The 114,123-nt window shown below is 71.6% G+C and carries 100 protein-coding genes, 1 tRNA gene and 2 pseudogenes (1 of these 103 only partly in view); 43 read left to right on the forward strand and 60 right to left on the reverse strand.

Features of this window, described 5'->3' with window-relative positions; genetic code table 11:
- The 5 genes from ACPXCS_RS34270 to ACPXCS_RS34290 form a co-directional block, all read left to right on the forward strand.
- Positions 1-318: alpha-glucosidase C-terminal domain-containing protein (locus tag ACPXCS_RS34270; RefSeq protein WP_425951421.1), on the forward strand; the 318-nt coding region annotated here is incomplete at its 5' end.
- Between the two features lie 193 nt (positions 319-511).
- Positions 512-1,954, forward strand: coding sequence for a maltokinase N-terminal cap-like domain-containing protein (locus tag ACPXCS_RS34275; protein ID WP_425951422.1), 1,443 nt, complete (start codon positions 512-514; stop codon positions 1,952-1,954).
- 32 nt (positions 1,955-1,986) lie between these two features.
- Positions 1,987-4,908, forward strand: coding sequence for a 1,4-alpha-glucan branching enzyme (gene glgB / locus ACPXCS_RS34280; protein WP_425951423.1), 2,922 nt, complete (start codon positions 1,987-1,989; stop codon positions 4,906-4,908).
- Positions 4,909-5,036: 128 nt separating this feature from the next.
- Positions 5,037-5,501, forward strand: a complete 465-nt coding sequence (locus ACPXCS_RS34285; protein ID WP_425951513.1) for a hypothetical protein — start codon at positions 5,037-5,039, stop codon at positions 5,499-5,501.
- Positions 5,498-5,908 (forward strand): hypothetical protein, encoded by a 411-nt coding sequence (locus ACPXCS_RS34290; protein WP_425951424.1) that lies wholly within the window; start codon positions 5,498-5,500, stop codon positions 5,906-5,908. Before ACPXCS_RS34285 ends, ACPXCS_RS34290 begins: the two co-directional genes overlap by 4 nt.
- Before the next feature lie 17 nt (positions 5,909-5,925).
- Here ACPXCS_RS34290 and ACPXCS_RS34295 read toward each other — a convergent pair whose 3' ends face one another.
- From ACPXCS_RS34295 to ACPXCS_RS34310, 4 genes are all read right to left on the reverse strand, one after another.
- Positions 5,926-8,157 (reverse strand): HelD family protein, encoded by a 2,232-nt coding sequence (locus ACPXCS_RS34295; RefSeq protein WP_425951425.1) that lies wholly within the window; start codon positions 8,155-8,157, stop codon positions 5,926-5,928.
- A gap of 174 nt (positions 8,158-8,331) precedes the next feature.
- Entirely contained in the window at positions 8,332-8,646 is a 315-nt protein-coding gene (trxA, locus tag ACPXCS_RS34300; protein WP_425951514.1) for a thioredoxin, read from the reverse strand.
- The gene (locus ACPXCS_RS34305) at positions 8,643-9,056 is read right to left on the reverse strand and encodes a MerR family transcriptional regulator (RefSeq protein WP_425951426.1); all 414 of its coding nucleotides are present in this window, start codon (positions 9,054-9,056) and stop codon (positions 8,643-8,645) included. The genes trxA and ACPXCS_RS34305 overlap by 4 nt, the downstream gene beginning before the upstream one ends.
- Positions 9,057-9,098: 42 nt before the next feature.
- Complete coding sequence (locus tag ACPXCS_RS34310; protein ID WP_425951427.1) at positions 9,099-10,772, reverse strand: MFS transporter; 1,674 nt, start codon at positions 10,770-10,772, stop codon at positions 9,099-9,101.
- A 108-nt stretch (positions 10,773-10,880) separates the two neighbouring features.
- Here ACPXCS_RS34310 and ACPXCS_RS34315 point away from each other — a divergent pair, with 108 nt between their 5' ends.
- Entirely contained in the window at positions 10,881-11,498 is a 618-nt protein-coding gene (locus ACPXCS_RS34315) for a TetR/AcrR family transcriptional regulator (protein WP_425951428.1), read from the forward strand.
- A 93-nt stretch (positions 11,499-11,591) separates the two neighbouring features.
- Here the strand turns inward: ACPXCS_RS34315 and ACPXCS_RS34320 are convergent, their stop codons facing one another.
- Positions 11,592-12,986 carry a cation:dicarboxylate symporter family transporter gene (locus ACPXCS_RS34320; protein ID WP_425951429.1) on the reverse strand — a complete coding sequence of 465 codons (1,395 nt, stop codon included), beginning with the start codon at positions 12,984-12,986 and terminating at the stop codon, positions 11,592-11,594.
- A gap of 198 nt (positions 12,987-13,184) precedes the next feature.
- Between ACPXCS_RS34320 and ACPXCS_RS34325 the strand changes: the two genes are divergently transcribed.
- The 4 genes and pseudogenes from ACPXCS_RS34325 to ACPXCS_RS34340 form a co-directional block, all read left to right on the forward strand.
- On the forward strand, positions 13,185-14,855 hold the full coding sequence (locus ACPXCS_RS34325) for a sensor histidine kinase (RefSeq protein ID WP_425951430.1): 1,671 nt from the start codon (positions 13,185-13,187) through the stop codon (positions 14,853-14,855).
- A complete protein-coding gene (locus ACPXCS_RS34330; RefSeq protein WP_425951431.1) occupies positions 14,852-15,553 on the forward strand; it encodes a response regulator in 702 nt (233 codons plus the stop codon). Before ACPXCS_RS34325 ends, ACPXCS_RS34330 begins: the two co-directional genes overlap by 4 nt.
- Positions 15,554-15,654: 101 nt before the next feature.
- Positions 15,655-15,978 (forward strand): annotated as a pseudogene (locus tag ACPXCS_RS34335) (carbohydrate ABC transporter permease); the annotation flags it as partial.
- A 5-nt stretch (positions 15,979-15,983) separates the two neighbouring features.
- Positions 15,984-16,568, forward strand: a pseudogene (locus ACPXCS_RS34340) (carbohydrate ABC transporter permease); the annotation flags it as partial.
- 147 nt (positions 16,569-16,715) lie between these two features.
- On the opposite strand, the gene ACPXCS_RS34345 reads toward ACPXCS_RS34340, so the two are convergent.
- Together ACPXCS_RS34345 and ACPXCS_RS34350 are read right to left on the reverse strand one after the other, a co-directional pair.
- Positions 16,716-18,053 carry an enolase C-terminal domain-like protein gene (locus ACPXCS_RS34345; RefSeq protein ID WP_425951432.1) on the reverse strand — a complete coding sequence of 446 codons (1,338 nt, stop codon included), beginning with the start codon at positions 18,051-18,053 and terminating at the stop codon, positions 16,716-16,718.
- Between the two features lie 32 nt (positions 18,054-18,085).
- On the reverse strand, positions 18,086-19,423 hold the full coding sequence (locus ACPXCS_RS34350) for a gluconate:H+ symporter (protein WP_425951433.1): 1,338 nt from the start codon (positions 19,421-19,423) through the stop codon (positions 18,086-18,088).
- 511 nt (positions 19,424-19,934) lie between these two features.
- On the opposite strand from ACPXCS_RS34350, the gene ACPXCS_RS34355 reads away from it, so the two are divergent.
- The gene (locus ACPXCS_RS34355; RefSeq protein ID WP_425951434.1) at positions 19,935-20,693 is read left to right on the forward strand and encodes a helix-turn-helix domain-containing protein; all 759 of its coding nucleotides are present in this window, start codon (positions 19,935-19,937) and stop codon (positions 20,691-20,693) included.
- Here the strand turns inward: ACPXCS_RS34355 and ACPXCS_RS34360 are convergent.
- Positions 20,690-21,715 (reverse strand): ATP-dependent 6-phosphofructokinase, encoded by a 1,026-nt coding sequence (locus tag ACPXCS_RS34360; protein WP_425951435.1) that lies wholly within the window; start codon positions 21,713-21,715, stop codon positions 20,690-20,692. The genes ACPXCS_RS34355 and ACPXCS_RS34360 overlap by 4 nt on opposite strands.
- A 216-nt stretch (positions 21,716-21,931) precedes the next feature.
- Between ACPXCS_RS34360 and pta the strand changes: the two genes are divergently transcribed.
- The 3 genes from pta to pyk all read left to right on the forward strand — a co-directional run bounded on the left by pta (position 21,932) and on the right by pyk (position 26,732).
- Positions 21,932-24,022, forward strand: coding sequence for a phosphate acetyltransferase (gene pta, locus ACPXCS_RS34365; protein WP_425951436.1), 2,091 nt, complete (start codon positions 21,932-21,934; stop codon positions 24,020-24,022).
- Entirely contained in the window at positions 24,019-25,233 is a 1,215-nt protein-coding gene (locus ACPXCS_RS34370) for an acetate kinase (RefSeq protein ID WP_425951437.1), read from the forward strand. The genes pta and ACPXCS_RS34370 overlap by 4 nt, the downstream gene beginning before the upstream one ends.
- Positions 25,234-25,307: 74 nt before the next feature.
- On the forward strand, positions 25,308-26,732 hold the full coding sequence (gene pyk, locus ACPXCS_RS34375; protein WP_425951438.1) for a pyruvate kinase: 1,425 nt from the start codon (positions 25,308-25,310) through the stop codon (positions 26,730-26,732).
- A gap of 104 nt (positions 26,733-26,836) precedes the next feature.
- Here the strand turns inward: pyk and ACPXCS_RS34380 are convergent, their stop codons facing one another.
- The 4 genes from ACPXCS_RS34380 to ACPXCS_RS34395 form a co-directional block, all read right to left on the reverse strand.
- Positions 26,837-28,201, reverse strand: a complete 1,365-nt coding sequence (locus ACPXCS_RS34380) for a hypothetical protein (RefSeq protein ID WP_425951439.1) — start codon at positions 28,199-28,201, stop codon at positions 26,837-26,839.
- Positions 28,191-28,754: a DUF6114 domain-containing protein gene (locus ACPXCS_RS34385; protein ID WP_425951440.1), complete on the reverse strand. Its 564-nt coding sequence runs from the start codon at positions 28,752-28,754 to the stop codon at positions 28,191-28,193. Before ACPXCS_RS34385 ends, ACPXCS_RS34380 begins: the two co-directional genes overlap by 11 nt.
- Before the next feature lie 118 nt (positions 28,755-28,872).
- On the reverse strand, positions 28,873-29,505 hold the full coding sequence (locus ACPXCS_RS34390) for a DUF6230 family protein (protein ID WP_062929130.1): 633 nt from the start codon (positions 29,503-29,505) through the stop codon (positions 28,873-28,875).
- A 622-nt stretch (positions 29,506-30,127) separates the two neighbouring features.
- Positions 30,128-31,102: a tetratricopeptide repeat protein gene (locus ACPXCS_RS34395; protein ID WP_425951441.1), complete on the reverse strand. Its 975-nt coding sequence runs from the start codon at positions 31,100-31,102 to the stop codon at positions 30,128-30,130.
- A 236-nt stretch (positions 31,103-31,338) separates the two neighbouring features.
- Between ACPXCS_RS34395 and ACPXCS_RS34400 the strand changes: the two genes are divergently transcribed.
- Positions 31,339-31,974 carry a TetR/AcrR family transcriptional regulator gene (locus ACPXCS_RS34400; protein WP_425951442.1) on the forward strand — a complete coding sequence of 212 codons (636 nt, stop codon included), beginning with the start codon at positions 31,339-31,341 and terminating at the stop codon, positions 31,972-31,974.
- Positions 31,975-32,017: 43 nt separating this feature from the next.
- On the opposite strand, the gene ACPXCS_RS34405 is transcribed toward ACPXCS_RS34400, so the two are convergent.
- The 3 genes from ACPXCS_RS34405 to ACPXCS_RS34415 form a co-directional block, all read right to left on the reverse strand.
- Entirely contained in the window at positions 32,018-33,718 is a 1,701-nt protein-coding gene (locus ACPXCS_RS34405; RefSeq protein ID WP_425951443.1) for an acyl-CoA mutase large subunit family protein, read from the reverse strand.
- A gap of 76 nt (positions 33,719-33,794) precedes the next feature.
- Entirely contained in the window at positions 33,795-34,133 is a 339-nt protein-coding gene (locus ACPXCS_RS34410; protein WP_425951444.1) for a DUF3817 domain-containing protein, read from the reverse strand.
- A gap of 43 nt (positions 34,134-34,176) precedes the next feature.
- Positions 34,177-34,686: a MarR family winged helix-turn-helix transcriptional regulator gene (locus ACPXCS_RS34415; protein ID WP_425951445.1), complete on the reverse strand. Its 510-nt coding sequence runs from the start codon at positions 34,684-34,686 to the stop codon at positions 34,177-34,179.
- Between the two features lie 168 nt (positions 34,687-34,854).
- Here ACPXCS_RS34415 and ACPXCS_RS34420 point away from each other — a divergent pair, with 168 nt between their 5' ends.
- A complete protein-coding gene (locus ACPXCS_RS34420) occupies positions 34,855-35,844 on the forward strand; it encodes a glycoside hydrolase family 6 protein (protein WP_425951446.1) in 990 nt (329 codons plus the stop codon).
- Positions 35,845-35,856: 12 nt separating this feature from the next.
- Here the strand turns inward: ACPXCS_RS34420 and ACPXCS_RS34425 are convergent, their stop codons facing one another.
- From ACPXCS_RS34425 to ACPXCS_RS34440, 4 genes are all read right to left on the reverse strand, one after another.
- On the reverse strand, positions 35,857-37,812 hold the full coding sequence (locus ACPXCS_RS34425; protein WP_425951447.1) for a galactose oxidase-like domain-containing protein: 1,956 nt from the start codon (positions 37,810-37,812) through the stop codon (positions 35,857-35,859).
- A gap of 3 nt (positions 37,813-37,815) precedes the next feature.
- Positions 37,816-39,666 carry a glycosyltransferase family 2 protein gene (locus ACPXCS_RS34430; protein ID WP_425951448.1) on the reverse strand — a complete coding sequence of 617 codons (1,851 nt, stop codon included), beginning with the start codon at positions 39,664-39,666 and terminating at the stop codon, positions 37,816-37,818.
- A gap of 210 nt (positions 39,667-39,876) precedes the next feature.
- Entirely contained in the window at positions 39,877-40,170 is a 294-nt protein-coding gene (locus tag ACPXCS_RS34435; protein WP_425951449.1) for an MTH1187 family thiamine-binding protein, read from the reverse strand.
- The gene (locus tag ACPXCS_RS34440) at positions 40,167-40,511 is read right to left on the reverse strand and encodes a DUF3817 domain-containing protein (protein WP_425951450.1); all 345 of its coding nucleotides are present in this window, start codon (positions 40,509-40,511) and stop codon (positions 40,167-40,169) included. Before ACPXCS_RS34440 ends, ACPXCS_RS34435 begins: the two co-directional genes overlap by 4 nt.
- A 171-nt stretch (positions 40,512-40,682) precedes the next feature.
- On the opposite strand from ACPXCS_RS34440, the gene ACPXCS_RS34445 reads away from it, so the two are divergent.
- The 4 genes from ACPXCS_RS34445 to ACPXCS_RS34460 all read left to right on the forward strand — a co-directional run bounded on the left by ACPXCS_RS34445 (position 40,683) and on the right by ACPXCS_RS34460 (position 43,357).
- Complete coding sequence (locus tag ACPXCS_RS34445; RefSeq protein WP_425951451.1) at positions 40,683-41,315, forward strand: AIM24 family protein; 633 nt, start codon at positions 40,683-40,685, stop codon at positions 41,313-41,315.
- 1 nt (position 41,316) lies between these two features.
- Positions 41,317-41,967, forward strand: coding sequence for an AIM24 family protein (locus tag ACPXCS_RS34450; RefSeq protein WP_425951452.1), 651 nt, complete (start codon positions 41,317-41,319; stop codon positions 41,965-41,967).
- Positions 41,964-42,764, forward strand: coding sequence for an AIM24 family protein (locus ACPXCS_RS34455; protein WP_425951453.1), 801 nt, complete (start codon positions 41,964-41,966; stop codon positions 42,762-42,764). The genes ACPXCS_RS34450 and ACPXCS_RS34455 overlap by 4 nt, the downstream gene beginning before the upstream one ends.
- Positions 42,765-42,880: 116 nt before the next feature.
- Entirely contained in the window at positions 42,881-43,357 is a 477-nt protein-coding gene (locus ACPXCS_RS34460) for a MarR family winged helix-turn-helix transcriptional regulator (protein WP_425951454.1), read from the forward strand.
- A 10-nt stretch (positions 43,358-43,367) separates the two neighbouring features.
- Here the strand turns inward: ACPXCS_RS34460 and ACPXCS_RS34465 are convergent, their stop codons facing one another.
- Positions 43,368-44,777 carry a sensor histidine kinase gene (locus ACPXCS_RS34465; protein ID WP_425951455.1) on the reverse strand — a complete coding sequence of 470 codons (1,410 nt, stop codon included), beginning with the start codon at positions 44,775-44,777 and terminating at the stop codon, positions 43,368-43,370.
- Positions 44,774-45,442, reverse strand: a complete 669-nt coding sequence (locus ACPXCS_RS34470) for a response regulator transcription factor (RefSeq protein ID WP_425951456.1) — start codon at positions 45,440-45,442, stop codon at positions 44,774-44,776. The genes ACPXCS_RS34465 and ACPXCS_RS34470 overlap by 4 nt, the downstream gene beginning before the upstream one ends.
- 116 nt (positions 45,443-45,558) lie before the next feature.
- On the opposite strand from ACPXCS_RS34470, the gene ACPXCS_RS34475 reads away from it, so the two are divergent.
- Positions 45,559-46,188, forward strand: a complete 630-nt coding sequence (locus ACPXCS_RS34475) for a PepSY domain-containing protein (RefSeq protein ID WP_425951457.1) — start codon at positions 45,559-45,561, stop codon at positions 46,186-46,188.
- Between the two features lie 365 nt (positions 46,189-46,553).
- Here the strand turns inward: ACPXCS_RS34475 and meaB are convergent, their stop codons facing one another.
- Both meaB and ACPXCS_RS34485 read right to left on the reverse strand, forming a co-directional pair.
- On the reverse strand, positions 46,554-47,510 hold the full coding sequence (gene meaB / locus ACPXCS_RS34480) for a methylmalonyl Co-A mutase-associated GTPase MeaB (RefSeq protein WP_425951458.1): 957 nt from the start codon (positions 47,508-47,510) through the stop codon (positions 46,554-46,556).
- 36 nt (positions 47,511-47,546) lie between these two features.
- Positions 47,547-48,746: an acetyl-CoA C-acetyltransferase gene (locus tag ACPXCS_RS34485; protein ID WP_425951459.1), complete on the reverse strand. Its 1,200-nt coding sequence runs from the start codon at positions 48,744-48,746 to the stop codon at positions 47,547-47,549.
- A gap of 148 nt (positions 48,747-48,894) precedes the next feature.
- On the opposite strand from ACPXCS_RS34485, the gene mce reads away from it, so the two are divergent.
- The 7 genes from mce to ACPXCS_RS34520 all read left to right on the forward strand — a co-directional run bounded on the left by mce (position 48,895) and on the right by ACPXCS_RS34520 (position 58,802).
- Positions 48,895-49,335 (forward strand): methylmalonyl-CoA epimerase, encoded by a 441-nt coding sequence (gene mce, locus ACPXCS_RS34490; protein WP_425951460.1) that lies wholly within the window; start codon positions 48,895-48,897, stop codon positions 49,333-49,335.
- Between the two features lie 232 nt (positions 49,336-49,567).
- Entirely contained in the window at positions 49,568-53,515 is a 3,948-nt protein-coding gene (gene scy / locus ACPXCS_RS34495; protein WP_425951461.1) for a polarized growth protein Scy, read from the forward strand.
- Positions 53,516-53,700: 185 nt separating this feature from the next.
- Positions 53,701-54,636 carry a cellulose-binding protein gene (locus tag ACPXCS_RS34500; protein WP_184850054.1) on the forward strand — a complete coding sequence of 312 codons (936 nt, stop codon included), beginning with the start codon at positions 53,701-53,703 and terminating at the stop codon, positions 54,634-54,636.
- Positions 54,637-54,722: 86 nt separating this feature from the next.
- Entirely contained in the window at positions 54,723-55,691 is a 969-nt protein-coding gene (locus tag ACPXCS_RS34505) for an ATP-binding cassette domain-containing protein (RefSeq protein WP_425951462.1), read from the forward strand.
- A gap of 2 nt (positions 55,692-55,693) precedes the next feature.
- Positions 55,694-56,464 (forward strand): ABC transporter permease, encoded by a 771-nt coding sequence (locus ACPXCS_RS34510; RefSeq protein ID WP_425951463.1) that lies wholly within the window; start codon positions 55,694-55,696, stop codon positions 56,462-56,464.
- A gap of 122 nt (positions 56,465-56,586) precedes the next feature.
- On the forward strand, positions 56,587-57,933 hold the full coding sequence (locus tag ACPXCS_RS34515) for an ABC transporter ATP-binding protein (RefSeq protein ID WP_425951464.1): 1,347 nt from the start codon (positions 56,587-56,589) through the stop codon (positions 57,931-57,933).
- Entirely contained in the window at positions 57,930-58,802 is an 873-nt protein-coding gene (locus tag ACPXCS_RS34520) for an ABC transporter permease subunit (protein WP_425951465.1), read from the forward strand. The genes ACPXCS_RS34515 and ACPXCS_RS34520 overlap by 4 nt, the downstream gene beginning before the upstream one ends.
- 6 nt (positions 58,803-58,808) lie before the next feature.
- Here the strand turns inward: ACPXCS_RS34520 and ACPXCS_RS34525 are convergent, their stop codons facing one another.
- Positions 58,809-59,138 (reverse strand): ATP/GTP-binding protein, encoded by a 330-nt coding sequence (locus ACPXCS_RS34525; RefSeq protein ID WP_425951466.1) that lies wholly within the window; start codon positions 59,136-59,138, stop codon positions 58,809-58,811.
- 277 nt (positions 59,139-59,415) lie between these two features.
- Here ACPXCS_RS34525 and ACPXCS_RS34530 point away from each other — a divergent pair, with 277 nt between their 5' ends.
- Positions 59,416-60,444 (forward strand): LLM class flavin-dependent oxidoreductase, encoded by a 1,029-nt coding sequence (locus ACPXCS_RS34530; RefSeq protein WP_425951467.1) that lies wholly within the window; start codon positions 59,416-59,418, stop codon positions 60,442-60,444.
- Between the two features lie 80 nt (positions 60,445-60,524).
- Here ACPXCS_RS34530 and ACPXCS_RS34535 read toward each other — a convergent pair whose 3' ends face one another.
- Positions 60,525-60,917: an SCO5389 family protein gene (locus ACPXCS_RS34535; protein WP_369193679.1), complete on the reverse strand. Its 393-nt coding sequence runs from the start codon at positions 60,915-60,917 to the stop codon at positions 60,525-60,527.
- A 252-nt stretch (positions 60,918-61,169) separates the two neighbouring features.
- Between ACPXCS_RS34535 and nucS the strand changes: the two genes are divergently transcribed.
- Positions 61,170-61,841, forward strand: coding sequence for an endonuclease NucS (gene nucS, locus ACPXCS_RS34540; RefSeq protein ID WP_425951468.1), 672 nt, complete (start codon positions 61,170-61,172; stop codon positions 61,839-61,841).
- Between the two features lie 67 nt (positions 61,842-61,908).
- Here nucS and ACPXCS_RS34545 read toward each other — a convergent pair whose 3' ends face one another.
- From ACPXCS_RS34545 to ACPXCS_RS34560, 4 genes are all read right to left on the reverse strand, one after another.
- A complete protein-coding gene (locus ACPXCS_RS34545) occupies positions 61,909-64,413 on the reverse strand; it encodes an ATP-binding protein (RefSeq protein WP_425951469.1) in 2,505 nt (834 codons plus the stop codon).
- A 266-nt stretch (positions 64,414-64,679) separates the two neighbouring features.
- Positions 64,680-65,003 carry an STAS domain-containing protein gene (locus tag ACPXCS_RS34550; RefSeq protein WP_003993003.1) on the reverse strand — a complete coding sequence of 108 codons (324 nt, stop codon included), beginning with the start codon at positions 65,001-65,003 and terminating at the stop codon, positions 64,680-64,682.
- Positions 65,004-65,153: 150 nt separating this feature from the next.
- Entirely contained in the window at positions 65,154-66,002 is an 849-nt protein-coding gene (locus ACPXCS_RS34555; protein WP_425951470.1) for a 3-hydroxyacyl-CoA dehydrogenase family protein, read from the reverse strand.
- A 126-nt stretch (positions 66,003-66,128) separates the two neighbouring features.
- Positions 66,129-66,770 (reverse strand): TetR/AcrR family transcriptional regulator, encoded by a 642-nt coding sequence (locus tag ACPXCS_RS34560; protein ID WP_425951471.1) that lies wholly within the window; start codon positions 66,768-66,770, stop codon positions 66,129-66,131.
- Positions 66,771-66,849: 79 nt separating this feature from the next.
- Here ACPXCS_RS34560 and ACPXCS_RS34565 point away from each other — a divergent pair, with 79 nt between their 5' ends.
- The 3 genes from ACPXCS_RS34565 to ACPXCS_RS34575 are packed head-to-tail and all read left to right on the forward strand — an operon-like array spanning position 66,850 to position 68,977.
- Complete coding sequence (locus ACPXCS_RS34565; RefSeq protein ID WP_425951472.1) at positions 66,850-67,632, forward strand: ABC transporter ATP-binding protein; 783 nt, start codon at positions 66,850-66,852, stop codon at positions 67,630-67,632.
- 9 nt (positions 67,633-67,641) lie between these two features.
- Positions 67,642-68,391, forward strand: a complete 750-nt coding sequence (locus ACPXCS_RS34570) for an ABC transporter permease (protein WP_425951473.1) — start codon at positions 67,642-67,644, stop codon at positions 68,389-68,391.
- Between the two features lie 13 nt (positions 68,392-68,404).
- The gene (locus ACPXCS_RS34575; RefSeq protein WP_425951474.1) at positions 68,405-68,977 is read left to right on the forward strand and encodes a cob(I)yrinic acid a,c-diamide adenosyltransferase; all 573 of its coding nucleotides are present in this window, start codon (positions 68,405-68,407) and stop codon (positions 68,975-68,977) included.
- 43 nt (positions 68,978-69,020) lie between these two features.
- Here ACPXCS_RS34575 and ACPXCS_RS34580 read toward each other — a convergent pair whose 3' ends face one another.
- Positions 69,021-69,602, reverse strand: coding sequence for a hypothetical protein (locus ACPXCS_RS34580; protein WP_425951475.1), 582 nt, complete (start codon positions 69,600-69,602; stop codon positions 69,021-69,023).
- 152 nt (positions 69,603-69,754) lie between these two features.
- Between ACPXCS_RS34580 and ACPXCS_RS34585 the strand changes: the two genes are divergently transcribed.
- The 3 genes from ACPXCS_RS34585 (at position 69,755) to ACPXCS_RS34595 (ending at position 73,544) form a co-directional block, all read left to right on the forward strand.
- Positions 69,755-70,948 carry a sensor histidine kinase gene (locus tag ACPXCS_RS34585; RefSeq protein ID WP_425951476.1) on the forward strand — a complete coding sequence of 398 codons (1,194 nt, stop codon included), beginning with the start codon at positions 69,755-69,757 and terminating at the stop codon, positions 70,946-70,948.
- Positions 70,945-71,586, forward strand: coding sequence for a response regulator (locus tag ACPXCS_RS34590; RefSeq protein WP_425951477.1), 642 nt, complete (start codon positions 70,945-70,947; stop codon positions 71,584-71,586). Before ACPXCS_RS34585 ends, ACPXCS_RS34590 begins: the two co-directional genes overlap by 4 nt.
- A 134-nt stretch (positions 71,587-71,720) precedes the next feature.
- A complete protein-coding gene (locus ACPXCS_RS34595) occupies positions 71,721-73,544 on the forward strand; it encodes a glycosyl hydrolase family 18 protein (protein ID WP_425951478.1) in 1,824 nt (607 codons plus the stop codon).
- A 35-nt stretch (positions 73,545-73,579) separates the two neighbouring features.
- Here the strand turns inward: ACPXCS_RS34595 and ACPXCS_RS34600 are convergent, their stop codons facing one another.
- The 20 genes from ACPXCS_RS34600 to ACPXCS_RS34695 all read right to left on the reverse strand — a co-directional run bounded on the left by ACPXCS_RS34600 (position 73,580) and on the right by ACPXCS_RS34695 (position 94,875).
- Positions 73,580-74,026, reverse strand: coding sequence for a DUF2550 domain-containing protein (locus tag ACPXCS_RS34600; protein ID WP_425951479.1), 447 nt, complete (start codon positions 74,024-74,026; stop codon positions 73,580-73,582).
- A 130-nt stretch (positions 74,027-74,156) separates the two neighbouring features.
- Complete coding sequence (locus ACPXCS_RS34605) at positions 74,157-74,534, reverse strand: F0F1 ATP synthase subunit epsilon (protein WP_425951480.1); 378 nt, start codon at positions 74,532-74,534, stop codon at positions 74,157-74,159.
- A gap of 132 nt (positions 74,535-74,666) precedes the next feature.
- A complete protein-coding gene (atpD, locus tag ACPXCS_RS34610) occupies positions 74,667-76,115 on the reverse strand; it encodes a F0F1 ATP synthase subunit beta (protein ID WP_425951481.1) in 1,449 nt (482 codons plus the stop codon).
- A gap of 3 nt (positions 76,116-76,118) precedes the next feature.
- On the reverse strand, positions 76,119-77,036 hold the full coding sequence (locus ACPXCS_RS34615; RefSeq protein WP_425951482.1) for a F0F1 ATP synthase subunit gamma: 918 nt from the start codon (positions 77,034-77,036) through the stop codon (positions 76,119-76,121).
- A gap of 20 nt (positions 77,037-77,056) precedes the next feature.
- Positions 77,057-78,646, reverse strand: a complete 1,590-nt coding sequence (gene atpA, locus ACPXCS_RS34620) for a F0F1 ATP synthase subunit alpha (RefSeq protein ID WP_425951483.1) — start codon at positions 78,644-78,646, stop codon at positions 77,057-77,059.
- Between the two features lie 124 nt (positions 78,647-78,770).
- The gene (locus ACPXCS_RS34625) at positions 78,771-79,586 is read right to left on the reverse strand and encodes a F0F1 ATP synthase subunit delta (protein WP_425951484.1); all 816 of its coding nucleotides are present in this window, start codon (positions 79,584-79,586) and stop codon (positions 78,771-78,773) included.
- The gene (locus ACPXCS_RS34630; protein WP_425951485.1) at positions 79,583-80,131 is read right to left on the reverse strand and encodes a F0F1 ATP synthase subunit B; all 549 of its coding nucleotides are present in this window, start codon (positions 80,129-80,131) and stop codon (positions 79,583-79,585) included. Before ACPXCS_RS34630 ends, ACPXCS_RS34625 begins: the two co-directional genes overlap by 4 nt.
- 39 nt (positions 80,132-80,170) lie before the next feature.
- Positions 80,171-80,407 (reverse strand): ATP synthase subunit C, encoded by a 237-nt coding sequence (locus tag ACPXCS_RS34635; protein WP_010040161.1) that lies wholly within the window; start codon positions 80,405-80,407, stop codon positions 80,171-80,173.
- A gap of 78 nt (positions 80,408-80,485) precedes the next feature.
- Entirely contained in the window at positions 80,486-81,256 is a 771-nt protein-coding gene (atpB, locus tag ACPXCS_RS34640) for a F0F1 ATP synthase subunit A (RefSeq protein WP_425951486.1), read from the reverse strand.
- A gap of 273 nt (positions 81,257-81,529) precedes the next feature.
- Positions 81,530-81,967, reverse strand: a complete 438-nt coding sequence (locus tag ACPXCS_RS34645) for a hypothetical protein (protein WP_365087521.1) — start codon at positions 81,965-81,967, stop codon at positions 81,530-81,532.
- A 298-nt stretch (positions 81,968-82,265) separates the two neighbouring features.
- Entirely contained in the window at positions 82,266-83,612 is a 1,347-nt protein-coding gene (locus ACPXCS_RS34650; RefSeq protein WP_425951487.1) for an MraY family glycosyltransferase, read from the reverse strand.
- Positions 83,613-83,741: 129 nt separating this feature from the next.
- Positions 83,742-84,980, reverse strand: a complete 1,239-nt coding sequence (glyA, locus tag ACPXCS_RS34655) for a serine hydroxymethyltransferase (protein WP_425951488.1) — start codon at positions 84,978-84,980, stop codon at positions 83,742-83,744.
- Between the two features lie 68 nt (positions 84,981-85,048).
- Positions 85,049-85,726: a protein-tyrosine-phosphatase gene (locus tag ACPXCS_RS34660; RefSeq protein ID WP_425951489.1), complete on the reverse strand. Its 678-nt coding sequence runs from the start codon at positions 85,724-85,726 to the stop codon at positions 85,049-85,051.
- The gene (locus ACPXCS_RS34665; protein ID WP_309097139.1) at positions 85,723-86,370 is read right to left on the reverse strand and encodes an L-threonylcarbamoyladenylate synthase; all 648 of its coding nucleotides are present in this window, start codon (positions 86,368-86,370) and stop codon (positions 85,723-85,725) included. Before ACPXCS_RS34665 ends, ACPXCS_RS34660 begins: the two co-directional genes overlap by 4 nt.
- Positions 86,371-86,449: 79 nt before the next feature.
- Positions 86,450-87,295, reverse strand: coding sequence for a peptide chain release factor N(5)-glutamine methyltransferase (gene prmC / locus ACPXCS_RS34670; protein WP_425951490.1), 846 nt, complete (start codon positions 87,293-87,295; stop codon positions 86,450-86,452).
- Between the two features lie 29 nt (positions 87,296-87,324).
- Complete coding sequence (gene prfA, locus ACPXCS_RS34675; RefSeq protein WP_425951491.1) at positions 87,325-88,401, reverse strand: peptide chain release factor 1; 1,077 nt, start codon at positions 88,399-88,401, stop codon at positions 87,325-87,327.
- Between the two features lie 108 nt (positions 88,402-88,509).
- Positions 88,510-88,731 carry a 50S ribosomal protein L31 gene (rpmE, locus tag ACPXCS_RS34680; RefSeq protein ID WP_184590462.1) on the reverse strand — a complete coding sequence of 74 codons (222 nt, stop codon included), beginning with the start codon at positions 88,729-88,731 and terminating at the stop codon, positions 88,510-88,512.
- A gap of 196 nt (positions 88,732-88,927) precedes the next feature.
- Positions 88,928-90,064 (reverse strand): LCP family protein, encoded by a 1,137-nt coding sequence (locus ACPXCS_RS34685; protein ID WP_425951492.1) that lies wholly within the window; start codon positions 90,062-90,064, stop codon positions 88,928-88,930.
- Positions 90,065-90,410: 346 nt separating this feature from the next.
- A complete protein-coding gene (locus ACPXCS_RS34690; protein WP_425951493.1) occupies positions 90,411-93,227 on the reverse strand; it encodes a S8 family peptidase in 2,817 nt (938 codons plus the stop codon).
- A gap of 148 nt (positions 93,228-93,375) precedes the next feature.
- Positions 93,376-94,875: a phospholipase A2 gene (locus tag ACPXCS_RS34695; RefSeq protein WP_425951494.1), complete on the reverse strand. Its 1,500-nt coding sequence runs from the start codon at positions 94,873-94,875 to the stop codon at positions 93,376-93,378.
- Positions 94,876-95,251: 376 nt separating this feature from the next.
- Here ACPXCS_RS34695 and ACPXCS_RS34700 point away from each other — a divergent pair, with 376 nt between their 5' ends.
- Positions 95,252-95,923 (forward strand): hypothetical protein, encoded by a 672-nt coding sequence (locus tag ACPXCS_RS34700; protein WP_425951495.1) that lies wholly within the window; start codon positions 95,252-95,254, stop codon positions 95,921-95,923.
- Between the two features lie 332 nt (positions 95,924-96,255).
- Here the strand turns inward: ACPXCS_RS34700 and rho are convergent, their stop codons facing one another.
- The 7 genes from rho to ACPXCS_RS34735 all read right to left on the reverse strand — a co-directional run bounded on the left by rho (position 96,256) and on the right by ACPXCS_RS34735 (position 105,927).
- Entirely contained in the window at positions 96,256-98,289 is a 2,034-nt protein-coding gene (gene rho, locus ACPXCS_RS34705; RefSeq protein WP_425951496.1) for a transcription termination factor Rho, read from the reverse strand.
- 402 nt (positions 98,290-98,691) lie between these two features.
- Positions 98,692-99,621 (reverse strand): homoserine kinase, encoded by a 930-nt coding sequence (gene thrB / locus ACPXCS_RS34710; RefSeq protein WP_425951497.1) that lies wholly within the window; start codon positions 99,619-99,621, stop codon positions 98,692-98,694.
- A 373-nt stretch (positions 99,622-99,994) separates the two neighbouring features.
- Positions 99,995-101,053 (reverse strand): threonine synthase, encoded by a 1,059-nt coding sequence (gene thrC, locus ACPXCS_RS34715; RefSeq protein ID WP_425951498.1) that lies wholly within the window; start codon positions 101,051-101,053, stop codon positions 99,995-99,997.
- Positions 101,054-101,059: 6 nt separating this feature from the next.
- On the reverse strand, positions 101,060-102,352 hold the full coding sequence (locus tag ACPXCS_RS34720; RefSeq protein WP_425951499.1) for a homoserine dehydrogenase: 1,293 nt from the start codon (positions 102,350-102,352) through the stop codon (positions 101,060-101,062).
- A 156-nt stretch (positions 102,353-102,508) separates the two neighbouring features.
- Positions 102,509-103,900, reverse strand: a complete 1,392-nt coding sequence (lysA, locus tag ACPXCS_RS34725; protein WP_425951500.1) for a diaminopimelate decarboxylase — start codon at positions 103,898-103,900, stop codon at positions 102,509-102,511.
- Between the two features lie 14 nt (positions 103,901-103,914).
- Positions 103,915-105,195, reverse strand: coding sequence for an ArgS-related anticodon-binding protein NrtL (gene nrtL / locus ACPXCS_RS34730; protein ID WP_425951501.1), 1,281 nt, complete (start codon positions 105,193-105,195; stop codon positions 103,915-103,917).
- Positions 105,196-105,339: 144 nt separating this feature from the next.
- A complete protein-coding gene (locus ACPXCS_RS34735) occupies positions 105,340-105,927 on the reverse strand; it encodes a response regulator (RefSeq protein ID WP_425951502.1) in 588 nt (195 codons plus the stop codon).
- A gap of 163 nt (positions 105,928-106,090) precedes the next feature.
- Between ACPXCS_RS34735 and ACPXCS_RS34740 the strand changes: the two genes are divergently transcribed.
- Together ACPXCS_RS34740 and ACPXCS_RS34745 are read left to right on the forward strand one after the other, a co-directional pair.
- A tRNA-Arg gene (locus tag ACPXCS_RS34740) sits at positions 106,091-106,162 on the forward strand.
- A gap of 503 nt (positions 106,163-106,665) precedes the next feature.
- Positions 106,666-107,139, forward strand: a complete 474-nt coding sequence (locus ACPXCS_RS34745; protein ID WP_425951503.1) for an Asp23/Gls24 family envelope stress response protein — start codon at positions 106,666-106,668, stop codon at positions 107,137-107,139.
- Positions 107,140-107,153: 14 nt separating this feature from the next.
- Here the strand turns inward: ACPXCS_RS34745 and ACPXCS_RS34750 are convergent, their stop codons facing one another.
- Both ACPXCS_RS34750 and ACPXCS_RS34755 read right to left on the reverse strand, forming a co-directional pair.
- Positions 107,154-108,038, reverse strand: coding sequence for an MBL fold metallo-hydrolase (locus tag ACPXCS_RS34750; RefSeq protein ID WP_425951504.1), 885 nt, complete (start codon positions 108,036-108,038; stop codon positions 107,154-107,156).
- Positions 108,039-108,086: 48 nt separating this feature from the next.
- Complete coding sequence (locus tag ACPXCS_RS34755; RefSeq protein ID WP_425951515.1) at positions 108,087-109,118, reverse strand: Ku protein; 1,032 nt, start codon at positions 109,116-109,118, stop codon at positions 108,087-108,089.
- Positions 109,119-109,172: 54 nt separating this feature from the next.
- On the opposite strand from ACPXCS_RS34755, the gene ligD reads away from it, so the two are divergent.
- On the forward strand, positions 109,173-110,054 hold the full coding sequence (gene ligD / locus ACPXCS_RS34760) for a non-homologous end-joining DNA ligase (RefSeq protein ID WP_425951505.1): 882 nt from the start codon (positions 109,173-109,175) through the stop codon (positions 110,052-110,054).
- 532 nt (positions 110,055-110,586) lie between these two features.
- On the opposite strand, the gene ACPXCS_RS34765 is transcribed toward ligD, so the two are convergent.
- Positions 110,587-111,390 (reverse strand): nuclease-related domain-containing protein, encoded by an 804-nt coding sequence (locus ACPXCS_RS34765; RefSeq protein WP_425951506.1) that lies wholly within the window; start codon positions 111,388-111,390, stop codon positions 110,587-110,589.
- Between the two features lie 185 nt (positions 111,391-111,575).
- Here ACPXCS_RS34765 and ACPXCS_RS34770 point away from each other — a divergent pair, with 185 nt between their 5' ends.
- From ACPXCS_RS34770 to ACPXCS_RS34780, 3 genes are all read left to right on the forward strand, one after another.
- Positions 111,576-112,079 (forward strand): protein-tyrosine phosphatase family protein, encoded by a 504-nt coding sequence (locus ACPXCS_RS34770; RefSeq protein WP_425951507.1) that lies wholly within the window; start codon positions 111,576-111,578, stop codon positions 112,077-112,079.
- A gap of 213 nt (positions 112,080-112,292) precedes the next feature.
- Positions 112,293-113,093 carry a hypothetical protein gene (locus ACPXCS_RS34775; protein ID WP_425951516.1) on the forward strand — a complete coding sequence of 267 codons (801 nt, stop codon included), beginning with the start codon at positions 112,293-112,295 and terminating at the stop codon, positions 113,091-113,093.
- Positions 113,090-114,123 carry the 5' portion of an ATP-binding protein gene (locus tag ACPXCS_RS34780; protein WP_425951508.1) on the forward strand. 196 nt of this gene lie beyond the right edge of the window, so the window shows 1,034 of its 1,230 coding nt (coding positions 1-1,034); the start codon lies at positions 113,090-113,092; its stop codon lies off the right edge, out of view. The genes ACPXCS_RS34775 and ACPXCS_RS34780 overlap by 4 nt, the downstream gene beginning before the upstream one ends.

Consider the following 114,123-nt stretch of genomic DNA (forward strand, 5'->3'; position numbering starts at 1 on the left):
CTGCACTGGACCCGCCGCATGATCGAGATCCGCAAGCAGAACCCGGCCTTCGGCCTCGGCTCCTACACCGAACTGCCGTCGTCGAACCCGGCGGTGCTCGCGTTCCTGCGCGAGTACGAGGACGACCTGGTGCTCTGCGTGAACAACTTCTCACGCTTCGCACAGCCCACGGAGCTCGATCTGAGCGCCTTCGAGGGCCGGCACCCGGTGGAGCTGTTCGGCGGGGTGCGCTTCCCGGCGATCGGCGAGCTGCCGTACCTGCTGACCCTGGCGGGGCACGGCTTCTACTGGTTCCGGCTGCGCCGGGACACCGTATGAGGCCGGTTCCGGCCTGATCAGGCCTGATGACGCGGGGCAGGCCGCAAACCCCGGCGGCGGGGCGTTTCCTCCGCCCCGCCCGGGGCACGCATCAGTAACACCCCGCCCGTCCGCGTGAGCCGGAGGGGCGCCGTCCGGGGCCGGCCGCAGGCGCCCGGAGGCGCACCAGAAATGGGTGAAAGGACGCGACGCCATGTCGGAAGCCGTCACACGCACCGTCACCACCCCGCCCGGCCTTCTTGCCTCCCTCGACCCACTGCTGCGGGAATGGCTGCCGCGACAGCGCTGGTTCGCGGGCAAGGGACGACCGGTCACCGGGTTCACGCTCGTCGAGGCCACCGAGCTGCTGCCACCCTCGGCCAAGCTCGGCCTGTACCACCTGCTGGTCCGCGCCCACCAGCCGCTCGTGCCGTCCCACGGGGCGCCCGGCCACCCCGGCGACTGCTACCAGCTGCTCATAGGCGTGCGCGAGGCGCTGCCGCCTCGGCTGGCGCCCGCGCTCATCGGACACGTGGCGACGGGGCCGTTGGCCGGCCGGACGGTCTACGACGCGCTGCATGACACCCGGCCCGCCGAGCTGCTGCTGGAGGCGCTGCGCACCCGGGCCCGCATCGGCGGGCTCCGCTTCGAGCGGGACCCCGGGCAGGACATCCGGTCCGGGCTGGTGCCGCGCGTGGTGACCGCGGAGCAGTCCAACTCCTCGATCGTCTACGGAGATACGTTCATCCTGAAGCTGCTGCGGCGGATCGTGCCCGGGATCAACCCGGACCTGGAACTGCCGCTGGCGCTGGCCCGCGAGGGCTGCCCCCGGGTGCCCGCGCCGACGGCCTGGATGGTGGCGGACGTCGATCCCGCCGCCGACCCGGTCGTCTCGACGGGCCCGGTGGACCTGGCCGGCCAGCCGTACGTGCTGGGGGTGCTCCAGCCGTTCGTGCAGGGCGCCTCCGACGGCTGGGAGCTGGCCCTGCGCGAGCTGGCCAAGGGCGAGGACTTCGCCGCGGAGGCGCGGGCGCTGGGCCGGGCCACGGCCGAGGTGCACACCGCGCTGGCCCGTGCGCTGCCGACGGTCACGCTCGGCCACGCGCAGCTGCGGCTCATGGTCGACGGCATGACCGAGCGGCTGGACGCGGCCGTCCAGGCGGTGCCCGCGCTGCGGCCGTACGCCGGCGGCCTGCGGTCGGCGTTCACGGCGCTGGGCGATCTGGCCGCCGAGGGCCGCTCCTGGACCGCGCAGCGCGTCCACGGCGATCTGCATCTCGGGCAGTGCCTGCGCTCGCCCACCGGTGAGTGGAAGCTGATCGACTTCGAGGGCGAGCCGGCCCGGCCGCTGGCCGAGCGGCGCATGCCGCAGCCGACGGTGCGGGACGTCGCCGGCATGCTGCGGTCCTTCGACTACGCGGCGCGCTCGGTCGACCCGGCCCAGCCGGACTGGGCCGAGACCTGCCGTTCCGCGTACTGCTCCGGCTACGCGGAGGCCTCCGGCCGCGATCCGCGCACCGACCCGGTGCTGCTGCGCGCCTACGAGACGGACAAGGCGATCTACGAGGTGGTCTACGAGGCCCGCCACCGCCCCGACTGGCTGCCGGTGCCGCTGGCCGCCATAGACCGCCTCGCCTCGTCCGGCCACCTGACCTGACTGACCCACCCTTCGCCCAGGAGGCTCCGCCCGTGACCCCCCGCCCTGAGTCCAGCGGTCCGCGTCCCCAGGGGACGGCCGGGGAGAAGATCCCCGAGCAGCCCACGGCCGCGCAGAAGAAGAGTGCCGCGAAGAAGACGGCGGTGCCGAAACAGGCAGCGGCCAAGAAGGGCACGGCCGCCGCGAAGAAGGCTGCCGCCAAGAAGACGGCCCCGGCGAAGACGACGGCGAGGAAGGCCACCGCGAAGAAGGCGGCGGCCGAGGAGACGCCCGTCAAGGACACGGCCGTCAAGGACACGGCCGCGAAGAGGGCTGTCGCCAAGAAGGCCGCCACCACCAAGGCGGCAGCCGCCAAGGCGACGACCACGAAGGCCGCTGCCGCCAAGGCGAGTGCGACCAAGGCCACGGCCGCGGCCAAGAAGGCGGTCGCCACGAAGGCGCCTGCCAAGAGGACCGCCACCACGAAGGCGGCCACCACCAAGGCCGCCGCCGCCAAGACCGCCACCACCAAGGCCGCCACCACCAAGGCCGCCGCTGAGACAAGCGCGGCGAAGGCGGCCGTCACCGAGGCCGGCGCCGCGCAGGCCGCGGTCGGCAAGACCGCCGCCAGGAAGAGCACGACGGCCGCGGCCGCCGAGAAGGCCGTCGCGAAGAAGGCCACGGCGAAGACGGCGAAGAAGGCGCCCGCCAGGAAGGCCGCGCCCCGGAAGACCGCCGCCACGAAGGCCGCCCCCGCCCGGGCCGTGCCCCCGGAGATGGAGATCGCCGTCTCCCCCGCCGTGGACGCCGGGGACCGCGAGCGGCTGCTGAACGGCACGCACCACGCCCCGCACTCCGTGCTCGGCGCCCACCCCGTGCCCGGCGGCATCGCCTTCCGCGCGTTCCGGCCGTACGCCCTGGGGGTGACCGTCGTCTCCGGCGAGGTGCGCGCGGAGCTGCACGCCGACGGGGAGGGCTTCTTCTCCGGGCTGCTGCCACTGCGCGAGGTCCCCGAGTACCGGCTGCTCGTGCAGTACGAGGGCACGCTCCTGGAGACCGAGGACGCCTACCGCTTCCTGCCCACGCTCGGCGACCTCGACCTGCATCTGATCGGCGAGGGCCGGCACGAGGAGCTGTGGACGGCACTGGGCGCCCACCCGATGACCCACCAGGGCGTGACCGGCACCCGGTTCGCGGTCTGGGCGCCCAACGCGCGCGGCGTGCGCGTGGCCGGCACGTTCAACTTCTGGGACGGGACCGGGCACCCCATGCGCTCGCTCGGTTCGTCGGGCGTGTGGGAGCTGTTCCTGCCGGACGTGGGCGAGGGCGAGCTGTACAAGTTCGACATCACCCGGCCCGACGGTTCGAGGACGATGCGCGCCGACCCGCTGGCCCGCCGCACCGAGGTGCCGCCCGCGACCTCCTCGGTCATCACCTCCTCGGCCTACGAGTGGAACGACGCCGAGTGGCTCGCCCGGCGCGCCGAGGCCCCGGCGCACGAGTCGCCGTTCTCGGTGTACGAGATCCATCTGCCGTCCTGGCGCCCGGGGCTGACCTACCGTCAGCTGGCGGAGCAGCTGCCCGGCTACGTGAAGAACCTGGGTTTCACCCACGTCGAGCTGATGCCCGTCGCGGAGCACCCCTTCGGCGGCTCCTGGGGCTACCAGGTCACCGGCTTCTACGCGCCGACGGCCCGGCTGGGCACGCCGGACGACTTCCGGTACATGGTGGACAAGCTGCACCAGGCCGGCATCGGCGTGATCATGGACTGGGTTCCGGCGCACTTCCCGCGCGACGACTGGGCGCTGGCCGAGTTCGACGGCAAGCCCCTGTACGAGCACGAGGACCCGCTGCGGGCCGCGCACCCGGACTGGGGCACGCTGGAGTTCGACTACGGGCGCAACGAGGTCCGCAACTTCCTCGTCGCCAACGCCGTGTACTGGTGCGAGGAGTTCCACATCGACGGGCTGCGCGTGGACGCGGTCGCCTCGATGCTCTACCTCGACTACTCGCGCGAGCCGGGCCAGTGGACGCCCAACGAGCACGGCGGCCGGGAGAACCTGGACGCGGTGGCGTTCCTGCAGGAGATGAACGCGACGGTGTACCGCCGGGTGCCCGGCGTGGTGACGGTCGCCGAGGAGTCCACCGCCTGGGACGGCGTCACGCGCGCCACCCACCACCAGGGCCCGAGCGGCTTCGGCGGGCTCGGTTTCGGCCTGAAGTGGAACATGGGCTGGATGCACGACTCGCTGCAGTACATGAGCCACGAGCCGGTGCACCGCAAGTACCACCACCACGAGATGACGTTCTCGATGGTGTACGCCTACAGCGAGAACTACGTCCTGCCGATCTCCCACGACGAGGTCGTGCACGGCAAGGGCTCCCTGGTGTCGAAGATGCCGGGCGACTGGTGGCAGCAGCGCGCCGGGGTCCGCTCCTACCTCGGCTTCATGTGGGCCCATCCGGGCAAGCAACTGCTGTTCATGGGCCAGGAGTTCGCGCAGGGCGCCGAGTGGTCCGAGGCGCACGGGCCCGACTGGTGGCTGCTGGATCCGGGCTACGGCGCGGAGGCCGACCACCGGGGCGTGCGGGACCTGGTCCGCGACCTCAACGCCGTCTACGGCGCCACCCCGGCGCTGTGGCGGCTGGACACGGATCCGGCCGGTTTCGAGTGGATCGTCGGCGACGCGGCCGACGACAACGTGCTCGCGTTCCTGCGGCTGGACCCGGAGGGCAGCCCCCTGCTGGCGGTGTCGAACTTCGCGCCGGTGGTCCGCCCGGACTACCGCCTGGGTGTGCCGGAGGACGTCCCGGCCTGGCACGAGGCCGTCAACACGGACGCGGCCCGCTACGGCGGCAGCGACGTCACCAACCCGGACCCGGTCAAGCCCGAGGCCCAGCCCTGGCACGGGCGTCCGGCGAGCATCCGGCTGACCCTGCCGCCGCTGGCCACGGTCTGGCTGCGCCCGGCGTAGGCCTGTGACAGGGGTGTGACCGCAGGAGTGACCTCCGTCACAGCCCACCCGGTCGGGGAGTGGTGGGGTGGCCGCATGCGTGCCACCTCACTCCCCCACCCGTCCGGAAGGGGCCGGGGCCCGTGCTGATGGGTCTCGGTCTCTCGGCGGTCTGCGCCGTCGCCGCGCTGATCGCCGCCGCGGGGACCGCCGCGATGGCGCTCCCCGGGCGGCCCGAGCCGTGGCCCGTCCATCTGATGCGCCGCGCGGCGGCGACGGCCGCGTGGGCGGCCGCGGCCGTGTACGCCCTGGGTTTCTTCGCCGTGCTGGCCTCGGAGACCGCCTTCAACGACGGGGCGAACTCGGTCCCGGCCCCGGCCTGCCGCGACGGTTTCGACCCGGCCACGGTCCAGGGGCTGAGCCACCACCGGTCCTCGTACCTGCCGCTGCGCTTCGACTGCGTCCGCGACGACGGTTCCGTGTACGCCAGTGATCCGGACTACGGGTGGATGAACGCGGCGACGGCCGGCCTCGCCCTGGCCGCCGCCCTGCTCGCCATCGGCGCGGGGTACGCGAGCGAACTGCGGGCCCGCCGGGCACGCGTGACGCCGTGACACTGCTGCCGGTCTTCGCCGCGCTGGTGGTCGCGGTGGTCGCGCTGCGCGGCCTGCTGACCCATCCGCTGCTGCCGCTGTGGGTGCGGACCTCGGTCTTCTGGACGCTGCCGCTCACCGCCATGATCTGGGCGTTCATCATGGCGGCGGACGACCCCGTGCTGTTCCCCGAGACCGCCCCCTGCCCGCGTGAGCCCCTCGCGCGGGGCGTCATCGGCGACGGCGCGGTGGCCGGCGTCTCCACCGCCTTCCCACCGCGCGCCTACTGCCGGTGGGAGGACGGCACCACGTACGAACTGGCGCCCGGGGCCGAGTTCCTGTTCTGGGTCTTCTTCGCCGCGGCGGTCGTCCCCCTGGGCGCCGGGCTGTGGCACGCCCTGCGGGATCCGAGGTCCCAGCTGGGGTAGGCGCGGACGGCCGGGGGCTATCCGAGCGCCTCCGCCAGGGGCTCGGGCAGCCGCCCGGTGTGCAGCACGCCGAGACGCTGGGTGGCCCGGGTGAGGGCCACGTACAGGTCGGAGGTGCCGTACCGGCCGGGCTCGACCACGAGGACCGAGTCGAACTCCAGGCCCTTGGCCTGGCGCGGGTCGAGCAGGACGACCGTCTGCGTCAGGTCGGGTTCGGCGCCCGCCGTCACACCGTCCAGCCGGGCGGCGATGCCCCGGTGCAGGTCGCGCGGCGCGATCACCGCGAGCCGCCCTTCGGCCGGGGTGAGTTCCCCGACCGCCTTGGCGACGGCGCCGGGCAGGTCGTCGGTGGCCCGGGCCCAGGGGCGCACACCGGTGGAGCGGACCGAGCTGGGCGGCTCGAACCCCGGGTTCCCGGCGCGGACCACGGCCGCCGCGACGTCCATGATCTCGGCCGGGGTGCGGTAGTTGACGCCCAGGCGGGTGTGCTCCCAGCGGTCCTCGACGTACGGGGCGAGAATGCCCGACCAGGAGCCGACCCCGGCCGCCTCAGCGGTCTGGGCCGGGTCGCCGACCAGGGTCATCGACCGGGTCGGGCTGCGCCGCATCAGCAGCCGCCACGCCATCGGCGACAGCTCCTGCGCCTCGTCGACGATGATGTGCCCGAACGCCCAGGTGCGGTCGGCCGCGGCCCGCTCGGCGGCGCTGCGGTGGTCGTCCTCCTCGTGCCGCTCGGCGAACCGCTCGGCGTCGATGATGTCGTGCGCGGACAGCACCTCGGAGCCCTCGGGGTCGTCCTCCTCCTTGTCCTCGAACTCGTAGGTCCGCGAGGCGTACGACACGTCCAGCACGCCCTGCGCGTAGGCGATCTGCCGCGCCCGCTCGCGTGCGGCGCGATCCCGGGCGAGCCGGTCGTCCTCGCCGAGGAGTTCGGCGGCCTCGTCCAGCAGCGGCACGTCGGCGACGGTCCAGCGCCGGGTCACCGGGCGGCGTACGGCGTCGGCGTCCGCGGCGGGCAGGAACTCCTCGGGCGCGGCGAGGAAGTCCGCGACGAGCCGCTGCGGGGTCAGCACCGGCCACAACCGGTCGATGGCGGCCCACACTTCGGGGTTCTCGGCGAGGTCGTCGCGGATCTGGGTGACGTCGCTGGGGTCGAGCAGGCTGGACCCGTCGAAGGGGTCGGTGCCGATCCGCTCGGCGTACAGGTCGGTGAGCGCGTTGAGGACGTGGCCCTCGAAGTGCTCGCGGGCGGCGTTGTGCGGCAGCTTGGCGGCACGGGTGCGCTCACGGGCGACGTTGACCAGGCCGTCGTCGAGCATCAGGACCTCGCGGTCGTGCTCGATGGTGATCACCGGGTCGGGCAGCGCCTGCCGGCTGCGGACGACCTCGGCGAGCACGTCGGCCATGTCGGCGCGGCCCTTCACGGCGGCCGCCTCGGGCGGGTCGGTGGCGGTCGCCTTCACGCCGGGGTACAGCTCGCCGACGGTCGCGAGGAGCACGCCGGTCTCGCCGAGGGAGGGCAGCACCTCGCCGATGTAGCCGAGGAACGCCGGGTTGGGCCCGACGATCAGCACCGCGCGCTTGGCCAGCAGCTCGCGGTGCTCGTAGAGCAGGTAGGCGGCGCGGTGCAGCGCGACGGCCGTCTTGCCGGTGCCCGGACCGCCCTCCACGACCAGGACGCCGCGGTGCGGGGCGCGGATGATGCGGTCCTGGTCGGCCTGGATGGTCTGCACGATGTCGCTCATGCGGCCGGTGCGCGCCGAGTTCAGCGCGGCGAGCAGCACGGCGTCGCCCGTGGGGTCCTCGTGACCGGTGCGCGTCTCGTCGCCGAGGTCGAGGATCTCGTCGTGCAGGTGGGTGACCCTGCGGCCGTCGGTGGCGATGTGCCGCCGGCGCCTGAGGCCCATCGGGGTGTGGCCGGTGGCCAGGTAGAAGGGACGGGCGACGTCGGCGCGCCAGTCGATCAGGACGGGCGTGCGCTCGGCGTCGTCGGTGCGTAGGCCGATGCGGCCGATGTGGTGGGTGACGCCCGAGGTGAGGTCGATCCGGCCGAAGCACAGGGAGCCGTCCACCGCGTTCAGCGCGGCGAGCAGTCCGGAGCGCTCGGCGACGAGGATGTCCCGCTCGAGCCTGGCCTGCATGGGGGTGTTGCCCTGCGCGAGCGCGTCCGAGACGGAGGTCTCGGCGTCGCCGCGCAGCGCGTCCACGCGCGCGTACAACCCGTCGATGAATTCCTGTTCCTGTCGCAATTCATCGTCCGGAAATTCGGTGTTTGACAATTCCACTCCCGCCCGGATATACTGTGCTCACTGAACTTCACCGTGCTTTCAGTCAACTTGAAGGCACGAATGAATCAATATACGCGAGGAAATCCCCCGAGCACAATTGCTCGGGGGATTTTCGCGTTTCTCCGGGCCGGGTGCTCACAGCACGTCGGACAGCTCCTCCAGCAGCCTCCGCTTGGCCCGCGCGCCCACCATCGACTTCACGGGCTCGCCGTCGCGGAACACCACGAAGGTCGGCATGGACAGCACCTTGTAGGCGTTGGTGGTCAGCGGGTTGTGGTCCACGTTCAGCTGCACGACCTTCAGCCGGTCGCCCTCCTCGGAGGCGAGGGCCTCGAGCACCGGTGCCATCTGCCGGCAGGGCGGGCACCAGTCGGCGGTGAACTCCACCAGGACCGGCAGGTCCGCGCCGATCACCTCGGCCTCGAAGTCCGCGTCCGTCACTTCGCTCACCATGTGTGCCTCCCCAGCTCGCAACCGGGCTCCGGACCGCCCGGAGCCTGCGCCTCGGCGGCCAGCTCGGCGCGCGCCAGCTGCCGGGCGACCGTCTCCCGCACCGCGCTCAGTTGACCTATCAGTGCGTCGAGTTCGTCCAGCTTGTGCCGGTAGACCGCGAGGGACGCCGGGCAGGTGTCGCCCTCGGGGTGCCCGGCGCGCAGGCACTCCACGAAGGGCCGCGTCTCCTCCAGGTCGAATCCGAAGTCCTGCAGCGTCCGGATCTGCTCCAGCAGCTTCAGATCGCTCTCGTCGTACGTCCGGTAACCGTTGCCCGCACGCCGCGCGGGAAGCAGCCCCCGCGCCTCGTAGTACCGCAGCGTCCGCGTCGTGGTCCCGGCGCGGGCGGCCAGCTCGCCGATTCGCATGGGGTCGAACGTAATCCTTGACGCCGGGGTCAAGGCAACGCCTCAGCGCGCCCCGGCGTTCTCCGGCTCCCTGTCCTCGACGGCGGGCTCCGCCACCGGCTTTCCGCGGCCCGGCAGCAGCAGTGCCACGAGCACCGTGCCGATTCCCAGGACCACCGCCCCGACCAGGCTGGTGTGGGCGACCGCGTCCGCGAACGAGGAACCCACCGCGTCGGCCATCTGCCGGGCACCGGAGGCGAGTTGCTCGGCCTGCGCCGTGAGCCGCCCGGCCTGCTGGGGGTCGCTCGTGTGTCCGGCCTGCTCGGCCAGCTGCCGCGCCTTGTCGCCGATGCCCTGCGCGACGGCGTACCCGGCGCCGACCGAGTCCTGGGCCGTCTCCAGGGAGGACCCGGGCAGCCTGCTGCCGGCGGTGGCGTCGGAGAGGTGGCCGGAGTACGACGTGGCCAGCAGCGAGCCGAGGATGGCGATGCCGAGCGAGCCGCCCAGTTCCAGCGACGTGTCGTTCACCGCGCCGCCGACGCCGAGCTCCGACTCGGGGAACGCCCCCATGATCGCGTCCGTGCAGGGCGAGAGCGCGAGTCCGATCGCGAGGCCGAGGACGACCAGGGGCGCGACGAGGTCGCCGTACGCCGAACCGGAGTCGACCCGGGTGAGCAGGGCCAGCGCGGCCGTACCGCCGACCATGCCGGCCGTGACGGTCCACTTCATGCCGATCCGGGGCGTGAGGTACCCGGTCAGGGCCGAGCCGACGAACACGGCGCCCGCCAGCGGCAGCATCCGCACGCCGGTGTCCAGGGCGTCGTAGCCGAGGACGAACTGCAGGTGCTGCGTCAGGTAGTAGAAGGCCCCGAAGACGGCCAGGAAGAACAGCGCGACGGCGAGGTTGGAGCCCGCGAAGCGCCGGTCGGCGAAACGGCGCACGTCGAGCAGCGGGCGCGGGTGCCGCAGCTCCCACACGACGAAGGCGGCGAGCCCGGTCCCGGCCACGGCCGCGGCCGCGATCGCCTTGGCGCCCCAGCCGAAGTGCGGCCCCTCGATGATCATGTAGACGAGGGCCGCGATCCACACCACCGACAGCAGCCCGCCGCCGTAGTCGATGCGCCCGCGGTCGGCGGCCTTGGACGGCGGGACCAGGACGAACGCGCCGACGAGCGCCAGAGCGGCGACGGGCACGTTGATCAGGAACGTCGACGACCAGCCGTGGTGCTCCAGCAGCGCCCCGGCGACCAGCGGCCCGGCCGCGATGGCGAGTCCGGCCGTGGCGGTCCACAGGGTGATGGCGCGGGCGCGCTCGGCGCGCGGGAAGGTCGCGGCGAGCAGGGACAGCGTGGCCGGCATGATCATCGCGGCGCCGGCGCCCATCACGGCACGGGCGGCGATGACCGCGGTGGCGCTGTCGGCGAGGTAGCCGGAGACGGCACCGCCGCCGAACACGAGCAGCCCGAGCACCAGCGCGCCCCGGCGGCTGTACTTGTCGCCGATCGCGCCGAGCAGCAGCATCAGCGCGGCGTACGGGACGGTGTAGCCGTCGATGACCCACTGCAGGTCGGCGCCGGACAGGCCGAGGTCCTCGGTCATGGCGGGCGCGGCCACGGTCAGGGCGGTGTTCGCCATCACGATGATCAGCAGGCTCAGGCAGAGCACGAGCAGCGCCCACCAGCGGCGCGGGTAGGGGCGGTCCGTCCTCTCGGCCGGTTCGGTCACGACGAGTCGCATGGCGGGGGATGCCTTCCTCGCGGATTTGCACATGGCTGTGCATTTACACAACGCTGTGCAATCTACGTCGTTGCACAGCGCTGTGCAAATCAAGGCCGGAGGGGCAGAATGACGTCCATGACCACGGGCACCACCAGCCGCGCCGACGCCAACCGGCGCCGCATCCTCGATGTCGCCCTCGCCGAGCTGCTGCGGGACCCCGACGCGTCCATGGACCAGATCGCCCGCGCGGCCGGTGTCGTCCGGCGCACGGTGTACGGGCACTTCCCGAGCCGCGAGGCGCTCATCAGCACGCTCGTCGACGACGCGGTGGAGGCCCTGGCGGCCGCGCACGCGGCGGGCCGCGAGGGCGTGCGGGAACCGGCGGAGGCCGTGGCGCGCTCGGTGCTGGCCGTGTGGGAGATCGCCGACCGGTACCGGCTGCTGATCGCGCTCGCCCAGCGCACGGTGACCATGCAGGGCATCCGGGAACGGCTCGCCCCGGTCCGCGAGACCGCCACCGGGATGCTGCAGCGCGGCCTCGACCAGGGCGTCTTCGCCTCCCCGCTGCCCGCCCCGGCCCTGGCCTACGTGCACGAGCAGATGCTGGTCGCGCTGATGGAGGCGGTCAACGACGGGCTGGTGGCAGCAGAAGAGGCGGGCCGCTGCGCCGCGGTCACCATCCTGACCGCGGCGGGCGTGCCCGCCTCGACCGCCACCGGGCTGGTGGCGGAGCTGAACGACTGATTCCTTCTGCTGCTGATCCCGGAGGTCCTGACCGGGCGGCTGGGCGACGGGGGGACACCCAGCCGCCCGGAGTCCCACCGGGCGGCGCGGCCGTCAGGCCTTGGCCAGCTCCTTCTCGCCGCCCGGCTCGGGCACCTCGACGTGGTCGTCGCCGGCCGGACCGCCGTGGCCGTCGTCCAGCAGCGTCTTCTCGTCGAAGGGCAGGTGACCGGCGAGGACCTGGTCGACCCGCTCCCGGTCGATCTCCTTGGTCCAGGTGCCGATCAGCACGGTGGCGACGGCGTTGCCCGCGAAGTTGGTCAGGGCGCGGGCCTCGCTCATGAAGCGGTCGATGCCGACGATGAGGCCGATGCCGTCCACCAGGGCCGGCTTGTGCGACTGCAGACCACCGGCCAGCGTCGCGAGACCGGCGCCGGTGACCCCGGCGGCGCCCTTGGAGGCGACCAGCAGGAAGAGCAGCAGCGGGATCTGCTCTCCGATGGACATCGGGGTGCCCATGGCGTCGGCGATGAACAGCGAGGCCATGGTCATGTAGATCATGGTGCCGTCGAGGTTGAAGGAGTAGCCGGTCGGGACGGTGATGCCGACCACCGGCTTGCTGACGCCCAGGTGCTCCATCTTCGCGATGAGCCGCGGCAGCGCGGACTCGGACGAGGAGGTGGACAGGATCAGCAGGAACTCGCGGCCCAGGTACTTGAACAGCGTGAGGATGTTCAGGCCGGAGATCACCCGCAGCAGGATGCCGAGCACGATGAAGACGAAGAGGAAGCAGGTCACGTAGAAGCCGAGCATCAGCACGGCGAGGCTCTTGAGCGCGTCCAGGCCGGCCGAGCCGGTGACGGCGGCGATGGCGCCGAAGGCACCGATCGGGGCGGCCCACATCACCATGGCGAGGATGCGGAAGACGAGCCGCTGGATGTGCTCGATGCCGCGCAGGATGGGCTGGCCGGCCGCGCCCATGCCCTGCAGCGCGAAGCCGGCGAGCAGCGCGATCAGCAGGGTCTGCAGGACCGACTCGTTGGTGAAGGCGGAGACGATCGTGGTCGGGATGATGCCGAGCAGGAACTCGGTGGTGTCCTTGGCCTCGGCGTCGACCTGCGCGTGCCCGGCGTCCTTGACCGCGTCGGTGACCGCGAGGCCCGTGCCCGGCTCCAGGATGTTGCCGACGACCAGGCCGATGCTCAGGGCGACCAGCGACATGACCATGAAGTAACCGAGGGCGATACCACCGACGGCACCGACCTTGGCGGCCTTCCGCACCGAGCCGATGCCCAGCACGATCGTGCAGAAGATGATCGGCGAGATCATCATCTTGATCAGGTTCACGAAGCCCGTGCCGATGGGCTTCAGCTCGACCGCGAAGTCCGGTGCGGCCAGGCCCACCGCGATACCGGCGGCGACGGCGATGATCACCGCGATGTAGAGATAGTGCGTGCGGTCTCGCTTGGCCTTGGGTGCGGCAGGTGCCGTATCGGCTGCGCTGGTCACGGCGGCCCTCCTTGACGACGTCGTCGGCATCACCGGCGTGCGGCTCACGTCCGGGGTACTCCGGGAAAACTCCGAGAATCAGGGAGCGGCGCTCCCGGAGCTGCGTTATGGGGAATGCCGTGACTATGTCGTGCGCTGTGAGCGCGGTCACCCTTCCGTTCATTTAGTTCACAATCGGCCACAGTGCAGACTGACGGCATGCGCCTCACCGTCCCCCGACCCCGCAGCCTGGCGGGCCAGCTCTTCGCCATGCAGGCCGTGCTGATAGCGGTCGTCGTGGCCGGATACGCGCTGTTCACCTACGTCAGCGACCGCAGCCAGGCCGAGGAGGCCGCGGCGCGCCAGGCCCGGGCGGTGGCGCGGTCCGTCGCCGACTCCCCGTCCGTGCTGGCGGCGACGCGCACCCCCGACCCGACGGCGCAGCTGCAGCCGTACGCGCTGCGGGTGATGCGGGACACCGAGGTCGACTTCATCACGATCATGGATCCGCGGGGCATCCGCTGGACGCACCCCGATCCGCGGCAGATCGGCCAGACCTTCCAGGGCCACACCGACAAGGCGCTGCGCGGACAGACCTTCACCGAGACCTACACCGGCACGCTCGGCCCCTCGGTCCGTGCGGTCACCCCGATCAAGGACGGTCCCGAGGTGGTCGGCCTGGTCAGCGCGGGCATCCGGGTCGAGGAGATCACCCAGCGCGTCCAGGAGCAGCTGACGGCCCTGCTCGGTGTGGCGGCCGGCGCGCTGGTGCTGGGCGCGGTCGGCACGTACGTCATCAACGCCCGGCTGCGCCGCCACACCCACGGGATGAACGCGGCCGAGCTGAGCCGGATGCACGACTACCACCAGGCCGCCCTGCACGCGGTGCGCGAGGGACTGCTGATGCTGGACGGGCAGTACCGTGTGGCGTTGATCAACGACGGTGGGCGGGAGCTGCTCGGTGTGGCCGGGGACGTGGTGGGCAGGTCGGTGGCGGAGCTGGGGCTGCCCGCCCTGCTGACCGGTGCCCTGCTGGCGTCGGAGCCGCGGGTGGACGAGGTGCATCTGACGGCCTCCCGGGTCCTGGTGATCAACACCTCGCCGGTGTCGGGCGGGGAGCGGCGCGGTACGGTCGTCACCCTGCGCGATGTCACCGAACTGCAGTCGCTCATGGGCGAGTTGGACTCCGAGCGGGGTTTCACCCAGGCGCTGCGCTCCCAGGCGCACGAGGCGGCGAACCGGCTGCACACGGTCGTCTCGCTGATCGAGCTGGGCCGGGCGGAGGAGGCGGTGGAGTTCGCGACGGCCGAGCTGGAGCTGGCGCAGGCGCTGACCGACCAGGTGGTGGCGGCGGTGAGCGAGCCGGTGCTGGCGGCGCTGCTGCTGGGCAAGACCGCCCAGGCGAACGAGCGGGGCGTGGAGCTGGTGGTGTCGGAGGACAGCAGCCTCGACGACGGTCTGCTCCCGGAGTCCCTGCCGGCGCGGGACCTGGTGACGATCCTCGGCAACCTCATCGACAACGCCGTCGACGCGGCGCAGGGCAGTGTGCGGGCCCGGGTCACGGTCGCCGCGTACACCGAGGCCGCCAAGAGCGCGCCGGAGCTGGTGATGCGGGTGTCGGACACGGGCCCGGGCGTGGATCCCGAGCACACCGAGGCCGTCTTCCAGCGGGGCTTCTCGACGAAGCCGGCGGGCCCGGGCGGCCGCGGTCTCGGCCTGGCGCTGGTCCGGCAGGCCGCGCACCGGCACGGGGGAACCCTGTCGGTGGCCGGGGCCGACGGCGGCGGGGCACAGTTCGAGGTACGGCTGCCGCTGCGGGAGCCGGGGGCGGTGGCCGAGGGCGCGGGAGCCGGGACCTCGGTGTCCGCGGGCGCTGGAGGCGACGCATGACGAGCGGACCGACGAACGGCGGGAAGGCCATCCGCGTCCTCGTGGTGGAGGACGACCCGGTCGCCGCCGACGCGCACGTCCTCTACGTGGGCCGGGTGCCCGGCTTCGTGGCGGTGGGCAAGGCGCACTCGGGCGCGGAGGCCCGCCGGGCCCTGGAGCGCACCCCCGTCGACCTGCTCCTGCTGGATCTGCACCTGCCCGATGTGCACGGGCTGCAGCTGGCCCGCTCCCTGCGCGCGGCCGGCCACCACGCCGACGTGATAGCGGTGACCTCGGCCCGGGATCTGGCGGTGGTGCGCGAGGGCGTCTCGCTCGGTGTCGTGCAGTACGTCCTGAAGCCCTTCACCTTCGCGACCCTGCGCGACCGGCTGGTGCGCTACGCGGAGTTCCACGCCGCCGTCGGGGAGGCGAGCGGCCAGGACGAGGTGGACCGCGCGCTCGCCGCCCTGCGCGCACCGGGCCCGGCCGCCCTGCCCAAAGGGCTGAGCGCGCCGACGCTGGAGCGCGTGACGATCGCCCTGCGCGACAGCGCGGAGGGTCTCACGGCGGCGGGCGTCGCCGAGACGGTGGGCATCTCCCGCATCACGGCCCGCCGTTACCTGGAGCACCTCGTCGACGCGGGCCGCGCGGCCCGCCGCCCGCAGTACGGCACCGTGGGGCGGCCGGAGTTGCAGTACCGCTGGGTCACCGGCCAGTGACGGCCCATCAGCCGCCGACCAAACCCCGTACAGATGGCGCGGGCGGCGCCTAGGACGTCGTTCCAGGTCCTCGGCTGCCAGTCCGCGGGCAGACCCGCTTCCCGCAGGAGATCACCGAAGCGGCGGAGGTCGACGGAGCGGGCGGCCGGCGCCGCATGTGGCACATCACGCTGCCCATGATCCGCCGTTCCATCGGCACCAACCTGATGCTCAGCACCCTGCAGACGCTCTCGGTCTTCGGGCTGATCTGGGTGATGACGCGAGGCGGCCCGGACGGCAGGAGCCAGACGCTGCCGCTCTTCATGTACGAACAGGCCTTCCAGAACAGCCTGATCGGCTACGGCACGGCCGTCGCCCTGCTCCTCCTCCTGGTCGGCTCCCTGTTCTCCCTCGTCTACCTGCGCCTGCTGCGGACGGAGGTCTGACGCCCATGGCCCGCACGCTCGCCTCCCGCCGCACGACCCGCCGCCTGGCCGCCGACGCGGGACTGCCGGCCGTCGCCGCCGCGTTCGTCCTGCCGCTGGCGTGGGTCGTGCTGTCGGCCCTCGACCCGCGCGCGAACCTCCGCGTGAAGGCGCCCGACGGCCTCACCCCGGACCACTTCGACGCCGTCCTGACCCCCGAGATCACCTTCACGCCGCTGCTCGACAGCCTGGTCCTGTGCGGCGGCGCGACGCTGCTGACGGTGGTCTGCGCGGCCCTGGCCGCCTACCCCCTGTCCCGCTTCCGCTCCCGCTTCAACCGGCCGTTCCTGCTGACGATCCTCTTCGCCACCAGCCTGCCCATCACGGCGATCATGGTCCCGGTGTACGCGCTCTTCGTGCGGGTCGGCCTGATCGACACCGCGCAGGGCACGATCCTCTTCTTCACCGCGTCCCAACTGCCCTTCGCCATCTGGCTGAGGAAGAACTTCATGGACGGCGTGCCGAAGGAGCTGGAGGAGGCGGCCTGGACGGACGGCGCGTCGTCGCCGCAGTCCCTCGTCCGCATCGTGCTGCCCCTGATGGGCCCGGGCTGAGGAGCGCCGGGCGCCCCCCGCGGCAGCGCCGGCCCGGAGGGGCCGGCTGCCGGTGGCACGGGACCGGGCGGCGGTGGCACGGGGGCGGGCGGCGGTGGCACGGGGGCGGTCCGGTCGTCCCTCCGCCGCGGACCGCCCGGGCGGCTAGCGCACCAGACAGGGCCGCTTCGCGTCGAACGACCACCCGGGGACCAGGTACCGCATCGCCACCGCGTCGTCCCGCGCCCCCAGCGCCTTCTCCCGGTACAGCTCGTGCGCCGCCAGCAGCCGGTCCCGGTCGAGCGTGACGCCGAGGCCCGGGGCGTCCGGTACCGCGATCTGCCCGTCCACGATCCGCGGCGGCTCCACCGTGAGCCGCTCCAGCCCCTCCTGCCAGATCCAGTGCGTGTCCAGCGCGTTGTACTCCCCGGGCGCCGCCGCCCCGCAGTGCGTCACCATCGCCAGCGAGATGTCGAAGTGGTTGTTGGAGTGGCACCCCCACGTCAGCCCCGTCGCCTGGCACAGCTGCGCCACCCGCACCGACCCCTGCATCGTCCAGAAGTGCGGGTCGGCCAGTGGGATGGACACCGACTGCAGGGCCAGCGCGTGGGCCAGCTGCCGCCAGTCCGTCGCGATCATGTTGGTCGCCGTCGGCAGCCCGGTCGCCCGGCGGAACTCCGCGAGGATCTCCCGCCCCGAGTAGCCCCCTTCGGCCCCGCACGGGTCCTCGGCGTAGGCCAGCGTCCCCACCAGCGGCCGGCACAGCTCGACCGCCTCCCGCAGCGACCAGGCCCCGTTGGGATCGAGGGTGATCCGGGCGTCCGGGAACCGCCGCTTGAGCGCCCGTACGGCCGCGACCTCCTCGGCCCCCTCCAGCACACCCCCCTTGAGCTTGAAGTCACGGAACCCGTACAGCGCGTACGCCGCCTCGGCCTGCCGCACGATCGCCTCCGGCGACAGCGCCTCCTCGTGCCGCACCCGGTACCACTCGACCGGGGAGCCGGGCTCGCGCACGTACTCCAGGTCCGTGCGGTCGGGGTCACCCACGTAGAACAGGTAGCCGAGCACCCGCACGGACCGGCGCTGCTGCCCGTCCCCGAGCAGCGCCGCGACCGGTACGCCGAGGTGCTGCCCGAGCAGGTCCAGCAGGGCCGACTCGACCGCCGTGACCGTGTGGACGGTGGTCCGCTGGTCGAAGGTCTGCGCACCGCGCCCGCCCGCGTCCCGGTCGGCGAACCGCTCCCCGATCTCCCGCAGCACCCGCTTGTAGTCACCGGTCTTCGCCCCGACGACCAGTGACTCGGCGTCCCGCAGGGTCCGGGTGATCTCCTCCCCGCCGGGCACCTCCCCGAGCCCCGTGCGGCCCTCCGAGTCGGTGAGCACGACGACGTTGCGGGTGAAGTACGGCCCGTGCGCGCCGGAGAGGTTCAGCTCCATGCTGTCCCGGCCGGCGACGGGGTAGACGGCGAACGCCGTCACGATCGGCTGCTGCCCGATGCTCATGAGGTGCCTTTCTGGCGTCGAGGGAAGTGGGTTCACAGGCCGAGGACGTCGAGGACCGGCTCGGCGGCCAGCACCCCGCCCAGTCCGAGCACGGCCAGCACGGTCGTGTAGGAGGTCCGCACCTTGATCGCCTCGATGACGGAGAGGTTGAAGTACTCCTTGAACAACCAGAACCCGGGGTCGTTCACGTGGGAGAACGCGATGGAGCCGCAGGCCACGGCCAGCACCATCACCTCCGGATGGACACCGCTGCCCGCGAGCAGCGGCAGCGCCACCCCGGACGCCGTCACGACGGCGACCGTGGCCGAGCCGAGCGCGATCCGCAGGATGACCGCGACCAGCCAGGCGAGGACGATCGGCGAGACGGGCCAGCCGCCGGTGACGTCCTTGATGTAGTCGGAGATCCCGCCCTCGACGAGGACGTTCTTGAAGGCCCCGCCCGCGCCGATCACGAGCAGAATCATCGCCATGGCCTGGGCCGCCGAGGTGCAGGACGCCCCGACCTCGGCCGGACTGCGCCCGATCCGCGGCCCGAACGCCCACACGGCCAGGCACAGGGTCAGCAGCAGCGCGATCGGCGCCGAGCCGACGAAGGCGACGGTGTGCAGCAGCGGGCTCTCGCCGGAGGTGGCCATGTCGGTCACGGCGGCGGCCACGATCAGCACCACCGGGAACAGCGCCACGCACAGCGACCAGCCGAGCCCCGGCATCTCCTCGTCTGTGAACTCCCGCTCGCTGACCAGGCCCTTGGGGATCGACGGCGTCAGCCGCGCGACGAACGGCAGGCGGGGCCAGGTCAGGGCGATGAGCGCGCCGGCGGGGACCGCGATGAACAGGCCGTAGAACAGGGTGAGTCCGACGGAGGCGTGGAAGGTCGCGGCGACGGCGGTGGGTCCGGGGTGCGGCGGCAGGAAGCTGTGCATGGTGGACAGCGCGATGGACATGGGCAGTCCGACCCACAGCAGCTTCGCCCCGGTGACGCGGACCAGCGTGAACGCGATCGGCACGATGATGATGAACGCGACCTCGTAGAACATGGTGACGCCGATCAGCATGGCCGTGACGACCATGGCCACCTGGACCCAGCGCGGCCCGAAGGCGTCCAGGAGTCTGCCGGCTATGCGCTGCGCGGCACCCGAGTCCCCCATCACACGGCCGACCATGGCGCCGAGCCCGATCGTCAGCATGGTGTCGCCGATCTGGTCCCCGATGCCCTCGGAGAGGACGTCCGGGACGGTCGCCACGGGGATGCCCTGCACGAGCGCGACCCCGACCGCCACCAGCAGCAGCGCCGCGAAGCCGTTCAGCTTCAGCCTGGTCATGAGGAGCAACAGGACCAGGACGCTGATCCCGACGACGAGCAGAGGCAAGGCAGTTCCCCTTTGAACCGGTGACCCATCTCTGTATGCAGACGGCGTCTACGTATGCAGATGGAGGCTAGGTGGGTGAACGGCAGCGGTCAATGGTTCGACGATCACCAATCAGGAAGGGGCGGCCCCGGCCGGACGGCGGACCGTACGGATCGCGCCGCGGACTGCCGCCCTCCGCCCGGCCCTCCGGGGAGGCGGCCGGGGCGCACTCCTCTTCGAGACCCGGCCGCGCGGTCGACACCCCGGGCCCACGGGGCACGTCCGCCACCACGGACCACGGAAGGTCCGGCGGACCGAAGGGCACACGAATATGCCTGTTGAGCTTGCCGTTCAGCCGGCCGCCCGCCGCTCCGGGCCCGCGATCAGCGCGGCCCCGGGCCCCCTCGCCCGCGCGTCCGTCCACCCGCCAGGCGATCTCCGGCCGGGAACGAACCCGCCGGTAGCCGTAGCTTCCTACAATCCGTGATCCTGGCCGAACTGACCGTAGTCGCCGCAGCCCCGCGCCCCTAGCTTGTGGCCCGTGCGCCGACCTTCACCCAGCCCGAGCGAGTCCGGCCCCCCGACGACTCCGCCCTTCGACGCCCCCGCCGCGCGCCGGCTGCGCGCGGCCCTCGGCATGGCCCCCGAGCACGTCGCCCACGGCATGCGGGTCTCCTACGGGCACCCGCACGTCTCCCCGGACCACGTCATCGCCTGGGAGCGCGGGATCACGGCCCCGAGCAACTCCGAACTCACCGCTCTCGCGGGCGTGCTGTGGTGCTCACCGGCCGAACTCATCGGCAGACCGCGCACCCTGCGCGAACACCGCATCGCCCGCTGCCTCGCCCCGGAGGACGTGGCGCGGGCGGTGGGCCACGACGTGCACGCCTATCTGCGCATGGAGGAGACCGACAACTGGCGCGGCACCGAGCGCCAGTCCGCCGCGCTCGGTGAGCTGCTCGGCCTCCGCCTGCCCGACTTCGTCACCGTCACGGGCCGCGACGCCCGCCTCGCCGACCTGCTGCGCAGCGCGGCCACCACCCGCTGGCAGGCCTATGTGCGCCCGGTGGCCCGGCTCGTCCCGCTGGACCGGCGGTTCCTGGAGGGCGCTCTGCAGAGCCTGCACGAGGACTACCAGGGGCACATGGCCGCCACCCTGAGCTGGGGTGGCGGCAGCGGTGACGCGGGCGGCGCCGGCCAGGAGTTCCTCGACCGGATCGTGGAGCACTTCTGGACGAAGCTCCAGGACGGCAGCGGCCGGGAGGACGTCCGCGACCGGGAGGGCGTCTAGAAGACCGACTCGGCCTCGTCCATACGGTCCTTGGGCACGGTCTTCAGCTCGGTCACGGCCTCGGCGAGCGGCACCATCACGATGTCCGTCCCGCGCAGCGCGGTCATCCGGCCGAACTGCCCCTGGTGCGCCGCCTCCACCGCGTGCCAGCCGAACCGCGTGGCGAGCACCCGGTCGTACGCGGTCGGTGAACCGCCGCGCTGGACGTGGCCGAGGATGACCGGCTTGGCCTCCTTGCCCAGGCGCCGCTCCAGCTCGAGGGCGAGGGCGGTGCCGATGCCCTGGAAGCGCTCGTGGCCGAACTTGTCTATGGCGCCCTTGCCGTAGTCCATGGTGCCGTCGGCCGGGTGGGCGCCCTCGGCGACACAGACCACCGCGAACTTCTTGCCGCGCGCGAAGCGCTCCTCGACCATCTTGACCAGGTCGGCCGGGTCGAACGGGCGCTCCGGCAGGCAGATGCCGTGCGCACCGGCGGCCATGCCGGACTCCAGCGCGATCCACCCGGCGTGCCGGCCCATGACCTCGACGACCATCACCCGCTGGTGGGACTCGGCGGTGGTCTTCAGGCGGTCCATCGCCTCGGTGGCGACGCCGACCGCGGTGTCGAAGCCGAAGGTGCGGTCCGTGGAGGAGATGTCGTTGTCGATCGTCTTCGGGACACCCACGACGGGCAGGCCCGCGTCGGACAGCATGCGGGCGGCCGTCAGCGTGCCCTCGCCGCCGATCGGGATCAGGGCGTCGATACCGAACTCGTGGATCATGTCGGAGGCGTTCTCGCACGCCTCGCGCAGGCGGTCGCGCTCCAGCCGGGACGACCCCAGGATCGTGCCGCCACGGGCCAGGATGCCGCTGACCGCGTTCAGGTCGAGCGTGCGGTAGCGGCCGTCCAGCAGGCCCGAGTAACCGTCCTCGAAGCCGATGACCTCGTCGCCGTAGTTGTCGACCGCCCGGTGCACGACCGACCGGATCACGGCGTTCAGGCCGGGGCAGTCGCCGCCTGCGGTGAGAACTCCGATACGCATCGTGCTGTGTCTCCTGCTCGCTGTTGATACCGGTGAGCCACTGCCGATTGTTTCACGCTCCGCAGCCCGCTGCGGCACCCCACTCTGACGGGCGCCTTATATAGCGGCAGAGGTATTGTCAAGAGGGTTCTGCTCACCTCGGTGGGCGATTTTTGTGCGCCCGGCTGGACAGTCGTCCTGATGTGTACCCCCTACGCGAAGAAACGGAGAGCCCGCGTGACCCGCAGCGTGTACGTGACCGGCATCGACCGCGGTGACGGCCGCCAGGTCGTCGAACTGGGGGTCATGGAACTCCTCACCCGCCAGACCGACCGGGTGGGCGTCTTCCGCCCCCTGGTCCACGACGGGCCCGACCGCCTCTTCGAGCTGCTGCGCGCCCGCTACCGGCTCGCCCAGGACCCGGCGACCGTGTACGGCATGGACTACCACGAGGCGTCCGCCCTCCAGGCCGAGGCCGGCACCGACGAGCTGGTCTCCACGCTCGTCGACCGCTTCCACCGGGTCGCCCGCGACTTCGACGTCGTCCTGGTCCTCGGCACCGACTACGCCGACACCCAGCTCCCGGACGAGCTGTCGCTCAACGCCCGGCTGGCGAACGAGTTCGGCGCGTCCGTGCTCCCGGTCGTCGGCGGCCGCAAGCAGCCCGTGGAGTCCGTGCTCGCCGAGACGCGCAACGCCTACCGCGCCTACGACACCCTCGGCTGCGACGTCCTGGCCATGGTCGCCAACCGGGTCTCCCGCGAGGACCGCGACGAGATCGCACGCCAGCTGGACTCCCGCCTGCCGGTGCCCTGTTACGTGCTGCCCGACGAGCCGGCCCTGTCCGCCCCCACGGTCTCCCAGATCAGTCACGCCCTGGGCGCCAAGGTGGTGCTCGGCGACGACTCCGGGCTCGCCCGGGACGTGCTCGGCTTCGTCTTCGGCGGCGCGATGCTGCCGAACTTCCTCGGCGCGCTGACCCCGGGCTGCCTCGTCGTGACCCCCGGGGACCGCGCGGACCTGGTCGTGGGCGCGCTCGCCGCGCACAGCGCCGGCACCCCGCCGATAGCCGGGATCCTGCTCACCCTGAACGAGGTGCCCGGCCACGACATCCTCACCCTCGCCGACCGCCTCGCGCCCGGCACCCCGGTGCTGTCGGTGACCGGCAACAGCTTCCCCACGGCCGAGCAGCTGTTCTCCCTGGAGGGCAAGCTCAACGCGGCCACCCCGCGCAAGGCGGAGCGGGCCCTCGGCCTGTTCGAGCGCTTCGCCGACACCGCCGACCTCGCGCGCCGCGTCTCGGCGCCCAGCAGCGACCGTGTCACGCCGATGATGTTCGAGCACAAGCTGCTGGAGCAGGCCCGCAGCGACCTGCGCCGGGTGGTGCTGCCCGAGGGCACCGAGGAGCGCGTGCTGCACGCCGCCGAGGTGCTGCTGCGCCGGGGCGTGTGCGAGCTGACCCTGCTCGGCCCGGTCGACCAGATCCGCAAGAAGGCCGCCGACCTCGGCGTGGACCTCGGCGAGACGCAGCTGATCGACCCGGCCACCTCCGACCTGCGGGACGGCTTCGCCGAGAAGTACGCCGCCCTGCGCGCCCACCGGGGCGTCACGGTGGAGCTGGCGTACGACGTCGTCTCGGACGTGAACTACTTCGGCACGCTGATGGTCCAGGAGGGTCTCGCCGACGGCATGGTGTCGGGCTCGGTGCACTCCACGGCCGCGACCATCCGCCCGGCCTTCGAGATCATCAAGACCAAGCCCGACGCGGACATCGTCTCGTCGGTGTTCTTCATGTGCCTGGCCGACAAGGTCCTCGTCTACGGCGACTGCGCGGTCAACCCGGACCCCGACGCCGAGCAGCTCGCCGACATCGCCATCCAGTCGGCGACCACGGCGGCCCGGTTCGGCGTGGAGCCCCGGATCGCGATGCTGTCGTACTCGACGGGCACCTCCGGCTCGGGCGCCGACGTCGACAAGGTGCGCGAGGCCACCGAGCTGGTCCGCGCACGCCGGCCCGACCTGAGGATCGAGGGCCCGATCCAGTACGACGCCGCCGTCGAACCGTCGGTCGCCGCGACCAAGCTGCCCGGCTCCGAGGTCGCCGGGCAGGCGAGCGTGCTGATCTTCCCCGACCTGAACACCGGCAACAACACCTACAAGGCCGTGCAGCGCTCGGCCGGCGCCATCGCCGTCGGGCCGGTGCTGCAGGGCCTGCGCAAGCCGGTCAACGACCTGTCCCGGGGCGCCCTCGTCCAGGACATCGTCAACACCGTCGCCATCACGGCGATCCAGGCCCAGACCCCGAGCGAGAAGGCAGCCGCCCAGTGAGCCCGACCCGTGTCCTCGTCCTCAACTCCGGTTCCTCGTCGGTGAAGTACCAGCTGCTGGACATGCGCGACAGCAGCCGGCTGGCGGTGGGCCTGGTCGAGCGCATCGGCGAGCAGACCTCCCTGCTGAGGCACACCCCGGCCGGCGGCGGGAGCCGCGAGCGCGAGGGGGCGATCGCCGACCACGACGCGGCACTGAAGGCCGTGGCCGAGGAGCTCGCCAGGGACGGCCTGGGCCTGGACTCGCCGGAGCTGGCGGCCATCGGGCACCGCGTGGTGCACGGCGGCAAGTCCTTCACGGAGCCGACGGTGGTCGACGACACCGTCCTCGCGGAGATCGAACGGCTCATCCCGGTGGCCCCGCTGCACAACCCGGCCAACCTCACCGGCATCCGCACGGCGCAGGCCCTGCGGCCCGACCTGCCGCAGGTCGCCGTCTTCGACACGGCCTTCCACACCACGATGCCGGAGTCGGCCGCCCGGTACGCGATCGACGTGGAGACGGCCGACGCGCACCGCATCCGCCGCTACGGCTTCCACGGCACCTCCCACGCCTACGTCTCCCGCGCCACGGCGGAGCTGCTCGGCAAGGACCCGTCCGAGGTGAACGTCATCGTGCTGCACCTGGGCAACGGGGCGTCCGCCTCGGCCGTGCGGGGCGGACGCTGCGTGGACACCTCCATGGGCCTGACGCCTTTGGAGGGGCTCGTGATGGGTACGCGCTCCGGAGACATGGACCCGGCCGTCATCTTCCATTTGATGCGTGTTGGTGGAATGTCCGCCGACGAGATCGACACTCTTCTCAACAAGAAGAGCGGTCTGATCGGCCTGTGCGGCGACAACGACATGAGGGAGATCCGCCGCCGTGTCGACGCCGGCGACGAGCGCGCGGAGCTGGCGTTCGACATCTACATTCACCGCCTGAAGAAGTACATCGGCGCCTATTACGCCGTACTCGGGCGGGTGGACGCGGTCGCCTTCACGGCGGGCGTCGGCGAGAACGCGGCGCCGGTGCGCCGGGCCGCCCTGGCGGGGCTGGAGGAGCTGGGCCTCGCGGTGGACGACGAGCGCAACGCCGTACGCGGCGACCGGGCGCGGCTGATCTCGCCCGAGGGCGCCCGGGTGGCGGTGGCGGTGGTCCCTACTGACGAGGAATTGGAGATCGCGACACAGACCTACGCGCTGGTAAATGGTTCGGGGAATCACACCTGAGCGGCATCCCGCCCTTTTGTATTTTCCGCCAGACGGAATATTCCGCTGGGAAACAAACCGATAGGATCGCCCCCATGCGCCGTTCGAAAATCGTCTGTACTCTCGGCCCCGCGGTCGACTCCCACGATCAGCTTGTCGCGCTGATCGAAGCCGGCATGAACGTGGCCCGCTTCAACTTCAGCCACGGCTCGCACGCCGAGCACCAGGGCCGGTACGACCGGGTCCGGGCCGCCGCCAAGGAGACCGGCCGGGCCATCGGTGTCCTCGCCGACCTGCAGGGCCCGAAGATCCGCCTGGAGACCTTCGCCGAGGGTCCCGTGGAGCTGGTGCGCGGTGACGAGTTCACCATCACCACCGAGGACGTCCCCGGCGACAAGACGATCTGCGGGACGACCTACAAGGGCCTGCCCGGCGACGTCAACAAGGGCGACCAGGTGCTCATCAACGACGGCAACGTCGAGCTGAAGGTCACCGAGGTCGAGGGCCACCGGGTCAAGACGATCGTCATCGAGGGCGGCGTCATCTCCGACCACAAGGGCATCAACCTGCCCGGCGCGGCCGTCAACGTGCCCGCCCTGTCGGAGAAGGACATCGAGGACCTCCGCTTCGCCCTGCGGATGGGCTGCGACCTGGTCGCGCTGTCCTTCGTCCGCGACGCCAAGGACGTCCAGGACGTGCACCGCATCATGGACGAGGAGGGCCGCCGCGTCCCCGTCATCGCCAAGGTGGAGAAGCCCCAGGCGGTGCAGAACATGGAGGACGTCGTGATGGCGTTCGACGGTGTCATGGTCGCCCGCGGTGACCTGGCCGTCGAGTACCCGCTCGAGAAGGTCCCCATGGTGCAGAAGCGCCTGATCGAGCTGTGCCGGCGCAACGCCAAGCCGGTGATCGTGGCGACCCAGATGATGGAGTCGATGATCACCAACTCCCGTCCGACCCGCGCCGAGGCCTCCGACGTGGCCAACGCGATCCTGGACGGCGCCGACGCGGTCATGCTGTCCGCCGAGTCGAGCGTGGGCGCGTACCCCATCGAGACCGTCAAGACGATGTCGAAGATCGTCACCGCGGCCGAGCAGGAACTCATGTCCAAGGGCCTGCAGCCGCTGGTCCCGGGCAAGAAGCCGCGCACACAGGGTGGTTCGGTGGCCCGTGCCGCCTGCGAGATCGCCGACTTCCTCGGCGGCCGCGGCCTGGTGGCCTTCACCCAGTCCGGCGACACCGCCCGCCGGCTGTCGCGCTACCGCGCGCAGCAGCCGATCATCGCCTTCACCACCGACGAGGGCACGCGCAACCAGATGGCGCTGAGCTGGGGCGTGGAGCCGTACGTGGTGCCGTTCGTGAACAGCACCGACGAGATGGTCGACCTGGTGGACCAGGAGCTGATCAAGCTCAACCGCTTCAACACGGGTGACGTCGTGGTGATCACGGCGGGTTCGCCCCCCGGCGTCCCCGGCACCACCAACATGGTGCGGGTGCACCACCTGGGCACCATGAACTGATCGGCCGCCGGTCCCCGAAGGCCGCGCACGAACGCCGAGGGCGCCCCCTGGGATCCAGGGGGCGCCCTCGTGTGTGCGGCTCCCGAACGGGCTCGAGTGGTCGCTCAGTCGATGTAGTTGTGCAGACCGGGCACGTGCAGGGTCCCGCCGAACTGGCCCGCCTGGGTGACCTTCACGTTGGTGAAGTAGATCAGCGGGATGTTCAGCGGCGGCGGGTGCTCGGGGTCGAAGGTGATCGGGATCAGCCCGAGCAGGTTGCCCGAGATGCTCTCGGTGTACATCACCGTGTCGCCGTCGCGGATCGTGGACGTCGAGCCCTTGGCCGCCTGCACGTGGTAGGTCTTGCCGGACTGCTTGTCCTCGACCGTCTGGTGGAGGTCACCGATGTCGGTGCCGCCGGAGATGACGTACTTCAGGACCTTCTTGACCGAGCCGCTGGCGGTGCGCACCTCGACGACGCCCTTGTAGTCGGCGCCCTTCAGCGTCAGCGAGCTGGCGTTGAGGTACCAGGGGTCGTCGGGCAGCGGCACCGTGTTGTCGACGCCGCCCTCGGCGTCGGTGGCGGCCGGGCAGTCGTCGGGGTCCGTGGTGGCGCTCGCGCTGGGCGTCGGGCTGGGCGAGGCGGTGGCCTCGGCGGCCTTCTCCTTCGCCGCCTTCTCGACGGCCTTCGCGGCGTCCTCGGCGTCGCGGGCCGGCTCCTCGGCCTTCCCCGCGCCGTCCCCGACGGTGTCCGCGGCGGACCCGGTGGCCTTGTCGGTCGTCTCCCGGGCGGTGCCGGTCGCGTCCTCGGTGGGCCGCTCGGCCGTCGCCTCGGACGCCGTGGCGGACGGGGTGGGGCTCGGGCTCGCCTCCGCCTTGTCCCCGCCGCCCAGGATGCCGTCGATGGCGTCGCCGATGCCCTCCAGGAGGCCGCCGCCGCTCTCGGACGGCGAGGGGGACGGTGTGGCCGCCGCGTCGTCGCCGCCGGTGGCCGGCTCGCTCGCGGACGGGGCGGGCGCGGGCTCGTCCTTGTCGTCGGAACCTGAATCCGGCGAAGAGGAACCGCCCTCGCTCGTGTCCGTGCCGCCCGTGCCGGTGGAGGGCGACGGCTTCGGCGCCGTGCCGCTCTGCCCGTCCTCGCCGTCCGTCGCGCCGTCACTGGCCGAGGGGGACGGCGTGGGCGAGGCCGAGGCGTCGTCCTCGGAGTCCTTTCCGGAGTCCTCCAGGGCCGCCACGCAGTCCTTGTACTCGTCGACCGTCAGGCTCTTGGCCGTCGGCGTCGCCGGCGTCTTGCTGTCGGCGATGGCGAGCGTCGACGTGAAGCCCATCCCCATGAGCACCGCCGTCGGCATCGCCGCCATGGCTATCGCCTTGCCGGCCGGCCTGTTGAACCTGGTGAACAGCGGCTTCTTGGGTGCCGCGTGGCGCGGCCCGGTTCTCACACGGGACGCCTCCACATCAGCCCCGTGGGTCACCTCGTCAGCCGGCACTGTGCCTCCCGTTCGCCCCGTTGGCCGGGTTCGTTCCTGACAGATCGTTCGGCTGGTCCACCGCGTCGACGGGCCCCGCCACCGTGGTGTCGTGGTCCGCGGCCCCGGAGGTCCCGCCCGTGCCCTCGCCGGCGTGGGTGGCGAGCTGCCCGGCGGCCGGTGCGCCCGGCGCCCAGGCCACGGCCATCGCTCCGCCCACGAGGGCGAGCAGGAAGCCGATGAGGAAACCGCCGAGGTTGGACACGGGGATGGACACCAGCGCCAGCAGGATCGCCGCGACTCCCGCGAAGACGCGGACGTGCTTCTGGAACCAGAGGCTGACGCCCAGGACCACGAGCAGCACGCCGATGATCAGGGATCCGGCACCCGCGGTGGTCGCCATCGCCAGCGTCAGGTGACCGATCTGGAGGTTCGCGTACGGGAAGTAGGCGATGGGCAGCCCGCTGAGCAGGACGAACAGCCCGGCCCAGAACGGCCGCGTACCCCGCCAGGCGCGGAACTGCTGCCTCCGGAGAGTGAACTGGCCGTCTGCGGCAGGAGTCTCGGCGCTCATGGAAAAACAGCTCCCTGGTACGGCGTTGCTGTGGTGGTGATGTGGGCCGCGCGTGAAGGCGCGACCGGAAGGTGGACGGGCGGGGGCGCCACCGGCTCCCCCGCCCGTCATCGAGTGCTTAGTAGCACTCCTTGACACCCGTCGACAGCGACATCTTCAGGCCGCTGAGCTTGAAGGTTCCGGCGGTGGTCGCCCACGCCGTCTGCTTCACGTCGGTCAGGGTCGCCTTGTCGGCCTGCTGGGCGAAGCCGTACGGGTTCGCCGTCTCGCCCTTCCTCATGGCCGGACCCTTGGTGGCGTCCTTGGCGGCCACACCGATGTCGATGTTCTCGAACGTCGCGTCCGCGCTGAGGTCGGCGACGTCGATGTAGAGGTTCTGGGCCTCCACCGGCTTCGCACCCTGACCCGCACGCAGGATCAGGCTGACGTTCCCGAGCACCGGAATGTTCGGGGTGACGACCGACTGGCACAGGTTCTTGATCGTCGCCTGCTTGAACGACGAGACGGCGACCGGGTGGACGGCCTTCTTGCCGTCCATCGTGTAACCCTCGTCGAGGGCGCCGTACTGCGAGAAACCGGTGCCGACGAGCTGGTCGGTCGTGACCTTGAACGACTGCCCGGAGACACTGAACGACGCGGCGAGAGCGCCCTGCGCGAGGGCGACACCTATCGCAGCCGTGGCGGCGACGCTGGGCACCATGACCACAGCGAACCGCTTCCATCTGGTCCCGCCACGCACCTGGGACTCCATATTTCCTCCTTCTCGGACGTACATCTCCTGTCCTGGCTCGCCCCGAGTCGCGGCTCAGCCGGGCAGGGATGGGAGAAGTGCTACGTCCTCGGGAAGGAGAGCGCCTGCACTCGGCGGCGCCACTGGCGCCCGAATCACCGGCGATCACCCCCGAGCGACAACCACTGGTCGCGCCTGACACGCATCACGCACAACCCTGCTGGACAGGCTTCGCCGGACGGGCGAAGACCCCCCTGTCCAAGAGCCGGCGCCACTGCCGCCGGCTCTGCTCGGTGGGGACCCAGGATCTCCCGCGACCCAACCGGCTGCCGGGGTACGGGATTGGACCGAGCGTGGCCGATCGTGGTGCATTCTCGCCGCCCGCACAAGGGGGTTCGTTACTCGCTAGTAACGGCGCGATAACCGAACAACGACCCATCGGTCTCGGTCGGCGACTCAGGGTGGCCCGGAGGGGCGGTACAAAGCTGTTGATCGCTGGACAGAATCCGACAGATCAACGCCCCCGACTTACTCGCAGTAACAGCGGCCGCGATTACCAAGTTTTGGTAAAGCGCGGCCGCAGTGACGCTCTCGGGGCGAACTCTTCACGCGGGCACCACGGGCCCGCGCGTTTAACGACTGGTCAGAACAGGGCGCGTGCCAGGGCCCGGCGCGCCGCGATCACCCGCGGGTCGTCGGGGCCGACCACCTCGAACAGCTCCAGCAGCCGCATCCGCGCGGTGTCCCGGTCGTCGCCCGCCGTGCGCTGCACGGTCTCGATCAGCCGGCCGAAGGCGTCCTCGACATGGCCGCCCACCAGATCCAGGTCGGCGGCGGCGATCTGCGCCTGCACGTCGGCGGGCTTCTCGGCCGCCTCCTTGCGCACCCGCTGCGGGTCGACGCCCTGCACGCGCTGGAGCAACTCGGCCTGTGCGAGGCCCAGTTTGGCCTCCTCGTTGGCGGGGTCCTCGTTCAGCACGTTCCGGTACGCCTGGACGGCACCGCCCAGGTCCCCCGAGTCCAGCGCCTGCACGGCGGCTTCGAGGAGCGCGTCGTACGGGCCGGCCGGCCGCTCGGGGGCCGCCGGGGCACCGCCGGGCTCGGCGTCGGGGTCTACGGTGAGGCCGGTCAGGCCGAAGCGCTGCTCGGCGACCTGCACCAGCTGGTCCAGGGTCTGCCGGATCTGCGCCTCGCCCGCGGCACCCTGGAAGAGCGGCAGCGCCTGACCCGCGACGACCGCGAAGACGGCGGGGATCCCCTGGATGCCGAACTGCTGCATCAGCATCTGGTTGGCGTCGACGTCGATCTTGGCGAGCAGGATGCGGCCGTTGTACTCGACGGCCAGCCGCTCCAGGACCGGGCTCAGCTGCTTGCAGGGCTGACACCACTCGGCCCAGAAGTCGATGACGACCGGCACCTCGGCGGACCGCTGCAGGACGTCCCTCTCGAACCCCGCCTCGTCGACGTCGATGACGAGATCGGCCGGGGAGATCGCCCCCGCCCCGCCCTCACGGGCTGCTTGGGCGCGCGCCTGCTCCGCCTTCGCCTTGGCCTCCTGGGCCGCCTTCACCGCGGCGAGGTCGACGACTCCGCTCATGGACATGTTCCGTGGCTGCATGCGCCTATCCTCCCCCGTACTGCGCGCGCGTGTGAAAAACGGTGTGAAAGCAAGGCCGGCCGGGTCCCCTGCGGCGCCGGGTCCCCACCCCACGCCGGGTGCGCGAGGCCCGTGTACGTCCCGCACGGGCTTTCGCTACGAGTCGTAGCGTAATGCCCTGCCGCGCTCCGGGGACACCACCCCCCGGTGATCTCCCTCACGGCGCCGTACGGGAACCGCAGGTTTATGGTCGGGACATGCAGAGCCGCAGCCCAGCCAGCCGCACCGGGCGCCCGCGCAGCGCCGCGGCGGACGCCGCGATCCTGGCCGCCACGCGGGCGGCGCTCGTGGACCTGGGCTGGTCCAAACTCACCCTGGGGGACGTCGCCAGCCGCGCGGGCGTCGCGAAGACGACGCTCTACCGCCGCTGGGCGGGCAAGAACGAACTGGTCGTCGACGCGGTCGCGGAACTCTTCGACGAACTGCGGCTCCCCGACCGCGGCTCGCTGGCCGCGGACATCGAGGGCGTGGTCGCGCAGTTCGCCGCGATCCTGGCCCTGCCCGAGGCACAGAGCGGGCTGATGGCGGTGGTGACGGAGGCGACCCGCGACGAGGCCCTGCGCGACCGCGTCCGCGCCTCGGTCGTGGACCGCCAGAAGCGCCTGGTCCTGGAGGGCCGCGCCCGGGCCCAGACCAGGGGCGAGCTCCCCGCGGAACCCGACGCCGAGGCGGCCTCCCGCACGGTGGACCTGATCTTCGACATGGTGGCGGGTGCGGTGGTGCACCGCACCCTGGTGAGCGGGCAGCCGGCGGACGAGGAGTGGGTCCGCGCCTTCACCCAGGTCCTGCTCCGGGGCCTGGCCGCGCCCGCCGCCCACCCGGCCCCCGGCTGAACCGCGCGGCGGCTCCTCAGCGGGAGGAGCCGCCCCGGATCACTCAGAACCCGGCCGGCTCCGTGTACACCCCCCACTCGTCCCGCAGCACCCCGCAGATCTCGCCGAGCGTGGCCTCCGCGCGGACCGCGTCCAGCATCGGCCCGATCATGTTGGAGCCGTCGCGCGCGGCGGCGAGCATCGCGTCCAGGGCGGCGCGTACCGCCGCGTCGTCGCGGGCCGACTTGCGTGCGGCCAGGACCCGCACCTGCTCGCGCTCCACCTCATGGCTGACCCGCAGGATCTCCAGGTCGCCGGTGACCGAGCCGGTGTGGACGTTCACGCCGACGACCTTCTTGTCGCCCTTCTCCAGCGACTGCTGGTAGCGGAACGCCGACTCGGCGATCTCGCCGGTGAACCAGCCGTCCTCGATGCCGCGCAGGATCCCGGAGGTGATCGGGCCGATGGGGTGGCGGCCGTCGGGGTGCGCGCGCAGGCCCCGCTCCTTGATCTGCTCGAAGATCTTCTCCGCGTCCGCCTCGATCCGGTCGGTCAGCTGCTCGACGTACCAGGAGCCGCCGAGCGGGTCGGCGACGTTGGCGACGCCGGTCTCCTCCATCAGCACCTGCTGCGTGCGCAGCGCGATCTCCGCCGCCTGCTCGCTCGGCAGGGCGAGGGTCTCGTCGAGGGCGTTGGTGTGCAGCGAGTTCGTCCCGCCGAGCACCGCCGCCAGCGCCTCCACGGCCGTCCGTACGACGTTGTTGTAGGGCTGCTGCGCGGTGAGCGAGACGCCCGCGGTCTGGGTGTGGAAGCGGAGCCACTGCGCCTTCTCGGACGTGGCGCCGTAGACGTCGCGCATCCAGCGGGCCCAGATCCGGCGCGCCGCGCGGAACTTGGCGATCTCCTCGAAGAAGTCGACGTGCGCGTCGAAGAAGAACGACAGGCCGGGGGCGAAGACGTCGACGTCCAGACCGCGCGACAGCCCCAGCTCCACGTACCCGAAGCCGTCCGCGAGGGTGTACGCCAGCTCCTGCGCGGCCGTCGCCCCGGCCTCGCGGATGTGGTAGCCGGAGACCGACAGCGGCTTGTACGCGGGGATGCCGGCCGCGCAGTGCTCCATCAGGTCGCCGATGAGGCGCAGGTGCGGCTCGGGCTGGAAGAGCCACTCCTTCTGCGCGATGTACTCCTTGAAGATGTCCGTCTGGAGGGTGCCGTTCAGGACGGACGGGTCGACGCCCTGCCGCTCGGCGGCGACCAGGTACATGCAGAAGACCGGGACGGCCGGACCGCTGATGGTCATGGACGTCGTGACGTCACCGAGCGGGATGTCCTTGAACAGGACCTCCATGTCGGCGGCCGAGTCGATGGCGACACCGCAGTGCCCGACCTCGCCCAGCGAGCGCGGGTCGTCGGAGTCACGGCCCATGAGGGTCGGCATGTCGAAGGCGACCGAGAGCCCGCCGCCGCCGTTGCGGAGGATCATCTTGTAGCGCTCGTTGGTCTGCTCGGCGTTGCCGAACCCCGCGAACTGCCGGATCGTCCAGGTGCGCCCCCGGTAGCCGGTCGCGTACAGGCCACGGGTGAAGGGGTACTCCCCCGGCCACCCGATGCGTTCGAAGCCCTCGTACGTGTCCCCGGGCCGGGGCCCGTACACCGGCTCCACGGCATCGCCGGAGAGCGTCGTGAAGTCCGCCTCGCGCTTGCGCGCGGCGTCGTACCGGGCCTGCCAGCGACGGCGGCCTTCCTCTATGGCGTGAGCGTCCATACCCCCGAATTTACTAGGACGTCCAAGTAAATGTCGATGGCTGACCGCCGTACGTTGCTCCGTACGGCGGTGCGGTTTACGCCTCGACGGGCGCGGGCGAGTCCTCCGCGACCCGTCCCTGCAGCTCGTGGCTGATCCTGCGCTCCACGAAGAAGGCGGCCGTGGGGATGGTGCCGGCGAGCAGCACCCACAGCTGCTTGGCGACCGGCCACTTGGCCTTGGAGCCCAGGTCGAAGGCGAAGACCAGGTACACGACGTAGAGCCAGCCGTGCGCGATGCTGACGACGCGCGTGAAGTCGGCCGCGCCGTCCAGGTCGAGCACGTACTTGCCGATCATGCCGAAGGTCAGCAGGACCAGCAGGACGCCGGTGACGTAGGCCATCACGCGGTAGCGGGTCAGCACGCTCTTTTTCATGCCGTCGAGCGTAACGACCCGTTCCGGGAGATCTTGCCCCGGGTCACTTCTCCGTGAAGTCCCCGGCGGCGATCCGCAGCGGGCGCAGCATCGCGAAGATCTCCGCACACTCCTCGGCGTCGTACGCCCCCAGCCCGAAGTCCATCGCCATCAGGTCGCGGGTGGCCGACTCGACGACCTCGCGGCCCTTGTCGGTGATGCTGGCGAGGGTGCCGCGGCCGTCGTTGGGGTTGGGCCGCTTGGCGACCAGACCGGACCGCACCAGGCGGTCCACCGTGTTCGTCACGGAGGTGGGGTGCACCATGAGCCGCTCGCCGATCCTGGACATCGGCAGCTCGCCCGATTTCGAGAAGGTGAGCAGGACCAGCGCCTCGTAGCGCGCGAACGTCAGCCCGTACGGTTTGACCACCGCGTCGACCTCGGCGAGGAGGATCTGCTGGGCGCGCATGATCGAGGTGATCGCGGCCATGGACGGCACGTTTCCCCAGCGCTGCTTCCAGCGTTCGTCGGCGCGCGCGATCGGATCGAAGGAGAGACTGAGCGGCTTCGGCACGGTCCAGACCTTACCGGCCGGTCACATGGTGGTCAGCCCTGTCTCGCCCTTCGGTCCCAGCACCTCGGAAGGTGGGGCCGACTCATGTCCTTTCCGCTGCGATTCCTGCCGGTGTGTCACGATTGCCTTCGGTTCGTCACCCACCGTCACCATCCCCCAGGGAGCGGCATGACTCGGCTGATCCACGCCCTCGCGGCCCTCTCGGTACTCGGTCTCGCCGCGGGCTGCACGTCCGCCGACCGCGACGAAGGCGCCACCGACGTCGACACCACCCGGGCCGGCTACGCGGCCTCCCCGTTCTGGGTGGACCCCGACAGCCCCGCGGCCCGGCAGGCGCGGCTCTGGCAGCGGCAGGGCCGGGAGGGGGACGCCACGCTGATCAAACGCATCGCCGACCAGCCGGTCGCGCTCTGGCCGGCCGGTGAGATCGACCCGGCCCCGATGGTCCGGGCGGCCGCCTCGGCCGCGAGCCGGGAGGGCAAGACGGCGGTCTTCGTCGCCTACAACATCCCGCACCGGGACTGCGGCCAGCACTCCGCGGGCGGGGCGGCGGACGCGAACGCCTACCGCGACTGGATCGGCAAGTTCGCCGACGCCCTCGGCGAGGCCGACGCCCTGGTCGTCCTGGAGCCCGACGCGGTCGCGCACGTCGTGGACGGCTGCACCCCCGCCCAGTACCACGCCGAACGCGAGCAGCTCCTCGGCGAGGCCATCAGACGCCTGAAGCAGCAGCCGCACACCAAGGTCTACCTGGACGCGGGCAACGCGGACTGGATCCGGGAGTCGCAGAAGCTGGTCGAGCCGCTGAAGCGGGCCGGGATCGAACAGGCCGACGGCTTCGCCCTCAACGTCTCCAACTTCCAGACCGACAAGGTCACCACCGAGTACGGCGGCCGGCTCGCCGAGGCCCTCGGCGGCAAGCACTTCGTCGTCGACACCAGCCGCAACGGCAACGGCCCGCTGCCCGGCGTCTGGTGCAACCCGCCGGGCCGGGCGCTCGGCACCCCGCCCACGACCGCCACCGGCCGGCCCGTCGTCGACGCCTACCTGTGGATCAAGCGGCCCGGCGAGTCGGACGGGACCTGCGAGGGCGGCCCGGCCGCCGGGCGCTGGTGGCCCGAGTACGCCCTGGAACTGGCGCGCAACGCCAAGGGCTGACCGGTCCGCCGCTCACTGCACGTGGACCCACTTGGCCTTGGAGGGGGTGCCCTCGGCGTCCGTCACGAACAGCATGTACCAGCCGGGCGGCACGAGGGCGGGGTCGCGCGGGACGTCGAACGTCACCGCTCCGTCCTTCCGGGTGATGTCCAGCTCGATGGAGCGCTGTTCGACGTCCGTGGTGTGCGTGACCGCGCTGGGCCGCATCAGCCGTGCCGCGGCCACGCGCTCGGGGTGGTCCGTGCGGTACGTGATGCGGTGGTCCTCGTCCAGCGTCCGCGGCCCGTCCTTCAGCGCGGGGCGCTTCGAGGCGTTCTTGTGCAGCGTGGGCGGGGTGAAGACCTCCATGCGCTGCTCGAAGTGGCCCAGCTTGGTGTTCTGCTGGTCGTCGAAGAGCGGGTCGGAGCCGAAGGTGGCGATCCGGCCGTCGGGCAGCAGCAGGGCCTCGGAGTGGTAGTTGCGGCCCACCTTCGGCGCGGCGGCCTCCCGGAAGGCGTTGGCCTTCGGGTCGTAGAACTGCGCCCGGAGGATGTTGCTGGCGCTGCGCCCGCGGTAGTCCTTCGACCCGTTGGACGTGAACACGGTGTCGTCCGGCATGATCACGCTGTTCAGGTAGCGGGTGCCCTGCGGCAGGTCGGGGCCGTCCTCGAAGGCCGGGTTGTCCTTCTTCAGGTCCACGACCGCCGTGCGCGGGGTGGACTTCTTCGACTCGCCGACGCCGCCTCCGCCGAGGATCATCACCTTCTGCTCCTGCGCCGGGGGGAGCAGCACGGAGGCCGAGGTCTCGGTCTGGTCGAGGTCGCTCAGGCCCGGCACCTTGCGGAAGGTGTTGGTCTCCAGGTCCCACAGCCCCGGCTGGCGCCCCTGGTCGGCGGGGCCGTACCCGGCGTTGGAGGCCGAGTAGAACAGCTTGCCGCCCTTGGTCAGGAACAGGGCGGGGTACGTCGGGAAGTACCGCTTGGGGCCGGGTGACCACTTCTTGGTCTCCGGGTCGTAGATCTCGTTGTCGCCCGGGTCGATCATGCCGACGTCGTCCAGGCCGGACACCGCGAGCACCCGCCCGTCGTCCAGGCCGACGAGCGTCGGGTACCAGCGGGCCTTGTCCATCGCGTCGACCGGGACGTACTTCTCGGCCTTCGGGTCGAACTCGTAGGCGGCGCGGATGCCCTGGAAGTCCTGCTTGTCGAGGGTGATCTTCTCGGACAGGCCGTAGACGTTCTCGGCGGCCCGGCCCTTGAGGCCGACGACCGCGTACTGCGCCTGGGTGCCGGTGACCGACCGCTTGCCCTTCTTGACGGCCTCCACGAAGACGCGGGCCTCGCTGGCGGTGACCTTGGTCCTCCAGGGCTGCATCACGCCGCGGCTGTTGTACGTCACCTTGAAGGTGCGCTTGGCCTTGGGGACGGTGACGTCGAACTTCGTGACGTACTCGACGCCCGACGGGGAGCGGAAACGGGTGCCCTTCTTCAGGTGCACCGCCTTGTCGGGGCTCTCGTTCTTCACCCGCATGCCGCCGCCGGCCCGGGTCACCTCGCCGTCCAGCAGCTCGTAGCGCGCGGTGCCGCCGGCCACCAGCAGGCGGCCGTCGGGCAGTTGGGCGTGCCCGGCGCAGAAGAAGTCCTCCGGGGTGGGGACCTTCTTGAAGGTGTTCTTCTCCGGGTCCCACAGGACGGTGTCGAACTGGCCCTTGTCGAACTTGCGCTGCTCGTTGCCCGACCCGGCGACGATCAGCACCTTGCCGGTGTGCAGCAGGGCGGCGTGGATGGCGTTGGTGCGGTACTCCTCGGGGATGTCGATCTGGTCCCAGGAGCCGTACTTCGCCTTGTAGCCGGGCTGGGCGATCTTGTACTCGTGGTACTGCGCGGAGGCGAAGTCCAGCGCGGCCGGGGCGTTCAGGCCCGCCAGGACCGCGATCCCGCCGATGCCCAGGACGGTCTTCTTGGTCTTCTGCGAGGGCTGGTACGCCATGGCCTAGTTGCCTCCTGTCGTGGTGCCGGTCGCCGGGGCCGCCGCCGGGGACACGGTGGCGAGGGCCGGGGCGGGCTCCTTCGTTCCGGGCACGCGTGCGGGGGTGTGGGGCGCGGTGGGGGTGGGGGTCTGCGCGGAGTCGGGGGCCTGCGGGGCCTGTGCGGAGCGCGGGTGACGCTCCCGGTGCTCCTTGAGGAGGGTCACGGCCCACACCCCGGCCGGGGCCAGAGAGATGGCCATGGCCAGGACGGCCCAGGTGCGCATCGCGGCGTGCGTGTGGTCCAGGGCCACCGAGGCGGCCAGGGACGAGGCCAGCAGGCCGGCCCAGAAGAGGTGGATGCGGAAGGTGGCCGGCCGGTCGGGGCTGGCGTCGCCGCCCTTGGGCGTGACGACGAACCGGCTGGGCCGGCGCAGCAGGGCCTCGCCCAGGGACTTGAGGTAGATCGGCGCGGACAGGGCCGACATCGCCATGCCGGCCAGGCCGCCGGAGCCCTCCGGTTCGTGCGGGGAGACGTTGTGCCGGCGGTTCCAGAGGTAGAGGCCGACCTGGAGCGCGGCGGCGTCGCTGTACAGCATCATCCACACCGAGGCGGAGACCTGGGTGCCGGAGGCGCCGAACCAGAGGAACAGGACGCAGCTGAGGATGCCGAGCAGCCAGTTGACGGCCGTCATCGGGTAGTAGACGAGCATCAGCGTGTAGGACAGCAGGCGGCCCGGGGGCATGCTGAAGGGCGCCTTCCAGTACTGCTTGATGAGCGTCTCGTAGGTGCCGCGCGACCAGCGCATCTGCTGGGTGAAGAAGTCGGTCCAGGAGGCCGGGCCCTCACCGACGGCCAGCACGTCCGGGGTGTAGACGGAGCGCCAGTGGTGGCGGGTGGCCGGGTTGCGGTGGCGGTGGATCTCGAAGCCGGTGGCCATGTCCTCGGTGATGGAGTCGTACAGACCGCCGATCTGCTTGACGACGGAGATGCGCACGACGTTGTTGGTGCCGACGAACATGGGGGCGCGGTAGCGGTTGCCGGCCCGCTGGATCAGGGCGTGGAAGAGGAACTGCTGCGACTCGGCGGCCTTGGTGACGGGGTTGTGGTAGTTGCCGTACACCTGGGGGCCGACGACGAAGGCGACGTCCGGGTCGCGGAAGTAACCCATCATCCGCTCCAGGAAGTTCGGGAGCGGGACGTGGTCGGTGTCGACGGACGCGAAGAAGTCGTAGGCGTCGCCGTGCATGGCGATCCAGGCGTTGTAGTTCCCGTGCTTGGTACGGGCCTTGTGGACGCCCTCGGAGCGGTTCCACTCGGGGACGCCGAGCCGGGTGAAGTGCCGCACGCCGAGCTCCGCGCACAGGGCCTTGGCGTCGGCGTCGTCGCCCTCGTCGAGGAGCCAGACGTCGAGCGGGCCGGTGTGGTGCATGCGGACGGCGCCCTCCAGGGTCGCGCGGACCATGGAGAGGGGTTCCTTGCCCGGGACGTAGGTGGTCAGGAAGGCGACGCGGGTGCCGGGTTCGGGGACGACCGGGACGGGGTCGCGGGCGACCATCGTGGCGTGGGCGACCGAGGCGACGTTGACGAGCATGAACAGTTCGATGAGGCCGATCGAGACCAGCATGGTCACGTCGAGTCCGACGAGCCAGCGTTCACCGCCCTCGCGCTCCACCCAGTGGGTGGGCCAGATGAGGTAGACCAGCAGGGCCCCGGTGAGCAGCGGGGCGAGGCACATCAGGAGGACGGCTCGTATTCGGCGGGGCTCACGGGCGAGGAGCGAGGCGTACTGCACCCGGTACGCCTCGCCGGACGGCTCCGTGAGCGGTCCGGCGAGTCGGCTGTGGGAGTCGTAGTCGTAGCCCTCCGGCCGCACAGCGCCCTCCAGATGGTTGAGACCTGATCGAAGCGCAATACCCCGATACCCATACGAAAATGGATCTTTGGGGCGGTGTCGAACTGGGGGCGTCCAGGCGGGTGGGTGCCCGCACCCGTCGCCCCACAGCAGGTCGGGGATGCGCCGGGTACGCGAAGACCCCGGCTCTCGGAGGAACCGGGGTCTCGTGGGCGTCGGGGCACGGCGGGGCTACTGCGCGAGATGCCGCTCCACCGTCTCCACCTTGGACGTGAGGCCGTCCGTGACGCCCGGGCGGATGTCCGCCTTCAGGACCAGGGAGACCCGCGGCGCACGCCGCTCGACCGCGGCGACCGCGCGCCGGACGACGTCCATGACCTCGTCCCACTCCCCCTCCACGGACGTGAACATCGCGTCCGTACGGTTCGGCAGCCCGGACTCCCGCACCACCCGCACGGCGTCGGCGACGTACTCCCCCACGTCCTCACCGACCCCCAGCGGGGTCACCGAGAAGGCGACGATCATGCGCTCACCACGCCCTCGTTGCGCGCCCGGGACGCGATGACCGCGTCCTCGGCCTCACGCCGCAGCTTCCGCTCCGCGAAGAACCCGCCGGCCGGCAGCACCGAGAGCACGAAGTAGAGCGCGGCCGTCTGCAGCGGCCACTTCGCCCGGTTCCACGCGTCCGCCCAGAAGATCACGTACAGGACGAACAGCGCCCCGTGCACCGCTCCCATCACCGGCACGGCGTTGAATTCGGTGGTCCGCTTCAGCACCGAGCAGACCAGCAGGAGCAGGAACGAGATCGCCTCGGGGGCCGAGACCAGGCGGAGGCGGCGGAGGGCGGTGGCGGTCTTGAGGTCCACGGGTCACCTTCGGTGGGAGGGGAAACGATTTGTGAACGCACGCACAAGCGTCCCGCCCATTGTGGCAAACCAACCCGGGGCCCCGGTCCCTAGGGGTGCGGTCAGGGTCGATCTCCACCCCCGGTACCTGTCGGCGGAGCCCGGCCTGCGGCTACCTTCCCGTATGTGGCGATGTTCCGACTTCAAGGCAGCAAGGTGCTCGCCGTCGACATGACCGGAGACGCCGTCAAGGCGAAGAACGGCTCGATGGTCGCGTACGACGGCGAGATGGCCTTCAAGAAGCTCAGCGGCGGCGGCGAGGGCATCCGCGGGATGGTGACCCGGCGGCTCACCGGTGAGCAGATGACGTTGATGGAGGTGAAGGGCCGGGGGACCTGCTGGTTCGCCGACCGTGCCTCCGAGATCAACCTGGTCGGCCTGCAGGGCGACAAGCTCTGGGTCGAGTCCAGCAACCTGCTCGCGACCGACGGCGGGCTGCGCACGGGCACGGACTTCACGGGCCTGCGCGGAGCCTCGCAGGGCAACGGGCTGTTCACGACGACCGTCGAGGGCCACGGCCAGGCGGCGATCATGTCGGACGGCCCGGCGGTGGTGCTGCGGGTCAGCGCCCAGTACCCGCTGACCGTGGACCCGGGGGCGTACGTGGCGCACCAGGGGAACCTGCGGCAGTCCTTCCAGTCGGGTGTGACGTTCCGCACGCTGCTCGGGGAGGGCGGCGGCGAGGCCTTCCAGATGCGGTTCGAGGGGGACGGCCTGGTGTACGTGCAGCCGAGCGAGCGGAACACGATCGCGGGAGACGTGTGACATGGCCTTCCGGGAGATCAACGCGAAGATGATCGAGGCGACCGTCACGCCGGGGCAACGGCTGTTCAGTCAGCGCGGCGCGATGCTCGCCTACCGGGGCGAGGTGTCCTTCACGCCCAGCACGGCGGGCGGCCAGGGCGGGATCATGTCGATGATCGGCCGCCGGGTCGCCGACGAGGACACCCCCCTGATGACGGTCGAGGGCAGCGGCACGGTCCTGTTCGGGCACGGCGGGCACCACATCCAGGTGATCCGGCTCACCGGCGACACGCTGTACGTCGAGGCCGACCGCCTGCTGGCCTTCGAGGGCACCCTGCAGCAGGGCACGATGTTCCTGGGCTCGCAGGGCGGCGTCATGGGCATGGTGCGCGGCCAGGTCAGCGGCCAGGGGCTGTTCACGACCACGCTGAAGGGCCACGGGGCCGTCGCGGTCATGGCCCACGGCGGCGTCATCGAGATCCCGATCAGCCCGCAGCGCCCGGTGCACGTGGACCCGCAGGCCTATGTCGCCCACCACGGCGAGGTCCGCAACAAGCTGTCCACGGCCCTGGGCTGGCGGGACATGGTGGGCCGCGGCTCGGGCGAGGCGTTCCAGCTGGAGCTCAGCGGCAGCGGTGCGGTGTACGTCCAGGCGTCGGAGGAGAAGCTGTGAGCACGTACGGAAGCCCCGGCGCCGGCCCCGTGGTCTTCGACCCGGCGACGCTGCCGCCCGACGACAACGTCAACCCCCACACCTTCTGCGTGGAGCTCAAGGGGAGCCAGTGGTTCCTGCAGAAGGGGAAGATGATCGCCTACTACGGCTCGATCGACTTCAACGGCGTCGGACACGGCCGTCTGGACCGCCTCGTCCGCACGTCCTTCCATTCGCCACTGCACGCGAGCGACTGGGTCGTGGCGGAGGGCTCGGGCAAGATGCTCCTCGCCGACCGGGCCTTCGACGTCAATTCGTACGACCTCCAAGACGGCAACCTGACCATTCGCTCGGGCAACTTGCTTGCTTTTCAGCCAACTCTCGCCCTGAAGCAATCAATCGTGCCGGGTTTCCTGACCCTCATCGGAACCGGAAAGTTCGTGGCGGCGTCGAACGGCCCGGTGGTCTTCATGGAACCCCCGATCCGGGTCGACCCCCAGGCCCTGGTCGGCTGGGCCGACTGCCCCTCGCCCTGCCACCACTACGACCACGGGTACATGACCGGCGTGCTGGGCGGTCTACGTGCGCTGACGGGCCTGGGCGGGGCCTCCGGCGAGGAGCACCAGTTCGAGTTCGTCGGCGCCGGCACGGTCCTGCTGCAGTCGTCCGAGACCGTGATGGCGGAGCAGGCCACGGGCGCCGTGCCGCACCAGGCGGGCGTGCCCGGAGGCGGACCTTCCGGGCACCAGGGCGGCCAGGCCGGGGTACCGCGTCTTCCCGGACAGCTGGGGGACCTCCAGCGTCGCTTCGGGCTGTGAGCGGTAGTCTGCGGAGTGTGACATCGAACGCCTGCGCACTGTTGTTCGCCAGGTGTGCGCCGTCACACGCCACCCCTCACTAGTTCGCCTTTCAACCTTTTAGGTAGACTTCATTCATGGAGACCGAGACGGCCACCCGCTGGCTGACCGATGCGGAGCAGTGCGCCTGGCGCACCCACCTGGAGGTCAACAGGCTGTTGACGTACCAGCTCGAGAAGGACCTGCAGCCGTTCGGCCTGACAATGAACGACTACGAGATCCTGGTGAATCTCTCCGAGTCCGAGGACCTGCGGATGCGGATGAGCGACCTCGCCTCCGCCACGCTCCAGTCCAAGAGCCGCCTCTCGCACCAGATCACGCGCATGGAGAACGCGAACCTGGTCCGGCGGGAGAACTGCGAGTCGGACCGCCGCGGGCTCTACGCGGTCCTCACCGAGCACGGCATGGCGACGATGCAGAAGGTCGCGCCGCACCACGTGGCGTCCGTGCGCAGGCACTTCATCGACCTGCTGTCCCCCGAGGCCCTGACGGAGCTCGACAAGGCCCTCAAGCCGATCGCGGAGCACCTGCGCGGGCAGCGCGGACGCCCGTGACCGCACTCCGCTAGACGAGCGGCAGGCGGAGTTCGAACAGGGCTCCGCCTGCGGGCCCCTGGCCCGCCGTGAGCGTGCCGCCGTGCCGTACGGCGACGTCCCGGGCGATGGCGAGCCCCAGCCCGGCTCCTCCGTCGTCCCGGCTGCGGGCGGCGTCCAGCCGGACGAACCGTTCGAAGATCCGCTCCCGGTCGGCCTCCGGCACCCCGTCCCCGTCGTCGGCCACCCCGACCACGGCCAGGTCGCCCTCCCGTCGCACGCTGACCGTCACGGCCGACCGTGCGTGCCGCTGGGCGTTGTCGAGCAGGTTGGCCAGCACCCGCCCGAGCTGCCCCTTCGACCCGGCCACCTCGACCGGTTCCGCCACCACGCTCACCCCGGACCGCCCCTCGGCCTCCTCCCGGGCGAGCCCGGCCAGGTCGACGCGCGTGTCGACGGGCCGCTCCCCCGCGTCAAGCCGGGCGAGCAGCAGCAGGTCGGCGGCGAGCCGCTGGAGCCGCACGGTGTCCTCCACGGCCCCGTCGAGGTCCAGCAGTTCGGGATGGGCGGCGGCCACCTCCAGCTGCGTGCGCAGCGAGGCGATCGGGCTGCGCAGTTCGTGCGAGGCGTCGGCGACGAACCGCCGCTGCCGCTCCACGGACGTCTCCAGGGCCGCCAGCGTCTCGTTGGTGGTGCTGGCGAGCCGCGCGATCTCGTCGTGGGTGTCGGGCTCCGGGACGCGTCGCGCGAGGTCCTCGGAGCGGGTGATCGCGGCCATCTCGCGCCGGATGCCCTCCACCGGCCGCAGGGCCCGCCGGGTGACCAGCCAGGTCACGCCCGCGACCACGCCCAGCAGCAGCGGGAACCCGATCAGCATCACCGTCAGCGCGGTGCGCACGGCCCCGTGCTCGGCGGCCAGCGGCGCGCCGGCGTAGACCGTGAGAGTGCCGCGGTCGTGGGTTTCGACCTCCACCGCCGCGTACCGGTAGTCCTCCGTGTCCCCGTCGACCGTCGCGGACCCGTTGCTGAAGACGCTCTCCGAGGAGATCTCCCCGGGTTCGAGGGCCGCGCCCTCCTCGCCGGAGTCGTCCTCGTCGTCGCCGCCCGGCACCGGAGAAGGCTGCGCCTTCACGCGGGCGCTGTCCGTGCCGCTGATCCGCTCCAGGTCCTCGCTGACCGCGACCAGCCGCCCGTCCTCGTCGAGGACCTGCACCGGCCCGGTGTCCCCGTCCAGCCCCGACAGCTTGGCGTACGGCGTCCCGGCCGCGAGCTCGGAGGCCACGGCCCGCGCGGAACGCTCCGCCTGGGTGCCGGCCTCGCCCATCAGGTTGGACCGCAGCGACAGCAGCACGGCCGTGCCCGCGGCGACCAGGGCGACCGCGACCACCAGCGTGGCACCGAGGGTGGCCCGCGCCCGGACGGATCCGAACAGCCGCCTCACGGCGAGGTCTCCAGCCGGTACCCGGCCCCGCGCACGGTCCGGATCAGCCCCGCCCGCAGCTTGCGCCGCAGGGTGCTGACGTACACCTCGACGATGTTCGGATCGCCCTCGTACGCGAAGTCCCAGACGTGCTCCAGGATCTCGGACTTGGACACCACCTCGCCGGCCCGCAGCACGAGCTGCTCCAGCACGGAGAACTCCTTGGCGGTCAGGGCGATCTCGTCCTGGCCGAGGAAGACCCGGCGCGCGGCCGTGTCCACCTTCAGATCCCCGTGCACGTGCACCGGCGAGGCGCCCGCGCCCTGCCCGCGCCGCCGCAGCAGGGCCTTGATCCGGGCGACCAGCACCACGTACGAGAACGGCTTGGTCAGATAGTCGTCCGCGCCCGTGTCGAGCCCCTCGGCCTCGTCGTACTCGCCGTCCTTGGCCGTCAGCATCAGGATCGGCACCTCGTGCCCGGAGGCGCGCAGGGCGGCGCAGACCCGGTAGCCGTTGAGCCCCGGCAGCATGATGTCGAGGATGACCAGGTCGTACGTCCCCTCCGAGGCCTGGTGCAGCCCCTCCCGCCCGTCGTGGACGACGTCCACGGCGTACCCCTCGGCCGTCAGGCCCCTGGCGAGCGACAGGGCCAGCCGCTTCTCGTCCTCCACGATCAACAGGCGCATGCGTCAAGAGTGGCAAAAGGAAGCTGAAGATCCCTTCAGGGGCCTTCAGCTTCCTCTCAGCCTCGGTCGGCCAGAGTCGAAGACATCGAAAACGAAACGACTCGGGAGGAATCCGCATGAAGCGCAACATCGTGATCGCCGCTGTGACCGCCGCCGCTCTGATCGGAGGCGGTACGGCCACGGCCCTCGCGACCACGGGAGACGACGAGGGCTCGGCGCGGCAGGCGGCCAACACCCGGCTGACGGGCGACGACGCCCGGGACGGCGCGGACGACCGCGACGACGACGCGCGTGCCTCCACCGCCGAGGTCACGGCGCCCGAGGCGATCGCCTCCGCGCTGAAGCACACGTCGGGTACGGCCGTCTCCGCCGAGCTGGACGACGAGGACGACGGCGGCAAGGTGGTCTGGAAGGTCGACGTCCTGTCCGGCGACGACGCCTGGCACAGCGTGAGCGTCGACCCCTCGAACGGCAAGGTGCTCGGTTCGCACACGGACGACGAGGACGACACGGCGCAGGTGCGGGCGGCGCTGAAGGGTTCCTCGGTGACGGCCGAGGAGGCCGCCCGGGCCCTGGCCGGCAAGGGCGTGGTGACCTCAGTCGACCTGGACGAGGACGGCAAGGCCACGTCCTGGGAGGCCGAGACCCGCAAGTCCGGCGGCGCCGAGCAGGACTGGAAGGTCGACCTGACGTCGGGCAAGGTCACGGCGGACCGTACCGATGCCCAGGACGACGACCAGGACTGACATCTCACTGCCAGATTTCAACCGCCCCGGCGTCCGTGCTGACGCCGGGGCGATGCGCAACCCGGCGCAGCGGGGTGCCGCCGCGCCCACCCTCCCCCAAGCTCTCGGCTTCGCTCGAGCAGGGGGGACCCCCATCGCCCCTGGCGACACGCATGCCCGCGGCTAGGCGGACCCGCACCCGCCGTACTACGCAAGGGGCCGTGTCGGGGGGTGTCCGCCCGCAGCGGTTGGCGCGTCAACGAACAGTCAGTCGGCACGCAAGTCGATCGCGCCGTTCCGAGGACGGACACCCCCCGGCGCGGCCCCGACCCACGCACGACAACGGGCGAAACCACCCACCGCGGCCCGGCCGCCTCCCGGCAGGCTCAGCCCTCCGTCAGGCCCGTCACCAGTTCGTCCGCCGCCCGGTAGGGATCCAGCTCCCCCGCCACGATCCGCTCCGCGAGCGCCCCCAGCCGCCGGTCCCCGTGCAGGTCGCCGATCCGCTCCCGCAGGGCCGTCACCGCGATCGTCTCGACCTCGCGCGCGGCCCGGGCCATCCGCCGCTCCGCGAGGACTCCCCGCTCCTCCATCCAGGCCCGGTGCTTCTCCAGCGCCTCGACGACCTCGTCCACGCCCTCACCCCGCGCGGCGACGGTCTTCACGATCGGGGGACGCCAGTCACCCGGCCCCCGCGACTCCCCGAGCCCCAGCATGTGGTTGAGCTCGCGGGCCGTCGCGTCGGCCCCGTCCCGGTCCGCCTTGTTGACGACGTACACGTCGCCGATCTCCAGGATCCCGGCCTTGGCCGCCTGGATCCCGTCCCCCATCCCCGGCGCCAGCAGCACCACGGACGTGTCCGCCTGCGAGGCGATCTCCACCTCCGACTGCCCGACCCCCACCGTCTCGACGAGGATCACGTCGCAGCCGGCCGCGTCCAGCACCCGGATCGCCTGCGGGGCGGCCCACGCCAGCCCGCCCAGATGCCCTCGCGTCGCCATCGAGCGGATGTACACGCCCGGGTCGGACGCGTGGTCCGACATCCGCACCCGGTCCCCGAGCAGCGCGCCGCCGGAGAACGGGGAGGACGGGTCGACGGCGAGCACGCCGACCCGCCTGCCCTGCTTGCGGTAGGCGGAGACCAGCGCCGAGGTCGACGTCGACTTGCCGACCCCGGGCGACCCGGTCAGCCCCACCACGTACGCCCCGCCGGTCAGCGGCGCCAGCGCCGCCATGACCTCACGCAGCTGCGGGGACGCCCCCTCCACCAGGGAGATCAGCCGGGCGACGGCCCGCGGCCGCCCCTCCCTGGCCTGGGCCACCAGCGTGGAGACGTCCTGCATCACAGCTCCGTTCTCGAGAGGGGGTTCGGAAAGCCGTCAGGCCTTCGGGACCCGGACGATCAGCGCGTCACCCTGACCACCGCCACCGCACAGCGCGGCCGCGCCGACGCCACCGCCCCGCCGCTTCAGCTCCAGCGCCAGATGCAGCACGAGCCGCGCGCCGGACATCCCGATCGGGTGACCCAGGGCAATGGCACCACCGTTGACATTCACCTTTTCGGTGGACACGCCGAGGTCCTTCATGGACTGCACGGCCACGGCCGCGAACGCCTCGTTGATCTCGATGAGGTCGAGGTCCTCGACGCCCAGCCCTTCCTTCTTCAGCGCGTGCTGGATCGCGTTGGACGGCTGCGACTGCAGCGAGTTGTCCGGCCCGGCCACGTTCCCGTGCGCCCCGATCTCGGCGATCCACTCCAGGCCGAGCTCCTGCGCCTTGGCCTTGCTCATCACGACCACGGCGGCGGCGCCGTCGGAGATCTGCGAGGCGGAACCGGCCGTGATCGTGCCGTCCTTGGAGAAGGCCGGGCGCAGCTTGCCGAGGGACTCCGCGGTCGTGTCGCCGCGGATGCCCTCGTCCTTGCTGAACAGCACCGGGTCGCCCTTGCGCTGCGGGATCTCGACGGGCGTGATCTCGGCCTCGAACAGGCCGTTCTTCTGCGCGGCGGCGGCCCGCTGGTGCGACAGCGCGGCGATCTCGTCCTGCTCGGCCCGGCCGATGCCCAGGCGCGTGTTGTGCTTCTCCGTCGACTCGCCCATGGCGACGCCCTCGAAGGAGTCGGTCAGGCCGTCGTAGGCCATGGCGTCCAGCATCTGGACGGCGCCGTACTTGAAGCCCTCGCGGGACTTGGGCAGCAGGTGCGGGGCGTTGGTCATGGACTCCTGGCCGCCGGCGACGATCACGTCGAACTCGCCCGCGCGGATCAGCTGGTCGGCGAGGGCGATGGCGTCGAGGCCCGAGAGGCACACCTTGTTGATGGTCAGCGCCGGCACGTTCATGGGGATGCCCGCCTTGACCGCGGCCTGGCGCGCCGGGATCTGCCCCGCCCCGGCCTGGAGCACCTGGCCCATGATCACGTACTGCACCTGGTCGCCGCCGATCCCCGCACGGTCGAGGGCGGCCTTGATCGCGAAGCCGCCGAGGTCGGCTCCGGAGAAGGACTTCAGGGAGCCCAGCAGCCGTCCCATGGGCGTACGCGCGCCCGAGACGATGACCGAGCTGGTCGTTGCAGAAGACATGAGCTGCGATCCCCTTACCGGCTGCACAGCCGAGGAGTGAACGAGGGTTTACTTCGAATGTACTGAGTGGCACTCCGTGCCGTCATCGGGCCGTCGGTGTGATCGCGCGCACGTTGCGTAACCACCTCGGGGGCGCTGCACTGAGACCATGCTGACGCGAATCGACCACATCGGAATCGCCTGTTTCGACCTCGACAAGACCGTCGAGTTCTACCGTGCCACCTACGGCTTCGAGGTGTTCCACTCCGAGGTCAACGAGGAGCAGGGCGTGCGCGAGGCCATGCTCAAGATCAACGAGACGTCCGACGGCGGCGCCACCTACCTGCAGCTCCTGGAGCCGACCCGGGAGGACTCCACCGTCGCGAAGTGGCTGGCGAAGAACGGGGAGGGCGTCCACCACATCGCTTTCGGTACGGCGGATGTGGACACGGACTCCGCGGACATCCGCGACAAGGGCGTACGCGTGCTGTACGAAGAGCCCCGACGCGGTTCCATGGGGTCACGGATCACCTTCCTGCACCCCAAGGACTGCCATGGCGTACTGACAGAACTGGTCACTTCGGCGCCCGTTGAGTCACCTGAGCACTGACCCTCGTACATAGGGGCCGGTAGGGTTGGGTGCGGTCGCCGCTCAACCAGGGTGACCGCGGTCCCGCCGTGCGACGGCAGGACCACCGGGGTCCGGGTTTCGGGGGACGAGCGCCGGGGCAGCAGCCTCTGCTCCGCCGATGATCTGACACCATTCCCCGGGGGCCCCGTTCGGCGGATGGACGGAGCTCGTTCGGAAAGAGTTGCGACCAGGGGACGGATGGGACCGCGCAGTGCGGGGCTACGAGAGCCAGGAGCGAGAGCCGGCGGCTGACGTCGACCACCTCTCTCGGTTCGAAGCCGAGATGAAGCGGCTGAAGACCGAACGGGAAAAGGCGATCCAGCACGCCGAGGACCTCGGCTACCAGGTCGAGGTGCTGCGCGCCAAGCTGCACGAGGCGCGGCGCACCATCATGTCCCGGCCCTCCTTCGACGGCGGCGACATTGGCTGGCAGGCCGAGCAGTTGCTGCGCAACGCGCAGATGCAGGCCGACCAGATCCGCGCGGACGCCGACCGCGAGCTGAGCGAGGCCCGGGCCCAGACCCAGCGGATCCTCCAGGAGCACGCCGAGCAGGCGGCCCGGCTCCAGGCCGAGCTGCACCAGGAGGCGGTGACCCGCCGCCAGCAGCTGGACCAGGAGCTGGCCGAGCGCCGCCAGACGGTCGAGTCCCACGTCAACGAGAACGTGGCGTGGGCCGAGCAGCTGCGCGCCCGCACCGAGCAGCAGGCCCGCCGGCTGCTGGAGGAGTCCCGCGCCGAGGCCGAGCAGGCCCTGGCCACCGCCCGCGCGGAGGCCGAGCGGCTGGCGACCGAGGCCCGGCAGCGGCTGACGAACGCGGCCGAGGAGGCCCGGGCGGAGGCCGAGCAGATCCTGCGGCGTGCCCGCACGGACGCCGAGCGGCTCCTGAACGCCGCCTCCACGCAGGCCCAGGAGGCCACCGACCACGCCGAGCAACTGCGCACGTCCACCGTCTCGGAGTCCGAGTCGGCGCGCCGCCGCGCCCAGGAGCTCAGCAAGGCCGCCGAGCAGCGGATGGCCGAGGCCGAGGAGGCGCTGCGCAAGGCGCAGGCCGAGTCGGAGAAGCTGGTCGCCGAGGCCAAGGAGGCCGCCGCCAAGGCCCTGGCGAGCGCCGAGGCCGCCAACGAGACGCGTACGCGCACGGCCAAGGAGCAGGTCGCCCGGCTGGTCGAGGAGGCCACGAAGGAGGCCGAGAGCACCAAGTCCGAGGCGGAGCAGCTCGTCGCGGACGCCCGTGCCGAGGCCGAGAAGATCGTCGCCGAGGCCGCCGAGAAGGCCCGCACGCTCACCGCCGAGGAGACCGCGACCCAGCTGTCCAAGGCCGCCCGCACGGCCGAGGAGGTCCTCAACAAGGCGTCGGAGGACGCCAAGAAGACCACCAAGGCCGCCGCCGAGGAGGCCGAGCGGATCCGCAAGGAGGCCGAGGCCGAGGCGGACCGGCTGCGCGCCGAGGCGCACGACATCGCCGAGCAGCTCAAGGGCGCGGCGAAGGACGACACCAAGGAGTACCGCGCCAAGACGGTCGAGCTGCAGGAGGAGGCCCGCCGGCTGCGCGGCGAGGCCGAGCAACTGCGGGCGGACGCCGTCGAGGAGGGCGAGAAGATCCGCGCCGAGGCCCGCAAGGAGGCCGTGGCGCAGATCGAGGAGGCGGCGAAGTCCGCCGAGGAGCTGCTCGCCAAGGCCAAGGCGGACGCGGACGAGCTGCGCACGACGGCCCAGACGGACAGCGAGAAGGTCCGCACGGAGGCCATCGAGCGGGCGACCACGCTGCGCCGGCAGGCCGAGGAGACGCTCCAGCGCACCCGGCAGGAGGCCGAGCGGCACCGCGAGGAGGTCGTCGAGCAGGCCGAGGCCCTCAGGGCGGACGCCGAGCGCGCGGCGCGCGAGCTGCACGAGGAGACCGAGCGGGCCGTAGAGGCCCGGCGGGCGGAGGCCGCCGAGGAGCTGCGGCGCCTCCAGGCGGAGGCGGAGGAGCGGCTGACGGCGGCCGAGCAGGCGCTGACGGACGCCCGTGAGGAGGCCGCGCGGATCCGCCGCGAGGCCGCCGAGGAGAACGAGCGGCTGCGCGCCGAGGCCGCCGAGCGGATCCGTACGCTCCAGCAGCAGGCCGAGGCCGAGGCCGAGCGGCTGCGCGACGAGGCCGCCTCGGACGCGTCCGCGGCACGTGCCGAGGGCGAGGCCGTCGCCGTCCGGCTGCGCACGGAGGCCGCGAGCGAGGCCGAGCGGCTGAAGTCGGAGGCGCAGGAGAGCGCCGACCGGATGCGCGCGGAGGCGCAGGCCGCCGCCGAGCGGCTCGCCGCGGAGGCGTCCGAGACGCTGGCCGCCGCGCAGGAGGAGGCCAACCGCCGGCGCCGTGAGGCCGAGGAACTCCTCGGCAGCGCCCGGCAGGAGGCCGACCAGGAGCGCGAGCGGGCCCGCGAGCAGAGCGAGGAGCTGCTGGCCTCGGCGCGCAAGCGCGTCGAGGAGGCGCAGACCGAGGCCGTCCGGCTGGTCGAGGAGGCCGACCGGCGCGCCACCGAGATGGTGTCGGCGGCCGAGCAGCACGCCCAGCAGGTCCGGGACTCCGTCGCGGGGCTGCACGAGCAGGCGCAGGACGAGATCGCCGGGCTGCGCTCCGCCGCCGAGCACGCGGCGGACCGTACGCGGCGCGAGGCCCAGGAGGAGGCGGACCGGGTCCGCTCCGACGCCTACGCCGAACGGGAGCGGGCGAGCGAGGACGCCGGCCGGCTGCGGCGCGAGGCCCACGAGGAGTCCGAGGCCGCCAAGGCGCTCGCCGAGCGGACGATGTCCGAGGCGATCACGGAGGCCGAGCGGATCCGTACGGAGGTCGCCGAGCACGCCCAGCGGGTACGCACGGAGGCGTCGGACACGATCGCCGAGGCCGAGCAGAGCGCCTCGCGCACCCGGGCGGACGCCCGCGAGGACGCCAACCGCATCCGGTCGGACGCGGCGGCGCAGGCGGACGCCCTCATCACCGAGGCGCGCAACGAGGCGGAGCGGCTCACCACCGAGACGGTCCAGGAGACCGACCGGCTGCGCATGGAGACGGTCACCGAGGCCGAGCGGGTGCGCACGGAGGCCCTCTCCGAGGCCGAGCGCGTACGGTCCGAGGCCGCCGCGGAGGCCGAGCGGCTGCGCGCCGAGTCGGTCGCCAAGGCCGACCAGCTGGTCGGGGAGGCCACCGGCGAGGCGGAGCGGCTGCGCGCCGAGGCCGCCGAGACGGTCGGTTCTGCGCAGCAGCACGCCGAGCGGGTCCGCTCCGAGGCCGAGCGCGTCAAGACCGACGCGGCGGCGGAGGCGGAGCGGCTCGTCGCCACCGCGCGCGAGGAGGCCGACCGCACCCTGGACGAGGCCCGCAAGGACGCCAACAAGCGGCGTTCCGAGGCGGCCGAGCAGGTCGACAAGCTCATCACGGAGACCACGGCCGAGGCGGACAAGCTGCTCACCGAGGCGCAGCAGCAGGCGCACAAGACCACCGCGGAGGCCGAGGCGCAGGCCGACACGATGGTGGGCGCGGCCCGCACGGAGGCCGACCGGATCGTCTCCGAGGCGACGGTCGAGGGCAACTCGCTGGTGGAGAAGGCCCGTACGGACGCCGACGAGCTGCTGGTCGGCGCGCGCCGGGACGCCACGCAGATAAGGGAGCGCGCCGAGGAGCTGCGCGACCGCATCACCTCGGAGATCGAGGAGCTGCACGAGCGGGCCCGCCGGGAGTCGGCCGAGGCGATGAAGACGGCGGGCGACCGCTGCGACGCGCTGGTGAAGGCGGCCGAGGAGCAGCTCGCGAAGGCGCAGGCCAAGGCCAAGGAGATCGTCTCGGAGGCCAACTCCGAGGCGGGCAAGGTCCGCATCGCCGCGGTGAAGAAGGCCGAGGGGCTGCTCAAGGAGGCCGAGCAGAAGAAGAACACGCTCGTCCGGGAGGCCGAGGAGCTGAAGGCCGAGGCGATCCGCGAGGCCAAGCGCACGGTCGAGGAGGGCAAGCGCGAGCTGGAGGTCCTGGTCCGGCGCCGCGAGGACATCAACGCCGAGATCTCCCGTGTCCAGGACGTCCTGGAGGCGTTGGAGTCCTTCGAGGCGCCGTCCGCGGGCAAGGACAACGGAGTCAAGGCGGGAGCGACGGTCGGCGCACCCCGATCGGGTGGCAAGAGCTCGGAAAGCTAGCGAAAACCGGACGAACCCGGTGCGCGCTGAAGGGCCTTGACCAAGACTTTGGCAAGCCGTCCGGCGGTCAGCCACCCAAAAGGGGTGTCATTTTCCAGATCAAACGCGCATCCGCTCGATGACACACCGTTTCGGCCCCTAGGATTCCATCTATCACCTCACCGGTCTCATTCGACAGGAACCCCATGAGCGACACTTCCCCCTACGGCTTCGAGCTTGTGCGGCGTGGGTACGACCGCGCTCAGGTGGACGAACGTATCTCCAAGCTCGTCTCCGACCGTGACAGCGCTCTCGCCCGCATCACCGCTCTGGAAAAGCGCATCGAAGAGCTCCACCTCGAGACGCAGAACGCCCAGGCCCAGATCACCGACGCCGAGCCGTCGTACGCGGGTCTCGGCGCGCGCGTGGAGAAGATCCTCCGCCTCGCCGAGGAAGAGGCGAAGGACCTGCGCGAGGAGGCCCGGCGCGCGGCGGAACAGCACCGCGAGCTCGCCGAGTCGGCGGCGCAGCAGGTGCGCAACGACGCCGAGTCGTACTCCGCGGAGCGCAAGGCTAAGGCCGAGGACGAGGGCCTGCGGATCGTCGAGAAGGCCAAGAGTGACGCCGCCCAGCTGCGCTCCGAGGCGCAGAAGGACGCGCAGTCCAAGCGTGAGGAGGCGGACGCCCTCTTCGAGGAGACCCGCGCCAAGGCCGCGCAGGCCGCCGCCGACTTCGAGACGAACCTCGCCAAGCGCCGCGAGCAGTCCGAGCGCGACCTGGCCTCCCGTCAGGCCAAGGCCGAGAAGCGCCTCGCCGAGATCGAGCACCGCGCGGAGCAGCTGCGCCTGGAGGCGGAGAAGCTGCGCACGGACGCCGAGCGCCGCGCCCGCCAGACGGTGGAGACCGCCCAGCGCCAGGCCGAGGACATCGTGGCCGACGCCAACGCCAAGGCCGACCGCATCCGTTCGGAATCCGAGCGCGAGCTGGCCGCCCTCACCAACCGCCGCGACAGCATCAACGCCCAGCTGACGAACGTCCGCGAGATGCTCGCGACGCTCACGGGCGCCGCGGTGGCCGCCGCCGGCACGCCGGCCGAGGACGAGCCCATCTCCCGTGGGGTCCCGGCCCAGCAGTCCCGGTAACGACCCGGCATACGGAGTCTGAACCTCCGCAAAGCCCTCTGCCGCTCGGGTGGCAGAGGGCTTTGTCCCGTTCTAGCGTGGCGGGCATGATTGAGCTGGAGGGGCTGACCAAGCGGTACGGCGAGAAGGTGGCGGTCAACAACCTGTCGTTCACGGTGAGACCGGGCATCGTCACCGGGTTCCTCGGTCCGAACGGCGCGGGCAAGTCCACGACCATGCGGATGATCCTGGGTCTCGACCACCCGACCGCCGGCGACGTCCGCATCGACGGCAAGCGCTACCACCAGCTCAAGGACCCGCTGACGTACATCGGCGCGCTGCTGGAGGCCAAGGCCTGGCACGGCGGCCGCAGCGCCTACAACCACCTGCTGTGTCTCGCGCAGAGCAACGGCATCCCGCGCGGCCGGGTCGGCGAGGTGCTGGAGACGGTCGGGCTGACGGCGGTGGCGAAGAAGAAGACCAAGGGCTTCTCGATGGGCATGGGGCAGCGGCTCGGCATCGCGGCCGCGCTGCTCGGCGACCCGCGGATCCTGATGTTCGACGAGCCGGTCAACGGTCTCGACCCCGAGGGCATCCACTGGATCCGCACCCTGATGAAGTCGCTGGCCGCGCAGGGCCGGACCGTGTTCGTCTCCTCCCACCTGATGAGCGAGATGGCCCTGACGGCCGAGCACCTGGTCGTGATCGGGCAGGGGCGGCTGCTGGCGGACACCTCCATGGCCGACTTCATCGCGCGCAACTCGCGCTCGTACGTCCGGGTGCGCAGCCCGCAGCGGGAGCGGCTGCTGGATGTGCTGCACCAGGCGGGGGTGGCCGTCGTGGAGAGCGCAGAGGGCGTGCTGGAGGTGGACGGCGACAAGGCCGAGCACGTCGGTGAGCTGGCGGCGCGGCACGGGATCACGCTGCACGAGCTGAGCCCGCAACAGGCCTCGCTGGAGGAGGCGTTCATGCGGCTGACGGCGGAGTCGGTGGAGTACCACGCCCGCACCGGGACGAGCGCCGGGCCGCCACCACCACCGCAGCAGCAGTGGGGCGACGGCTGGAAGAAGGGCTGAGCATGGCGGTGACCCAGGTCGTACGGTCGGAGTGGACCAAGATCCGGTCGGTGGCGTCCACGGTGTGGACCCTGTCGCTGGTGGTGGTCGTGACGGTCGCGCTCGGCATGCTGATCTCGGCCCTGTCGAAGAACGAGTTCGACTCGATGAACGCCCAGGACCGGGCCGAGTTCGACCCGACGTTCATCAGCTTCGCCGGGATGAGCCTCGGCCAGCTCGCGATGATCGTGTTCGGGGTGCTGGTCGTCTCGAACGAGTACAGCACCGGCATGATCCGCACCTCGCTGGCGGCGGTGCCGCAGCGCGGCTCCTTCCTGTTCAGCAAGATCGCCGTGGCCACCGCGCTCGCCCTGCTGGTCGGTCTCGTCACCAGCTTCGCCGCCTTCTTCCTGGGGCAGGCGATGCTGGGCGACCACCGGGCGGAGATCGGCGACCCCGGAGTGCTGCGGGCGGTGCTCGGCGGCGGCCTCTACATGACGCTGATCGCGATGTTCTCCATGGGCGTCGCCGCGATGCTGCGCTCGCCGATGCTGTCGCTGGGCATCCTGATGCCGTTCTTCTTCCTCATCTCCAACATCCTGGGGAACGTCGACGCGACGAAGAAGGTCGGCCGGTTCCTGCCCGACCAGGCCGGCAGCAGGATCATGCAGGTGGTCCCGCCCCTCGACGACGACACGCCCTACGGGCCGTGGGGCGGCCTGGGGATCATGGGGCTGTGGGTGCTCGCGGCGCTGATCGGCGGGTACGTGCTGCTGAAGAAGCGCGACGCCTAGCGGGACGGGCCGGGCCCCACCTTTTACCTCCTCTTGGGCGGAACCGTCAGCGCCTCGATATCCTCCTAACCCTTACGGGGGCGTGTGCCCCGCTGTCCTGAACCTTGCGATGGGTGCGGAGCATGATCGAAGCAGTCGGCCTGACGAAGCGCTACGGCGACAAGACCGCTGTGTACAACCTTTCCTTCCAGGTACGGCCCGGCGCCGTCACGGGCTTCCTCGGGCCGAACGGTTCGGGCAAGTCGACGACGATGCGGATGATCCTCGGGCTCGACAACCCGACGGCCGGGCAGGTGACGATCGGCGGCTATCCGTACCGCAGGCTGCCCAACGCCGCCCGCCAGGTCGGCGCCCTGCTGGACGCCAAGGCCGTGCACGGCGGCCGCTCCGCCCGCAACCACCTGCTGTCCCTGGCCCAGCTGTCGGGCATCCCGGCCCGGCGGGTGGACGAGGTGCTCGGCGTGGTCGGTCTGCAGGACGTGGCCAAGCGGCGGTCCAAGGGCTTCTCCCTGGGCATGGGGCAGCGGCTCGGCATCGCGGCGGCCCTGCTCGGTGACCCGCAGGTGCTGCTCTTCGACGAGCCGGTCAACGGCCTCGACCCCGAGGGCATCCTCTGGGTGCGCAACCTGATGAAGGCGCTCGCCGCGGAGGGCCGCACGGTCTTCGTCTCCTCCCACCTGATGAGCGAGATGGCGCTGACCGCCGACCACCTCATCGTGATCGGGCGCGGGCAGCTGCTCGCCGACATGAGCGTGACGGACTTCATCTCGGCGAACTCCGCGGACTTCGCGCGGGTGCGGACCCCGGACACCGAGCCGCAGCAGCGGGAGAAGCTGTCGTCGGCCCTCACCGAGGCGGGCGGGCACGTGCTGCCCGAGCAGGACGGCGCGCTGCGCGTCACGGGACTGCCGCTGCCCCGCATCAGCGACATCGCGCACAGCGCCGACGTCCGGCTGTGGGAGCTGTCGCCGCACCAGGCCTCGCTGGAGGAGGCCTACATGCGGATGACGCAGGGCGCGGTCGACTACCGCTCGACCGCCGACCAGAAGGAGGGCCTGCAGCAGCCGCTGCCGCCCGGCGTGCAGCCGCCGATGCCGGTGCCGGGGCAGGGCCAGCCGGGCTGGTACGCCCCGCCGCCGCCCCAGCAGGGCGGGCAGCCGTTCTCGATGCCGCCGCAGGGCGTCCCGGCCCAGTCCCCGGCGGGCCCGTACGGACCCGCCCAGGGCGCCTCCGGACCGGGCACCCCCAACCCGTACGCCCAGCCCGCGCCCCAGGCGCCCCAGGCCGCCCCGCAGGCGCCCCAGAGCCCTCCGCAGCCCGCGGCCCCGGACCGGCCGGCCCAGGCCCCGGCGGCCCAGGCCCCGGCACCTGAGCCGGCCGCCGCGCCCGCGCCGCCCGCCGCCGCGCCGTCCGCGCCCGCCGCCGCCCCGACGACCCCCGACCTGACCAAGCCCGAGGACGCCCGATGAGCAGCCCCCAGTCCCAGATGCCGCAGGCCGCGCCCGCCTGGCAGGCGGCGCCCGGCACCTCGTTCCCGGCCGGCTACACCTCGCCGATCCCCGTCGTGCGCACGCACCTCGGGCAGGCGGTCGCGTCCGAGTGGACGAAGATCAGGTCGGTGCGCTCCACCATGTGGACGCTCGGCGTGTTCGTCCTGCTCGTCATCGGCATCGGCACGCTGACCGGTGTGGTGGTGGCCGAATCCGACCCGGCCCTGGGCGGTGAGAGCCCCCTCGGCCTGGGCTTCTTCGGGCTGCTGCTGGGCAGCATGTGCATCATCACGCTGGGCGTGCTGACCACGGCCTCGGAGTACGGCACCGGCATGATCCGCACCACGATGGTCACCTGCCCGAGCCGGGGCCGGGTGCTGGCGGCGAAGGCCGTGGTGTTCTTCCTGGTCGCGTTCGTCGTGACGCTGGTGTCCGCGTCCCTGGTCGCCTTCCTGCACGTGGCGATGCTGGAGGGCGACGGCGCCCGGTCCCCCTCCGGCGGGGAGTGGCTGAGGGGCACGGTCGGCGTCGCCGCCTACGTGGCGCTGCTGGGCCTGCTCTCGCTCGCCGTCGGCTCGATCATCCGGCACTCGGCGGGCGCCATCACCCTGATGATCGGCGCCGTCCTGGCCCCTCTGGTGATCGCGCTGTTCATGTTCTCGGAGTCGCTGCAGGACGTCCGTGACGCGCTGTTCGAGTACTCGATCCCGAACCAGCTCAGCGTCTTCTATTCCAATTCCCTGAGCCCGTCCGGGCCGTCCGGCTGGGACCCGCTGTGGATCATGCTGGGCGCCACGGCCGTCGCCTTCGCCGCCGCCTTCGCGCTGCTGGAGAAGCGGGACGTCTGAGCCCGGTCAGAATCTCGGCGCGTTACGGGACCGCTGCACCCCAGGGGTGCGGCGGTCCCGCGCGTTCCAGCAGGCCCTGTGCCAGTGCCGCCGGTCGTCGACGCCGGTGTGCTCGGCCCAGGCCACCACGTGCGGCACCCCGTCGGGGATCAGCTGGTCGCAGCCGGGGCAGCGGTAGGACTTGCCCTGCGCGCTCGCGCCGGCCACGTGCCGCACGCTCCAGCTCTCGCCCCGCCAGTGCTCCGAGGACTGCCAGCCGCCGTAGCGGCCGCGGTCGTCCTCGGAAGTCCGGCCGGACGATCCGGCGCCCTTGGGTCGGTTGCGACGCGGGGACACGGGACACCTCTCGGGGCTATACAGGAAGCGGGCCGTGTCCAGCCTACGCGGCGCCCGGAGGGGTACGTGTACGGCACCAATCGCCACAAGTCCCTGCCGGGCGGGGCGGGCTCTCCGCCGGGCCCGCCCGCGGTGTCTCTCCCCCGAGGCCCCGCGCACGGCGGCCCATTCTGCAGACAATCCGCAAATTACCCCGGCCGGCCGTGTCCTCGGCACGTGTCAGACGGTTATGCCCTGTGGGGGAGCTCCGTGTCGGAGCCAAGGAAGCAGGAAAGCAATGCGCGTTGGAAGTTTCGTGTTGGCAGCCCAGTTCCCCGGTCAGGGCGAGGGAGAGGCGCTGCACCGCGCGGTCCGCTCGGCCGAGGTCGCCGAGGAGGCCGGGCTCGACACGGTCTGGCTGGCCGAGCACCACTTCGTGCCGTACGGCACGTGCCCGTCCGCCGTCACCCTGGCCGCCTTTCTGCTGGGCCGCACCCGCCGCATCCGGGTCGGTACGGCGGTCAGCGTGCTGCCCACCGTCCACCCCGTGGCCCTCGGTGAACAGGCGGCGCTGCTGCACCACACGAGCGGCGGCCGTTTCACGCTCGGCGTCGGACGCGGCGGCCCGTGGGTCGACCTGGAGGTGTTCGGCGCGGGCCTGGAAGCCTACGAGAAGGGGTTCCCGGAGTCCCTGGACGTCCTTCGGCGGTGGCTGCGCGAGCCGTCCGTGGCGGCCGACGGGGAGCGCTTCCGCTTCCGTGAGGTCCCGGTGGTGCCCCGGCCCTCGGAGGCGCTCACGGAGGTCGCGGGGCCCGAGCTCGTCGTCGCCTGCACGTCCCCGGCGAGCGTGCGGCTGGCGGCGGAGCGCGGCCTGTCGATGCTCCTCGGGATGCACGTGGGCGACGAGGAGAAGGCGGAGATGGTCGCCCTGTGGCGGCAGCACGCCCGGGCCTGCGGGCGGCCGGCGGAGGAGATCCACCGCGCGTCCCATGTGTCGGCCGGCGTCTGCCAGATCGCGGACCGGCGGGAAGACGCGGCGGAGACACTGCTGAAGGCGATGCCGGGCTGGCTGAAGCAGGGCCTCCAGGCCCATGTCACGGTCGACGGGCGCACACGCCGGATGCGCGACCCGCTGGCGTACACCGAACTGCTCTGCGGGCTGCACCCGGTGGGCACGCCGCGGCTGTGCGCCGACCGGCTGGCGGCGACCAGCGAGCGGACCGGCATCTCCCGCTTCGCGCTGCTCGTCGAGGGCTCAGGAGACCTGGCGGCGACCGAGGAGAACGTGCGGCGGCTGGGGGCCGAGGTGCTCCCCCAACTCACCTGAGAGCATGGCTCCCTGGGGCTTGCCGCTCCGGTACAGAACTGCACCTCCCGCGTACGGAGCGACAAGCCGGCGGCGCCGCGTCAGCAGTCCCGGAACTCGGGCGACTGGTTCAGCACCTGACTGCGCACCGAGGTGAAGCGGGTCAGCTTCTCGTCGACAGAGGAGTCAAGCGGGAACACGGCCACCCGGTGGCAGTTCTGGAAGGCCAGGCGTACACCGAAGTGCCGTTGCAGCGCGCCGCGTATCGCGTCACTCGCAAGCGCACGCAGCAGCTGACCGCGTGCCTGCTCGTCCGGCGGAGGCGTCTGGTTGTCGGCGAACGCACCGCCGTCCACCTTCAGCTGGGCCACCAGGGAGCTGATCATCTCCCACGCATAGGGCAGGGAGGTCCGGACGCAGTCGACGAATTCCGCTTCGTCGACCTCGCCTCGCTCGGCCTGTTCGAGTAGGGCCGGTGAGACGTCGAGCGACATGAGTTCTCCTCTCGCACCCCCAAGGAGCAGGGGTTGCCTGACAGATGAGGGAGAGCGCGATACCGGACACGCTGCGTACACGCACCGCGACCTCCCGTTCATACGGTAAGCAACGGCCGGGGGCGGCACCAGGAAAATGCGCAGATGAGACACTCCCAGTGAGCACTCCCTGCTCACAATCGGCCATTACCGAACACGCGTTTTCCAGGGCGAATCGCGTGGACCGGCGCCCGTCGAGTAGCGTTGCCGACCATGCGTCTCGTCATTGCCCGCTGCTCCGTGGACTACGCCGGGCGGCTCACCGCCCACCTTCCCTCGGCCCCGCGCCTGATCCTGGTGAAGGCGGACGGCAGCGTCTCGATCCACGCCGACGACCGGGCCTACAAGCCCCTGAACTGGATGTCGCCGCCGTGCACCCTGAAGGAGGGCACCGGCGAGGATGAGGGTGTCTGGACCGTCATCAACAAGGCGGGCGAGAAGCTCATCATCACGATGGAGGAAGTCCTCCACGACTCCTCGCACGAACTGGGCGTCGATCCCGGCCTGATCAAGGACGGCGTGGAAGCGCACCTGCAGGAACTGCTCGCCGACCGCATCGAGACACTCGGCGAGGGCTACACGCTCATCCGCCGCGAGTACCCGACGGCCCTCGGCCCGGTGGACATCCTGTGCCGGGACGCCGACGGCAGGACCGTCGCGGTGGAGATCAAGCGGCGCGGTGAGATCGACGGCGTGGAGCAGCTGACGCGCTACCTGGAGCTGCTCAACCGCGATCCCCATCTCGCCCCGGTCCGCGGCATCTTCGCGGCCCAGGAGATCAAGCCCCAGGCCCGCGTCCTCGCGACCGACCGGGGCATCGGCTGCCAGGTCCTCGACTACGACGCCCTGCGCGGCATCGAGGACGACAAGCTGCGCCTGTTCTGACACGCGCGCGCACGACGAAGAGGGCCGGGTCCGCGGAACGGACCCGGCCCTGCCGTGTGAAGGGGCGTCAGATCACCGAGGGCGAACCGCCCGGCACGCCCGAGCCGCTCTCCGGCGCGCTCGCCGTGGTGCTGGCGGGCGCGCTGGAGGCCGGTCCGCTCGCCGAGTCCGACGTGGACGGCGAGGACGGCGGGTCGGAGGTCGGCGGCTCCGAGGTGGGCGGCTCGGAGGTCGGCGGCTCCGACGTGGGCGGCTTGGACGTCGTCGGCGGCTTGGACGTGGTGGGCGGCTTCGAGGTCGCCGGCGGCTTGGACGTGGACGGGGGCTTGGAGGACGACGGCGGCGTCGACGCCGACGCCGAGTCGCTCGGGTCCGCCGAGCCGCTCGGGGAGGCGGTCGGCGTCGGGTCGTCCGACGTGCCCAGCGTGCCGTCCGGGCCCGGGTCGGTGGGACGGCCGGCCGCCGCGCCGGGCTCTCCCTCGCCCTCGTTGGCCGCCGGGTCGGCGCCCAGGCTGCCGTCGCCCACGCCCTGGCTGGCCGAGGGGTTGACGCCGACCTGGTCGGACGGCGTGTTCGGCTCGTTGTCGGAGGTGGCGCCGAGCGTCACCACCGTGCCGAGCACGGCGACGAGCAGGGCGCCCGCGCCGGCGGCCACCAGGTTGCGCCGGGCTAGCCCCTTGAGCCCGCCCCGGGCCTTGCGCGAGGGCGCGGGTGAGCTGCGGTGGGTGACCAGGGCCGGGGTGGTGGGCGGCTGCAGCGTCGGGAAGGCCGCCGGGACACCGCCGGCCGGGGAGGCGGACTCCTCGTAGCGGGCGTCGGGGACCTCCTCCGCCGCGGTCGGGCCGAGCCCGATGGGCGTGCCCGAGCGGTCGGCGACCAGGGCGAGCGCGCGCCGGCCCGCGACGGTGCCGCGCTTGTCGGAGAGGGCGCCGCGCAGCCCGATGGAGGTTTCCAGTTCGCTGCGGGCCCGGTCCAGCATGCCGCCGCACAGGGCGAGGATGCCGAGCTCGTGGTGGAAGTAGGCCTGTTCGGCGACGTCACCGGCGAGCCGGGCGGCCTCGGCGCCGGCCCGCAGGGTCCGCTCCCAGGCACTCCAGTGCAGTCCGGCCGCGAACGCGGGGGCGGCGGTGCGGGCCAGGTGCACGGCCGCGCTCTCCTCGCCCTCGGCCGGCGGGGTGGTGAGCGGCCCGAGCACGGTGAGGGCGGCGAGGAGCGCGTCGGCCTCGGCGCACACCCGCTCGGGGGTGACCGAGGGGTGTCCGGCCCACCAGGAGTAGTGCTGAGCGGCGCTGCGGGCGCCGGCCTCGGCCTCGTCGGCGTATCCGGCGGCCTCCAGCTGCGCGGGGACGCCCGCGGCGAGCCGGTAGCGGGAGCCGACCGCGGAGACCAGGCCGCAGGCGGCCAGTTCGCCGAGTGCGGCGTCCGCGTGGGTGTCACCGACCAGGGCGGGCAGATGCGCCTGGTGCGGGATCTCCCCGTCTAGGGCGACGGCGAAGCGCAGGGTGGCCCGCGCGGAGGCGCTCAGCCGGGAGGCGAGCAGCGGTGCGGGTGCCGCGGCCTCGCCGAGCGCGGGCAGCGGCACGTCGTCGCCGAGGTCGTAGGCGTCGGCGGCATCGGCCGGGGGCGCGTCCTCGAAGACGCCGAACTCGTCGACGGCTCCGGCGCCGGCGCGCAGCCGGTCGCGCTGCCGCAGCAGGGCGCCGGCCTGGACGAAGCGCAGCGGCAGGCCCTCGGACTCGAACCAGAGGTCGCCCGCCCAGGTGGACTCCTCCTCGGTGAGGGGCCGGCCGACGGCGTGCTCCAGCAGGTCGAGTCCGTCCGCGCGCTCCAGGCCGCCGAGGACGACCTCCTCGATCCCGGCGTCGGCGGACGGGGCGGGCACGTCCGGGGTGGCACCGAACAGGAAGGCGCACTCGGGGGTGGCGTCCAGCAGCTCGTCGAGCGCGGCGCCGCCGAACTGGAGGTCGTCGAGGACCACGACGGCGCCGATCTCACCGAGGTGGGTGAGCAGCTCGTCCCGGTCCGGGCGGTGCAGGGGGGCGCTGTACACGGCGTGGAACAGGTCGTACAGCAGGTCGCCCGAGGTGCGGCCGAAGCCGTTGAGGCGGACCACCCCGTCGGGGGCGAGGTCCGCGCAGTCCTCGGCGACCAGGTCGAGCAGCCGGGTGCGGCCGGAGCCGCCCGGGCCGGTGAGGCGGACGGAGCGGCCGCGGGCGAGCAGGCGCACCAGTTGCTCGCGTTCGTCCTGCCGGGCGAGCAGCGGCAGCGCGGGCTGCGCGGGGCCGGGCGGGACGGGCGGCCGGGACGCGCGCTCGGCCTCGGCGCGTTCGGCCGGGGTGAGCTTCACGGGCCGGGCGGGCCGTTCGGCGGGCGGGCAGGCTTCTATCTCGCTGCCGTCGACGGGGTTGACGGTCAGCAGGAAGTCGCCGGAGACGAGCTGCACCGTGCGGGCGAGCGCCGGCGCGTGCTGGCCGAAGTCGGGTGTGAGGGATTCCCGGGGCGGGCGCTGGCGCGGCCCCTGGCCGTCGCCTTCGTGGCCGTACTCCTCGGGTCCCCGGGTGTTCGGGTCCATAGGTCAAGCCCCCCAAAAGCGGGTGTGTGCTGTGAAAGCCCCTCCCGGCCTTGCTGCACACCGCGCTGTCGCTTCTGGTCCGGGCCCGCTGGAAGGGTGACAAGTCAGCGGGCAGCCGAACCCTAAACCTTCGCACAGTATCTACGACAGTCCGGGGTACCGCGCCGTCCGTAACGTCACGGTCTCGTGAGGATTGTGCGCGTCGCACGGTTCGACGACGTCCGTCCGGGTCTCCCCGGTCGCCCGGTTCACACCCGTACAGGGGGTCACACGCGGGGCAGTGTCTCCACCCCGATGCCCCCCTCGATCGCCAGGATGCGGTGCAGGCGGGTGGCCACCAGCAGGCGCTGCATCTGTGGCGGTACACCCCGCAGCACCAGGCGCCGGCCGCAGCGGCCGGCCCGCCGGTGGGCGCCCATGATCACGCCCAGGCCGGTGGCGTCCCAGGAGTCCAGTTCGGACAGGTCGAGCACGAGGTCGCCGACTCCGTCGTCGACGGCCGAGTGCAGGACCGTACGGGCGTCCGCCGCGCTCCGGACGTCGAGGCGGCCCCCGACGACCAGCTCGGCGTGGTCGCCCCTGATGTGCATATGCGCTCCCCGTGCGTGCGAATCGTGCTCCGCGTTCTGGTTTTGGGTGATGCAACCTCTGACTGTGTGGAGGAGTCAGAGGTTGCTTCTTGTAAGCGAACCGATACCGAATTCACCCGGGGGTGTGATGCCCTCGGGGCATGTGCGGTTTCAGTGCTTGTAGAAGCCCTGCCCGCTCTTGCGTCCGATGTCACCGGCGTCAACCATCCGGCGCATCGACTCGGGGGCCGCGAACTTCTCGTCCTGGGACTCGGTGTAGATGTTGCTCGTGGCGTGCAGCAGGATGTCGACACCGGTCAGGTCCGCCGTCGCCAGCGGGCCCATGGCGTGGCCGAAGCCCAGCTTGCAGGCGAGGTCGATGTCCTCGGCGCTCGCCACTCCCGACTCGTGCAGTTTCGCGGCCTCGACGACGAGGGCGCAGATGAGACGGGTGGTCACGAAGCCGGCCACGTCGCGGTTGACGACGATGCAGGTCTTGCCGACCGACTCGGCGAACTCCCGGGCCGTGGCGAGGGTTTCGTCGCTGGTCTTGTAGCCGCGGACGAGTTCGCACAGCTGCATCATCGGCACCGGCGAGAAGAAGTGCGTGCCGACGACCCGCTCGGGACGTTCCGTCGCGGCCGCGATCTTGGTGATCGGGATGGCGGAGGTGTTGGAGGCGAGGATCGCCTCGTCCTTCACGAGCTTGTCGAGCGCGCGGAAGATCTCGTGCTTGACTTCCAGCTTCTCGAACACGGCCTCGACGACCACGTCCGCGTCGGCCGCGGCGTCCAGGTCGGTGGTCGCGGTGATGCGGGCGAGGGCGGCGTCGGCGTCGTGCGCCTCCATCCTGCCCTTGGCCACGAACTTGTCGTACGACGCCTTGATGCCGTCGGTGCCCCGCTTCAGCGCCTCGTCGGTGACGTCGCGCAGGACGACGTCCCAGCCCGCCTGTGCGGAGACCTGGGCGATGCCGGATCCCATGAGGCCGGCTCCGATGACGGCGAGCTTCCGTGCCACTGTGCGACTCCCCTGACGCGCTGCTTATGTCTGCCTCTCGGGCGGACACTAGCGCTCGTGAGGGCCCGTGTGACCAGTAAGTAATGCGCGTCACGTCTCACATGACGGACATCACACCGGCAGGGGTCATTCCGCGCCACGGACGGCGTAGTTGAGCACCTGCCCGCTCAACAGGCCCTCGATCTCGTCGAGGAGCCCGAGCGTCTCACGGGACACTTCGTCCGGGTTGCGCCCCTTGGTCATCTCACGGCCGATCGCGACGAAGACGGTGCCGTGGACCCAGCAGATCTGACCGGCGATCAGCCCCGGCAGCGGGTCGCCGGCGCCCGCGCCGGTCTCCTCGCGGAGGGTCGCCTCCAGGTTCTCCTGGACCTCCTGCTGGATGCGCCACAGCCGGGAGCGCAGCGGCGGCGCCTCGTCGATGCAGCGCATGAAGCGGTCGTACCCCTCGATGAGTCCGACGCGGGGCGAGACGGCCTCGATCTCGGCCCGCAGTTCGCGCAGCACCGCCCGGGCGGCCGACTCCCCGGTGTCCCGGCCGCGCACCCAGCGGGAGAGCCGGTCGACGACCCCCTCGGAGCGGTCGAAGAAGAGGTCCTCCTTGGCCGGGAAGTAGTTGTAGACGGTGTTCACGGAGACGTCGGCCGCCTCCGCGACGTCCGCCATCGTCACGGACATGAACCCGCGCTCCAGGAACAGACCCGTCGCGATGTCGGAGATGCGCTGCCTGGTCTCGCGCTTCTTCCGCTCTCTGAGCCCCTCAGCCATGTCCGAATCCTAACTTCCCTGGAGGCTGCCAAAACTTGGTGGCGTTGCAAAATTTAAGTGACTCTGTTTTTCTGTCGGCATGGCAATCATCAGTACGGCCGGCCTGGCCCGTACCTTCCGGACCCGGCAGGGCCCCGTCCAGGCCGTGCGCGGCATCGACCTGACCGTCCGCGAGGGCGAGATCCTCGGCTTCCTCGGACCCAACGGCGCCGGCAAGACGACGACCCTGCGGATGCTGACGACCCTGCTGGAACCGACCGGCGGCGCCGCCACCGTCGCGGGCCACGACCTGGCGAGCGACCCGGCCGGAGTGCGCCGGGCCTGCGGGTACGTGGCCCAGTCCGGCGGGGTCGACCCACAGATCAGCGTGCGGGAGGAACTGGTCACCCAGGGGCGGCTGTACCGGCTGCCCCGGGCGCGGGCCACCGCCCGTGCCCGGGAGCTGGCCCACGACCTGGGCCTGGCCGAGCTGCTCGACCGCAAGTGCGGCGCGCTCTCCGGCGGGCAGCGGCGCCGGCTGGACATCGCGATGGCGCTCACCCACAGCCCGAAGGTGCTCTTTCTCGACGAGCCGACGACCGGACTCGACCCGGGCAGCCGCGCCGGCCTGTGGGACCTGGTGCGGCGGCTGCGCGACGAGCACGGCACGACCGTCTTCCTGACCACCCACTACCTCGACGAGGCCGACGCCCTCTCCGACCGCCTGGTGATCGTCGACCGGGGTGTGGTCGTCGCCGAGGGCACCCCGAGCGCGCTGAAGCTGCGGTACGGCGGCTCGCTCGACGCCTCGCTCCAGGACACGTTCCTCGCCGTCACCGGCCGCAGCGCCACGCCGGCCGACTCCGCCCCCGCGGCCGTCTAGGAGGCCCCGATGCTGATCCACGACACGGCCCTCGTCTACGGCCGCTACCTCCGCCAGTCCCTGCGCTCGCGCTTCGCGCTGCTCTTCGGCGTGCTGATGCCGCTGCTGTACCTGCTGTTCTTCGGCCCCCTGCTGACCGGTCTGCCGCTCGGCGAGCGCGGCAGTTCCTGGCAGATCCTCGTCCCCGGGCTGCTGCTCCAACTCGGACTGTTCGGGGCGTCCTTCGCGGGCTTCACGATCATCCTGGAGAAGGGGCAGGGGGTGGTCGAGCGGATGCGGGTCACCCCGGTGAGCCGGCTGGCCCTGCTGCTCGGACGGGTGCTGCGGGAGGCCACCGTCTTCGTCTTCCAGGCGGTGCTGCTGGTGCTGGCGGCGGTGGCGATGGGCCTGCGGGCGCCGCTCGCCGGCGTGCTCATCGGCTTCGGATTCGTCGCGCTGCTCACCGTGTCGCTGTCCGCGCTGTCGTACGCGCTGGCGATGAAGCTGAGCACCCCGCAGGGGTTCGGCCCGGCGGTCAACGCGCTCACCGTGCCGTCGATGCTCCTGTCCGGCCTGATGCTGCCGATGTCCCTGGGCCCGGCGTGGCTGGACGTCCTGTCCCACCTCATGCCGTTCCGCTATCTGGTGGACGCGGTGCGGGACGCCTACGTCGGCAGTTACGCGACGGCCGACATGCTCCGGGGCGTCCTGGTGGCCCTCGGCCTGACGGCGCTGTCCGTGACAGTGGGCACACGCGTGTTCCGATCCGCCGGAGCGTAACTACGCTGGCCGCATGGTCAATCTGACGCGCATCTACACCAGGACCGGCGACCAGGGCACGACCGCCCTCGGCGACATGAGCCGGGTCGCCAAGACGGACCTGCGGATCTCGGCGTACGCCGACGCCAACGAGGCGAACGCCGTGATCGGCACGGCCATCGCGCTGGGCGGCCTGGACGAGGAGGTCGTCAAGGTCCTCACCCGCGTGCAGAACGACCTGTTCGACGTGGGTGCGGACCTGTCGACGCCGGTGGTGGAGAACCCGGAGTTCCCGCCGCTGCGGGTCGAGCAGTTCTACATCGACCGGCTGGAGGCCGACTGCGACCGTTTCAACGAACGGCTGGACAAGCTCCGCTCCTTCATCCTGCCGGGCGGCACGGCGGGCGCGGCCCTGCTGCACCAGGCCTGCACGGTGGTCCGCCGGGCGGAACGCTCGACCTGGGCGGCCCTGGAGACCCACGCCGAGACGATGAACCCCCTCACGGCGACCTACCTCAACCGCCTCTCCGACCTCCTGTTCATCCTGGCGAGGACGGCGAACAAGGACACCGGGGACGTGCTGTGGGTCCCCGGCGGCGAACGCTGACGCGCCCCTGGAAGGGGCGCGGGGCGGTTCACAGGGTGCGGCCTCAGCGGCGCACCTTCCGGTCCTCCTCCACGGGCGCCCGGACCTCCCCCGCGGGAGCCTTCCGCGGCCAGATCAGGTAACTCAGCGCGATCAGCCCGTGGATCCCGGCCGCACGCCAGGCCACCTGGCGCCAGCTCTCCAGGGAGGTGACGCGGCCCGGGTCGTCCACGTACCAGATGGCCAGCTGGAGGAGCCCGGTCGCGACCGCGGCGCCCAGCAGCGTGCCCAGCCACACCCGGCCCTCGTGGCGGGCCCGGCCCATGCCGTACTGCGGCGGCTTCCTCGGCGGCGGGGCGCCGCCGAGACGGTGGGCCGCGTGCCCGTCGAGCCACTGCACGGTGCGGTGGCCGTGGCCGACGGTGTAGCCGATGTACAGCGCGGCCAGCCCGTGCGTCCAGTTGGGTTCCGCGCCGTTCTTCAGGTCCAGCGCGGTGGCGACCAGCAGGACGACCTCCAGCAGTGGCTCGCACAGCAGCAGCGCCAGCCCCGTGCGCGGCATGCGCAGCAGATAGCGGCAGGCCAGTCCGGCGGCCAGCAGCACCCAGAAGCCGATCTCACAGGCGGCGATCAAGGCGACGATCACGGTTCGCTCCTCTCGGTCACCCCTCCAGGCTCCCGGGCGGAGCGGCCGGAATCGTCGTCGCGACTGACGAACCCCCGGTACATCGAAAGATGCAGTCCAGGACCCTCCGCGGGGATCAGGCGCGGGGCGGGGCGGCCGTGTTGGATGGTGCCATGGCCGCACGACTCCCCCGCCCCCGCCGCTTCGACGTCCACGTCGCGCTGGGCGGCCTGCTGGGCGGGCTGCTCCTGTGGGGCGTCGGCCTGGCCACCCGGCCGGACACCGAGCCGTACGTGCTGCTGCCCGGGCGCTGGCCCCTGCTGCTGCCGCTGGTCGTCATGGCGGGCTGCGAGCTGCTGCGCCGCAGCGCCCCCCGCGCCGCCCTGCTGATCGGCACGCCCACCCTGGTGCTGGACCTCGTCACCCAGGGCAACCTGGTCACCATCCTGATGTACACCGACCTGATGTACGCCGCCGTCCTGTACGGGCCGCCCGCCTCGGCCCACCGGATCCCGCGGATCACCGGGTTGCTCACGGTGGCCGGGACCGTGGTGCCGTTCGCGGTCTGGCGCGAGCCCGAGGCCCTGCTGATCGGCGTGCTCACGGGCCTGCTCACCTTCGGGCCCGCCGCCACCGGCCTGATCGTGCGCACCCACCGCGACGCCGCCGAGGCGGCCCGGCTGCGCGCCGAGCAGACCGCGCTGCTCGCCGAGATGGACCGCACCCAGGCCGTCACCGCCGAGCGGGCCCGGATGGCCCGCGAACTGCACGACATGGTCGCCAACCACCTCTCCGCGATCGCCATCCACTCCACGGCCGCGCTCTCCCTGGACGACCCCGGGACCTCCAGGGAGGCGCTGGTCGTCATCCGCGAGAACAGCGTCGAGGGCCTGGCGGAGATGCGGCGTCTCATCGGGATCCTGCGCGACTCCAGCGGCGACACCGAGCCGGTCGCCGCCCCCACCCTCGACGGGCTCGGCGCCCTGGTGGACAACGCCCGCACCAACGGCCTCGACGTCACCCTCGACGCCGCCCAGGGCACGGTCCCGGCGCCCGTGGAACTCGCCGCCTACCGCATCGTCCAGGAGTCCCTCACCAACGCGCTCAAGCACGCCGGCGCCGGCCGGGTCACCGTGTCCCTGGCCCGGTGCGACGGCGCCCTGACCGTCGAGGTGACCAGCCCCTACGGCGACCGCGACGGCCCCACGGCCCCCGGCTCGGGCGCCGGCCTGGTCGGCATGCGCGAACGCGCCGCGCTGCTGGACGGCACCTTCGAGGCCGGCCCCGAGGACGCGCCGGACGGCAGGATCTGGGCCGTGCGCGCCACCCTCCCCGTCAGCGACTCCGCCGAAGGAGACCCCGCATGATCCGCGTCCTGGTCGCCGAGGACCAGTCGGCCGTCCGCGCAGGCCTGGTCCTCATCCTGCGCAGCGCGCCCGACATCGAGGTGGTCGGCGAGGCGGCGGACGGCGAGCAGGCGGTGGCGCTCGCCCGCGAGTTGCGGCCCGACCTGGTGCTGATGGACGTTCAGATGCCGCGGCTCGACGGGGTGTCGGCCACCCGGCAGGTCGTCGCGGAACGGCTCGCGGACGTGCTGGTGCTGACCACCTTCGACCTCGACGCATACGTCTTCGGGGCGCTGCGCGCCGGCGCGTCCGGGTTCCTGCTGAAGAACACCGAGGCGAGGGACCTGCTGGAGGCGGTGCGGACGGTCGCGCGCGGGGAGGGGCTGATCGCCCCGGCGGTCACCCGGCGGCTGATCGCGGAGTTCGCCGCGAAGCCCGCGCGGGAGCCGACGGCCGACCCGGCGGTGCTGGACCGGCTGACCCGCCGGGAACGCGAGGTGCTGTCCTGTCTGGGCGAGGGTCTGTCCAACGCGGGCATCGCCGAGCGGCTCGACATGGCGGAGGCGACGGTGAAGACCCACGTCAGCCGCCTGCTGGCCAAGCTGGAGCTGCGCAGCCGGGTGCAAGCGGCGGTGCTCGCGCAGGAGTTGGGGATCTAGATCCGCCCGGTTCCGGCCGGGTCAGGGTGGTCCAGACCTATTGACCGGTGGTCCAGACCTTTCTATTCTCACCGCACCATGTGTGGCGTGAGGCTCAGTCACGCCCCCCACAACTCCATCAAGGGAGGCGCAGCATGCGCTTCAGACACAGAGCCGCGGCAGGGTTCGCGACCCTGTTGCTCCCCTTCGCCGGCCTCGTCGGCCTGGCGAGCCCGGCCCAGGCAGCGACGTCCGCCACCGCGACCTACGCCAAGACCCAGGACTGGGGCTCCGGCTTCGAGGGCAAGTGGACGGTGAAGAACACCGGCACCACCACCCTCAGCTCCTGGACCGTCGAGTGGGACTTCCCCTCCGGCACGTCCGTCACCTCCTCCTGGGACGCCGACGTCACCTCCTCGGGCACCCACTGGACCGCGAAGAACAAGTCCTGGAACGGCACCCTCGCCCCCGGGGCGTCCGTCACCTTCGGCTTCAACGGCTCCGGCTCCGGCTCCCCCGCCAACTGCAAGCTCAACGGCGGCAGTTGCGACGGCGGCACCACCGAGCCCGGCGACAGCGCGCCGAGCGCCCCCGGCACCCCGACCGCCTCGGGCATCACCGACACCTCGGTGAAGCTGAGCTGGTCCGCCGCCACCGACGACAAGGGCGTCAAGAACTACGACGTCCTGCGCGACGGCGCCAAGGTCGCCACCGTGACGAGCACCTCGTACACGGACACCGGCCTGACCAAGGGCACGGACTACTCGTACTCCGTGCAGGCGCGGGACACCGCCGACCAGACCGGCCCGGTCAGCGGCTCCGTCCGCGTCCGCACCACCGGCGGCACCACCGAGCCGCCCACCGGCGACAAGGTCAAGCTCGGCTACTTCACCGAGTGGGGCGTCTACGGCCGCAACTACCACGTCAAGAACCTCGTGACGTCGGGCACCGCGTCGAAGATCACCCACATCAACTACGCGTTCGGCAACGTCAAGAACGGTCAGTGCACCGTCGACGACACCTACGCCGCCTACGACAAGGCCTACACCGCCGACCAGTCCGTCAGCGGCACCGCCGACACCTGGGACCAGCCGCTGCGCGGCAACTTCAACCAGCTGCGTCAGCTGAAGGCCAAGTACCCGCACATCAAGGTGCTGTACTCCTTCGGCGGCTGGACCTACTCCGGCGGCTTCGGCCAGGCCGCGCAGAACGCGGCCGCGTTCGCCAAGTCCTGCAAGGCCGTCGTGGAGGACCCGCGCTGGGCCGACGTCTTCGACGGCATCGACATCGACTGGGAGTACCCGAACGCCTGCGGCCTGACCTGTGACACGTCCGGTCCGGCGGCCTTCAAGACGCTCTCCCAGGCGCTGCGCACCGAGTTCGGCCCGAACTACCTGGTCACCGCGGCCATCACCGCCGACGGCTCCTCCGGCGGCAAGATCGACGCGGCCGACTACGGCGGCGCCGCCCAGTACCTCGACTGGTACAACGTGATGACCTACGACTACTTCGGCGCCTTCGACAAGGACGGCCCGACCGCCCCGCACTCCCCGCTCACCTCGTACCCGGGCATCCCGCAGGACGGTTTCAACTCGGCCGACGCCATCGCCAAGCTCAAGGCCAAGGGCGTCCCCGCCAAGAAGCTGCTCCTCGGCATCGGCTTCTACGGCCGCGGCTGGACCGGCGTCACCCAGTCCGCCCCCGGCGGCGCGGCGACCGGCGCGGCTCCCGGCACCTACGAGGCCGGCATCGAGGACTACAAGATCCTGAAGAACTCCTGCCCGGCCACCGGCACCATCGCCGGCACGGCGTACGCCCACTGCGGCAGCAACTGGTGGTCCTACGACACCCCGGCGACCATCGCGGGCAAGATGAGCTGGGCCAAGAACCAGGGCCTGGGCGGCGCGTTCTTCTGGGAGTTCAGCGGTGACACCGCGAACGGAGAACTCGCGACCGCGATCGACAGCGGCCTGAAGTAGGCCGGATCACAGAGAAGTTCGAAGGGTCTTAGACCCTAGGCCACATTGACGCGCTGACCGGGCGGGGCTGCCTCAAGCCACGCGAGGAAACCGGTCAGCGCGTCTTCGCTCATCGCGAGTTCCAGGCGCGTGCCCCGGTGCAGACAGGCCAGGATCACATGGTCGGACAGGAGCGCCAGCTCCTCCTCGCCCTCCGGGACCCGGCGGCCGGCCACCTCGATCGCGGACCGCTCCAGGACGCGGCGCGGGCGCGGCGAGTACGAGAAGACACGGAACCACTCGACACGGTCGCCGTTGTACCGGGCCACCCCGTACGCCCAGCCCTTGCCGCTGGTGTCGCTCTCCTCGGGGACGTCCCAGCGCAGGCTGGCGTCGAAGGTGCCGCCCGAACGCTGGATGAGCCGGCGGCGCAGCCCGAAGACGAACAGGCCCACCACCACGAGGGCCACCACGATTCCGCACACAGTCAGAGCGAGGACCATCGACACCGACCTCCTCGTCTCCTAGGTAACGGAACGTAAAAAACACCCACATCCGCCTCAGCCGCGGCCGGGTCCGGATCTCTCCGGTACCCAGCCGCGGCTGAGTGACGTCTTCACACGGCGGGCGGCGTCAGCGCGCCGCCGTCGCAGCCCGCAGACGGACGTCCGCGCGACGCTGGGCGTCCGCGTCGTCCTCCGCCTTCGCGCGCTCCAGCTCCCGCTCCGCGCGCTGGACGTCGATCTCGTCCGACAGCTCGGCGACTTCCGCCAGCAGCGAGAGCTTGTCGTCGGCGAACGAGATGAATCCGCCGTGCACCGCGGCGACGACCGTCCCGCCGTCGCTCGTGCGGATGGTCACCGGGCCCGACTCCAGCACACCGAGCAGCGGCTGGTGACCGGGCATGACGCCGATGTCGCCGGACGTGGTGCGCGCGACGACCAGGGTGGCCTGGCCGGACCAGACCTCACGGTCGGCCGCGACCAGCGCGACGTGCAGCTCAGCAGCCAAGGGTGGCTCCTCGGGTCACCACCCGGCGGGAGTGCCGGGTGTTGGTTACAAGTCTAAGGGGCGTGACGAAGGGGGCGGGACGTTCCCCGCCCCCTCCGGCTGTGAGCACGAGGCTCACATCGAGCACGAGGCTCAGGAGACGCCGAGCTCCTTGGCGTTCTTCTTCAGGTCCTCGAGACCACCGCACATGAAGAACGCCTGCTCCGGGAAGTGGTCGTACTCGCCGTCGCAGATCGCGTTGAACGCGGCGATCGACTCGTCCAGCGGCACGTCCGAACCGTCCACGCCGGTGAACTGCTTGGCGGCGTGGGTGTTCTGGGACAGGAAGCGCTCCACGCGACGGGCACGGTGGACGACGAGCTTGTCCTCCTCGCCGAGCTCGTCGATACCGAGGATCGCGATGATGTCCTGCAGGTCCTTGTACTTCTGCAGGATGTTCTTCACGCGCATCGCGGCGTTGTAGTGGTCCGCCGAGATGTACCGCGGGTCGAGGATGCGGGACGTCGAGTCCAGCGGGTCCACGGCCGGGTAGATGCCCTTCTCGGAGATCGGACGGGAGAGCACCGTCGTCGCGTCGAGGTGGGCGAAGGTGGTGGCCGGGGCCGGGTCGGTCAGGTCGTCCGCGGGGACGTAGATCGCCTGCATCGAGGTGATCGAGTGACCACGGGTCGAGGTGATGCGCTCCTGGAGGATGCCCATCTCGTCGGCCAGGTTCGGCTGGTAGCCCACCGCGGAGGGCATACGGCCGAGCAGGGTCGACACCTCGGAACCGGCCTGGGTGAAGCGGAAGATGTTGTCGATGAAGAACAGCACGTCCTGCTTCTGGACGTCACGGAAGTACTCCGCCATCGTCAGGCCGGCCAGGGCCACGCGCAGACGGGTGCCCGGGGGCTCGTCCATCTGGCCGAAGACCAGGGCGGTCTTGTCCAGAACGCCGGACTCCTCCATCTCCGCGATGAGGTCGTTGCCCTCACGGGTGCGCTCGCCGACGCCCGCGAAGACGGAGACGCCCTCGTGGAGGTTGGCGACACGCATGATCATTTCCTGGATCAGCACGGTCTTGCCGACACCGGCGCCACCGAACAGACCGATCTTGCCGCCCTTGACGTACGGGGTGAGCAGGTCGACGACCTTCAGGCCCGTCTCGAACATCTCGGTCTTCGACTCGAGCTGGTCGAACGCGGGGGCCTTGCGGTGGATGGACCAGCGCTCGCCGTCGTGCACCTCGTCGCTGTTCAGCACCTCACCGAGGGTGTTGAACACCTTGCCCTTGGTGAAGTCGCCGACCGGGACGGTGATGCCCGCGCCGGTGTCGGTCACCGGGGCCTGGCGGACCAGGCCGTCGGTGGGCTGCATGGAGATGGCGCGGACCAGGCCGTCACCCAGGTGCTGGGCGACCTCGAGGGTCAGCGTCTTCTTCTCGCCCGCCAGCGCCGGGTCGGCGACCTCGACGTGCAGGGCGTTGTAGATCTCCGGCATCGCGTCGACGGGGAACTCCACGTCGACGACCGGGCCGATGACCCGCGCGACGCGGCCAGTGGCCACGCCAGCAGGAGCGGTCGGCTCAACAGTGGTGGTCATTTGTCAGTCACTCCCCGCGGTCGCGTCGGCCAGGGCACTGGCGCCACCGACGATCTCGCTGATTTCCTGGGTGATTTCGGCCTGGCGGGCCTGGTTGGCAAGCCGGGTGAGCGTCTCGATGAGCTCGCCGGCGTTGTCGGTGGCCGACTTCATCGCGCGCCGCGTGGCGGCGTGCTTGGAGGCGGCCGACTGGAGCAGCGCGTTGTAGATGCGGCTCTCCACGTAACGCGGCAGCAGGGCGTCCAGGACGTCCTCCGCCGAGGGCTCGAAGTCGAACAGCGGGAGGATCTCGCCCTTGGCGGGCTTCGCCTCCTCCGCGACCTCGTCGAGGCTGAGCGGCAGCAGCCGCGCCTCGATCGCCGTCTGCGTCATCATCGACACGAACTCGGTGTAGACGATGTGGAGCTCGTCCACGCCGCCCTCGGCCGTCTCCGTCTCGATGGCCTCGATCAGCGGTGCCGCGACCTTCTTGGCGTCCGCGTACGACGGGTCGTCGGTGAAGCCCGTGAACGTCTCCGCGATCTTGCGCTCGCGGAAGTTGTAGTGGGCGACACCACGGCGGCCGACGATGTAGCTGACGACCTCCTTGCCCTCGGCCTCCAGCTTCGCCGTGAGCCGCTCCGCCGCCTTGATGGCGTTGGAGTTGAAGGCGCCGGCCAGACCGCGGTCGCTCGTGAGGAGCAGGACCGCGGCACGGGTCGGGTTCTCCGGCTCCGTCGTCAGCGGGTGCTTGGTGTTGCTACCCGTGGCGACCGCCGTGACCGCCCGGGTGAGCTCGGTCGCGTACGGGGAGGAGGCCGCCACCTTGCGCTGCGCCTTGACGACGCGCGAGGCGGCGATCATCTCCATCGCCTTGGTGATCTTCTTGGTCGCGGTGACGGATCGGATGCGACGCTTGTAGACCCGGAGCTGGGCTCCCATGAGTCAGGTCCCTTCCGTCGTCACTTGCCGGCAGCCGGGGCGTCCTCGCCGAGCAGCTTGCCGTCGGAGGTCTCGAACTGCTTCTTGAACTCCGCGATGGCCTCGGCGACGGCCTGCAGGGTGTCGTCGGACATCTTGCCGCCCTCGCGGATGGAGGTCATGAGGCCCTGCTCCTTGCGGTGCAGGTACTCCAGCAGCTCCTTCTCGAAGCGGCGGATGTCGGCGACGGGGACGTCGTCCATCTTGCCGGTGGTGCCGGCCCAGACGGAGACGACCTGGTCCTCGGTGGCCATCGGCTGGTACTGCGGCTGCTTCAGCAGCTCGACCATGCGCTGACCGCGCTCCAGCTGCGCCTTCGACGCGGCGTCCAGGTCGGAACCGAAGGCGGCGAACGCCTCCAGCTCACGGAACTGGGCGAGGTCCACGCGCAGACGGCCGGAGACCTGCTTCATCGCCTTGTGCTGCGCGGAACCACCGACTCGGGAGACGGAGATACCGACGTTCAGCGCGGGGCGCTGACCGGCGTTGAACAGGTCCGACTCCAGGAAGCACTGGCCGTCGGTGATGGAGATGACGTTGGTCGGGATGAACGCCGAGACGTCGTTGGCCTTGGTCTCGACGATCGGCAGACCGGTCATCGAACCGGCGCCCATCTCGTCGGAGAGCTTGGCGCAGCGCTCCAGCAGACGGGAGTGCAGGTAGAAGACGTCACCCGGGTAGGCCTCACGGCCCGGCGGGCGGCGCAGCAGCAGCGACACGGCGCGGTAGGCGTCGGCCTGCTTCGACAGGTCGTCGAAGATGATCAGGACGTGCTTGCCCTGGTACATCCAGTGCTGACCGATGGCCGAACCGGTGTAGGGCGCCAGGTACTTGAAGCCGGCCGGGTCGGACGCCGGGGCGGCGACGATGGTCGTGTACTCCAGCGCGCCGGCCTCCTCCAGAGCGCCGCGCACACCGGCGATCGTGGAGCCCTTCTGGCCGATGGCGACGTAGATGCAGCGGACCTGCTTGTTCGGGTCGCCCGAGCGCCAGTTGTCGCGCTGGTTGATGATCGTGTCGACGGCCAGGGCGGTCTTGCCGGTCTGGCGGTCACCGATGATCAGCTGACGCTGGCCACGGCCGATCGGGGTCATCGCGTCGACGGCCTTGTAGCCCGTCTCCATCGGCTCGTGCACCGACTTGCGGACCATGACGCCCGGGGCCTGCAGCTCCAGGGCGCGACGGTCCTCGGTCTCGATCTCGCCGAGGCCGTCGATCGGGTTGCCGAGGGGGTCCACCACGCGGCCGAGGTAACCCTCGCCCACCGCGACGGAGAGAACCTCACCGGTACGGGAGACCGGCTGACCCTCCTCGACGCCGCTGAACTCGCCGAGGACGATGGCACCGATCTCGCGCTCCTCGAGGTTGAGGGCGAGGCCGAGGGTGCCGTCCTCGAACTTCAGCAGCTCGTTGGCCATGGTCGAGGGCAGGCCCTCCACCTTCGCGATGCCGTCGCCGGCAAAGGTGACCGTACCGACCTCCTCGCGCGAGGCCGCGTCCGGCTTGTACGCCTGGACGAAGTTCTCCAGCGCGTCCCGGATCTCCTCCGGCCGGATCGTGAGCTCCGCCATCTGGGTTCCCTGCTCTCCTTGTTGGGCCCGAAGTTTCTTAGGGGGTCTGGGGGCGACCCCCAGGATTCTTCTGCACGGCCCAACCAGGGCCGTCGTAAGTACGTTGTGCCTATTGAGTTGCTGCTCAGCCGGCGAGCCGGCGGCTGGCGTCCTCGATGCGGTCCGCGAGGGAGCCGTTGATCACCTCGTCGCCGACCTGCACCCGGATCCCGCCGAGGACCTCGGGGTCCACGTCCAGGTTGAGGTGCATCGTGCGGCCGTAGAGCTTCGCGAGGGCGGCGCCCAGGCGCTGCTTCTGCGGGTCGCTCAGCGGCACCGCGGAGGTCACGATGGCGACCATGCGGTCCCGCCGCTCGGCGGCGAGCTTGGACAGGGACTCGAGTCCCGACTCCAGGCTACGTCCCCGCGGCGCGGTCACAAGGCGCGTCACCAGACGCTCGGTGGCCGACTGCGCCCGGCCGCCGAGCAGGCTGCGCAGCAGCTGGCCCTTGGCGGAGGCGGTGGCCTTGCGGTCGGTCAGCGCGGCGCGCAGCTCGGTGCTGCCGGAGACGATCCGGCCGAACCGGAACAGCTCGTCCTCGACGTCGTCGAGCTTGCCGGCCTGCTGCGCGGCGGTGAGGTCCGCGGTGTCGGCCAGCTGCTCCAGCGCGTCCACCAGGTCGCGCGAACGCGACCAGCGGGAACGCACCATGCCCGCGACCAGGTCGGCGGCGGGGCCGCTGACCTGGGTGCCGAGCAGGCGCTGCGCCAGCTCGGCCTTGGCCTGACCGGCCTGCGCCGGGTCGGTCAGGACCCGACGCAGCGACACCTCGCGGTCGAGCAGCGCGGTGACGGCGGCCAGCTCGTCGGCGAGCGAACTCGCGGAGACGGACGTGGAGTCCGTCAGCGCGTCGAGACGCTCTCGTGCGGCTGCCAGGGCCTCGCGGCTCGCTCCGTTCATCGGCCGGCCTCGGCCTTCTCCTCGAGGTCGTCGAGGAACCGGTCGATCACGCGGCTCTGGCGGGCGTGGTCCTCGAGGGACTCGCCGACGAGCTTGCCGGCCAGGTCGGTGGCGAGCTTGCCCACGTCCTGGCGCAGCGCGGACGCGGCGGCCTTGCGGTCGGCCTCGATCTGGGCGTGACCGGCGGCGACGATCTCCTCGCGCTGCCGCTGGCCCTCGGCCCGCATCTCGGCGATGAGGGCGGCACCCTGCTCCTGCGCCTCCTGGCGCAGACGCGCGGCCTCGTGCCGGGCCTCGGCGAGCTGTGCCTTGTACTGCTCAAGGACGCTCTGGGCCTCGACCTTCATGGTCTCGGCCTCTTCGATACCGCCTTCGATCGCCGCGCGGCGCTCCTCCAGAACCTTGTTGATGTTCGGAAGCAGCTTCTTCCAGAAGAAGAAGAACACGATGGCGAAGGCGATGGTGCCGACGAGCAGCTCGGGGCCCGGAGGAACGAGCGGGTTCTGCTCTTCCCCGGCCGCCAGCTGCACCAGGTTGGCGATCACATCAGTGCCTTTCGTCGAAACGTGTCGGTGAGCAGGTGATTACTGACCGAACACGAACGGCATAACGATGCCGATGAGGGCGAGCGCCTCACAGAAGGCGAAGCCCAGGATCTGGTTGGCACGGATCAGGCCGGCGGCCTCGGGCTGACGGGCCAGGGCCTGGGTGCCGTTGCCGAAGATGATGCCGACGCCGATGCCGGGGCCGATGGCGGAGAGGCCGTAGCCGATGGAGCCGAGCGAACCGGAGACAGCGGCGAGGGTCTCAGTGGCAGCCATGCTGAATCTTCCTTCTCTTTCACGGACCGGCGGGGGTTGGCCACCGGACGTTCTTGGGACTTGCGGGGGCGGAGGGGCTCAGTGGTGCTCGGCCAGAGCGCCCTGGATGTACGTGCAGGCGAGGAGCACGAAGACGTACGCCTGGACGGCCTGCACGAAAAGCTCGAAGACGATCATGGCCATCGTCATCACGAAGGAGATACCGGCCGCCGGGATCATCCAGCTGTTGAGCAGGTACCAGGAGGCGACGGTGAACATGACCAGCATCAGGTGACCGGCGAACATGTTCGCGAACAGTCGGACGGCGTGCGTGAACGGCCGGACGAGCAGGTTCGAGAAGAACTCGATGATCATCACGAGCGGCAGCACCGGGCCGAGCGACTTGTCGTAGCCGGTGATGTTCTTGAAGAACCCGACGAAGCCGTGCCGCTTGAAGGTCAGCGAGACCCAGGTCACGTAGACGACCGCGGCGAGAACCGCCGGGTACGCGATGACCGACGACACCGGGAACTGCGCCAGCGGGATCACGGACCAGATGTTCATGATCCAGATGAAGAAGAACAGCGAGACCATCAAGGGGACGTACTTCTCGCCCTCCTTCTTGCCGAGGGTCTCGTAGACGATGCCGCGGCGGACGAAGTCGTAGCCGGCCTCACCGACCATCTGCAGCTTGCCCGGCACCACCTTCGCCTTGCCGAAGGCCGCCCAGAAGAAGCCGATGACAAGGATGGTCGTGATGATGGCGAGCAGCATCACCTTGTTGAACTCGTACCCCCCGACCGTGGCGATCGGCTTGAAGAGGAACGAGTGCAGGCCCGGAGCCGGAAAACCACACCCGTTGTCGGACATGATCCGACAGCTCCAGTCAAAGGCGAGCTGGGTCTGGTCAGCACTCACCGCGGGCTCCTTCGGTGTGACGCATAGGTACGGCAACCTCGTTGTGTCGGCGCGGCGCGCAGCCGCGGATCGGCACCGGACTGGTGTTACGGATGTGAGGGCGGCTGGGGGGCATCGAGCCTCGCGTTCGAGCAGGCGTCAGCTCAGATGCCCGCGCCCGCGATGCCGCAGTTGGCACCGGACGATAGCAGGAGTTCTCCGTGCCCTTTATCGCGCCCCTACTCGTCACGACGACGACCCGGTCTTCTCGGGCTTCTCGCTCTTCTCGGAGTCCGGGTCGATGTAGAAGATCTTGGCCTTCATGTGCGCACGAGCCTGCGCAGCCATCCACACGACGGTCGCGACGACGAGCCCGATGGCGAACGCCTTCGCGTTGAAGAGAGAGGTGTCCTTGAAGAGGGCGACGAAGATCAGCAGAAGCAGCAACTGGGCGACATAGAGCATCAGCCCCATGGCCTGGAACAGCTGCGGGAGCGTTTTTGCCGTCCACTGGAGAACGTAGAGACCGACCCCCATGAAGAGGATGGCCAGCAGCGCACCGACGGCGGCGCCGACGGCACCCTTGCCTCCGGCCACCACGCCACTGACGGCGGCCGCGACCACACCGGCAGCGGCTGTGGGCACAGCGCACTGCAGAAGGTTCCGGGCGTCATGGGACGGCATGGCGGCAACTCCGCTTTCGCAGGGGGCAGGGGTGTCGTCATGGACGAGCGTAGTCCCGGGCTGAGTGGAGACCTCACACCGCTGGACCGTCGCACTGCGGTCCTTCGGCTCTATCCGGGGGGTTCTCGTGAACCGTATCACAAACTATTTGATGCAGTCTTTACCTGAAGGTGTGCGCACTGTCACACATGAGAGTGAACCTGCGCGTCTGAGCGAGAACCTTGCCGAGATGTCTGGTATTGGGGCGCTTCGCACCCCCATCACCATCCCACGACTTGGCAATGCTCTAGTCAGATTCTTACCTTGTCCCCGCCTTGCGCCGATCGGCCAGCCCCGCACGGGCCCCGACGGCGCTGGCGCCGTTGACACCCGCGACGCCGGAGACCACCGGGGTGCGGGCCTCCGGTTCGGCCGGGGCGGGCTGGTCCGCCCCGGACGCCGGGGTCGAGGCCTCCGGCGCGACGGCGGCGACGGCGCCGCGGCGCCGGTAGCGGGGCGGCACGAAGTGCTCCATCCAGCGCGGGGTGCGCGGCGTGAAGCGCGGCAGCAGGAGCAGGACCAGGCCGATCGCGCTGAGGAACACCACACCCAGGACGATCCACATGGACGCCGAGTTGACCGAGTAGGCGAGCGCGCCGAAGGCGATGAGCGCCGACCAGAAGTACATGATCAGCACCGCGCGGCTGTGCGAGTGGCCGATCTCCAGCAGCCGGTGGTGCAGGTGGCCCCGGTCGGCGGCGAACGGCGACTGGCCCCGCCAGGTGCGGCGCACGATCGCCAGGATCAGGTCGGCCGCCGGCACCGCGATGATCGTCAGCGGCAGCAGCAGCGGGATGTAGACGGGCACCGTCTGGTGCACGGCCTCCTTCTCGGACCCCACGTACAGGTTGAGCGCGTCCGGGTCGACCTGGCCGGTGACGGAGATGGCGCCGGCGGCCAGCACCAGGCCGATCAGCATCGAGCCCGAGTCCCCCATGAAGATCCGCGCCGGGTGCATGTTGTGCGGCAGGAAGCCCAGGCACATGCCCATCAGGATCGCCGAGAACAGCGTGGCCGGGGCGGCGGCCTCGACGCCGTACGAGTACCAGATGCGGTAGGCGTACAGGAAGAACGCGGTGGCCGCGATGCACACCATGCCGGCGGCGAGACCGTCCAGGCCGTCGACGAAGTTGACCGCGTTGATGGTGATGACGACCAGGGCCACCGTCAGGAGCGTGCCCTGCCACTGGGTGAGCGCCACCGAGCCGACGCCCGGGATCGGCAGCCACAGGATCGTCAGGCCCTGCACGACCATCACGCCCGCGGCGATCATCTGGCCGCCCAGCTTGATCAGGGCGTCGATCTCGAACTTGTCGTCCAGCACGCCGATCAGCCAGATCAGCGCCGCCCCGGACAGCAGCGCCCGGGGTTCGTTCGACGTCTCGAAGACCTGGTTGAGGTTGGTCAGGTGGTCGGCGACCAGCAGACCCGCGCACAGGCCGAAGAACATCGCGATACCGCCGAGCCGCGGAGTGGGTTCCCGGTGCACGTCACGGGCCCGGATCTCCGGCATCGCTCCGGCCACGATCGCGAACTTCCGTACCGGCCCTGTCAGCAGATACGTCACCGCGGCCGTGATGCAGAGCGTCAGCAGGTATTCACGCACGGGCTTCCCCACAGGTCTCGCTGGCCATCTCAGCTCCACACCCTAGCGATGCGCGCATATGGGTGGGGACTTCCGGGTAGCGACGATGGTTGCACGAGTGGCTGTGCACCTTGGTGCGCTTGCCCCGGCTCAATGGGGATAGGGCGGAAATGCACCGGCCAGCTCCCGCACTTCTTCACGGGCGCGCGACGGCTCCGTCACACCCCGCAGCACACCCGCGAGCAGCTTGGCGATGCGGGCCGTCTCCGTCTCGCCCATGCCCTGCGTGGTGATCGCGGCCGTGCCGAGCCTGAGGCCCCGGGCGTCGCCGTGCGGCAGGGCGCAGCAGTCCAGGACCAGGCCGGCGGCGGCGAGACGGCCCCGGGCGGTGCGGCCGTCGACGCCGAGCGGGGCCGGATCGGCGGTGATCAGGTGGGTGTCCGTACCGCCGGTCGTGACGGCCAGTCCCTCGTCGGCCAGCCGGGCCGCGAGGACGCGCGCGTTCGCCACCACCTGATGGGCGTACGCGGCGAACGCCGGTGTTGCCGCCTCACCGAACGCGACGGCCTTGGCGGCGATGGTGTGCATCTGGGCGCCGCCCTGTGTGAAAGGGAACACGGCCCGGTCGACCCGCTCGGCCAGCTCCGCGCGGCACAGGATCAGGCCCCCGCGCGGACCCCGCAGCACCTTGTGGGTGGTCGCGCAGACGATGTCCGCGTACGGCACCGGACTGGGCGCCGCTCCGCCGGCCACCAGCCCCATCGGGTGCGCGGCGTCCGCGATGAGGTAGGCGCCCACCTCGTCGGCGACCTCGCGGAAGAAGGCGTGGTCGAAGTGCCGGGGGTAGGCGATCGAACCGCACACGATCGCCTTGGGCCGGCGCGTGCGGGCCAGGGTGCGTACCTGCTCGTGGTCGACCAGCCCGGACTCGGCCTCCATGCCGTAGCCGACGAAGTCGAACCAGCGGCCCGAGAAGTTCGCCGGGGAGCCGTGTGTGAGGTGACCGCCGTGCGGCAGGCCCAGGGCGAGGACGGTGTCGCCGGGGCGCAGCAGGGCGGCGTAGGCGGCCAGCACCGCCGAAGAGCCCGAGTGGGACTGGACGTTGGCGTGGTCGGCGCCGAACAGGGCCCTGGCCCGGTCGACGGCGAGGCGCTCGGCGACGTCCGCGAACTCGCAGCCGCCGTGGTGACGTGCCCCGGGGTAGCCCTCGGCGTACTTGTTGGCGAGCGGTGAGCCGAGGGCGGCCAGCACGGCCGGGGAGGTGAAGTTCTCGGCGGCGATCAGCTGGAGCGTGGTCGCCTGCCGCTCCCGCTCGCCGAGCAGGACGTCGGCGAGCTCGGGGTCCTGGCGGCGCAGGACGTCGGCCTCGATGGCAGGGGTGACCGTCATGGTGGGCTCCGGGCGTCGACGGTGACGTACGACCAATGTAGGCCCGGGGCCCCCGGGGCGCTCGGTCGTTACGTCCGTGCGGGGACGCCGGTGAGCGCCGTGACGACCGGGTCGAGCGCCTGGTGTATCTCGTCCCCGATGGAGCGGAAGAACGTCAGGGGCGCCCCGTACGGGTCGTAGACCTCGTCCGCCTCGGCGTTCGGGGCGAGCAGCCAGCCGCGCAGCGCCGCCGCGGCACGGACCAGGGCACGCGCGCGGACGACCACGCCGTCCTCCAGGGGCGGCAGGGTCGCCGGGTCGATGGCCTTGACCAGGCGGGTGAACTCCTTGAGCGTGAAGGTCCGCAGGCCCGCCGAATGGCCCATGGAGATGACCTGCGCCCGGTGGTCGCGGGTGGCGGTCAGCACCAGGTCGGCGCGGATCACGTGCTCGTCGAGGAGCTCGCGCCCGGTGAAGCCGGAGGCGTCCGCGCCGAAGTCGGCCAGGACGGTCTCCGCGTGGGCCTCCATGGGCGCGCCCTCGTGGCCCCAGGTGCCGGCGCTCTCCACGATGAGGCCGCCGCCCAGGATCCCCAGCCGCTCCTGCACGAAATGGCGGGTCAGCCGCTCGGTGATGGGCGAGCGGCACACGTTGCCGGTGCTGACGTGGAGGATGCGGAAGCTGTCGCGCGGAAGTCCCACGAAGGTCGTCGTGATCTCCGCCGCGCTCTCCCCGTTGCCTATGCCACGCCCCTCAGGGGCCGTCAATTCGCCACCTCGAGGTCGGGTACGACCTTCCTCAGCTCGTCCGCCGAGAGCGCGCCGGCGCGCAGCAGCAGCGGCACCTCCCGGGTCACGTCGACGATCGACGACGGGACGTTGCCGGGGGTCGGGCCGCCGTCGAGGTAGACGGAGACGGAGTCGCCGAGCATCCCCTGCGCCGCGTCGCAGTTCTCCGGCGCCGGGTGGCCGGTGAGGTTGGCGGACGACACGGCCATGGGGCCGACCTCGGTGAGCAGCTCGATGGCGACCGGGTGCAGCGGCATGCGCACGGCGACGGTGCCGCGGGTGTCGCCGAGGTCCCACTGGAGGGACGGCTGGTGCCGGGCGACGAGGGTGAGCGCCCCCGGCCAGAAGGCGTCGACGAGCTCCCAGGCCAGCTCGGAGAAGTCCGTGACGAGCCCGTGCAGCGTGTTCGGGGAGCCGATGAGCACGGGGGTGGGCATGTTGCGGCCCCGGCCCTTGGCCTGCAGCAGGTCGGAGACCGCCTCCGAGGAGAACGCGTCGGCGCCGATGCCGTACACCGTGTCCGTCGGCAGCACCACGAGCTCGCCACGGCGGACGGCGGACGCTGCCTCGCGCAGACCGGTCACACGGTCGGTCGCGTCGTTGGTGTCGTATCGCCGTGCCATCTTTAGCTGGCCTCCTCGTACACGTGCTGCAGGGATGAAGTCCGCGGGGTCCATGACGACCGCGGGATGCCCGGGGTGCTCACGGCAGCGCCTTGCGGGCGGTGGCGAACCGCGGGCGGTTGTTGAGGTCCGGGTGGTCGGCCGCGTCGGTCCAGCCGCGGTCCTCGGCGAAGATCCACGGCACCTGGCCGCCCTGGGTGTCGGCGTGCTCCACGACCACCACGCCGCCGGGGCGCAGCAGCCGGTGCGCGGTCCGTTCCAGACCGCGGATGAGGTCCAGGCCGTCCTCGCCGGAGAAGAGGGCCAGGTCGGGGTCGTAGTCCCGGGCCTCGGGGGCGACGTACTCCCATTCGGTGAGCGGGATGTACGGCGGGTTGGAGATGACCAGGTCGACCTGGCCGTCGAGGTCGGGGAAGGCCGTCCGGGCGTCGCCCTGGCGCAGCTCGACCCTGGACCCCTCCATGTTCTTGCGGGTCCAGCGCAGGGCGTCCTCGGACAGCTCCACGGCGTGGACCCGCGAGCGCGGGACCTCCTGGGCGAGGGCGAGCGCGATGGCGCCGGAGCCGGTGCACAGATCGACGATGCACGGCTCGACGACGTCCATGGCCCGTACGGCGTCTATGGCCCAGCCGACCACGGACTCCGTCTCGGGCCGCGGCACGAACACGCCCGGGCCGACCTGGAGTTCCAGGTAGCGGAAGTAGGCGCGCCCGGTGATGTGCTGGAGCGGCTCGCGGGCCTCGCGGCGGGCGATGACCTCCCAGTACCGGGCGTCGAAGTCGGAGTCCTTGACGGTGTGCAGCTCGCCGCGCTTGACGCCGTGCACGAACGCGGCGAGCTCCTCCGCGTCGGTACGCGGCGAGGGCACGCCGGCGTCGGCGAGCCGCTGGGTGGCCTGGGCCACCTCCGCGAGCAGCAGATTCACGCAAGTCCTCCGTAGTACTCGTACGTGCCTTACGCAGCCGCCAGCTTCGCCGCCGAGTCGGCGTCGACGCAGGCCTGGATCACCGCGTCGAGGTCGCCGTCCAGGACCTGGTCCAGGTTGTACGCCTTGAAGCCGACGCGGTGGTCCGAGATGCGGTTCTCCGGGAAGTTGTACGTGCGGATCTTCTCGGAGCGGTCGACGGTGCGGACCTGGCTGCGGCGGGCGTCGGCGGCTTCCCGCTCCGCCTCCTCCTGCGCCGCTGCGAGCAGCCTGGAGCGCAGGATACGCAGGGCCTGCTCCTTGTTCTGCAGCTGACTCTTCTCGTTCTGGCAGGAGGCGACGACTCCGGTCGGGATGTGCGTGATGCGCACGGCGGAGTCGGTGGTGTTGACGGACTGCCCGCCCGGCCCGGAGGACCGGTAGACGTCGATGCGCAGGTCGTTGGGGTTGATCTCGACGTCGACCTCCTCCGCCTCGGGCGTGACGAGCACACCGGCTGCGGAGGTGTGGATGCGGCCCTGGGACTCGGTGGCGGGCACGCGCTGCACGCGGTGCACACCGCCCTCGTACTTCAGCCGGGCCCACACGCCCTGGCCGGGCTCGGTGGCGCCCTGGCCGCCCTTGGTCTTCACGGCGACCTGGACGTCCTTGTAGCCGCCCAGCTCGGACTCGGTGGCGTCGATGATCTCGGTCTTCCAGCCGACGCGCTCGGCGTACCGCAGGTACATGCGCAGCAGGTCACCCGCGAACAGCGCGGACTCGTCGCCGCCGGCGCCCGCCTTGATCTCCAGGATGACGTCCTTGTCGTCGCTGGGGTCGCGCGGGACGAGGAGCAGGCGCAGCTTCTCCGTCAGCTCCTCGCGCTGCTTCTCCAGCTCCTTGACCTCGGCCGCGAAGTCGGGATCGTCCTGGGCGAACTCGCGCGCGGTCTCGATGTCGTCGCCCGTCTGCTTCCAGGAGCGGTACGTCGCGACGATCGGGGTGAGCTCGGCGTACCGCTTGTTCAGCTTGCGCGCGTTGGCCTGGTCGGCGTGGACCGACGGGTCGGCGAGCTTCTTCTCCAGGTCGGCGTGCTCGGCGACGAGTTCCTCGACGGCCTCGAACATCTTGGGGCTCCTGTGTACGGACGGGGGTGAAGGGCGGGCGACCAAAAACGCCGGTCCCGGCGCGCCCCTCGGCGGGGGCACTGCCGTGGACCGGCGAAATGGGGCTCGCTACTTCTTGGAGCCGGCGGCCTTGCCGAAGCGGGCCTCGAAGCGGGCCACACGGCCACCGGTGTCGAGGATCTTCTGCTTGCCCGTGTAGAACGGGTGGCACTCGGAGCAGACGTCGGCCCGGATGGTGCCGGACGCGATGGTGCTGCGCGTGGTGAACGACGCGCCGCAGGTGCAGCTGACCTGCGTCTCGACGTACTCGGGGTGGATGTCGCGCTTCAAGGTGTCTCCTAGGTTTCGGGAGGGCGCCGGGTCGCCGCCGCGGGGTGCGGGAGCGTGAACCGGAGCCGACGTACCAGTCTGCCAGGACTGGAGCCATCCCCCAAAACCGGGGGTTGCGGTGATCTATTCCCAGCGGGCCGGTGGGGGCTTGTCGCGCCCCGCGGCGGAGCCGCACATCGGCACAGCCCCGCGCCCCTCAAGGGGCGCTGACCACGCCCTTGGCCTCGCCGGTGGCGGAGCCGGACGTCGCCGACCTCGGGATCGGCCGGTCGTCGGCCAGGGCCTTCCAGACCTGGTCGGCCTTCTTCTTCTGGAGCAGGACGCGGTTGGGGTCGGCCGGGTCGTAGACGACCGGCATCGTCACCATGTGCATCCCGGACGGGCTGATGCCCTGCAGGCCGCCGGCGAAGGAGGCGAGCTTGTTGACCGAGCCGAGGTCGGAGTCGGTCGTCACCGTCCTGGTCGCGGTCTCGGCGAGGTCGAGCAGCTTCTTGGGGTTGGTGAAGACGCCGACGTCCTTGACCTGGTTGACCAGGGCCTTGATGAAGGCCTGCTGCAACTGGATGCGGCCGAGGTCGGAGCCGTCGCCGACACCGTGCCGGGTGCGGACCAGGCCGAGGGCCTGCTCCCCGTCGAGTCTGTGGGTGCCGGCCTTCAGCTTCAGGTGGCTGTCGGGGTCGTCGATGCTCTTCGTCGTGGTGATCTCGACGCCGCCGAGGTCGTCGATGAGCTTCTGGAAGCCGGCGAAGTCGACCTCCAGGTAGTGGTCCATGCGCAGGCCGGTGAGGGACTCGACGGTCTTCACGGCGCAGGCGGCCCCGCCGGTGGAGTACGCGGAGTTGAACATCGCGTTCCGCGCGGCCGGGTGCTCGTCGCCCTGGGCGTCCGTGCAGGCGGGCCGGTCGATGAGGGTGTCGCGCGGAATGGAGACCACGCTGGCCTTCTTGTGGCCCTTGTGGACGTGCACGATCATCGCCGTGTCCGAGCGGGCGCTGCCGTCGTCGGTGCCGCCGCCCAGCTTCTTGTTGCTGCCGGAGCGGGTGTCCGAGCCGAGGACCAGGATGTTCTCGGAGCCGTTGTCGGCCGCCTTGGGGCGGTCGGTGCCGAGGGCCTGGTCGATGTCGACGCTCTTGAGGTTGCCGTTGAGCTTGAAGTACACGTACCCCATGCCGGCGCCGCCGAGGACGACGATGCCGGCGGCGGTCCACGCCGTGACGATCAGGCCCTTGTGGCGCTTGCGCGGGGCGCGTCGGCGGCCCGTGGCGCCGTGGCGCCGTCCCTTGGTGCCGGTCTCCCCGGGTATGCCCGGGTCCGGCGTGCTCTCGGCGGACATGTGCTCCTCAGCTCGTCAACGGTCGGTTACCCCCTGCGGTCAGTGCCAGGCGTGGCCGGCCGGAACCCTTCCTCGCACCATCGTCGCTCCGCCTGGTCAGACGGGGAAACTCGGGAAAGGGTTGCACAACGGGCTGTGCCCACCGCGTGGGGCGGTGGGCACAGTGTGTGGCCGGTGGGGCCGGAGGGAACGGGTTCACCTGCTGTTTCGGTGAAGGGTGCCCTCCTGCCCGGAGGCGGTGCCGACGGACCGGCGTGTGGGGAAGATCTCGCCGACCGCAAGCGACGGTGACGGGCCGCCCTCCACGGGGCGGCCCGTCTCCGTGGCGCGTCCGCGGCGCCCTCGCTCAGCGGGCGGACGAGCCGAACCGCAGCCCGGCCGCCGGGAGGCCGCCCGCGCCCGGCGCGTGCGTGGTGATCGGCTGTGCGGTGCCTCCGGTGACGTTCGCCCAGGGCATCGCGTACAGGGAACCGTAGGTGCCCGGTCCGTAGGGCATGCCGATGTAGAGGCCGGCCTGCGTGCCGTACAGACTGGTGCCCACCTTGTGCGCGGCCGTCGGGATTCCCGGCATGCCCGAGGCGTTGCCTGCCTCGATCCACCGGTCGGCCACGCCCGGCGCGCTGCGCAGGCCGAAGACCATCACGGCGCCCGCGTCGGCGGCCGTGCCGATGTCCTCGCCCGGCACGCCGACGGCCACCAGGAGACTGGCGTCGGTCAGGGGCTTCCCCGGATCCCGGTTGGTGAGGGCCACCTGGGCGCCCATGCGGTCACCGGCCTCGGGTGCTCCGGCGATGTCCTCGGCCTCCTGGGAATAGCCACTGTTGATCTGCGTGATCGCCGAAGTGGTGTCCGAGTTCGGTGCCACCCTGACCAGAACCGCGCGTCCGGCGTCGGCCTTGTTCGCTCCCCCGTAGGTCAGGTCCTCCCCCGGCACGCCGATGGCGATGTACGTGCCCCGCAGGGGCCAGGGGAAGCCCTGGTAGTACAGCGCCTGGGTGGCGGAGACCGACGCACCGAACTGGTCCCCCGCCTCGGCCTCACCGGTCACGTGCGGGTCGGCCTCGTGGACGACTCCCACGTGGGCCGGGACGCCGCTGTCGTTCAGTTCATGGGTCATCACATTGACCTGACCGGAAATCACCTCGGTCGGGGTGGGGCTCGGTGCGGGCACCATGCCCTCGCCCGGCACGCCGACCACCACGTACTCGGGGCTCGCGGCCACCGAGGAGCCGAACTTGTCGCCCGCCTCCAGTGTGCCCGGAATACCGGAGCTGCCCTGGATCACCGTCCGGTTGACGCTGCCGCGCAGGTAGAAGACGGAGCCCGCGTCCGTCTTGCCGTCGATGTCCTCGCCCGGCACTCCGAGGACGAGGTACGGCTCCTGGTCGAGGGTGAGGCCGGCGGCGACGGCGGCGCCCATGCGGTCCCCGGATTCCGAGGACGCGGCCAGGAGGCCTTCGGCCCCCAAGCCCTGCTCGAAGTGGAGTGCCGCCTTGCCGTTGCCCAGGCCGCCGGAGGCCCCGTGGAGCACGTCCACGGTGCCGGCGTCCGTCGCGCTGCCGATGTCCTCGCGGGACGTGCCGACGACCAGGTCGGTGCAGCCGTCCTTGTTGTGGTCGGTGGTGGCGAGGGAGTCGCCGAAGAAGTCGTTCGCCTCGGCGTCGCCGGGCACCGAGGCGAGGTCCTGATGCACCTCTGCCGTGCCCCTGCCGCCGCCGTAGACGATCCGCACGAGGCCGGCCTTGGCATCACCGCCGACGGCCGCCTCGGGATCGGCGACGGCGATGTCCTCCTTCTTGTCGCAGTTGAAGTCGTGGCCGGTCGTCGCCGGCTGGACGGTCGCGCCGAGCGCCTGGGCGACATCGATGCGGGGGGTCTCGGCGCCCGTGTAGGCGATGGCCTTCCCGCTGCTCTCGAGTCGTGACTCGGAGTTCGCGACGCTGTCGTTCGGGAACGCCTGCCGCAGGACCGCGAGGGCGCCGGACACGTGCGGCGCGGCCATGGAGGTGCCGTTCTTCGCGGCGTACCCGTCACCCGGGACCGAGGAGGTGATGCCGGTACCGGGAGCGAGGAGGTCCAGCAGCGGGCCGCGGTTGGTGAACCCGGACAACTGGTCGTCGTCGGAGGTGGCACCGACCGTGATCGCGGAGGAGACGCAGCCGGGCGCACTCACCGCGTCGCCGTACCCGTTGTTCCCGGCCGCGACCACGGTGGCGACTCCGGCGGCCAGCAGACTGTCGATGGCCTCCTTGCGGGCGTCCTGGTCACAGGCGGTGGCGTACCTGCCGGCCCCCAGGCTCAGGTTCGCGGCGACGACCGGTGTCCCGGACTGGCGCAGTCGCAGCACCTTCTCCAGGGCGGCCAGCTGGGCGCTGGTGAAGCTGCCCACGCAGGGTGCGGCGCCGGGGCCGCAGTAGTCCTCGGAGTCGAACTTGCTGAACACCTGCAGGGCGATGATGCCCGCGCCGGGGGCGACACCGCGCTTGGGGGCTCCGGTGACGCCCTCGCCGTTGCCGGCGACGATGCCGGCCACGTGCGTGCCGTGATCGCATTCGGGGATGGTCGCGCAGGGGCCGGCCCCCGAGTCCGCCGCGCCCGTGCCCTCCTGCTGTTCGGTCCCGTCAGGGCACAGGCTGGTGGCGCCGAGGTCGGGGTCGGTCGTCGAGAAGCACGCCTCGGCGACGACCCGGTCCTTGAGGAACGGGTGGCGGGTGGCGACCCCGGTGTCCAGGACGGCCACCACGCTGCCCGCACCGGTCATGCCCTGTGCGGAGGCCTGGTCGGCGCCGATCAGGGGGACGCTCTCGTCCAGCGACGGCCGCGCCGGGACATCCTCGGTGACGCTGACCACGCCCGGCTGGGCGGCCAGCTGGTCCAGGCCACCGCGGTCGACCTTGAGGGTGACGACCGGCAGGGTCTGGAACGACTGCACCGTCTCACCGGCCGAGGCCGCGGCGGAGAGGTCGGTGCGGTTCTCGGTGACGACATTGACGCGGGCGACGCGGCCGGACGATGTCGCGTCGTAGAGCGGCGGATCGACGGGGTCACCGTTCGTCGCGGCCGCCGCGGCGGCACTGCCGGGCACCGCGGCCTGGGCCGGCACGGCGCCGAGCGTTACGGCCATCACCGCGGTGACGACCGTGGTCCACATGGGTTTGTTCACTGGGGCTCCGGTGGGAAGCGGGCATGACTGAGCCCGCTGCTGCGCATGCGGGGAGGAGATGAGCGCCGAGAGGCCGGACGGCAGAAAGGTTTCCGCCGTCCGGCCGGAGCGCTCACGGGCGTGATCGGTCAGATGACCGTGCCGCGGATCAGGTGGCGTTGGCGCCGTTCTTCGGGTTGCCCTTCAGGCCCACGGCCTTGTAGTAGACCCACGCCCAGCCTTCGCACTCGGGCCTGGACAGGACGCCGTACTTCTTGCAGCTGTACGTCTTCATCGTGGTGTGGAAGGCGTTGTCGACGTTCGACTTCTTGCTGCGGTCGAGGTAGTACCTGTAGCCCTTGTACGTGTTGCCGATCAGGCCGTAGCCGTAGTCGTGCATGTCACACGCGGTCCGGAAGTTGAAGCCCTTCGGCTTGCTGACGTTCGGGCCCGGGGTGCTGCAGCCGTCGTTGTTGATGCCCATGACCCAGTGCTTGGTCGGCGTCTGCTTCCAGGACGGCTTGTGCCAGCCGTAGTGCGCGGCCCACGCGGCACAGCCCGCTTCGAGGTACCACAGCCAGTCCGTCGCGCGGTTGCAGTGGCGGGGGTAGGCCGACGGGTCGGAGATCTCCCCACCGGTGAAGTCCGTCGCCGGCGGGGTGGTGGCGGTCGCGTCGGTGATGCCGGCCGCACCCTGGAGGGGCGACTCGGCGGCCGGACGCGCGGGGCCTTCGGGCTCGACGTTCGGGGCGGCCGACTCGGCCGGGAACGTCAGGTCCCAGGCGCCGTTGGACGGCGACGTGACGTCGGAGACGCGTCCCGTGGTGTCGTAGGCGTACGAGGCGACCGGGTCGGCGGCCTCGACCGGGTTGACCACCGCGCGCAGCAGGCCCGAGGTGTCGTAGGAGTACCGCGCGAGGGTCTGCGTGGTGGTACCGACGGTGAGGGTGATCTCCTTGGCGCGACCCGCGTACTCACCGGGCGTCGTGCCCGTGGCCGTCGTGGCGGTCGAGTACTTGACCGTCAGCGACTGCGCCGGTGTCTCCCCGGCGGCGGCCTCCTTGATGCTGGAGACCCGGCCCTGGGCGTCGTAGCCGGCCGTGGTGAGGACACCGTCGGCCACGGTGCCGACGCCGGTGACGCGCCAGGTGTCGGCACCCGGGGCGACCTGCTTCCAGGTGTAGGTGGGGGTCAGTCCGGCGACGCCGACGGGAGCGCCGGCGTCGGTGTCGGCGGACTGGTCCGCGTCCACCTCGGACGTGGGCGTGCTGAGGACTTCGGAGACGGTCGACACCAGGGCGCCGGTCGTCGCGTCGAACTTGGTGGTCTCGGTGAGCTTGTTGCCCTCGGCGGACACGTACTTCCGGACGCCGCCACCGCTGGGGTAGTCGACGCTGCTGGTCAGGCTGTAGGTGATCGGGACGTTCTCGTCGAGGTCGGTGACGACGACGGTGTTGGACTTCTGCTCCAGCTTGCGGTTGAGCTGGCCCCCCACGAACTCGGCTTCCCAGCCGGGTCCGAACACGCCCATGTCCGGACGGGACGTGGGCGCGGACTCCGGTCTGGAGACACCGTCGGCCTGGGCGTTGACCGTGTGGCTGCGGCTCATGAGGCCCTCTGCCACGTCGGTCTCGTAGATCTCGAAGGACTGGTCCGCAGTCGAGTACACCCCGGGACCGACTTGCTCGATGTCGCCTTCCGCCAGCGGCGGATCCACGACTGCGCCCGCCAGAGCCAGCGGTGCGTCCGCGCGTTCCGCCTGCGCAATCCCCTGCGGAAGCAATACGGACAAGGACAGCACGGCAATTGCGGGTATCGCAATTCTGCGCACGAGTTCCCCCCTCGTGTAGCAAGTGTGTAAGTGATCGAGCGATCGAGCGCAGACACTAGATCACTACTGATCGATTTCACAAGCACCAGAAACGGAGCACAGAATTCCGTGCTCCCCGAGAGAGGAATGCGGCCTTCCTTTCAGCCGCACGCATGGGTGTAAATGAGTACGCGTACTCATGCGGAGTGCCGGGCGCCGACCGGATACTGCGCGCATGACACCCCTCACCGCTCCCACCAGCGCGTTCGCCCGCCCTCGGCGCGCCCTCACGGCTGTCGCTCTCGCCGCCCTGGCGCTCACCGGCTGTGGAAGCGAGGGGGCGGGCGACGGAGGGACGCGGAGCGAGCCGGGCAGGAGCTCCGAGGCGAGCGCAACGGCGCCGACCGGCGAGCAGGCGGCGTTCGAGGCGATGCTCGCCAAGGTCGCCCAGCCGTGCTCCGCCACCGCCGCGGCGCCCGCCACACCCACCGGCGAGGCCCCGTCCGGGCCCAGTGACCGGCGGCCGACCGGCCCGGCGGGAGAGCAGAGCCTCGCCCCTGGTGAGACGCCTCCGGACGAGCCGATCGAGCCCGGTGCCCCCTCGGAGCCGGCAGCGGGGTTGAGCGACCGGGACCAGTGCGCGAGCGTCCAGCACGAACAGCGCATCATCGAGGCACTGCAGGCGGTCCCCGACCCCACCCCCGCCAAGGTCCGCAAGAGCCTGAACGGCCTCGGCTACATCGACGAGCGCATCCACGGCCTGAAGCAGGACGGCAGGACCACGCGCTTCCACCTCGATCTGCGCGAGCAAGGCAGCCGGCTCTGCGAGGCAGGCGTGGCGGCGGGCGAGCAGACGGACGTCATCCCGTGCGTGGCCCCCGCGACCGGAGCGTTCACCGCGCAATAGCGCCGAAGGGGCGGGAACGCCCCCTTTTTCTTGACCGGGCGACGATCCGGCCGGACCCTTCCCGGCGGGCACTGACTTCGTGAAGGAAAGAACCGTTCCGGTCACGGGGAAGCGACGTCGGAATTCCGCCATCGTGGACGCAGCAAAAACAGCCACTTTTCATTTCGTGGCACCCGCGCGTCCGCCTTCTTGGCGATTCGGCATACGGACCGGCGGCAGAAATACGTCACCGCGGCTATCAGCCGCCTCAGTCGCGCCGGACTTCGAGGCACGACGAAGGGCCGCCCCCTGCGCTCGCAGGGGGCGGCCCTCGGTCTTCCCTAGGACGGCACTCAGTCGCCGTTGCCCGGCGTCGGCGTCGTCTTCTGGATCTGCATCAGGAACTCGGCGTTCGACTTCGTCTGCTTCATCTTGTCGAGCAGCAGCTCCACCGCCTGCTGCTGGTCGAGCGCGTGCAGCACCCGGCGCAGCTTCCAGACGATCCCGAGCTCGTCGGGAGCGAGCAGGATCTCTTCCTTACGGGTACCGGACGCGTCCACGTCCACCGCCGGGAAGATGCGCTTGTCGGCGAGCTTGCGGTCGAGCTTGAGCTCGGCGTTGCCGGTGCCCTTGAACTCCTCGAAGATCACCTCGTCCATGCGGGACCCGGTGTCCACCAGGGCGGTGGCGAGGATGGTCAGCGAGCCGCCGTCCTCGATGTTGCGGGCCGCACCGAAGAAGCGCTTCGGCGGGTACAGGGCGGTCGAGTCGACACCACCGGACAGGATGCGGCCGGAGGCGGGGGCGGCGAGGTTGTACGCACGGCCCAGACGCGTGATCGAGTCGAGCAGCACGACCACGTCGTGACCCAGCTCCACCAGGCGCTTGGCGCGCTCGATGGCCAGCTCGGCGACCGTGGTGTGGTCCTCGGCGGGACGGTCGAAGGTCGAGGAGATGACCTCGCCCTTCACCGACCGCTGCATGTCGGTGACCTCTTCCGGACGCTCGTCGACGAGGACGACCATCAGGTGGCACTCGGGGTTGTTGTGCGTGATCGCGTTGGCGATCGCCTGCATGATCATGGTCTTGCCGGTCTTCGGCGGGGCCACGATCAGACCGCGCTGGCCCTTGCCGATCGGCGACACGAGGTCGATGATGCGGGTGGTCAGCACGCCCGGGTCCGTCTCCAGGCGGAGGCGGTCCTGCGGGTACAGCGGGGTGAGCTTGTTGAACTCCGGGCGGCCGCGGCCGTGTTCGGGCGCCATGCCGTTGACGGAGTCGAGGCGGACCAGCGCGTTGAACTTCTCGCGCCGCTCGCCTTCCTTGGGCTGACGGACCGCACCGGTGATGTGGTCGCCCTTGCGCAGGCCGTTCTTGCGGACCTGGGCGAGGGAGACGTACACGTCGTTCGGGCCGGGCAGGTAGCCCGACGTGCGGATGAACGCGTAGTTGTCGAGGATGTCCAGGATGCCCGCGACGGGGATCAGGACGTCGTCCTCGTTGATCTGCGGCTCGGAGGCGATGTCGTCGCGGCCGCGACGGCCCCGGCGGTCGCGGTAGCGGCCGCGACGGCCGCGCCGGCCGCCCTCGAAGTCGTCGTCGTCCTGCTGGCCGCGGTCCTGACGGCCGCCGCCACCCTGCTGGTTCTGCTGCTGGCCGCGCTGGCCGCCGCCCTGCTGGTCGTCGCCCTTGCCGCCACGGCGGTCGCGGTCACGCCCGCGGTCCCGGTCACGGTCGCGGTCCCGCCCGCGGTCCCGGTCACGGTCGCGACGACGGCCCTCGCCGCCGTCAGCGTCGGACTTGGCGTCGCCGCCCTGGTTGCCCTGGGACTGCTGCTGCGCCGGCGTCTCCGCCTTGGGCTCGTTCTTCGCCTCGGCGGCGACCGTCTCCGGGGCGGAAGCGGGGGATCCGGCATCGGCGGTGGCACGGCGGCGGCGGCGCTCGGACGGAGCGTCGTCGGACGCCGGCTGGCCGGGGATCTCGATCTGCTGCTGGGCCGTGGCCTTCTCCGCGGGGGCCTCGGAGGCCTCCTTCGCGTCGGCCTTCTTCTCGGCCTTGTCGCCGTTGTCGCCCGTACGGGTCCGCGAGGTGGCGCGGCGCTTGGGCTTGGTCTCGGCGGCAGCGTCGGCCTTCGCGGCCGGAGCGGCGCCGCCGGACGCCTGCGCCTCCTTGATGACCTCGATCAGCTGGCTCTTGCGCATACGCGCGGTGCCCCTGATGCCGAGGCCGGATGCGACCTGCTGCAGCTCGGCCAGCACCATGCCCTCGAGGCCGGTACCGCGGCGCCGCCGGGAGCCGGCACCGGTGGCAGGCGCGGAGGCGTCCGTGGCGGGCGCGGCAGCGGTCTCCTCGACACGTGCGCCCATCAGATCGGTGGTGTCGCTCACGAAGGGTCCTTCCCTGGAGCGGACGTCGGCCTGTCTGGCTCGGCGACCGGTTGTGCTGTCCGGCTTCGGTCCGTGTGGTGTGAACCGTGCCGGGGCGGTGGTCCGCCTAAGCGGCGGAGGAATCTGGTGATGGCGCTTCCTTGAGCCGTGACACCCAGTGTCGGTGTCACGCGGCGTGGTCGCACCGGTTCCGGAGCGTGCCCTGCGCCCCGCTCAGTGTGCCTGTACGGCGTACGGTCCGACGTACGGAACACAGTGCGGCTTGGGGGGCTCCCGGAAGAATGTCTGCCCCGGACGGGGACACGAGGCACCTCGCCATGGTGGGGTCGGGTGCAGACTTGAGGTTAACACTACCGGATCCAACAAACATTCCCCCTCTCGAAATCCGGCAACCGCGCGCTCTCAGAGATCTCCGGAGGCCGCGAGCGGCAGCACGCTCGCGCCCTGCGCGTCGAGGCTCAGCCGGTTGGCGGCCCAGTCCGCGCCCGCCAGGGCTTCGACCTTGTCGGCGGTGTCGGCGTCGGCCAGCGCCATGACCGTGGGTCCGGCGCCGGAGATCACGGCGGGGATGCCGTCGCCCCGCAGCCGCTCCACCAGTGCCGCGCTCTCCGGCATGGCCGGGGCGCGGTACTCCTGGTGCAGACGGTCCTCGGTGGCGGGCAGCAGCAGCTCGGGGCGCCGGGTCAGGGCCTCGACGAGCAGGGCGGCGCGGCCCGCGTTGGCGGCGGCGTCGACGTGCGGAACGGTGCGCGGGAGCAGGCCGCGCGCCGTCTCGGTCAGTACCGGCTTGCCGGGCACGAAAACCACCGGAACGATGGAATCGGCGGGGTCCATCCTGATCGCGCGGGCGGCGCCGCCCTCCATCCAGGACAGGGTGAAGCCGCCCAGCAGACACGCGGCGACGTTGTCGGGGTGGCCCTCGATCTCGGTGGCGAGTTCGAGCAGCGCCGTGTCGTCGAGCCTGGCCTCGGCGCCTATGGTCACCGCGCGGGCGGCGACGATCCCGGCACAGATGGCGGCCGAGGAGGAGCCCAGGCCACGGCCGTGCGGGATGCGGTTCGCGCAGACGATCTCCAGGCCGCGGGGCTGCCCGCCCAGCAGGTCGAAGGCGGTGCGCAGGGACCGCACGAGCAGGTGCCGCTCGTCGCGCGGGAGCGTCTCGCTGCCCTCACCCGCGATGTCGATGTGCAGCCCGGAGTCGGCCACCCGGACGACCACGTCGTCGTACAGCCCCAGCGCGAGGCCGAGGGCGTCGAAGCCCGGGCCGAGGTTGGCGCTGGTGGCGGGGACGCGCACCCGGACGGCGGCGGCGCGGAACGCTGGACCGGCCATCGCTCGATGACTCTCCTTGAGCTGCGTGATGGTCGAATGACGATCGATGGACATTCGATGGCGTACGAGAACCCGGGGGGCCGCTGCCGGCCGGAGGGGCCGGCGGTGTGCCCCTGCCGCTTCCGGGCCACGGAGACGGCGCGGCCACGTGCCCCATGCGGAGGCATATGCGGCGGGCGGGTTCAGTACAGCCTATCGAAGGAAGGTTCTGTGGCGACATAGGGCGCACAGGAGGCGCACGATGCGTGTCGTAAGCCCCCTGTGCACCCCCCGTAGGGAATCTCCCCGGCCCGGCGCCGTCTTACGCCGGAACATGCCGGGCGCTGCACCGGCGCTCGGGGCGTCGGCGCACGTCAGGCGTGTTCGAGCGCCCTCAGGCGAGACCCAGGCGCTCCGCCGCGGCCGCCGCGTCGACGGGGACGGTGACCGGCTGCGGGGCACCGGCGACGGCCCAGTCGGGGTCCTTCAGGCCGTTGCCTGTGACGGTGCAGACGATGCGCTGCCCGGGGTCGACCTTGCCCTGCTCGGCGGCCTTCAGCAGACCGGCGACGGACGCGGCGGACGCCGGCTCGACGAAGACGCCCTCCTGGGAGGCCAACAGCCGGTAGGCCCGCAGGATCTCACGGTCCGTCACCTCGTCGATGAAGCCGCCCGACTCGTCCCGCGCGGCGAGCGCGTACTGCCACGAGGCCGGGTTGCCGATGCGGATCGCGGTGGCGATGGTCGAGGGGTCCTTGACGACCTCGCCGCGCACGATGGGCGCGGAACCGGAGGCCTGGAATCCCCACATGCGCGGGGTCCTCCCGGCGACGCCGTCGGCGGCGTACTCCGTGTAGCCCTTCCAATAGGCGGTGATGTTGCCCGCGTTGCCGACCGGCAGGACGTGGATGTCGGGCGCGTCGCCGAGCATGTCCACGATCTCGAAGGCGGCCGTCTTCTGCCCCTCGATACGCACCGGGTTGACCGAGTTGACCAGCGCCACCGGGTAGTTGTCGCTCAGGCCGCGCGCGAGCGTGAGGCAGTCGTCGAAGTTGCCGTCGACCTGGAGGATCTTCGCACCGTGGACGAGGGCCTGGCCCATCTTGCCGAGCGCGATCTTGCCCTGCGGCACGAGCACGGCGCAGACCATCCCGGCCCGCACGGCGTAGGCCGCGGCGGAGGCCGAGGTGTTTCCGGTGGAGGCGCAGATGACGGCCTGCGCGCCCTCCTCCTTGGCCCGCGTGATGGCCATGGTCATGCCGCGGTCCTTGAAGGAACCGGTCGGGTTCGCGCCCTCCACCTTGAGGTGGACCTCGCAGCCCGTGCGCTCGGAGAGCACCTGCGCGGGCACGAGGGGCGTGCCGCCCTCACGGAGCGTCACGACCGGCGTGGTGTCGGAAACCGGCAGCCGGTCCCGGTACTCCTCGATGATTCCGCGCCACTGGTGGGTCATTGCTCGTTACTCTCCTTCAACCCGCATGATGCTGGCGACACCACGCACGGTGTCGAGATTGCGCAGCGCCTCGACGGTCCCGGTGAGGGCGGCGTCGGACGCGCGGTGCGTGACGACGACGAGGGACGCCTCGCCGTCCTTCCCCTGCTGGCGAACCGTATCGATCGAGACTCCGTGCTCGGCGAAGACGGTCGCGACCTGGGCGAGAACACCCGGTTTGTCGGCCACGTCGAGGCTGATGTGGTAGCGCGTGACGACGTCGCCCATCGGGGACACGGGCAGGGCGGCGTACGCGGACTCACCGGGTCCGGTCGCTCCGCCGATGCGGTTGCGGCAGACGGCGACGAGGTCGCCGAGCACGGCGGAGGCCGTCGGGGAACCGCCCGCTCCGGGGCCGTAGAACATCAGCTGCCCGGCGGCGTCGGACTCGACGAACACGGCGTTGTAGGCGCCGCGCACGGAGGCCAGCGGGTGGCTCAGCGGGATCATCGCCGGGTGCACGCGCGCGGTGACCGAGGCCCCGTCCGCGGCCCGCTCGCAGATGGCGAGCAGCTTGATGGTGCAGCCCATCTCCTTCGCGGACGCGAAGTCGGCGGCGGTCACCTCGGTCATGCCCTCGCGGTAGACGTCGTCGAGGCGCACGCGCGTGTGGAAGGCGATGCCGGCGAGGATGGCGGCCTTGGCGGCCGCGTCGAAGCCCTCGACGTCGGCGGTCGGGTCGGCCTCGGCGTACCCCAGGGCGGTGGCCTCGTCGAGGGCCTCCTGGTACCCGGCGCCCGTCGAGTCCATCTTGTCGAGGATGAAGTTGGTGGTCCCGTTGACGATGCCCATCACCCGGTTGATCTTGTCGCCGGCGAGGGACTCGCGCAGCGGCCTGATCAGCGGGATGGCACCGGCGACGGCGGCCTCGTAGTAGAGGTCCTTGCCGTGCTCCCCGGCGGCGGCGTGCAGCGCGGCGCCGTCCTGGGCGAGCAGCGCCTTGTTGGCCGAGACGACGGAGGCGCCGTGCTGGAAGGCGGTCGTGATGAGCGTACGGGCGGGCTCGATGCCCCCGATGACCTCGACCACGACGTCGATGTCGCCGCGTTTGACGAGGGCGGTGGCGTCCGTGGTGACGAGCGCGGGGTCGATGCCCTCGCGCACGCGGTCGGGCCGGCGGACGGCGACGCCCGCCAGCTCCACCGGGGCCCCGATCCGGGCCGCGAGGTCGTCGGCGTGCGTCGTCATGATGCGCGCCACCTCTGAGCCGACCACTCCACAGCCCAGCAGCGCCACCTTCAGCGGACGCGTACGCATCATCCGACCTCGTTTCCTCATGACCGTCTTCGGTGCAACCAGTCTCACCCACCGAACGGGACTTTCTGCCCATGGTCCGGATCGTGAGATGTCTATTTCATTTGTACGGGGTGGATGACAGGAGATCTTCCACCCCGTCGTCGTGGGCCGCCGCGGGGATCAGCCGACGTCCAGGCGCAGCAGGTCCTCCTCCGTCTCGCGGCGGACGATCACCCGGGCCTCGCCGTCGCGCACGGCCACCACCGGCGGCCGCAGCACGTGGTTGTAGTTGCTGGCCATGGAGCGGCAGTAGGCGCCCGTGGCGGGCACGGCGACCAGGTCACCCGGCGCCAGGTCGGCCGGCAGGAACGCGTCCTTGACCACGATGTCCCCGCTCTCGCAGTGCTTGCCGACGACCCGGGCCAGCATCGGCTCGGCGTCGGAGGTGCGGGAGACCAGCGCGACGCTGTACTCGGCGTCGTACAACGCGGTGCGGATGTTGTCCGACATGCCGCCGTCGACGGAGACGTACGTGCGCAGCCCGTCGAGCGGCTTGATCGTGCCGACCTCGTAGAGCGTGAAGGCGGTCGGCCCGACGATGGCCCGCCCCGGCTCGACGGAGATGCGCGGGGTGCGCAGCTTCGCCGCCTCGCACTCCCGGGTGACGATCTCGGTGAGCGCCTTGGCGATCTCGTGCGGCTCGCGCGGGTCGTCGTCGCTGGTGTACGCGATGCCGAGCCCGCCACCGAGGTCGATCTCGGGCAGTTCGACGCCGTGCTCGTCGCGGATGTCCTTGAGCAGCCCGACCACCCGGTGGGCGGCGACCTCGAACCCGGACATGTCGAAGATCTGCGAGCCGATGTGGCTGTGGATGCCGACGAGCTCCAGACCGTCGAGCTGCAGCGCCCGCCGCACCGCCTCGGCGGCCTGCCCGCCCGCCAGCGGGATGCCGAACTTCTGGTCCTCGTGGGCCGTGGCGATGAACTCGTGGGTGTGCGCCTCGACGCCCACGGTGATGCGGATGAGCACCTTCTGCCGCTTGCCGAGGCCCTGCGCGATGTGCGCGACGCGCACGATCTCCTGGAAGGAGTCGAGCACGATGTGGCCCACCCCGGCCTCGACGGCCCGGGTGATCTCGCCGACCGACTTGTTGTTGCCGTGGAAGGCGATGCGCTCGGCGGGCATGCCGGCGGACAGCGCGGTGGCCAGCTCGCCGCCGGAGCAGACGTCGACGTTCAGCCCCTCCTCGTGCAGCCAGCGCACCACGGCCCGGGACAGGAACGCCTTGCCGGCGTAGAACACGTCGGCGTCGGTCCCGAAGGCGGTGCGCCACGCGCGGGCCCGGGCCCGGAAGTCCGCCTCGTCGAGGACGTACGCCGGGGTCCCGATCTCCTCGGCGAGCCGCGTCACGGGGATCCCGCCGACGGTCACGACACCGTCCTCGTCACGCGTGACGGTCTCGGCCCACACCTTGGGGTCGAGCGCGTTGAGGTCGGCGGGCGGCGCGGAGTAGTGGCCCTCGGGGAGGACGTCGGCGTGACGGGGCCCGGCGGGGTGTGCGGAACGGCTCATTGCGTCGTGCTCTCTCAGAGATGGTGGGGTGCGTCGATGCCGAGCAGGGACAGGCCGCCGGCCAGCACCGTCCCGGCGGCTTCGGCGAGCGCGAGCCGGGCACGGTGGGCGGCCGAGGGTTTCTCCTCACCGAGCGGGAGCACGGCGGGGAGCAGGAGCAGCGTGGCGTCGGCGACGGCGACGAGGTGCCGGGCCAGGCGGTCGGGGGTGTCCTGTGAAGCGGCGACGGCGAGGACGCGGGGGTGGTCGCCGAGCAGGGCGAGGAGGGGGGTGGGGTCCGTGTCGTGCGCGGGGGCGGGTGTGTCGCGGACGGGTCCGGAGGTCTCGCGCGGGGGGGTGGCGTCCCTGTCATGCGCGGGGACGGGCGTTTCGCGGACGGGGCCGGGCTCGGGGTGGAAGCCGAGGTCGGCGGCGTTGCGCAGCAGGGTGCGGGTGCGGGCGTGGGCGTACCGGACGCGGAAGAGGGGGTTGGTCTCCCGCTGGGCGAGATGGTCGGGGCTGATCCGGGGCCGGTCGTGTGCGGCCGGGTACAGCAGGGCCCACCGGGCGGCGTCCCGGCCGAGGGGCAGAGGATCGGCGGGTGCGGGCACGGGGCGGACGTCCACGACGACCTCGACGAGGGCGCGGGGCGCTCGGGGGTCGTCGGGGCGGTGGGGGTCGACGGTGTGGTGGGAGTCGATGGTGTGGTGGGAGTCGATGGTGTGGTGGGAGTCCATGGCGCCGTCGGGGTCGACGATGCTGTCGGGGTCGACGGCACCCTCGGAATGGACGGTGTCTTCGAAGTCGACGTCGACGCCGAGGACGGAGGTCCACCCCGGCGCGGACGGACCGTCGCACTGAACGTGGACGAGATCACCCTGGCTGCGCCGCACGCGGGCGACGGCGTCCGCGACGACGACGGCACGGACCTCGGCCGGGCACCGGAGCCGGACGAGCGTCCCGCTGAACCCCACGGCGTGCCCGTACCGCGGCCCGCGGCTCAGGATCTCCTGCACGAGGTCGGCGGAGGCGGTGCTCTCCAGGCTGAGATTGAGGAAGCCGGGCCCGGTGACGACGACGTCGGTGACACGCTGCTCGTCGAGCAGCCGCGCCCGCAGGATCTCGGCGACGCGCCGCGGCGGCTGCCCCGCCGCACGGGCCAGCTGGAGGGCGATGCTGGTGGCGTAGTCCCCGCACCCACCGGGCCCCGGCGGCGCGACCACGGCCCGCTCCGGCACGGTCACGTCGAGTTCCCCGTCGTCGACAGCGCGACGCACTGCGTGCAGCACGGCGCGGGAGAGCTCGACGGGGGTCACGGGGACAAGCGTATGGGAGGAGGGGGGTGGGTACGCGAGCTGGTTTGGCGGACGGTCCGGGATGTGGACGCGGAGGGTGTGACTCCGGGGGGCGTGGGGAGAAGCCGGGGCTGAGGCTACGACTATGCCTGGATGCGGCTGTCTCTACGGTACGGCCGGCTGATCGACTGCGGAGGCCGAGGAGGCCGGAGAGCCGTCATGACTGAGAGGGGCACGGACGGCAGGGACGGCGTTGTGACCGAGGCCGCTGGGGCCGATGTCACTGGGGTCGATGTCACTGGGGTCGATGTCACTGGGGTCGATGCCGTCACGGCGGTCGGCGGAACGCCCGCGCCCCTCCCCTTCCCCTTGACTCCGCGCCCGCTCGACCAACTGCCTGACCATGGCGACGAGTTCGGACGGCTCGAAGGGCTTGGAGAGGAAGGCGTCGACGCCGACGTCGAGCCCGGCCTCGACCTCGTACTGGGTGCAGGCACTGACGATGGCGAGGGGCAGGTCCCGGGTCCGCGGATCGGCCCGCAGCCGGGAGGCGGTCCTGAGCCCGTCGAGCCGCGGCATGGCGACGTCGAGGGTCACCGCATCGGGCCGCACCTGATGAACGACTTCAAGACACTCGGCACCATCGGCCGCGGTCACCACCTCCAGCCCCTCCAGCTCGAGGTTGACCCTGATCAGCTGCCGGATGACCTTGTTGTCGTCCACAACAAGCACCCGGCCCCACGCGCCTGGCACAACTCGAGAGTAGGTCGCCCCCGGCCACCGCGTCCGGGTTTTCCCCACTTCCACCCCGCACGAGCGACCCGCACCCCCGCCCCCGGCAGCGGAAACCCGTTCATGACCACCCCGAGGGAGCTGGTAGTGTTCTACCCGTCGCCGCGAGCAACGCGAACGACACGCCCCCGTAGCTCAGGGGATAGAGCAACGGCCTCCGGAGCCGTGTGCGCAGGTTCGAATCCTGCCGGGGGCACCTTGATTGAGGTGCCTGGAGACCCCGTCGTCAGCGGAAGCGCTGAGTGCGGGGTCTTGGCGTGTGTGCGGGTGTGCCGTCGAGGCCTTTCGCAGGATGCGGGGCTGGTTGCCGCGCCCGGGGGTGTCGAGTTTGCCCGCCATGCGGCGCGGCGTTGCTCCGGCAGGTCGTACTCCGTTCCGCCGCGTCGGCTTTGTTGAACTCGCCGGCCTGGGGGCTCTGTTGTTCTTGGTGCCGACGGAACTTCTGTGCCCGTCTGGCGGCTTCCGCGTCTCCGGTCGAGGAGGCCCTTGCCCTCGCGTCTCTGCGCGGTCCGCCCCGATCCCTTACTGGCCGAGCCAGATCGGCTCGCTGCCGAGGGCCTTTCCGGGGCGCTTTCGGTCGGGCGCTGGGGCAGAGCCCTGTGACGTCGATATGGGCACTTTCGCCCCATCCGTCTCCTTGTTCTACCGTGGAGAGTAACGACGCTGCTCATCCCCTCACCCACCATCGAGGTGACGGTCATGACGGAGACCACTCAGCGCAGGCAGCAGGACGGGGCCACGGCATCGCAGGGGCAGAAGGGTGCTCCTGAGACGCGGGGGAGCACGACGATCGCCGATCCGGTCGTCGCCAAGATCGCCGGGATGGCCGCCCGGGAGGTACCGGAGGTGCACCACCTGGGTGGTGGGGTGACCCGGGCCATCGGCGCCGTGCGTCAGCGGGTGCCGGGCGGCACCGGCAGTGGCGTCACGCGGGGCGTGAAGGTGGAGGTCGGTGAGCGGCAGGCGGCCGTGGATCTGAACGTGGTCGTGGAGTACGGCGCCGCCATCACGGACACCGCCGCCGACATCCGCAGCAACGTCATCAACGCCGTGGAGCGGATGACCGGTCTGGAGGTCGTCGAGGTCAACATCGCCGTGAACGACGTCCATCTGCCGGACGAGCCGGACGACGAAGGTGAGGAGTCCGCGCAGGAGGGGCGGCGCGTGGCCTGAGTGAGGCTGTCGCGTCAGGACACCGTCGGCAGCGCCCCGGGGGCGGTCGGGATCCGGGCGCGGCGGCCGGGGGCGCAGTGGACGACGCGGTCGCCGAGGCCCAGTCGCTCGGCCTCGGCCAGGAACGCCGACAGGGGTGAGCGCATCACCGTGTAGTCGCCGTAGTGCACCGGCAGGATCAGGCGGGGGCGCAGGCGGCGGGCGAGTCCCGCGCCCTGGGCGCCGTCCATGGTGACGACGAAGCCGCCGGGGAGTGTGGTGCCGCCCAGGTGGAGGACGGCCAGGTCGGCGGCGGGGAAGCGGCGAGTGATCTCGTCGAGGCCGTCGTAGAGGAGGGTGTCGCCGGAGAGGTAGAGACGCAGGCGCGGCGGGCCGTCGGTGGGGCCGAACTCCAGCATGCTTCCCATGACCGGGGGCAGCAGCCTGCGCAGCGCCGGGTGGCCGGCGTGGCGACCGGGCAGGGCGGTGACGGTGACCTGGGCACCGCCGCGCGTGAGGGTGAGCGACGTCCAGGTGCGCAGGCCCGCCGTGCGGTGGAAGCCGTGCACGACCTTGAGCCGGCGGGCCGCGTGCGGGGTGGTCAGGATCGGGACCGTGTGGTCCAGGTGGCGGCGGGCGCGGCGGTCCCAGTGGTCGCCGTGCAGGTGCGACAGCACGATCCCGTCGAGGCGGGGCAGTTCGTGCACGTCGAGGGCCGGTTCCGTGAGGCGGCGGCTCAGCAGGCCGTACCCGAGGTAGGCGTACTGCCCCCGGTGCAGGAAGTTCGGGTCGGTGAGCAGGGTGAGCGGGCCGTAGGAGAGCAGCACCGTCGCGTTGCCGATGAAGTGGACCTCGATCGGGTCGTCGGCGGTGTCGCCCCCGCGTTCGGTGTCGGTGGGGTGGTCCGTGGGTCGTGGCATGGGGCTGTCCCGTCTCCCCCGGAGGGCCGGGTGCCCGTCCGGTGTCTGTCAGGCCGAGCGTTTGCGGGGGGTCGACTTCTTCGCCGGTGTCTTCTTCGCGGCGCTCTTGGCCGCCGTCTTCTTCGTGCTCTGGGCCGACTTGGCCGTCGACTTCTTCGACGAGGCGGTCGTCTTCTTGGCCGCGGCCGTCTTCTTCGCCGTGGAGGTCGACTTCTTGCCGCCGGTCTCCTTGGGGGCCGCGCGGGACGTCTTGCGCGGCAGGGACTTCACCTCGGCGTGGTCCCCGGCCTCCTCGCCGCGCGACTCGCGGGCCGCCCGGACGCTGCTCTCCAGGGCCGCCATCAGGTCCAGGACCTTGCCGCCGGCCGCGGGCTCGGGGGCCTGCGGCGGGGCCTCGCCGGCGGCCTTCGCGGCGATGACCTCCTCGACGGCCTCGCGGTACTCGTCGTGCAGGTCCTCCAGGTCGACCTCGCCCAGGGTGTCCATCAGGGCGTCGGCGAGATCCAGTTCCTTGTCGCGGACGGTGACGTTCGTGTCCGGGGCGAGGCCCTCGGGGGCGCGGACCTCGTCCGGCCAGAGCAGGCCGTGCATCGCGATCGCCTCGCCGACGACCCGGAGCATGCCCAGCCGCTCCCGGCCGCGCAGGGCGAACTTGGCGATCGCCACCTTGTTGCTGCGCTTGAGCGCCTCGCGCAGGAGGGTGTACGGCTTGGCCGCCGGGGCGCCGCTCGCCTGGAGGTAGTACGCGGCGTCCATCTGGAGGGGGTCGATCCGGTCGGCCGGCACGAAGGCGACGATCTCGATCGTCTTGGCCGTCGGCAGCGGCAGGCTGGACAGGTCCTCCTCGGTGATCGGGATGATCGTGCCGTCCGCGTCCTCGTAGCCCTTGCCGATCTCCCCCTGGGTGACCTCGCGGTCCTCCAGTTCGCAGAACTTGCGGTAGCGGATGCGGCCGCCGTCCTCGGTGTGGATCTGGCGGAAGGAGATCGAGTGGCTCTCGGTGGCGTTCACCAGCTTGATCGGAATGCTGACCAGGCCGAATGAGATGGCGCCGTTCCAGATGGATCTCACGTGCAGCACCCTTCCGGTCACGCTCGGCAGTGTTTGTCATGGTTTGCGTGGGATTCTTATCGTATGGCGCCTATCACAGTGGTGGAGGGGCGACGGCTCTCGCTCAGCAATCTGGACAAGGTGCTGTATCCCGCCAGTGGCTTCACCAAGGGCGAGGTGCTGCACTACTACGCGACCGTCGCCGAGGTCCTGCTGCCGCATCTGCGGGACCGGGCGGTGTCCTTCCTGCGGTATCCGGACGGGCCGGACGGGCAGGTGTTCTTCACGAAGAACGTGCCGCCGGGTACGCCCGAGTGGGTCATGACCGCCGAGGTGCCGCGGGTGGAGGGACCTTCACGGATGGTGCTCGTGCAGGATCTGCCGAGCCTGATGTGGGCGGCCAACCTCGTCACCGAGTTCCACACCCACCAATGGCTGGTCGGCACGCCGGAGGAGGCCGACCGGATCGTCTTCGACCTCGACCCCGGGGCGCCGGCGAGCATCGTGCAGTGCTGCGAGGTCGCGCTGTGGCTGCGGGAGCGGCTGGCCCGGGACGGCATCGAGGCCTACGGCAAGACCTCCGGCTCGAAGGGGCTGCATCTGCTCGCCGCCGTGCGCGGGGCCTCCTCCGAGCGGGTGTCCGAGTACGCCAAGGAGCTGGCCGTGGAGGCCGAGAAGGCCATGCCGCGTCTGGCGCTCCACCGGATGACCAGGAGCCTGCGTCCCGGGAAGGTCTTCGTCGACTGGAGCCAGAACGCCGCCCGCAAGACGACGGCGACCCCGTACACCATGCGGGCCAGGCCGGAGCCGACCGTCTCGGCGCCGGTGACCTGGGAGGAGATCGAGGAGTGCCGGGCGCCCGGCCGGCTGGACTTCCACGCGCGGGACATCGCGCCGCGGGTGCAGGACTTCGGGGATCTGCTGGCGCCGCTGCTCGACGGGGCGCGGGCCGGGGAGCTGCCGTAGGCGGCCGGTGCGGGGATGCTGCCGTGGTCGGCCAGTGCCACGGGTGCCGCCGTAGCCGGCCGGTGCGGAGATGCCGCCCTGGGCGGCCCGTCCAAGGAGCCGCCGTGACCGGCCGGTGCCACGGATGCCGCCGTTGCCGGCCGGTGCGGAGATGCCGCCGTGGTCGGCCGGTGCGGAGATGCCGCTCTAAGCGGCCCGTGCGGGAGCGGCCTTTGTCGGCCGGCCCGTGCGGGGATGCCGCCCCAGCCGGCCCCGTACGAGGATGCCGCCCGGGCCGGCCAGTCCGGGGAGCAACCTTGCCGGTCGGCCGGTACGGGGATGCCGCCCCAGCCGGCCCCGTACGAGGATGCCGCCCGGGCGGGCCAGTCCGGGGAGCGGCCCTTGCCGGTCGGCCCGTGCGGGGATGCCGCCCTGGTCAGCCGGCCGGTCAGGGCTTGCGGTGGGCGCCGGCTCGGGGCCACCCGGCCGTTGGTCCGCCCGTTTCCGGGGCAGGAAGGCCCCGAAACGTCGCGGGGACCTGTCCAGGCGGTCCTCAGACCCTCCCCCACGTGTTCCGGTCCCGGGCCATCGCGTGCAGCGCCTCCACGTCGGCCGGCTTCAGGACGCCGCCCTGGTGGGACAGGGCGTCCAGCTCCGCGGCGGTCAGGACGCGGACCTCGCGCGGGGCGGTCGGGACGGTCACCGCCGCCGGGTCCACCAGGGCGAGGACCGGGCGGACCTCGGCCGTCAGGGCGTGGGAGGCCCGGTCGGCGGCGGCGCGGACGGCGCGCAGGAGGGGGTGGGGGTCGCGGCGGCCCACGGTGACCATGGGGTCGGCGACGGTCACGCGGTGCCTGCGGGCGTGCAGCGCGTGCAGGGCGAACAGGCCGCCGGGGCCGATCAGCAGGTGGTGGATGCGGTCGCCGCCGGGCAGCGGCACCGAGTGCAGGGCGTGCCAGCCCGCGCCGTCCAGCCGGTCCAGGGCCTCCCCGACCGTCTGCTCGGCCTCCAGGGCCCGGCGGCGCGGGTCGGGACGCAGCCTGCGGGTCGGGCCGGGCTCGCGGTCGAGGGCGACGAGCAGGGCCTCGCCGGGGCGGTTGGGGGCCAGGTCGTCGTCGGGGTGGAGGGTGAGGCGGGCCAGTTCGGCGGGGGTGGGCACGGGGGGCGGCCCGACCGTCACCGGGCCGGTGACGAAGGGGCCGAGGGCCCTCATGACGTCGTCCTCGCGGTCGGCGCCGAGCAGGTTGACCCGGGCCGTCTCACGGTCGTACCAGGCGATGTTCCTGCCGTCCGGGAGACAGACGTACAGCCGCTCACGGCCGTGCCGCCAGGTCGGTACGACGCGCAGTCCGTCCATGCAGCATCACCCCCGACCATGGGAACAGGCAGGGTGCTGCCGGTGCAACAGGCGGGGTGCTGCCGGTGCGAGAACCCGGATACCGTGGGGAGGAGTTGGACCTGCCGGCGGAACGGCCGCCGGAGGGACACCGTGCCTGGCCGGCACCGCGCGGGCCCTCGGGCGGTGAGGGTGTGGAGGCGCCGTTGCGTACCCGCAGCAAACCCGACGTGCCGGCTCCGCGGAGCCCGTGGAACGAGGTCGTCCCCGGACTGTGGATGGGGGGCCACGAGTACACGGGGCCGCTGGGCCATACGGAGTACGCCGTCGTACGGGAAGAGTTCGAGCTGGTGCAGACGCTGCTGCGGCTTCCGGGGCACGGGCCGGATCCGGGCGTCCCGCACCAGGTGTGGCCGATCCCCGACGGGCCGCTGGACGGCACGCAGCTGGCCGGGGTGATCCGGCTGGCCGAGGCCGCGTGCGAGGCGCTGGAGGAGGGCCGTTCGGTCCTGGTCCGCTGCTTCCACGGGTACAACCGCTCCGGCCTGGTCGTCGCGCACGTGCTGATGCGCAGAGGCAGTTCCGCCGAGGCGGCGATCCGGCTGATCCGGGACCGCCGCTCGCCCTTCGCCCTGCACAACGACCTGTTCGTCGCGTACCTGCGGTCCGGGCTGGCCACGGCCCGGCTGCTGGAGGAGCTGACCGAGTAGCACGGCACACGGATGCCCCTCGCGCGCAAATGGGACTTCCCCGCGAATAAGGTGTACGCGGCCGACGGTCGTGTCCGCGCCACGTGAGGAACCGTGAACCGTAGGAGTCCAGTGCCCCGCAGCCGCCCCGGAAGCCCCGCCGGTCCGCGCGGTCCGCAGGGTCCGCAGGGTCCGCGCACGCGCGGATGCGGCCTCGACGGGGACGGAGACGGCCTGCACGAGGGGCAGGAGGGCCCGGCCGCCCGCCTCCGCCCCCTCTCCCGCCGGGCCGTCGTCCTCGCGCTGCTGCTGGCGGCCGCCGTCGGGTGTGGGGACGCCGGGGAGCTGGAAGGCGCGGGGGCGACCCCGACGGCGGTCGGTCCGGTGCGGCTCTGGCCGGAGCTGACCCCGGCGTCCAGCCCGGCCTTCGAGATCGGCGAGGTGAACACGGAGGTGGTCGAGGGCGTCGACGTCCCCGCCGACGGCGACATCCGCCGGGTGGATCCGGTCGGGATCGTCCGGGCCGAGATCGCCGCGAACCCCGGCGACTACGCCGGTGACCGGGCGCCCCACCGCGACACCGTCCGCCGGATGGCCGACTGCGGTGCGGGCCCGGGGCACGGGAAGTGCCCGGTTCTCGAACCGTACTACCGGGACCTGACCGGCGACGGGCGCGACGATCTGGCGCTGGGGTTCCGGCTGCTGCCCGGCAAGACCACGGCCGTGCGCGTCTACACCGTCGACAGGCGCCGGCTCAGGCAGGTGATGGCGTGGGAGGACGCGCTGAGCGGTGTCGAGCTGGCCGGGCGTTCGCTGGTCATCCGGTCGCCGTCCGAGGTCGCGGGCTACGAGTACCGCCTGCAGTGGACGTGGGACCGGGACCAGCGGGCCATGCTCCTCACCCACGACGAGATGCTGCGCACCGGGCCGCGCGGGCACGCGTGGCACCCGTCCGACCCGCCCTCCGCCTCCCCCTCCCGGTCGTCTTCCCCCGCCCCTTCCCCGTCGGTGTCCCCCTCGGCGAGCGGCGGATGAGAGCCGTGCTGCCCCGGTGGTCGGGGACGCTCGCCGTGAAGGCCGCGGTCTTCATCACGGTGATGTGCTGTGCGCTCGCCGCCCTGCTCGGTGTCCTGGTGCACGTGCAGGTGACGGGCCAGACCGTCGGCCAGGCCCGGGAGCAGGCGCTGCAGCGGCTGGCGCAGGCGACCGAGCGGTACGAGGCGGGGGACCCGCTGCGGCGGGGCGCCGGGGTGGACCCGCCGGGCCTGCCCGGGTCCCTGCGGGAGCTCGCCGCCGGCGGTGACCGGGGCACGATGGTCGCCGACCTGGAGGGGCGCCCGACGATGTGGGCGGCGGGGCCCGTGGACGGCGGCCGGGCCCTGGCGGTGGCGGTCGACTACTCGCAGCAGGCGCGCACCATCGACGGTCTGGACCGGGCGATCCTGTGGTCGTCGGCGCTGGCGATCGGGGCGACGCTGCTGGTCGGCGCGTTCGCGGTGACGCGGGTGACGCGGCGGCTGCACACCACGGCGACGGTCGCCCGGCGGATCAGCGCGGGCGACCTGGACGCGCGCGTGAACGACCCCTCCCCGCGCCCCCAGGACGAGGTCGCCGCGGTCGCCGCCGCGCTGGACTCCATGGCCGCGTCGCTGCAGCGCAAGCTGCTCGCCGAGCAACGGTTCACGGCGGACGTCGCGCACGAGTTGCGCACGCCGCTGACCGGGCTGCACGCGGCGGCCGAGCTGCTGCCGCCGGGCCGGCCGACGGAACTGGTGCGCGACCGCGTGGCGGCGCTGCGCACCCTCACCGAGGACCTGCTGGAGATCTCGCGGCTGGACACCGGGCGCGAGCGGCTCGAATCGGACACCGAGCGGCTGGGGCCGCTGGCCGAGCGGGTGGTGCGCGCGGCGGGCAGCGGCACCGAGGTCGTCGTCGTACGGGACGTGGCCGTGGAGACGGACCGGCGGCGGCTGGAGCGGGTGCTGGGGAACCTGGTGGCCAACGCGCACAAGCACGGGCGGGGTCCGGTGGTGCTGACCGTGGACGGCCCGGTGGTCACCGTCCG

Origin of the sequence: Streptomyces sp. DT190 (genome assembly GCF_049846985.1) — a bacterium.
Taxonomy (GTDB): Bacteria; Actinomycetota; Actinomycetes; order Streptomycetales; family Streptomycetaceae; genus Streptomyces.

Coding starts and splice junctions, on each gene's coding strand:
- ACPXCS_RS34275 (WP_425951422.1), top strand. CDS start 512: ATGTCGGAAGCCGTCACACGCACCGTCACCACCCCGCCCGGCCTTCTT.
- ACPXCS_RS34285 (WP_425951513.1), top strand. CDS start 5,037: ATGGGTCTCGGTCTCTCGGCGGTCTGCGCCGTCGCCGCGCTGATCGCC.
- ACPXCS_RS34305 (WP_425951426.1), bottom strand. CDS start 9,056: ATGCGAATCGGCGAGCTGGCCGCCCGCGCCGGGACCACGACGCGGACG.
- ACPXCS_RS34310 (WP_425951427.1), bottom strand. CDS start 10,772: ATGCGACTCGTCGTGACCGAACCGGCCGAGAGGACGGACCGCCCCTAC.
- ACPXCS_RS34315 (WP_425951428.1), top strand. CDS start 10,881: ATGACGTCCATGACCACGGGCACCACCAGCCGCGCCGACGCCAACCGG.
- ACPXCS_RS34325 (WP_425951430.1), top strand. CDS start 13,185: ATGCGCCTCACCGTCCCCCGACCCCGCAGCCTGGCGGGCCAGCTCTTC.
- ACPXCS_RS34330 (WP_425951431.1), top strand. CDS start 14,852: ATGACGAGCGGACCGACGAACGGCGGGAAGGCCATCCGCGTCCTCGTG.
- ACPXCS_RS34345 (WP_425951432.1), bottom strand. CDS start 18,053: ATGAGCATCGGGCAGCAGCCGATCGTGACGGCGTTCGCCGTCTACCCC.
- ACPXCS_RS34360 (WP_425951435.1), bottom strand. CDS start 21,715: ATGCGTATCGGAGTTCTCACCGCAGGCGGCGACTGCCCCGGCCTGAAC.
- pyk (WP_425951438.1), top strand. CDS start 25,308: ATGCGCCGTTCGAAAATCGTCTGTACTCTCGGCCCCGCGGTCGACTCC.
- ACPXCS_RS34385 (WP_425951440.1), bottom strand. CDS start 28,754: ATGAGCGCCGAGACTCCTGCCGCAGACGGCCAGTTCACTCTCCGGAGG.
- ACPXCS_RS34390 (WP_062929130.1), bottom strand. CDS start 29,505: ATGGAGTCCCAGGTGCGTGGCGGGACCAGATGGAAGCGGTTCGCTGTG.
- ACPXCS_RS34395 (WP_425951441.1), bottom strand. CDS start 31,102: ATGCAGCCACGGAACATGTCCATGAGCGGAGTCGTCGACCTCGCCGCG.
- ACPXCS_RS34400 (WP_425951442.1), top strand. CDS start 31,339: ATGCAGAGCCGCAGCCCAGCCAGCCGCACCGGGCGCCCGCGCAGCGCC.
- ACPXCS_RS34405 (WP_425951443.1), bottom strand. CDS start 33,718: ATGGACGCTCACGCCATAGAGGAAGGCCGCCGTCGCTGGCAGGCCCGG.
- ACPXCS_RS34410 (WP_425951444.1), bottom strand. CDS start 34,133: ATGAAAAAGAGCGTGCTGACCCGCTACCGCGTGATGGCCTACGTCACC.
- ACPXCS_RS34420 (WP_425951446.1), top strand. CDS start 34,855: ATGACTCGGCTGATCCACGCCCTCGCGGCCCTCTCGGTACTCGGTCTC.
- ACPXCS_RS34425 (WP_425951447.1), bottom strand. CDS start 37,812: ATGGCGTACCAGCCCTCGCAGAAGACCAAGAAGACCGTCCTGGGCATC.
- ACPXCS_RS34435 (WP_425951449.1), bottom strand. CDS start 40,170: ATGATCGTCGCCTTCTCGGTGACCCCGCTGGGGGTCGGTGAGGACGTG.
- ACPXCS_RS34445 (WP_425951451.1), top strand. CDS start 40,683: ATGTTCCGACTTCAAGGCAGCAAGGTGCTCGCCGTCGACATGACCGGA.
- ACPXCS_RS34450 (WP_425951452.1), top strand. CDS start 41,317: ATGGCCTTCCGGGAGATCAACGCGAAGATGATCGAGGCGACCGTCACG.
- ACPXCS_RS34460 (WP_425951454.1), top strand. CDS start 42,881: ATGGAGACCGAGACGGCCACCCGCTGGCTGACCGATGCGGAGCAGTGC.
- ACPXCS_RS34470 (WP_425951456.1), bottom strand. CDS start 45,442: ATGCGCCTGTTGATCGTGGAGGACGAGAAGCGGCTGGCCCTGTCGCTC.
- ACPXCS_RS34475 (WP_425951457.1), top strand. CDS start 45,559: ATGAAGCGCAACATCGTGATCGCCGCTGTGACCGCCGCCGCTCTGATC.
- meaB (WP_425951458.1), bottom strand. CDS start 47,510: ATGCAGGACGTCTCCACGCTGGTGGCCCAGGCCAGGGAGGGGCGGCCG.
- ACPXCS_RS34485 (WP_425951459.1), bottom strand. CDS start 48,746: ATGTCTTCTGCAACGACCAGCTCGGTCATCGTCTCGGGCGCGCGTACG.
- mce (WP_425951460.1), top strand. CDS start 48,895: ATGCTGACGCGAATCGACCACATCGGAATCGCCTGTTTCGACCTCGAC.
- ACPXCS_RS34500 (WP_184850054.1), top strand. CDS start 53,701: ATGAGCGACACTTCCCCCTACGGCTTCGAGCTTGTGCGGCGTGGGTAC.
- ACPXCS_RS34505 (WP_425951462.1), top strand. CDS start 54,723: ATGATTGAGCTGGAGGGGCTGACCAAGCGGTACGGCGAGAAGGTGGCG.
- ACPXCS_RS34510 (WP_425951463.1), top strand. CDS start 55,694: ATGGCGGTGACCCAGGTCGTACGGTCGGAGTGGACCAAGATCCGGTCG.
- ACPXCS_RS34515 (WP_425951464.1), top strand. CDS start 56,587: ATGATCGAAGCAGTCGGCCTGACGAAGCGCTACGGCGACAAGACCGCT.
- ACPXCS_RS34520 (WP_425951465.1), top strand. CDS start 57,930: ATGAGCAGCCCCCAGTCCCAGATGCCGCAGGCCGCGCCCGCCTGGCAG.
- ACPXCS_RS34530 (WP_425951467.1), top strand. CDS start 59,416: ATGCGCGTTGGAAGTTTCGTGTTGGCAGCCCAGTTCCCCGGTCAGGGC.
- ACPXCS_RS34535 (WP_369193679.1), bottom strand. CDS start 60,917: ATGTCGCTCGACGTCTCACCGGCCCTACTCGAACAGGCCGAGCGAGGC.
- nucS (WP_425951468.1), top strand. CDS start 61,170: ATGCGTCTCGTCATTGCCCGCTGCTCCGTGGACTACGCCGGGCGGCTC.
- ACPXCS_RS34545 (WP_425951469.1), bottom strand. CDS start 64,413: ATGGACCCGAACACCCGGGGACCCGAGGAGTACGGCCACGAAGGCGAC.
- ACPXCS_RS34550 (WP_003993003.1), bottom strand. CDS start 65,003: ATGCACATCAGGGGCGACCACGCCGAGCTGGTCGTCGGGGGCCGCCTC.
- ACPXCS_RS34560 (WP_425951471.1), bottom strand. CDS start 66,770: ATGGCTGAGGGGCTCAGAGAGCGGAAGAAGCGCGAGACCAGGCAGCGC.
- ACPXCS_RS34565 (WP_425951472.1), top strand. CDS start 66,850: ATGGCAATCATCAGTACGGCCGGCCTGGCCCGTACCTTCCGGACCCGG.
- ACPXCS_RS34570 (WP_425951473.1), top strand. CDS start 67,642: ATGCTGATCCACGACACGGCCCTCGTCTACGGCCGCTACCTCCGCCAG.
- ACPXCS_RS34575 (WP_425951474.1), top strand. CDS start 68,405: ATGGTCAATCTGACGCGCATCTACACCAGGACCGGCGACCAGGGCACG.
- ACPXCS_RS34585 (WP_425951476.1), top strand. CDS start 69,755: ATGGCCGCACGACTCCCCCGCCCCCGCCGCTTCGACGTCCACGTCGCG.
- ACPXCS_RS34590 (WP_425951477.1), top strand. CDS start 70,945: ATGATCCGCGTCCTGGTCGCCGAGGACCAGTCGGCCGTCCGCGCAGGC.
- ACPXCS_RS34595 (WP_425951478.1), top strand. CDS start 71,721: ATGCGCTTCAGACACAGAGCCGCGGCAGGGTTCGCGACCCTGTTGCTC.
- ACPXCS_RS34600 (WP_425951479.1), bottom strand. CDS start 74,026: ATGGTCCTCGCTCTGACTGTGTGCGGAATCGTGGTGGCCCTCGTGGTG.
- atpD (WP_425951481.1), bottom strand. CDS start 76,115: ATGACCACCACTGTTGAGCCGACCGCTCCTGCTGGCGTGGCCACTGGC.
- ACPXCS_RS34615 (WP_425951482.1), bottom strand. CDS start 77,036: ATGGGAGCCCAGCTCCGGGTCTACAAGCGTCGCATCCGATCCGTCACC.
- atpA (WP_425951483.1), bottom strand. CDS start 78,646: ATGGCGGAGCTCACGATCCGGCCGGAGGAGATCCGGGACGCGCTGGAG.
- ACPXCS_RS34625 (WP_425951484.1), bottom strand. CDS start 79,586: ATGAACGGAGCGAGCCGCGAGGCCCTGGCAGCCGCACGAGAGCGTCTC.
- ACPXCS_RS34635 (WP_010040161.1), bottom strand. CDS start 80,407: ATGGCTGCCACTGAGACCCTCGCCGCTGTCTCCGGTTCGCTCGGCTCC.
- atpB (WP_425951486.1), bottom strand. CDS start 81,256: ATGTCCGACAACGGGTGTGGTTTTCCGGCTCCGGGCCTGCACTCGTTC.
- ACPXCS_RS34645 (WP_365087521.1), bottom strand. CDS start 81,967: ATGCCGTCCCATGACGCCCGGAACCTTCTGCAGTGCGCTGTGCCCACA.
- glyA (WP_425951488.1), bottom strand. CDS start 84,980: ATGACGGTCACCCCTGCCATCGAGGCCGACGTCCTGCGCCGCCAGGAC.
- ACPXCS_RS34665 (WP_309097139.1), bottom strand. CDS start 86,370: ATGGCACGGCGATACGACACCAACGACGCGACCGACCGTGTGACCGGT.
- prfA (WP_425951491.1), bottom strand. CDS start 88,401: ATGTTCGAGGCCGTCGAGGAACTCGTCGCCGAGCACGCCGACCTGGAG.
- ACPXCS_RS34685 (WP_425951492.1), bottom strand. CDS start 90,064: ATGTCCGCCGAGAGCACGCCGGACCCGGGCATACCCGGGGAGACCGGC.
- ACPXCS_RS34700 (WP_425951495.1), top strand. CDS start 95,252: ATGACACCCCTCACCGCTCCCACCAGCGCGTTCGCCCGCCCTCGGCGC.
- thrB (WP_425951497.1), bottom strand. CDS start 99,621: ATGGCCGGTCCAGCGTTCCGCGCCGCCGCCGTCCGGGTGCGCGTCCCC.
- thrC (WP_425951498.1), bottom strand. CDS start 101,053: ATGACCCACCAGTGGCGCGGAATCATCGAGGAGTACCGGGACCGGCTG.
- ACPXCS_RS34720 (WP_425951499.1), bottom strand. CDS start 102,352: ATGATGCGTACGCGTCCGCTGAAGGTGGCGCTGCTGGGCTGTGGAGTG.
- lysA (WP_425951500.1), bottom strand. CDS start 103,900: ATGAGCCGTTCCGCACACCCCGCCGGGCCCCGTCACGCCGACGTCCTC.
- ACPXCS_RS34745 (WP_425951503.1), top strand. CDS start 106,666: ATGACGGAGACCACTCAGCGCAGGCAGCAGGACGGGGCCACGGCATCG.
- ACPXCS_RS34750 (WP_425951504.1), bottom strand. CDS start 108,038: ATGCCACGACCCACGGACCACCCCACCGACACCGAACGCGGGGGCGAC.
- ligD (WP_425951505.1), top strand. CDS start 109,173: ATGGCGCCTATCACAGTGGTGGAGGGGCGACGGCTCTCGCTCAGCAAT.
- ACPXCS_RS34765 (WP_425951506.1), bottom strand. CDS start 111,390: ATGGACGGACTGCGCGTCGTACCGACCTGGCGGCACGGCCGTGAGCGG.